The 111362-nt window shown below is 59.9% G+C and carries 115 protein-coding genes and 1 tRNA gene (2 of these 116 only partly in view); 67 read left to right on the top strand and 49 right to left on the bottom strand.

Annotated elements, in window-relative coordinates:
* On the top strand, positions 1-242 hold the final stretch of the coding sequence (locus tag BR48_RS0104970) for an HlyD family type I secretion periplasmic adaptor subunit (RefSeq protein ID WP_027230295.1). It extends 1087 nt beyond the left edge of the window; the window shows 242 of its 1329 coding nt (coding positions 1088-1329); the start codon falls outside the window, past its left edge; it ends in the stop codon at positions 240-242.
* 94 nt (positions 243-336) lie between these two features.
* On the top strand, positions 337-693 hold the full coding sequence (locus BR48_RS0104965) for a hypothetical protein (RefSeq protein ID WP_051614542.1): 357 nt from the start codon (positions 337-339) through the stop codon (positions 691-693).
* 64 nt (positions 694-757) lie between these two features.
* Here the strand turns inward: BR48_RS0104965 and BR48_RS25745 are convergent, their stop codons facing one another.
* A complete protein-coding gene (locus BR48_RS25745; RefSeq protein WP_081815759.1) occupies positions 758-901 on the bottom strand; it encodes a DUF1127 domain-containing protein in 144 nt (47 codons plus the stop codon).
* A gap of 195 nt (positions 902-1096) precedes the next feature.
* Between BR48_RS25745 and BR48_RS0104955 the strand changes: the two genes are divergently transcribed.
* The 7 genes from BR48_RS0104955 (at position 1097) to BR48_RS23820 (ending at position 6876) form a co-directional block, all read left to right on the top strand.
* Positions 1097-2404 (top strand): amidase, encoded by a 1308-nt coding sequence (locus tag BR48_RS0104955; RefSeq protein ID WP_036813343.1) that lies wholly within the window; start codon positions 1097-1099, stop codon positions 2402-2404.
* 130 nt (positions 2405-2534) lie between these two features.
* Complete coding sequence (locus BR48_RS0104950) at positions 2535-2846, top strand: Dabb family protein (RefSeq protein WP_027230292.1); 312 nt, start codon at positions 2535-2537, stop codon at positions 2844-2846.
* A 2-nt stretch (positions 2847-2848) separates the two neighbouring features.
* The gene (locus BR48_RS0104945; protein ID WP_036813340.1) at positions 2849-4108 is read left to right on the top strand and encodes a glycerate kinase; all 1260 of its coding nucleotides are present in this window, start codon (positions 2849-2851) and stop codon (positions 4106-4108) included.
* A gap of 90 nt (positions 4109-4198) precedes the next feature.
* A complete protein-coding gene (locus BR48_RS0104940; RefSeq protein WP_027230290.1) occupies positions 4199-4417 on the top strand; it encodes a hypothetical protein in 219 nt (72 codons plus the stop codon).
* Positions 4418-4857: 440 nt separating this feature from the next.
* On the top strand, positions 4858-5232 hold the full coding sequence (locus tag BR48_RS0104935) for a hypothetical protein (RefSeq protein WP_027230289.1): 375 nt from the start codon (positions 4858-4860) through the stop codon (positions 5230-5232).
* 320 nt (positions 5233-5552) lie between these two features.
* Positions 5553-5747: a hypothetical protein gene (locus BR48_RS0104930; RefSeq protein ID WP_027230288.1), complete on the top strand. Its 195-nt coding sequence runs from the start codon at positions 5553-5555 to the stop codon at positions 5745-5747.
* Positions 5748-5862: 115 nt separating this feature from the next.
* On the top strand, positions 5863-6876 hold the full coding sequence (locus BR48_RS23820) for an LLM class flavin-dependent oxidoreductase (RefSeq protein WP_036813875.1): 1014 nt from the start codon (positions 5863-5865) through the stop codon (positions 6874-6876).
* On the opposite strand, the gene ureG is transcribed toward BR48_RS23820, so the two are convergent.
* The 5 genes from ureG to ureC are packed head-to-tail and all read right to left on the bottom strand — an operon-like array spanning position 6859 to position 10866.
* Positions 6859-7482: an urease accessory protein UreG gene (gene ureG, locus BR48_RS0104920; protein WP_027230287.1), complete on the bottom strand. Its 624-nt coding sequence runs from the start codon at positions 7480-7482 to the stop codon at positions 6859-6861. The genes BR48_RS23820 and ureG overlap by 18 nt on opposite strands.
* The gene (locus tag BR48_RS0104915) at positions 7479-8093 is read right to left on the bottom strand and encodes an urease accessory protein UreF (protein ID WP_051614540.1); all 615 of its coding nucleotides are present in this window, start codon (positions 8091-8093) and stop codon (positions 7479-7481) included. Before BR48_RS0104915 ends, ureG begins: the two co-directional genes overlap by 4 nt.
* A gap of 54 nt (positions 8094-8147) precedes the next feature.
* Positions 8148-8627 (bottom strand): urease accessory protein UreE, encoded by a 480-nt coding sequence (gene ureE, locus BR48_RS0104910; protein ID WP_027230285.1) that lies wholly within the window; start codon positions 8625-8627, stop codon positions 8148-8150.
* A complete protein-coding gene (locus BR48_RS23815; RefSeq protein WP_081815758.1) occupies positions 8624-9139 on the bottom strand; it encodes a DinB family protein in 516 nt (171 codons plus the stop codon). Before BR48_RS23815 ends, ureE begins: the two co-directional genes overlap by 4 nt.
* Before the next feature lie 14 nt (positions 9140-9153).
* Positions 9154-10866: an urease subunit alpha gene (gene ureC / locus BR48_RS0104900; RefSeq protein ID WP_027230284.1), complete on the bottom strand. Its 1713-nt coding sequence runs from the start codon at positions 10864-10866 to the stop codon at positions 9154-9156.
* Positions 10867-11041: 175 nt separating this feature from the next.
* Here ureC and BR48_RS0104895 point away from each other — a divergent pair, with 175 nt between their 5' ends.
* Positions 11042-11425: a hypothetical protein gene (locus tag BR48_RS0104895; RefSeq protein WP_027230283.1), complete on the top strand. Its 384-nt coding sequence runs from the start codon at positions 11042-11044 to the stop codon at positions 11423-11425.
* Positions 11426-11514: 89 nt separating this feature from the next.
* Here the strand turns inward: BR48_RS0104895 and BR48_RS0104890 are convergent, their stop codons facing one another.
* Genes BR48_RS0104890 through proC form a run of 4 tightly spaced genes read right to left on the bottom strand, consistent with a single transcriptional unit; the run spans position 11515 to position 13849 of the window.
* Positions 11515-11820, bottom strand: a complete 306-nt coding sequence (locus BR48_RS0104890) for an urease subunit beta (protein WP_027230282.1) — start codon at positions 11818-11820, stop codon at positions 11515-11517.
* A gap of 9 nt (positions 11821-11829) precedes the next feature.
* Complete coding sequence (locus BR48_RS0104885) at positions 11830-12132, bottom strand: urease subunit gamma (RefSeq protein WP_027230281.1); 303 nt, start codon at positions 12130-12132, stop codon at positions 11830-11832.
* A 33-nt stretch (positions 12133-12165) separates the two neighbouring features.
* Positions 12166-12996: an urease accessory protein UreD gene (locus tag BR48_RS0104880; protein ID WP_051614538.1), complete on the bottom strand. Its 831-nt coding sequence runs from the start codon at positions 12994-12996 to the stop codon at positions 12166-12168.
* 37 nt (positions 12997-13033) lie between these two features.
* Positions 13034-13849 carry a pyrroline-5-carboxylate reductase gene (proC, locus tag BR48_RS0104875; protein ID WP_027230279.1) on the bottom strand — a complete coding sequence of 272 codons (816 nt, stop codon included), beginning with the start codon at positions 13847-13849 and terminating at the stop codon, positions 13034-13036.
* A 181-nt stretch (positions 13850-14030) separates the two neighbouring features.
* Between proC and BR48_RS0104870 the strand changes: the two genes are divergently transcribed.
* Together BR48_RS0104870 and BR48_RS0104865 are read left to right on the top strand one after the other, a co-directional pair.
* The gene (locus BR48_RS0104870) at positions 14031-14798 is read left to right on the top strand and encodes a hypothetical protein (RefSeq protein WP_027230278.1); all 768 of its coding nucleotides are present in this window, start codon (positions 14031-14033) and stop codon (positions 14796-14798) included.
* Between the two features lie 281 nt (positions 14799-15079).
* A complete protein-coding gene (locus tag BR48_RS0104865; RefSeq protein WP_027230277.1) occupies positions 15080-15496 on the top strand; it encodes an NUDIX domain-containing protein in 417 nt (138 codons plus the stop codon).
* Positions 15497-15650: 154 nt separating this feature from the next.
* Here BR48_RS0104865 and BR48_RS0104860 read toward each other — a convergent pair whose 3' ends face one another.
* The gene (locus tag BR48_RS0104860; RefSeq protein WP_027230276.1) at positions 15651-16904 is read right to left on the bottom strand and encodes a sarcosine oxidase subunit beta family protein; all 1254 of its coding nucleotides are present in this window, start codon (positions 16902-16904) and stop codon (positions 15651-15653) included.
* A gap of 222 nt (positions 16905-17126) precedes the next feature.
* Here BR48_RS0104860 and folD point away from each other — a divergent pair, with 222 nt between their 5' ends.
* Complete coding sequence (gene folD / locus BR48_RS0104855) at positions 17127-18026, top strand: bifunctional methylenetetrahydrofolate dehydrogenase/methenyltetrahydrofolate cyclohydrolase FolD (RefSeq protein WP_027230275.1); 900 nt, start codon at positions 17127-17129, stop codon at positions 18024-18026.
* A 38-nt stretch (positions 18027-18064) separates the two neighbouring features.
* The gene (locus tag BR48_RS0104850; RefSeq protein WP_027230274.1) at positions 18065-19027 is read left to right on the top strand and encodes a GlxA family transcriptional regulator; all 963 of its coding nucleotides are present in this window, start codon (positions 18065-18067) and stop codon (positions 19025-19027) included.
* Positions 19028-19038: 11 nt separating this feature from the next.
* On the opposite strand, the gene edd is transcribed toward BR48_RS0104850, so the two are convergent.
* The 3 genes from edd to zwf form a co-directional block, all read right to left on the bottom strand.
* Complete coding sequence (gene edd, locus BR48_RS0104845; RefSeq protein ID WP_027230273.1) at positions 19039-20862, bottom strand: phosphogluconate dehydratase; 1824 nt, start codon at positions 20860-20862, stop codon at positions 19039-19041.
* Positions 20863-20930: 68 nt separating this feature from the next.
* Positions 20931-21635: a 6-phosphogluconolactonase gene (gene pgl, locus BR48_RS0104840; protein WP_036813330.1), complete on the bottom strand. Its 705-nt coding sequence runs from the start codon at positions 21633-21635 to the stop codon at positions 20931-20933.
* 16 nt (positions 21636-21651) lie between these two features.
* Positions 21652-23127, bottom strand: a complete 1476-nt coding sequence (gene zwf / locus BR48_RS0104835) for a glucose-6-phosphate dehydrogenase (RefSeq protein WP_027230271.1) — start codon at positions 23125-23127, stop codon at positions 21652-21654.
* 153 nt (positions 23128-23280) lie between these two features.
* On the opposite strand from zwf, the gene BR48_RS0104830 reads away from it, so the two are divergent.
* The 5 genes from BR48_RS0104830 (at position 23281) to BR48_RS0104810 (ending at position 27260) form a co-directional block, all read left to right on the top strand.
* Complete coding sequence (locus tag BR48_RS0104830; RefSeq protein ID WP_036813327.1) at positions 23281-24756, top strand: aldehyde dehydrogenase family protein; 1476 nt, start codon at positions 23281-23283, stop codon at positions 24754-24756.
* Between the two features lie 47 nt (positions 24757-24803).
* Entirely contained in the window at positions 24804-25553 is a 750-nt protein-coding gene (locus BR48_RS0104825; protein WP_027230269.1) for an SDR family oxidoreductase, read from the top strand.
* A 134-nt stretch (positions 25554-25687) separates the two neighbouring features.
* Positions 25688-26533 carry an oxidoreductase gene (locus BR48_RS0104820; RefSeq protein WP_027230268.1) on the top strand — a complete coding sequence of 282 codons (846 nt, stop codon included), beginning with the start codon at positions 25688-25690 and terminating at the stop codon, positions 26531-26533.
* Between the two features lie 98 nt (positions 26534-26631).
* A complete protein-coding gene (locus BR48_RS0104815; protein ID WP_027230267.1) occupies positions 26632-26862 on the top strand; it encodes a type II toxin-antitoxin system prevent-host-death family antitoxin in 231 nt (76 codons plus the stop codon).
* An 8-nt stretch (positions 26863-26870) separates the two neighbouring features.
* The gene (locus BR48_RS0104810) at positions 26871-27260 is read left to right on the top strand and encodes a type II toxin-antitoxin system VapC family toxin (protein WP_244532717.1); all 390 of its coding nucleotides are present in this window, start codon (positions 26871-26873) and stop codon (positions 27258-27260) included.
* A gap of 45 nt (positions 27261-27305) precedes the next feature.
* On the opposite strand, the gene BR48_RS0104805 is transcribed toward BR48_RS0104810, so the two are convergent.
* Complete coding sequence (locus BR48_RS0104805) at positions 27306-28904, bottom strand: inorganic phosphate transporter (RefSeq protein WP_036813322.1); 1599 nt, start codon at positions 28902-28904, stop codon at positions 27306-27308.
* 141 nt (positions 28905-29045) lie between these two features.
* Here BR48_RS0104805 and BR48_RS0104800 point away from each other — a divergent pair, with 141 nt between their 5' ends.
* Positions 29046-30170 (top strand): beta-ketoacyl-ACP synthase III, encoded by a 1125-nt coding sequence (locus tag BR48_RS0104800; protein WP_027230264.1) that lies wholly within the window; start codon positions 29046-29048, stop codon positions 30168-30170.
* A 3-nt stretch (positions 30171-30173) separates the two neighbouring features.
* Here BR48_RS0104800 and BR48_RS0104795 read toward each other — a convergent pair whose 3' ends face one another.
* The 5 genes from BR48_RS0104795 to aceA form a co-directional block, all read right to left on the bottom strand.
* Positions 30174-31460 carry an FAD-binding oxidoreductase gene (locus BR48_RS0104795; protein ID WP_027230263.1) on the bottom strand — a complete coding sequence of 429 codons (1287 nt, stop codon included), beginning with the start codon at positions 31458-31460 and terminating at the stop codon, positions 30174-30176.
* 20 nt (positions 31461-31480) lie between these two features.
* A complete protein-coding gene (locus BR48_RS0104790) occupies positions 31481-32914 on the bottom strand; it encodes a glutamine synthetase family protein (RefSeq protein ID WP_027230262.1) in 1434 nt (477 codons plus the stop codon).
* 178 nt (positions 32915-33092) lie between these two features.
* The gene (locus BR48_RS0104785; RefSeq protein WP_027230261.1) at positions 33093-33377 is read right to left on the bottom strand and encodes a GIY-YIG nuclease family protein; all 285 of its coding nucleotides are present in this window, start codon (positions 33375-33377) and stop codon (positions 33093-33095) included.
* A 250-nt stretch (positions 33378-33627) separates the two neighbouring features.
* Complete coding sequence (locus BR48_RS0104780; RefSeq protein WP_027230260.1) at positions 33628-33861, bottom strand: hypothetical protein; 234 nt, start codon at positions 33859-33861, stop codon at positions 33628-33630.
* A 90-nt stretch (positions 33862-33951) separates the two neighbouring features.
* On the bottom strand, positions 33952-35241 hold the full coding sequence (gene aceA / locus BR48_RS0104775) for an isocitrate lyase (RefSeq protein WP_027230259.1): 1290 nt from the start codon (positions 35239-35241) through the stop codon (positions 33952-33954).
* Between the two features lie 258 nt (positions 35242-35499).
* Between aceA and BR48_RS0104770 the strand changes: the two genes are divergently transcribed.
* The 6 genes from BR48_RS0104770 to BR48_RS0104745 all read left to right on the top strand — a co-directional run bounded on the left by BR48_RS0104770 (position 35500) and on the right by BR48_RS0104745 (position 42182).
* Complete coding sequence (locus BR48_RS0104770) at positions 35500-36942, top strand: helix-turn-helix transcriptional regulator (protein ID WP_027230258.1); 1443 nt, start codon at positions 35500-35502, stop codon at positions 36940-36942.
* A 101-nt stretch (positions 36943-37043) separates the two neighbouring features.
* Positions 37044-37958 carry a DMT family transporter gene (locus BR48_RS0104765; protein ID WP_027230257.1) on the top strand — a complete coding sequence of 305 codons (915 nt, stop codon included), beginning with the start codon at positions 37044-37046 and terminating at the stop codon, positions 37956-37958.
* 167 nt (positions 37959-38125) lie between these two features.
* Positions 38126-39217 carry a polyamine ABC transporter substrate-binding protein gene (locus BR48_RS0104760; protein WP_175492381.1) on the top strand — a complete coding sequence of 364 codons (1092 nt, stop codon included), beginning with the start codon at positions 38126-38128 and terminating at the stop codon, positions 39215-39217.
* Positions 39218-39281: 64 nt separating this feature from the next.
* Positions 39282-40427 (top strand): ABC transporter ATP-binding protein, encoded by a 1146-nt coding sequence (locus BR48_RS0104755; RefSeq protein ID WP_027230255.1) that lies wholly within the window; start codon positions 39282-39284, stop codon positions 40425-40427.
* A 14-nt stretch (positions 40428-40441) separates the two neighbouring features.
* Positions 40442-41353, top strand: a complete 912-nt coding sequence (locus BR48_RS0104750) for an ABC transporter permease subunit (RefSeq protein WP_027230254.1) — start codon at positions 40442-40444, stop codon at positions 41351-41353.
* A 10-nt stretch (positions 41354-41363) separates the two neighbouring features.
* Positions 41364-42182, top strand: a complete 819-nt coding sequence (locus BR48_RS0104745; protein WP_027230253.1) for an ABC transporter permease subunit — start codon at positions 41364-41366, stop codon at positions 42180-42182.
* Positions 42183-42200: 18 nt separating this feature from the next.
* On the opposite strand, the gene BR48_RS0104740 is transcribed toward BR48_RS0104745, so the two are convergent.
* From BR48_RS0104740 to BR48_RS0104730, 3 genes are all read right to left on the bottom strand, one after another.
* Positions 42201-42563, bottom strand: coding sequence for a VOC family protein (locus BR48_RS0104740; RefSeq protein ID WP_027230252.1), 363 nt, complete (start codon positions 42561-42563; stop codon positions 42201-42203).
* A 14-nt stretch (positions 42564-42577) separates the two neighbouring features.
* On the bottom strand, positions 42578-44464 hold the full coding sequence (locus BR48_RS0104735) for an AsmA-like C-terminal region-containing protein (protein ID WP_027230251.1): 1887 nt from the start codon (positions 44462-44464) through the stop codon (positions 42578-42580).
* A gap of 309 nt (positions 44465-44773) precedes the next feature.
* Positions 44774-47905 (bottom strand): histidine kinase dimerization/phospho-acceptor domain-containing protein, encoded by a 3132-nt coding sequence (locus tag BR48_RS0104730; protein WP_027230250.1) that lies wholly within the window; start codon positions 47903-47905, stop codon positions 44774-44776.
* A gap of 303 nt (positions 47906-48208) precedes the next feature.
* Between BR48_RS0104730 and BR48_RS0104725 the strand changes: the two genes are divergently transcribed.
* Complete coding sequence (locus tag BR48_RS0104725; protein ID WP_027230249.1) at positions 48209-48664, top strand: phasin; 456 nt, start codon at positions 48209-48211, stop codon at positions 48662-48664.
* 222 nt (positions 48665-48886) lie between these two features.
* Positions 48887-48963, top strand: a tRNA-His gene (locus BR48_RS0104720).
* 37 nt (positions 48964-49000) lie between these two features.
* Here BR48_RS0104720 and BR48_RS0104715 read toward each other — a convergent pair.
* From BR48_RS0104715 to BR48_RS26430, 3 genes are all read right to left on the bottom strand, one after another.
* Positions 49001-49696 carry a hypothetical protein gene (locus BR48_RS0104715; protein ID WP_027230248.1) on the bottom strand — a complete coding sequence of 232 codons (696 nt, stop codon included), beginning with the start codon at positions 49694-49696 and terminating at the stop codon, positions 49001-49003.
* Positions 49693-50295, bottom strand: a complete 603-nt coding sequence (locus BR48_RS0104710) for a hypothetical protein (RefSeq protein WP_027230247.1) — start codon at positions 50293-50295, stop codon at positions 49693-49695. Before BR48_RS0104710 ends, BR48_RS0104715 begins: the two co-directional genes overlap by 4 nt.
* 79 nt (positions 50296-50374) lie before the next feature.
* On the bottom strand, positions 50375-50671 hold the full coding sequence (locus BR48_RS26430) for a hypothetical protein (RefSeq protein WP_051614533.1): 297 nt from the start codon (positions 50669-50671) through the stop codon (positions 50375-50377).
* A 195-nt stretch (positions 50672-50866) separates the two neighbouring features.
* Between BR48_RS26430 and BR48_RS0104700 the strand changes: the two genes are divergently transcribed.
* Genes BR48_RS0104700 through BR48_RS0104690 form a run of 3 tightly spaced genes read left to right on the top strand, consistent with a single transcriptional unit; the run spans position 50867 to position 54013 of the window.
* Positions 50867-51544: a response regulator transcription factor gene (locus tag BR48_RS0104700; RefSeq protein ID WP_027230246.1), complete on the top strand. Its 678-nt coding sequence runs from the start codon at positions 50867-50869 to the stop codon at positions 51542-51544.
* Positions 51534-52919 (top strand): sensor histidine kinase, encoded by a 1386-nt coding sequence (locus BR48_RS0104695; protein WP_027230245.1) that lies wholly within the window; start codon positions 51534-51536, stop codon positions 52917-52919. Before BR48_RS0104700 ends, BR48_RS0104695 begins: the two co-directional genes overlap by 11 nt.
* Positions 52916-54013 carry an ABC transporter substrate-binding protein gene (locus BR48_RS0104690; protein ID WP_027230244.1) on the top strand — a complete coding sequence of 366 codons (1098 nt, stop codon included), beginning with the start codon at positions 52916-52918 and terminating at the stop codon, positions 54011-54013. The genes BR48_RS0104695 and BR48_RS0104690 overlap by 4 nt, the downstream gene beginning before the upstream one ends.
* On the opposite strand, the gene xseA is transcribed toward BR48_RS0104690, so the two are convergent.
* A complete protein-coding gene (gene xseA / locus BR48_RS0104685; RefSeq protein ID WP_027230243.1) occupies positions 54014-55600 on the bottom strand; it encodes an exodeoxyribonuclease VII large subunit in 1587 nt (528 codons plus the stop codon).
* Between the two features lie 109 nt (positions 55601-55709).
* Here xseA and BR48_RS0104680 point away from each other — a divergent pair, with 109 nt between their 5' ends.
* Positions 55710-56300: a DUF2585 domain-containing protein gene (locus BR48_RS0104680; RefSeq protein WP_036813316.1), complete on the top strand. Its 591-nt coding sequence runs from the start codon at positions 55710-55712 to the stop codon at positions 56298-56300.
* Between the two features lie 8 nt (positions 56301-56308).
* Here BR48_RS0104680 and BR48_RS0104675 read toward each other — a convergent pair whose 3' ends face one another.
* The gene (locus tag BR48_RS0104675; RefSeq protein ID WP_027230241.1) at positions 56309-57265 is read right to left on the bottom strand and encodes a LysR substrate-binding domain-containing protein; all 957 of its coding nucleotides are present in this window, start codon (positions 57263-57265) and stop codon (positions 56309-56311) included.
* A gap of 197 nt (positions 57266-57462) precedes the next feature.
* On the opposite strand from BR48_RS0104675, the gene BR48_RS23805 reads away from it, so the two are divergent.
* The gene (locus BR48_RS23805; RefSeq protein WP_051614531.1) at positions 57463-57750 is read left to right on the top strand and encodes a DUF1127 domain-containing protein; all 288 of its coding nucleotides are present in this window, start codon (positions 57463-57465) and stop codon (positions 57748-57750) included.
* A gap of 109 nt (positions 57751-57859) precedes the next feature.
* Here BR48_RS23805 and BR48_RS0104665 read toward each other — a convergent pair whose 3' ends face one another.
* On the bottom strand, positions 57860-58894 hold the full coding sequence (locus BR48_RS0104665) for a DUF937 domain-containing protein (protein WP_027230240.1): 1035 nt from the start codon (positions 58892-58894) through the stop codon (positions 57860-57862).
* A gap of 120 nt (positions 58895-59014) precedes the next feature.
* Positions 59015-61033: a BTAD domain-containing putative transcriptional regulator gene (locus BR48_RS0104660; RefSeq protein WP_027230239.1), complete on the bottom strand. Its 2019-nt coding sequence runs from the start codon at positions 61031-61033 to the stop codon at positions 59015-59017.
* A 167-nt stretch (positions 61034-61200) separates the two neighbouring features.
* Between BR48_RS0104660 and BR48_RS0104655 the strand changes: the two genes are divergently transcribed.
* A complete protein-coding gene (locus tag BR48_RS0104655) occupies positions 61201-61443 on the top strand; it encodes a DUF1127 domain-containing protein (RefSeq protein WP_027230238.1) in 243 nt (80 codons plus the stop codon).
* A gap of 58 nt (positions 61444-61501) precedes the next feature.
* Here BR48_RS0104655 and BR48_RS0104650 read toward each other — a convergent pair whose 3' ends face one another.
* From BR48_RS0104650 to BR48_RS0104630, 5 genes are all read right to left on the bottom strand, one after another.
* Positions 61502-62440 carry a phosphoribosylaminoimidazolesuccinocarboxamide synthase gene (locus tag BR48_RS0104650; RefSeq protein WP_027230237.1) on the bottom strand — a complete coding sequence of 313 codons (939 nt, stop codon included), beginning with the start codon at positions 62438-62440 and terminating at the stop codon, positions 61502-61504.
* Between the two features lie 88 nt (positions 62441-62528).
* Complete coding sequence (locus tag BR48_RS0104645) at positions 62529-63272, bottom strand: SDR family oxidoreductase (protein ID WP_027230236.1); 744 nt, start codon at positions 63270-63272, stop codon at positions 62529-62531.
* 12 nt (positions 63273-63284) lie between these two features.
* Positions 63285-64658, bottom strand: coding sequence for a glutamate--cysteine ligase (locus BR48_RS0104640; protein WP_027230235.1), 1374 nt, complete (start codon positions 64656-64658; stop codon positions 63285-63287).
* Between the two features lie 105 nt (positions 64659-64763).
* A complete protein-coding gene (locus tag BR48_RS0104635; RefSeq protein ID WP_036813313.1) occupies positions 64764-65498 on the bottom strand; it encodes a 16S rRNA (uracil(1498)-N(3))-methyltransferase in 735 nt (244 codons plus the stop codon).
* Positions 65499-65509: 11 nt separating this feature from the next.
* Entirely contained in the window at positions 65510-65944 is a 435-nt protein-coding gene (locus BR48_RS0104630; RefSeq protein WP_036813310.1) for an Lrp/AsnC family transcriptional regulator, read from the bottom strand.
* A 135-nt stretch (positions 65945-66079) separates the two neighbouring features.
* Between BR48_RS0104630 and BR48_RS23800 the strand changes: the two genes are divergently transcribed.
* Positions 66080-66991 (top strand): DMT family transporter, encoded by a 912-nt coding sequence (locus BR48_RS23800; RefSeq protein ID WP_051614530.1) that lies wholly within the window; start codon positions 66080-66082, stop codon positions 66989-66991.
* On the opposite strand, the gene BR48_RS0104620 is transcribed toward BR48_RS23800, so the two are convergent.
* Positions 66975-67580 carry a hypothetical protein gene (locus tag BR48_RS0104620; protein WP_027230232.1) on the bottom strand — a complete coding sequence of 202 codons (606 nt, stop codon included), beginning with the start codon at positions 67578-67580 and terminating at the stop codon, positions 66975-66977. The two genes, BR48_RS23800 and BR48_RS0104620, sit on opposite strands and share 17 nt — an antisense overlap.
* 66 nt (positions 67581-67646) lie before the next feature.
* Between BR48_RS0104620 and BR48_RS0104615 the strand changes: the two genes are divergently transcribed.
* Together BR48_RS0104615 and BR48_RS26425 are read left to right on the top strand one after the other, a co-directional pair.
* Positions 67647-68351 carry a type 1 glutamine amidotransferase gene (locus BR48_RS0104615; RefSeq protein WP_027230231.1) on the top strand — a complete coding sequence of 235 codons (705 nt, stop codon included), beginning with the start codon at positions 67647-67649 and terminating at the stop codon, positions 68349-68351.
* Between the two features lie 202 nt (positions 68352-68553).
* A complete protein-coding gene (locus tag BR48_RS26425) occupies positions 68554-68694 on the top strand; it encodes a hypothetical protein (RefSeq protein WP_174207689.1) in 141 nt (46 codons plus the stop codon).
* On the opposite strand, the gene BR48_RS0104610 is transcribed toward BR48_RS26425, so the two are convergent.
* Together BR48_RS0104610 and BR48_RS0104605 are read right to left on the bottom strand one after the other, a co-directional pair.
* The gene (locus BR48_RS0104610) at positions 68667-69419 is read right to left on the bottom strand and encodes a metallophosphoesterase (protein ID WP_027230230.1); all 753 of its coding nucleotides are present in this window, start codon (positions 69417-69419) and stop codon (positions 68667-68669) included. The genes BR48_RS26425 and BR48_RS0104610 overlap by 28 nt on opposite strands.
* Positions 69416-70198 carry an FCD domain-containing protein gene (locus BR48_RS0104605; protein ID WP_027230229.1) on the bottom strand — a complete coding sequence of 261 codons (783 nt, stop codon included), beginning with the start codon at positions 70196-70198 and terminating at the stop codon, positions 69416-69418. Before BR48_RS0104605 ends, BR48_RS0104610 begins: the two co-directional genes overlap by 4 nt.
* A 199-nt stretch (positions 70199-70397) precedes the next feature.
* Between BR48_RS0104605 and BR48_RS0104600 the strand changes: the two genes are divergently transcribed.
* The gene (locus BR48_RS0104600; protein ID WP_027230228.1) at positions 70398-71705 is read left to right on the top strand and encodes a DUF3422 family protein; all 1308 of its coding nucleotides are present in this window, start codon (positions 70398-70400) and stop codon (positions 71703-71705) included.
* Here BR48_RS0104600 and BR48_RS0104595 read toward each other — a convergent pair whose 3' ends face one another.
* On the bottom strand, positions 71706-72605 hold the full coding sequence (locus BR48_RS0104595; protein WP_036813307.1) for a LysR family transcriptional regulator: 900 nt from the start codon (positions 72603-72605) through the stop codon (positions 71706-71708).
* Between the two features lie 184 nt (positions 72606-72789).
* Here BR48_RS0104595 and BR48_RS0104590 point away from each other — a divergent pair, with 184 nt between their 5' ends.
* Genes BR48_RS0104590 through glcF form a run of 3 tightly spaced genes read left to right on the top strand, consistent with a single transcriptional unit; the run spans position 72790 to position 76833 of the window.
* Entirely contained in the window at positions 72790-74286 is a 1497-nt protein-coding gene (locus BR48_RS0104590) for an FAD-linked oxidase C-terminal domain-containing protein (protein WP_027230226.1), read from the top strand.
* A 2-nt stretch (positions 74287-74288) separates the two neighbouring features.
* Positions 74289-75500: a glycolate oxidase subunit GlcE gene (glcE, locus tag BR48_RS0104585; RefSeq protein WP_027230225.1), complete on the top strand. Its 1212-nt coding sequence runs from the start codon at positions 74289-74291 to the stop codon at positions 75498-75500.
* 1 nt (position 75501) lies between these two features.
* Complete coding sequence (gene glcF, locus BR48_RS0104580) at positions 75502-76833, top strand: glycolate oxidase subunit GlcF (RefSeq protein WP_027230224.1); 1332 nt, start codon at positions 75502-75504, stop codon at positions 76831-76833.
* A gap of 75 nt (positions 76834-76908) precedes the next feature.
* Here the strand turns inward: glcF and BR48_RS0104575 are convergent, their stop codons facing one another.
* Positions 76909-77703 (bottom strand): L,D-transpeptidase, encoded by a 795-nt coding sequence (locus BR48_RS0104575; RefSeq protein WP_027230223.1) that lies wholly within the window; start codon positions 77701-77703, stop codon positions 76909-76911.
* 177 nt (positions 77704-77880) lie between these two features.
* Here BR48_RS0104575 and BR48_RS23795 point away from each other — a divergent pair, with 177 nt between their 5' ends.
* The 6 genes from BR48_RS23795 (at position 77881) to msrA (ending at position 83531) form a co-directional block, all read left to right on the top strand.
* Positions 77881-78570: a DNA-3-methyladenine glycosylase I gene (locus BR48_RS23795; protein WP_051614529.1), complete on the top strand. Its 690-nt coding sequence runs from the start codon at positions 77881-77883 to the stop codon at positions 78568-78570.
* An 89-nt stretch (positions 78571-78659) separates the two neighbouring features.
* On the top strand, positions 78660-80168 hold the full coding sequence (gene hisS / locus BR48_RS0104565; protein WP_027230222.1) for a histidine--tRNA ligase: 1509 nt from the start codon (positions 78660-78662) through the stop codon (positions 80166-80168).
* A 220-nt stretch (positions 80169-80388) separates the two neighbouring features.
* Positions 80389-81519, top strand: a complete 1131-nt coding sequence (locus BR48_RS0104560; RefSeq protein ID WP_027230221.1) for an ATP phosphoribosyltransferase regulatory subunit — start codon at positions 80389-80391, stop codon at positions 81517-81519.
* Positions 81516-82214: an ATP phosphoribosyltransferase gene (gene hisG / locus BR48_RS0104555; protein ID WP_027230220.1), complete on the top strand. Its 699-nt coding sequence runs from the start codon at positions 81516-81518 to the stop codon at positions 82212-82214. Before BR48_RS0104560 ends, hisG begins: the two co-directional genes overlap by 4 nt.
* Before the next feature lie 112 nt (positions 82215-82326).
* Positions 82327-82821, top strand: coding sequence for a peptide-methionine (R)-S-oxide reductase MsrB (msrB, locus tag BR48_RS0104550; protein WP_027230219.1), 495 nt, complete (start codon positions 82327-82329; stop codon positions 82819-82821).
* A 20-nt stretch (positions 82822-82841) separates the two neighbouring features.
* The gene (gene msrA, locus BR48_RS0104545) at positions 82842-83531 is read left to right on the top strand and encodes a peptide-methionine (S)-S-oxide reductase MsrA (protein ID WP_027230218.1); all 690 of its coding nucleotides are present in this window, start codon (positions 82842-82844) and stop codon (positions 83529-83531) included.
* A 57-nt stretch (positions 83532-83588) separates the two neighbouring features.
* On the opposite strand, the gene BR48_RS0104540 is transcribed toward msrA, so the two are convergent.
* Together BR48_RS0104540 and fumC are read right to left on the bottom strand one after the other, a co-directional pair.
* Positions 83589-83984, bottom strand: a complete 396-nt coding sequence (locus tag BR48_RS0104540; RefSeq protein ID WP_027230217.1) for a DoxX family protein — start codon at positions 83982-83984, stop codon at positions 83589-83591.
* Positions 83985-84090: 106 nt separating this feature from the next.
* Complete coding sequence (gene fumC / locus BR48_RS0104535) at positions 84091-85479, bottom strand: class II fumarate hydratase (RefSeq protein WP_027230216.1); 1389 nt, start codon at positions 85477-85479, stop codon at positions 84091-84093.
* Between the two features lie 151 nt (positions 85480-85630).
* Here fumC and BR48_RS0104530 point away from each other — a divergent pair, with 151 nt between their 5' ends.
* The 3 genes from BR48_RS0104530 to BR48_RS0104520 all read left to right on the top strand — a co-directional run bounded on the left by BR48_RS0104530 (position 85631) and on the right by BR48_RS0104520 (position 87248).
* A complete protein-coding gene (locus BR48_RS0104530) occupies positions 85631-86407 on the top strand; it encodes a helix-turn-helix domain-containing protein (RefSeq protein WP_197030330.1) in 777 nt (258 codons plus the stop codon).
* 71 nt (positions 86408-86478) lie between these two features.
* Positions 86479-86889: an SRPBCC family protein gene (locus tag BR48_RS0104525; protein ID WP_027230214.1), complete on the top strand. Its 411-nt coding sequence runs from the start codon at positions 86479-86481 to the stop codon at positions 86887-86889.
* A gap of 5 nt (positions 86890-86894) precedes the next feature.
* Positions 86895-87248 (top strand): VOC family protein, encoded by a 354-nt coding sequence (locus tag BR48_RS0104520; protein ID WP_027230213.1) that lies wholly within the window; start codon positions 86895-86897, stop codon positions 87246-87248.
* An 8-nt stretch (positions 87249-87256) separates the two neighbouring features.
* Here BR48_RS0104520 and BR48_RS0104515 read toward each other — a convergent pair whose 3' ends face one another.
* Positions 87257-87934, bottom strand: a complete 678-nt coding sequence (locus BR48_RS0104515; protein ID WP_027230212.1) for a glutathione S-transferase family protein — start codon at positions 87932-87934, stop codon at positions 87257-87259.
* A 60-nt stretch (positions 87935-87994) separates the two neighbouring features.
* Positions 87995-88555: an NADPH-dependent FMN reductase gene (locus tag BR48_RS0104510; RefSeq protein ID WP_027230211.1), complete on the bottom strand. Its 561-nt coding sequence runs from the start codon at positions 88553-88555 to the stop codon at positions 87995-87997.
* A gap of 90 nt (positions 88556-88645) precedes the next feature.
* Here BR48_RS0104510 and BR48_RS0104505 point away from each other — a divergent pair, with 90 nt between their 5' ends.
* The gene (locus BR48_RS0104505; protein ID WP_027230210.1) at positions 88646-89053 is read left to right on the top strand and encodes a helix-turn-helix domain-containing protein; all 408 of its coding nucleotides are present in this window, start codon (positions 88646-88648) and stop codon (positions 89051-89053) included.
* Positions 89054-89250: 197 nt separating this feature from the next.
* Here BR48_RS0104505 and groL read toward each other — a convergent pair whose 3' ends face one another.
* The 4 genes from groL to BR48_RS0104485 form a co-directional block, all read right to left on the bottom strand.
* The gene (gene groL, locus BR48_RS0104500; protein ID WP_027230209.1) at positions 89251-90894 is read right to left on the bottom strand and encodes a chaperonin GroEL; all 1644 of its coding nucleotides are present in this window, start codon (positions 90892-90894) and stop codon (positions 89251-89253) included.
* A gap of 63 nt (positions 90895-90957) precedes the next feature.
* Complete coding sequence (gene groES, locus BR48_RS0104495) at positions 90958-91254, bottom strand: co-chaperone GroES (RefSeq protein ID WP_027230208.1); 297 nt, start codon at positions 91252-91254, stop codon at positions 90958-90960.
* Positions 91255-91549: 295 nt separating this feature from the next.
* Positions 91550-91861 (bottom strand): metalloregulator ArsR/SmtB family transcription factor, encoded by a 312-nt coding sequence (locus BR48_RS0104490; protein ID WP_027230207.1) that lies wholly within the window; start codon positions 91859-91861, stop codon positions 91550-91552.
* A complete protein-coding gene (locus BR48_RS0104485) occupies positions 91858-92832 on the bottom strand; it encodes a cation diffusion facilitator family transporter (protein WP_245273346.1) in 975 nt (324 codons plus the stop codon). Before BR48_RS0104485 ends, BR48_RS0104490 begins: the two co-directional genes overlap by 4 nt.
* A gap of 287 nt (positions 92833-93119) precedes the next feature.
* On the opposite strand from BR48_RS0104485, the gene BR48_RS0104480 reads away from it, so the two are divergent.
* The 7 genes from BR48_RS0104480 to BR48_RS0104450 all read left to right on the top strand — a co-directional run bounded on the left by BR48_RS0104480 (position 93120) and on the right by BR48_RS0104450 (position 101761).
* Positions 93120-93968, top strand: a complete 849-nt coding sequence (locus BR48_RS0104480; protein WP_027230205.1) for a TIGR01459 family HAD-type hydrolase — start codon at positions 93120-93122, stop codon at positions 93966-93968.
* A gap of 9 nt (positions 93969-93977) precedes the next feature.
* Positions 93978-94958: a bifunctional riboflavin kinase/FAD synthetase gene (locus tag BR48_RS0104475; RefSeq protein WP_027230204.1), complete on the top strand. Its 981-nt coding sequence runs from the start codon at positions 93978-93980 to the stop codon at positions 94956-94958.
* Positions 94959-95006: 48 nt separating this feature from the next.
* On the top strand, positions 95007-95621 hold the full coding sequence (locus BR48_RS0104470) for a glutathione S-transferase (RefSeq protein WP_027230203.1): 615 nt from the start codon (positions 95007-95009) through the stop codon (positions 95619-95621).
* Positions 95622-95731: 110 nt separating this feature from the next.
* A complete protein-coding gene (locus BR48_RS0104465; protein ID WP_027230202.1) occupies positions 95732-96571 on the top strand; it encodes a MipA/OmpV family protein in 840 nt (279 codons plus the stop codon).
* 272 nt (positions 96572-96843) lie between these two features.
* On the top strand, positions 96844-99783 hold the full coding sequence (gene ileS, locus BR48_RS0104460) for an isoleucine--tRNA ligase (protein ID WP_027230201.1): 2940 nt from the start codon (positions 96844-96846) through the stop codon (positions 99781-99783).
* Positions 99784-99972: 189 nt separating this feature from the next.
* Positions 99973-100641 carry a hypothetical protein gene (locus tag BR48_RS0104455; protein ID WP_027230200.1) on the top strand — a complete coding sequence of 223 codons (669 nt, stop codon included), beginning with the start codon at positions 99973-99975 and terminating at the stop codon, positions 100639-100641.
* A 130-nt stretch (positions 100642-100771) separates the two neighbouring features.
* On the top strand, positions 100772-101761 hold the full coding sequence (locus BR48_RS0104450; RefSeq protein ID WP_027230199.1) for a DUF4105 domain-containing protein: 990 nt from the start codon (positions 100772-100774) through the stop codon (positions 101759-101761).
* A 1-nt stretch (position 101762) separates the two neighbouring features.
* Here the strand turns inward: BR48_RS0104450 and BR48_RS0104445 are convergent, their stop codons facing one another.
* On the bottom strand, positions 101763-102194 hold the full coding sequence (locus BR48_RS0104445) for a nucleoside deaminase (protein WP_027230198.1): 432 nt from the start codon (positions 102192-102194) through the stop codon (positions 101763-101765).
* A 97-nt stretch (positions 102195-102291) separates the two neighbouring features.
* Here BR48_RS0104445 and BR48_RS0104440 point away from each other — a divergent pair, with 97 nt between their 5' ends.
* The 9 genes from BR48_RS0104440 to BR48_RS0104400 all read left to right on the top strand — a co-directional run.
* Positions 102292-104040, top strand: a complete 1749-nt coding sequence (locus BR48_RS0104440; protein ID WP_027230197.1) for a pseudouridine synthase — start codon at positions 102292-102294, stop codon at positions 104038-104040.
* Positions 104041-104042: 2 nt separating this feature from the next.
* Positions 104043-104600: a 16S rRNA (guanine(966)-N(2))-methyltransferase RsmD gene (gene rsmD / locus BR48_RS0104435; protein WP_027230196.1), complete on the top strand. Its 558-nt coding sequence runs from the start codon at positions 104043-104045 to the stop codon at positions 104598-104600.
* 49 nt (positions 104601-104649) lie between these two features.
* Positions 104650-106128 (top strand): pitrilysin family protein, encoded by a 1479-nt coding sequence (locus BR48_RS0104430; protein WP_027230195.1) that lies wholly within the window; start codon positions 104650-104652, stop codon positions 106126-106128.
* Entirely contained in the window at positions 106125-107444 is a 1320-nt protein-coding gene (locus BR48_RS0104425; RefSeq protein ID WP_027230194.1) for a pitrilysin family protein, read from the top strand. The genes BR48_RS0104430 and BR48_RS0104425 overlap by 4 nt, the downstream gene beginning before the upstream one ends.
* An 11-nt stretch (positions 107445-107455) precedes the next feature.
* On the top strand, positions 107456-108367 hold the full coding sequence (locus tag BR48_RS0104420; RefSeq protein WP_027230193.1) for a patatin-like phospholipase family protein: 912 nt from the start codon (positions 107456-107458) through the stop codon (positions 108365-108367).
* A gap of 130 nt (positions 108368-108497) precedes the next feature.
* A complete protein-coding gene (locus BR48_RS0104415; RefSeq protein ID WP_027230192.1) occupies positions 108498-109841 on the top strand; it encodes a TldD/PmbA family protein in 1344 nt (447 codons plus the stop codon).
* Positions 109828-110637, top strand: a complete 810-nt coding sequence (locus BR48_RS0104410) for a 3'(2'),5'-bisphosphate nucleotidase CysQ (protein WP_027230191.1) — start codon at positions 109828-109830, stop codon at positions 110635-110637. Before BR48_RS0104415 ends, BR48_RS0104410 begins: the two co-directional genes overlap by 14 nt.
* Before the next feature lie 36 nt (positions 110638-110673).
* On the top strand, positions 110674-110922 hold the full coding sequence (locus BR48_RS0104405; protein WP_027230190.1) for a DUF4170 domain-containing protein: 249 nt from the start codon (positions 110674-110676) through the stop codon (positions 110920-110922).
* A 30-nt stretch (positions 110923-110952) separates the two neighbouring features.
* A protein-coding gene (locus tag BR48_RS0104400) for a lysophospholipid acyltransferase family protein (RefSeq protein WP_036813294.1) crosses the window boundary here: on the top strand, positions 110953-111362 show its 5' portion. The gene runs 364 nt beyond the window's last position; the window shows 410 of its 774 coding nt (coding positions 1-410); its start codon is at positions 110953-110955; the stop codon falls past the right edge of the window.

Here is a 111362-nt window from a genome sequence, read left to right as displayed (position 1 = left end):
CGATCATCAACGGGCGGGTCGACTATGTATCGGCCGACTCGATGACCGACACCAACCAGCACCAGGAAGTCTATCTCGCCCGTGTCAGCATTCCGGCGGACGAACTTGCGCGGGTACACGGTTTCACGCCAACGCCCGGCATGCCGGCGGATATCCTGATCCAGACGCATGAGCGCACATTCTTTGAATATCTGGCCAAGCCCGTGATCGACAGCATGTCCCGCGCCTTCAGGGAGTATTGAGAAGCGGCCGCCAACAGATTGCCTCCGCGCAGGATTTGGCCCAAATATCAAGCGTGCTGACGTTTGAGTCCATTGCAACGCGGGGAGAGGCAAAATGAACTGGCGCAGGCTTCACAAAGCGCTCGCTGGTATCCCCGCGCGCTATCACCTGTTTGCCTGGATTGTGCTGGCGTTGGTGGTCATCGTAACAGTTGGCCCCATCGGCCTGCGCCCGATCACGCCGTTCGGGCCGGATGTTGAGCGGTTCACCGCCTTTGTGGTGGTCGGAGGGCTGTTCAGTCTGACCTATCCCCAGCGACGCATTGCAAACACAGTCTTAATCGTACTCGCATGCGGATTGCTCGAATACGCACAGGACTTCATCCCGGGTCGGCATCCGGACTTTGGGAATTTCCTGGTCAAGAGCGCCGGGGCGGTGGCAGGCATGCTGGCCGGAACGCTTATTCGCTAGCCAAAAATGCACATGGCGCTCGCGACTACACGGTCACGAACGCCATAAATCAATTGTGCGGCAATTAAAGTGCGGCCTGCCAGGCAACGCGGCGGATGTCAGCGCGGGCAATACCAAGATCGGCAAGATTGCGATCGGTGCAGCGGCTGAGTTCATGAAGATTCTGGCGGTACTGGCGATACTGAAGAATACGGTTGCGAAGGCTCATTTTTTATACCCCTTTTTAATTTCGTTGGCCTCCCTGAAACGAAATATGCGTTGCTTCGGCAGGCAAGAAAATTGCCAATGTTGCAGGGCAGCATTGATGATGCTGCATAGCAGCAACCGAATGTTGGCGAGGTCCTCTTCCAAAGTTGGATCGCCAGCCGCTATATCTCGGTGCAAACAACTGCAGCGGGTAGAGATGCAAACCGTACCATCAGCACGCGAACGGCTCGAACTGGCGCTCGCCAAACTCGATGCCCGCCGGGACGACGAGCGTGTCTTCGTCAAGGTCTATGCTGACGCGGCGCGCAACGCCGCCGAGGCTGCGGACAGACGTGCCGCAGAAGGCGGCTCCCTCGGTCCGCTTGACGGGCGCATCGTCTCGATCAAGGACCTTCTCGATGTCGCCGGCGAACCGACACTGTCGGGATCCGTCATCCGACGAACCGCTGCAGCCGCCGTAGCCGACGCCGTGGTGGTGGAAAGATTACGCAAAGCCGGCGCCGTGATCATCGGCAAGACGCTCATGACCGAGTTTGCCTTTACAGCGGTCGGTCTTAATCCGCACTATCCTGTCGCAGGAAATGCAGGTGATCCTGACCGGGTCGCGGGCGGTTCTTCGATAGGCGCCGGCATTTCAGTTGCAGAAGGCACGAGCGAAATCGCCATCGGTTCCGACACTGGCGGTTCTATCCGCATTCCGGCGGCGTTGAACGGCGTCGTCGGCCTCAAGCCTACGGCAAGGCGCATCCCGCTTCAGGGCGCCTTTCCGCTCTCTCCCAGCCTTGATTCTCTGGGGCCACTGGCGAACTCCGTCGCGGATTGCGCGCTGGCGGATGCCGTCATGGCCGGTGAATTGCCGGCTGCACCCATGCCCATCGCGCTGAAGGGCCTGCGAATCGGTGTGCCGCGCGGCCAACTCTTCGACCTGACCGAACCATCGATCGCTACGGCATTCGCGGCAAGCCTCGCCAGCTTCGAGGCCGCCGGTGCCATCCTTGCAGATTGCTCGATTGACGATCTTATCGATGCAATGGCTGTCGCAACCTCCGTCGGCTCGATCGCCGGCATTGAGGGAAGCAGGGTCCACGCCGACTGGCTGCATGATGAGGGCCTGGATGTCGATCAACGTGTTCGTCGTCCTCTGCTTCGCCGCCTTGCTGTCCCCGAGAGTGAATACATCGCGTTGATGCAGCGCCGGCGTGCGCTTGTAGAGGCGATGGATCGGCGGATCAGCGCCTTCGATCTTATTGCTGTGCCGACCTGTCCAATCGTTGCGCCGCTGATCGAGGAAGTCGCCGCCAACGAGCAGCGGTACCGGGAGACAGAAGGATTGCTTCTGCGCAACACGCAGGTTGCCAACCAGTTCGATTTGACAGCGATCAGCCTGCCTATGCCCGGCATGGCCTTGCCGGGCGGGTTGATGCTGATTGGCCACCATGGCGCTGACCGTCGACTGCTTGCTATGGCTCTCTCCGTTGAACAGCTTCTTGCGAAAGCGATGTAGTCCTTGCTTCGCCTGATGTTATTTTGGCTCACGGCGGAAATAGCGCTCGCAATTTCCGGCAATCTGTTCAGGATGCGCAGCCGGACATTACGACGTCCAGCCCGTGCATTATTCTAGAGGGGTTCCGGTCTTGATCCGCCATTGTGTATTTCTCCGTTTTCGCGACGAAGTCACCGCGCAGGAGCGCCAATCGATCTATCGCGATCTGCAAAAACTTTGCGACAATCTCCCCGGTGCGCTGGCTATCTCCTATGGCGGCAATGACAGCCCGGAGGCAGGCATGGACAAGGGCTATTCCGAGGGGTTTATTCTCGATTTTGCCGATGCTCCGGCGCGTGACGCCTATCTCGTCCATCCCGAACACCAGGCCATAGCAGGGCGCATCGTTGCCGCCACGGCAGACGGTGTTGCGGGTGTTTTGGTTTTTGACCTGGAAGTGTGAAAATGGGTGAGGACAAGGAATTTTTCGTAAAGCTGTTTCAGGCCGCAGTTGATGCCGCTGATCCTGAGCGGACGATTGCTGCACACTTGCCGCCGAAGCCGAAGGGCAGGACCATCGTCATCGGCGCTGGCAAGGGCTCGGCGCAAATGGCCAGCGCCTTCGAGAAGGTCTGGGACGGTCCGCTCGAAGGTGTCGTGGTCACCCGCTACGGCTTTGGCGCGCCATGCGAACATATCGAAATCATCGAAGCATCGCATCCGGTTCCCGATGCTGCCGGGCTGGTCGCGTCCAAGCGCCTGCTTGAAACAGTGTCGGACCTGTCGGCCGACGATCTGGTGGTGGCGCTTATTTCAGGCGGCGGGTCGGCACTTCTCCCTTCGCCTCCCGAAGGCATGACGCTTGACGACGAGATTGCCGTCAACAAGATGCTGCTTGCCTCGGGCGCGCCCATTTCGGCGATGAATGCGGTGCGCAAGCACCTTTCGACGATCAAGGGCGGGCGGCTCGCGGCAGCGGCACATCCGGCCCGCGTCTACTCACTGATCGTGTCGGACATTCCCGGCGACAACCCGGCATTTGTGGCTTCCGGCCCCACCGTCACCGACGAGACCACGCGCGAAGACGCGTTGCGCATCGTCGAACGCTACAATCTCGATTTGCCCAAGGCCGCGCTCGCTCATCTCAACTCGGCCAAAGCGGATGCGCCCAAACCCTCAGACAGCGTCTTTACGGGGCATGAACACCATGTGATTGCATCTGCTGCGGTCTCGCTCGAAGCAGCTGCCAAGGTGGCGCGCGACATGGATATACAGGCCGCGATCCTTTCGGATGCGATCGAAGGCGAAGCACGCGAGGTTGCCCACGTCCACGCAGCGATGGCCAAGCAGGTTCTGGCGAAGGATCAGCCGTTCAAGAAGCCGGTCGTCATTCTTTCCGGCGGCGAGACGACCGTAACCGTTCGCGGCAAAGGCAAGGGCGGGCGCAACAGCGAATTCCTGCTGTCGCTCGCCATTGATATCGACGGTGTGGACGGTATCAGCGCCTTTGCGGCCGATACGGACGGTATCGACGGTTCCGAGGACAATGCCGGGGCCTTCGCCGACAGCACGACAGTGGCGCGGCTCCTTGCCAAGGGACACGATGCGCCGGCACACCTCAACAGCAACGATGCCTGGACTGCATTCGCAGCGATCGACGACCTTTTTGTGCCGGGCCCGACCGGGACGAATGTCAACGACTTGCGCGCCATTCTCATTCGCTGATGCCTTGACGCGGTATCGCCACGATTGAATGGTCAACGGGGTAGCGATTCTCAAGCGCCCCTTTGGCGCCACCACGCAAAGGAATATCGAATGCGAGCAGCACTGTCCGTCATCGCCCTTGGCCTCCTCGTCGTTGCGGGCTGCACCACTGGAATGAAGGGCGGCAGCACGGCCGCATCAGGGCCGTCGCCGGCCAAGGATACCTACTACGTGCCGCCGCCGAAATCATTGACCACACGCGCATCGCCGTCGAAGGAACCGAGCGTAGCCGATGCGGCAAAGCCGGCGAAGCTCGCCGCGCCTCAATAGTTTTATCGAATTCGACCGTGCTTAGTGCAGCCGCCTGGCGATTTCGCGAGGCGGCTTTCTTCATGCCAGATACTGGACGATTGAGCCCTGAAACGACAAAACCCACCGCGGGAGGAGGTGCGGTGGGTTTCGTTGGGTATGGAAAGCCTTCTGGGAGGAGAGAGGCCATCCGTTTCGACAGAGCCGGGAGGAGGTGACGCTGCCGAAAATTCCTGATTTGAGAATAACTCAACTGATCTGATTTAATATGCACAATATTGCATAGCAGCATTGCATTTGGTGCATTGCAGCAATTTGCGTCGCCAGTCCGTCACGCCTCTATCACGGAGCGTTGACTATACAATTGGAACGGAACCAGTCCCCATCCGTTAACAACCTATGAATGAGGCGAGTAGCAATTCTGCGAGCGCCGTTTGAACTTGGTTGGAAGGGGCAGGGCAATGCAATTCTCTAAATCATGTATCCCCGTACTCGCAGCAGGGCTGATAATATCAGTTGCCGCGGGCTATGCACCTGTCCAGGCTTTCAGCATCAAGAGCGAAGTGCAGTCTTCAGTACCAAAAGGCGGCGAGGGCGACGAAGTCAACAACCCGGAGCTTGAACGTGCAGCCTATCTTGAGGCGCGCGCCTATATTTGCGGCACCAGCGAGGCCAGCGAAACTGCGATGCGCAAGGGCATGAAAGAGACCGGCCTTCCGGAGGTTATCGCGGTCGAGATCGTCTCGGACCTTGCATCTGGAATTATCGATCAGGCCGTAAAGACGAAATCACAGAAAATCTGCGGCAAGGCCGAAGTTCAGCTCTCACATTTTTGATAAGTCTTTAATTGCGGGTTGACGCAATAGAACAAGCTTTTCAGTGGCTTGTGCAACGTCATGTAAAATTTTAATGAAAGTTTATATTACTATTACAAGTTGTCACAATGATTTGAGGATATATGGGGTCTTTTCAATACGAGCAAGTTTCGATTATTGTTTGTGCGAAGTCTTGTCGGAATCAACAAGCACATTAACTATGACGGGGGAATTCCGCGGAAGTATCGTGGAGCGTCTTGCACCCGGCGTTGCTCGCATGGCTAGTGCCGGCGGACCGATGTGATGGGGCGAGCCGGGATTCATTTGATGGATGGAACGGAATGACGAAGAGAGCCAATAAACTTGAAGAACTAAAAGACGAACTCTCGAGACTCTGCGCCATGGCAGATGATGAAGGTTTTGAGATGATCGCTTATTTCATCGAGACCGCTATTCGTGAGGCCGATGAGCAGTTGTCGCAGGAGACGCGTGCCCTTAAGGGGCCGGAGCTGCGTCTTCACTCCCGTTCGCTCTGAGACCAGCCGTTGGGCGGCCGCGTCAGCCTCCAAATTCAAACAAGCTTCAATATTTGTGAATCATGAAACGGCGGGGGCGCATTGCGCCGCGCAGGGGCGCGCCTATATGAAGCCGATGACCCCAATATCCGTCCTCGACCTCTCACCGATCGCCGAAGGCAGCAATGCCGGGCAATCGCTTCGCAATTCACTCGATCTCGCCCAGAATGCCGAACGGCTCGGCTATAACCGCTTGTGGCTTGCCGAGCATCACAGCATGCGCGGTATTGCCAGCGCGGCGACTGCGGTCGTCATCGCTCATATTGCCGCTGGAACTTCGACCATCCGCGTGGGCGCTGGCGGCATCATGTTGCCGAATCATGCGCCGCTGATGGTAGCAGAGGCCTTCGGCACGCTCGCTTCGCTGCATCCGGGCCGCATTGATCTTGGCGTCGGCCGCGCGCCCGGGACCGATCAGATCACGGCGCAGGCGCTGCGCCGCAATCTCAATCAGGACGTCAACGGTTTTCCGCAGGATGTGGTCGAGTTGATGGGCTATCTGCGCGACCCGGAACCCGGCCAGCGGGTCATCGCGGTACCGGGTGCGGGCACGAACGTGCCGGTCTGGATATTGGGCTCCAGCCTCTTCGGCGCGCAGCTTGCTGCGGCGCTCGGACTTCCATACGCCTTCGCGTCGCATTTTGCGCCAGCGGAAATGGAGCGGGCCATCGAAATCTACCGTGCCCGCTTCGAGCCTTCGGGACATATCGATCAGCCCTACGTGATGCTCGGCCTCAATGTCTTTGCCGCCGAAACAGATGCGGAGGCAAAACTCCTGCAGAGCTCGCAGCAACAGGCCTTCGTAAACTTGCGCACCGGCAGGCCCGGCCCGCTGCCGCCGCCGGTCGAAAACTACGAGGAAACACTCGACCTGCACTCCAAGGCCATTCTTCGCCAGGCATTGTCATGCAGCGTTGTTGGCTCGCGCGCGACGGTCAAGGCCGGTGTAGGGGAGTTCATTCAACGCACCGGCGCCGATGAAGTCATGGTCACGGGACAGATTTTCGATCACAAGGCGCGGATCAGGTCCTATGAGATTCTGGCCGAAGCGATGATCAAGCCCAGCGATGCGCTAAGCCGCCTGGCGTAGGCCGCCGGCTGCTTCGATGAAGGCAATGACGGCATCGAGCCCGTCGCGGCGCAGCATATCCGTAAAGACATAGGGCTTGCCGCCGCGCTGGGTCTTCGTGTCTGCATCCATTACCTCGAGATCAGCTCCAACATAGGGCGCAAGGTCCTTCTTGTTGATGATCAGGAGATCGGATCGGGTGATGCCCGGACCGCCCTTACGCGGGATCTTCTCGCCCTGACACACCGAGATCACGTAGAGGGTGAGGTCAGCAAGATCGGGCGAGAACGTCGCCGCCAGATTGTCGCCGCCCGATTCGATGAAGATGATGTCGAGATCGGGATGCCGCTTGTTCATCTCGGCAATGGCTTGCAGATTGATTGTCGCATCCTCGCGGATAGCCGTATGGGGACAACCGCCGGTCTCCACACCCATGATCCGGTCCTCCGGCAGGGCCTGCAAGCGGTTGAGAATGAGCGCATCTTCCTTCGTATAGATATCGTTGGTGACGACCGCGACGGAATATCTGCCGCGCATCGCCTTGCACAGCATTTCCGTGACGGTGGTTTTGCCCGAGCCGACGGGGCCGCCAATGCCGACCCGCAATGGTCCATTCTGGGAAATCATGAGCGAAAGACCCTCGAATATTGTGTTTCATGTTGCATGGCGGCGATTTCCGACATGATCGCGGCCGAGCCGAGATCATCGAGGCTGGACCGTGCTGCGGCACTTGCCACGCCAAGGATCGCCGGCTCAAGCGAAGCCATAAGGGCAACGCCCTGGCTTTGCCCGAGCGGCACCAGCCTGACCGCGCCCTGGATGAGGTTGGACAGGACAGCATGGAGATAGGCCGCAAGCGCCGGTTCGAGTTCTACACCGTTTGAGGCTGCGACTTTCGCGACAGCTACAGGATAGGGTAGATCGTCTGCGGATTGCTCGGCCATCCAATGGCTTGCCGCCTGGATGAAAGCGCTACCTTGCAGCATCGTTTCCATGTATCGCTCGGCCGAGCCCGCCATCGCCGCGCCAAGCGCGGCGATATCCTCACCGGCATCAGGCTCGCTCCACGCCGCAGCAAAAAGGACGGCATCGTTCCATACAGAGCCCTGGTGGAGGAGGTCGCGCAGCCAGTCTTCAAGCGTCGCCCTGTCGCGAATAATGCCGTCGTGGATCACCCGCTCGATGCCATGGCTGTACGAAAACGCCCCGACGGGGAACGCCGGCGACAGCCAGATCATGAGGCGGATGAGGTGAGGGGTGTTCACGACACAGGCCTCACGTAAGCGACGGCCTCAATCATGCTCATGCTCATGCTCGTGCCCGTGATGATGGTGCCCGTGCCCGCCATGATACGCCCCGCGCAACGGGTGAAAGGGGGCGACAATCTCATTGACCCTTGCCCCCAGCCCCTCAAGCATCGACTTGATGACATGGTCGCGCAGGATCACGATCCGCCGTTCTTCCAGCTGCGCCGGCAGGTGACGGTTGCCAAGGTGCCAGGCAAGCTCCGAAAGATGTTGGCGATCGCGCGGCACGACCTCGTAAAGCTGCTCGTCAGCCGCGATGATTTCGGCCATCCGCCCGTCTTCGAGCACAAGGACGTCGCCATGGGCAAAGGCGATCGCCTCGGGCAGATCAACGAGAATTTGTTCGCCGTTCCGTAAGGTCAGAACCTTACGCCGCAAATGCCGCTCATCATGGGCAAGGACGACGCTGTCGAACGGTGCGCCATGATAGTGCCCGGCGTGGTCGTGATCGGTCACCCGTTTCATTGCAAATGGTCTTCCTCATTGAAATCGTCGTTCATACACAAGAAGAAGTCGAGCGGCGGCGCATTGCCGGTCAACTGGCTGAGCAGGGTGTGTACTTGCCCGCGATGGTGTGTCTGGTGATTGAAGTTCTGCGTCAGGCACCGATCGAGCGTCGATGCATAGGGCGCGCCTTCCATCGTCGTCCAGCGGAACACGCCGGTGACGCGATCCTCGCCGAGGTCGCCGATGACATCGATGATGTGATTGTCAAATGCGTCGCGGGTCGCCCGTAGATCCGCGAGGTTGTCATGAAGGATGACGTCGAGGCTCGGGGGAATGTAGGGATTGCCCGTAATCCGCCCGAACCACAATTTGTCGATCGCCAGAATATGATTCAGCGTGCCGTGCACGGACCGGAAGAACGCCCGCCGGTCGGCATAATAGTCCTCGCTGTCGAGCGTCGCGGCAGCGTCATATATGCGGGTATTGGCCCATTTATTGTAGTAGGCCAGCCGCTTGAAGTGCTCTTTCATCAATTTACCATCCGTCAGAACAAGAAATAGCGCTGCGCCATCGGCAGTATAGTGGCCGGCTCGCAGGTCAGCAATTCGCCGTCGGCCCGCACCTCGTAGGTCTCGGGGTCGACCTCGACATGAGGCGTCGCGTCATTATGGATCATCGAAGCTTTTGAAATGCCGCCGCGCGTGTTCTCGACGCCGATGAACTGCTTGTCGACGCCAAGCGACTGCCGCAGGCCGGCCTCCTCAGCTGCCTTGCTCACGAATGTCACCGACGAATTGCTGACATTGCGGCCATAGGCGCCGAACATGTAGCGGTAGTGCACAGGCTGCGGTGTTGGGATCGAGGCATTGGGATCGCCCATGGGCGCGGCGGCAATCGAGCCGCCAAGCAGCACAAGATCGGGTTTCACGCCGAAGAAGGCCGGGTTCCACAGCACAAGATCGGCCCGCTTGCCGGTTTCGATCGAACCGACATGCCGCGAGATCCCTTGCGCGATGGCAGGATTGATCGTGTATTTCGCTATATACCGCTTTACCCTGAAATTGTCGTTGTCGCCGGTCTCCTGCGGCAGGCTTCCGCGCTGCCGCTTCATCTTGTCGGCCGTCTGCCAGGTGCGGATCAGCACTTCGCCGACACGGCCCATCGCCTGGCTGTCGGACGAGATGATCGAGAAAGCCCCGATATCGTGGAGTATGTCTTCAGCCGCGATGGTCTCCTTGCGGATGCGGCTCTCGGCAAAGGCAACGTCCTCCGGGATCGACGAAGAGAGATGATGACAGACCATCAGCATGTCGAGATGCTCGGCGATCGTGTTTTTCGTATAAGGCCGGGTCGGATTGGTCGATGAAGGAATGACGTTCGCCAGTCCGCAGATCTTGATGATGTCGGGCGCGTGGCCGCCCCCGGCGCCTTCCGTGTGAAATGCATGGATGGTGCGCCCCTTGAAGGCGTTGACCGTATCCTCGACGAAGCCGCTTTCATTGAGTGTATCGGTGTGGATCATCACCTGTACGTCGTATTCATCGGCAACGGTCAGGCAATTATCGATGGCTGCAGGGGTCGTTCCCCAATCCTCGTGCAGTTTCAGCGAGCAGGCTCCGCCGAGGATCATTTCAACGAGTGCCTTTGGCTGCGAGGCGTTGCCCTTGCCGGAAAGGCCGATATTCATCGGAATATTGTCGAAGGACTGGATCATTCGTGCCAAATGCCATGGCCCGGGGGTACAGGTGGTGGCCAAGGTTCCATGGGCCGGGCCGGTTCCGCCTCCGAACATCGTGGTCACGCCCGACATCAGCGCTTCCTCGATCTGCTGCGGACAGATAAAATGGATATGTGCGTCCATGCCGCCAGCGGTCAGGATCTTGCCTTCGCCTGCGATGATTTCCGTGCCCGGCCCGATGATGATCGAAACGCCGGCCTGCGTGTCGGGATTGCCGGCCTTGCCGATGGAGGCAATCAAACCGTCTTTAAGGCCGACATCGGCCTTGTAGATGCCGGTATGATCGACGATCAAGGCATTGGTAATGACGGTATCGACAGCACCATCCGCCCGTGCGATCTGGCTCTGTCCCATGCCGTCGCGAATGACCTTGCCGCCGCCGAATTTCACTTCTTCGCCATAGACAGTGAAGTCGTTCTCGACTTCGATGAAGAGTTCGGTATCGGCAAGGCGCACACGGTCGCCCGTCGTCGGGCCGAACATGCGGGCATAGGCGGAACGGCTGATTTTAGCGGGCATGAACATTCCCTCTTGGATGAGTAGGCTGCGGTATTGCCGGTTCAGCGCGACACATTCTCGCCGTGTTATTGCCCCGACAAGACCCGATTGCTGACCGCTTCAGATCGAATTCCGCATGTGAACTGCGCCCGTCATCAGTAGATGATCGTTCGCCAATCGCATGAAAGGAAAAACGATGCGAAAGATGATAGTCCTGACGCTGTGTGCGGCATTCCCGCTGGCGACATCCGTTGCCTACGCGCAGTCCGCCGCTCCGCAGGCCCCGTCGGCTGAACAGCCGGCCGGCAAGACCGAGGCGCCAGCAAAAGCCGGCGCGACGCCGATCACCACCATCAACATTGTCGATATCAACGAACTGCCCGAAGGGACCAAGAGCCAGGTCAACGAGGCTATCGCCAAGCGCAGCGATACGGACGTACAGAAGCTCCGGACCTCGATTGACAAGTCGCCGCAGGTTTCGGCCGCCCTCAAGGAAAAGGGCCTGACGTCCGCTGCCGTTGTCATCGCAAGTCTTGATTCCAAGGGTCTGCTGACGCTGGTCACCAAGAAGCCGAGCTGACCGCCCGCTTCTGCCCGGCAATTCGGTAAGCGCGTTGCGATCGGAGATCTTCCGGTCGCTTTTCAGCATGAAAGATTCAAGCGGTATTCTCAAAGCTTGCCCATGATCTTTTGCTGGAATCCGTAGACGGTCCGGTTCCCGCCGAGCGGCACTAGCGTGACGTCGCGCTCCTGTCCGGGCTCGAAGCGGACTGCGGTGCCGGCGGCAATATCGAGGCGCATGCCGCGGGCTTTTCCGCGCTCGAAGTCGAGGGCGGAATTGGTCTCGAAGAAATGGTAATGCGAACCGACCTGAACCGGCCGGTCGCCCCTGTTGGCGACCTTCAAAGTCACCATGCTCGCGCCGGCGTTGAGCTCGATGTCGCCCTTGGCCGGGATGATTTCGCCTGGGATCATCGTCTGCTCCTAGCGGATCGGTTCATGCACGGTGACAAGCTTCGTACCGTCCGGGAACGTTGCCTCGACCTGGATGTCGTGGATCATCTCGGCAATGCCCTCCATGACCTGCTCACGCGTAACGACATGGGCACCCGCTTCCATGAGATCGGCGACGGAGCGTCCGTCACGGGCGCCCTCGACAACGAAATCGCTGATCAGGGCAATGGCTTCGGGGTGATTGAGCTTGACGCCGCGCTCCAGCCGCCTGCGCGCGACCATTGCCGCCATGGAAATGAGAAGCTTGTCTTTTTCCCGTGGAGTGAGGTTCATCGTTTCCCCTAGAAATTGTACTTACATTCGCGTCTAGATTGCCCAGACTTTAGGCACGCCTGCCTCTTCGTTCAGCAGTTCGATCAAAGGAACCAGCCGCTTTCGCAGGTTATAGGCATCGCCGTCGATCAGTCTCGCAAGAAGCTTGCCAGACCAGCAGGAGGCACCGCCTTTCGCGCCAATTATTTTCCGGGCTGCATCGAGATGGCGCTCCGCATCGGCTCCGAGCAGCAATACCGTTGCCATGGCCCGAGCACCGCCGAGCAGGGCCGGTTGGCGGAGCATCGAACCGGCATTCGGACCAAGACGAAAATCTTCGGCATGGACGAGCCTGTTGTCGCGCCAGATGCGCCAGCGGTCATGGATCGTTGCAGTCTCGATGTTTTCGCCCATTGCCTTGCGCCCGAAAATGATCGGCTCGATGATCAGTGCACGGCTGGTCCCGGCAAGACTGATATTCAGGCTGCGGCGCAACGCCGATCTATCGAAGACAATGGTTTCCTGCGGCAGCCACGCCAGCGAAGCCTCTCCGCCGACATGAAGCTTCGTTTCGACGTCGGCGGTATCGGCGGACGCGCGATAAATGCGCTCGCAAGCCTGCGTCGTGATCTGTGCCCTGCAGTTCTCCGCTACATCGAACTCCCAGCGCATCCTGTCGCCGCCGGTCAGGCCGCCGGACGTGTTGATCATCACCGCTTCAAGACCGTGGTCGTCGCGCTCGGGCAGGCGAATCTTGGCGCAACCCTCCTGATAGAGAGAGGCGATGCGGGTACGACCCTTCACGGGTTTGACGAAAAGCCGCGCGGCGCCGTAAGCGCGTTGCGGCATGGCCGCGATAATATCAGGGGACGAATGAACGTTCATGCACGCAGGCTAGAGCAAGCCTTGCAGGGGTGAAAGCTCAAACTTTGCCAAGTTCAATGGCGCGCTGGTGCGCCGCATCGACAGCTTCGGTGACAAGCTTTTGCATTCGGTTCTCCCCCATCAACACGTTGAGCGCTGCAGCGGTTGTGCCGTTGGGGCTTGTGACCTGTTCGCGTAGCGTCGTTGGCGTGTCCTTGCTCGAAGCAGCAAGCGCACCCGCGCCATAGACGGTCTGCATCGCCAATAGTTCCGCGGTGCTACGTTCGATCCCTGCGGTGACTGCTGCCTCGGTCAGGCATTCGATGAAATGAAACACGTAGGCCGGGCCCGAGCCTGACACCGCGGTCACCGCGTCGATCAGACTCTCGTCGGCGACCTGAGCGACAGCGCCGCTCGTCTTGAGCAGTGTATTGACGAAACGCGCATCCTCGTCCTCCACATTGCTGTTGCGGTAGGTGACGATCATGCCTTTTCCGATCGCCGCGGGGGTGTTGGGAATCGTGCGAATAATGGCGGCGTCCTTGCCGAGGTTCTTTTCAAAGAATGCGACCGTGATGCCGGCAGCGACGCTGACGAATGTCGCCGTCCTGGCGAAACGCTCATAGGCCGGAAGCACGTCGCCCATGACCTGCGGTTTGACCGCGACGAGGATGACACGCGGCGCAAGGTCGTCCGGCAGGCGGCTGGCATTGGCAACGGCTTCCACCCCCAATCCTGCCGCCCGTTCCCGTAACGCGTCGGTCGGTTCCACGACATGCACCTGGCCCGGCTTCAGCACGCCGGCATCGAGCCAGCCCTTGAGCATGGCAAAACCCATATTGCCGCACCCGACCAAAACCACATTCTCAGCCATTATCTTTCTCCCTGATTTTGGCGCACTTTGATCCGCTCCGGTGCTTCGGGTCAACCGCCGATCGCCACTGACCTGTGCAGGTTCCGATTAACCATTTATTTTTGACGTGACTTTAGATTGAATTAACCTTCGTCTATGAACGAAAGACACAGGTTACGGCAGTGCTGGAGTTGGGTTGCAGATGAGTAATCGCGAGAACGAGACGAAGAAGCGGCCACGGTCGCTGCTCTCGTTTGCGGGCCAGCCGGAGGAGCCCGCTGGAGAGTCCGGGCCATCGTTTCGTCACGAAAGCGAGCTCGAACGCTATCATCGGATGCGCGCTTTGCGTCTGGCCGCAGCGAGCGACGATCTGCAGCGATCATGGCCCGAAACGGCCCGCAGTCTCACCCCCGAGGAAGCCGAACAGGAGGCAGTTGATCGCTTGCGCGCCGAGATGGCCGCGATCAAGGCCGAACTCAACCGGCGTGGCGACGAAGAAGCGCGCGGCGTCTTCCCAGCCGATGGCGACACACAGCCCTTTCCGGTAGAGGATCTGGCACAAGCCACTCAACCTTCGCAACCGATCGGCGGCGCAGCCGAAGATCGGTCTTTGCCGGAAGATGTCGCGCCAGTTGCGGAATTGCCTGTCGATACAGACACCGCCCGCGAAGAGAAAGCACATGGCATCCGGCCGCTGCGGTGGCTTATCGTTGCCGTGGTCATCATCGGGACAATTTTCAGCGTCGATAAGGGCATTATCCTGCCGGTAGGCGTCGCCTTGGGCATTGCCTTGATAATCGGAATGATCGAGGCATCCCAGGTGCGGCGGCGTAAGGCTTCCGCATTATCGGAGAGGCCGGTGGAGCCGGCCTCGCTCGTCGCGGAAACGGACCCCGTTCAGCCCTCGGATATTGCAGCCTCGCGGCTCGATACTGCGATCAAGCAGGTGAAGGAACGAACGACGCCTTAGGCGTACATCAAGGAAGAATCCATTAGGGCCAGAGTCTCGATTCGCAAAAGGCGGGCTGGATGGCTGTAGCCTCGATATGCAAGTTTTCAGGCTATTGCGGTGGCAATCCGCAGATTTCTATCCTTCGGGCAGGGATTGCCGGCACACCTCATTTGAATGAAAAAAGGCCGTCTCCTCTTACTACGCCATAAGGTATCCAAAACCATGCTGCGACTTCGGGAAACACGAAATTACGCAAACCTGTTATTGACGCGTGCTGTCTGTCAGGCTCCTTTCTCCGCATGAGTACACAACAAAAAGTCTGCCCGATTGTAGTGAGAGTGCGTGACAGCCAGATGGAAGTGCTGGCGTTCATCCATCCCTGTGCGGGAAACCAATTTGTCAAAGGAACGATTGAAGCTGGAGAAGAACCACGGCAGGCTGCGGTGCGGGAACTGCGCGAGGAAAGCGGTCTGATCCCGCCATCAACAATGATGCCTCTTGGGCAACACCGAATAGGACCCGAACGGGAGACATGGCACTTCTTCAGCGTTGTTTCGCGTGGTCTGCCCGACACCTGGCAGTACGTTACTGAAGATGATTACGGCCATGTGTTCGTTTTCTTTTGGCATCCTGTGGGTCAGTGTTTGGATGAGAATTGGCACCCAATATTTCACGAAGCTTATGCATTTATAAGTAAACGCCTAACGCAGGCGTGAGGATTTCGTCCCGCGCGTGGAATACCCTCCGCCGGCGCGGCGGCAGAGGTCCAAACTTGTTCGACCTTCATCTTCTGACTGAATCGAAATGTGACAATTTCCAGTGTTTTGTAAACGGACGTCTTTCACCGAGAACAAGTCTGGTCCTGAGCCATTAGTGCAGTCTTGGAGTGGGACCCTGCCCTTTGTCGTCAATGACATAGCCGCGATAGAACCGGTCGAGCGTAAACGGCGCGGAAAGCGGGTGCGGCTCATCCTTGGCGATGGTCCAGGCGAAGCATTTTCCCGAAATCGGCGTCGCCTTGAACCCGCCATAGCACCAGCCTGTATTCAAATACATGCCGGGCAATGGCCCCGTCGTGATGATGGGGGAGCCGTCCATGGTCATGTCCATGATGCCGCCCCAGGAGCGAAGCAGCTTGACGCGTGCCAGTGCCGGGATGACGGCGACGAATTCGCTCATTACATCTTCGACGACCGGAAGGTTGCCACGCTGCGCATAGGAATTATAGCCGTCGATATCGCCGCCGAACACAAGCCCGCCCTTGTCCGACTGGCTGAAATAGAGATGTCCCCCGCCGAAGGTCGCGACCGTGTCGACAACGGGCTTCAGGGCCTCGGAGACAAAGGCCTGTAGCACGTGCGATTCAAGCGGGAGGCGGTCGACACCGGCGCGGCGCATGAGTTCGCTGGTATGGCCGGCCACCGCGCAGCCGACCTTCTTGGCCTTGATCGGACCGCGCGTCGTCATGACGCCGGTAATGGTATCGCCATCCTTGAGGAAGCTTGTGACCTCGCAGTTCTCGATGATATCGACGCCAAGCTGGTCGGCGGCGCGGGCATAGCCCCAGACGACTGCGTCATGGCGCGCCGTTCCGGCACTGCGCTGCATGAGCCCGCCGAGAATCGGAAAACGCGCATTGTTGCTGATGTCGAGGCCGGGGATCAGTTTCTTGATTTGCTGCGGGTTCATCAACTCGCAATCGATGCCATTGAGACGCATCTGGTTGCCGCGACGGGCGTAAACGTCGAGCTGTGGCAGCGTATGGGCGAGGTTGATGACGCCGCGCTGGGAAAACATCACATTGTAGTTGAGGTCCTGCGATAGCGTTTCCCAGAGCTTCATCGATGCTTCGTAGAAGTGCTGGTTTTCGGTGAGGAGATAGTTCGAACGGATCGCGGTCGTGTTGCGGCCGATATTGCCGGAGCCGAGCCAGCCCTTTTCGACGACCGCAATATTGCGAATCCCATGCTCCTTGGCGAGATAATAGGCTGTCGCAAGACCATGGCCGCCGCCGATGATGACGACGTCGTAGGCCGGTTTCGGGTCGGGTTTGCGCCAAGCGGGCTTCCAGTCCTTATTGCCGTTGAGGGCGTTCTTGAGCAGGCTGAAAGCTGAATAGCGCATCGAAAATTCCGGATTCGGGAGAGATTCTGTGATCATGCATGGATTTGGCGTCCTCGCCAAGCAACGATTGGAAGCCTGACGCGCCTCTGGGGCACATCATCGCATTGCTGTTCCCGACCGCTTTCGCTATTGCGTCAGCGAACGCCGCTTTGACGGTATTATTCGGCCGCAAAATCAACACTATGGTGGCCGATCCACCAGTTCGACGCCCGGGAGCAGCACATGGCAGTGACGATCAATGGCAAGGAAATTGCCGAGGACGTGGTTTCGAAGGTCAAGGCGTCGGCCGCCGAACTGATAGAGTCCACCGGGATCACGCCCGGTATCGCCGTTGTCATCGTCGGGGAAGATCCAGCCAGCCAGGTCTATGTCGCTTCAAAGGGCAAGAAGGCCCGTGAATGCGGCTTCAAATCCGTTCAACACACCCTCGCCGAGGATACCAGCGAGGAAGAGCTCGTTGCTCTTGTCGAGAGCCTCAATGCCGACCCGTCTATCCACGGCATCCTCGTGCAGCTTCCGCTGCCCAAGCACATCGATTCCGGCCGCATTATCCAGACGATTTCGCCGGACAAGGACGTCGACGGCTTCCATTTCATTAATGTCGGTAAGCTCGGCACCGGCGAGCTCGATACGGCTTTCGTTCCGTGTACGCCGGCAGGCTCCATGCTGCTGATTGAGCGCGTTCTGGGCCGGGACCTCTCCGGGCTCAACGCCGTGGTGATCGGCCGCTCGAACATTGTCGGCAAGCCGATGTTCAATCTGCTCCTTGCTCACAATGCGACAGTGACGATTGCCCATAGCAGGACCAAGGATCTGGCGGGAATCTGCCGCAACGCAGATATTCTCGTCGCCGCCGTCGGCAGGCCGCAAATGGTCAAGGCCGATTGGGTTAAGCCCGGCGCAACCGTGATCGATGTCGGCATCAATCGCATCCCGGCTCCGGAAAAGGGCGAAGGCAAGTCGCGCCTTGTCGGCGATGTCGATTTCGCGGATGCGGCGACGGTCGCGGCCGCCATCACACCGGTCCCCGGCGGCGTGGGCCCGATGACGATCGCCATGCTTATGGCCAATACGCTCGTTGCGGCCTACCGCTCGGTTGGGAAGGTGCCGCCGCGCTTCTGATCGATTTGCTCTAACAGGGAATCTCGCTAAAAGAGCACATGGCCCAAGCGCTCAAGGTCAGCAGAACCTTTGCCTTTCTGCTCGTCGACAAATTCCCGATGTTCAGCCTTGCCGCTGCCATCGATACGATGCGTACGGCCAACCGCATGGCCGAGCAGCCCTATTATTCGTGGATCATCGTGTCGGCCAATGGCGAGGCAGTGACCGCCTCGAACGGCCTGCAGATCAATGTGGATTATGCGCTCGCCGACCTTCCGTCGTCCGATATCTTCTTTGTCTGCGCCGGCCTCAAGACCGACTTCGATGACAAGCAGAAGGTCATTGCAGCCTTGCGCAATCTTGGACGGCGCGGCGCAGCGCTGGGCGGGCTCAATATCGGCAGCTACATCCTTGCCGAAGCCGGCCAGCTCGAAGGTCATCGCTGCACGATTCATTGGGAGAACCGTGCCGGCTTCCAGGAGAAGTTCCCGCAGATCGAATGCACGGGCAATGTCTTCGAGATCGACCGCAAGCGCTATACCTGCGCCGGCGGCACCACCTCGATCGACCTGATGCTTGAAATCATCCGGCAAGATTTCAGCCCGGCGCTTGCCAACGAGGTCGCCAACCAGTTCCACCACGAGCGCATTCGCTCGCAGACCGATCGCCAGCGGATCGGGCCGGAGCGGGACCTGACCGGCAAGTCGGAAAAGCTGCGCAAGATCGTGGAATTGATGGCCGACAATCTCGAACAGCCGAAATCGGCGGTCCGCCTTGCCAAGGCGGTTGGCCTGTCGGTGCGGCAGGTCGAACGGCTTTTTCTGCGTCACCTCAACATGACGCCGGGCCGTTACTATATGAGCCTGCGGCTCGAACGGGCACGCGAATTGCTGCGGCAAACCCATTCGCCGATTCTCGACGTCGCGCTCGCAACGGGATTTACGTCGCATTCCTATTTCGCACAGAGCTACCGCGCGCAATTCGGGCGCTCGCCTTCGGACGAGCGCCGCACGACGTATTAGCGCTTCATGTTCTAGCCGAACACAGAAGCTCCGTGGTCGGCCCGGCCCACTGCCTGGCGGAATGTCGCGAAGAGTTCGCGGCCCATGCCATAGCTGTTGTGGCTGATATCGACTTCGGGGGCGGGACGGCCCGCCAGAACGTCCGGATCCTCGAGCACATCCAGCGCGCCAATTTCCGCGTCGAGGCGGACGACATCGCCATCCCGGATTTTGCCGATGAGGCCGCCGTCGAGTGCCTCGGGTGTCACATGGATCGCGGCCGGAACCTTGCCCGAAGCGCCGGACATGCGCCCGTCGGTAACGAGCGCCACCTTATAACCCCGATCCTGCAGGACCCCCAACGCCGGGGTCAGCTTGTGCAATTCGGGCATGCCGTTGGCGCGCGGGCCCTGGAAACGCACCACAGCCACGAAATCGCGATCGAGCTTGCCCGCCTTGAACGCATCCTGCAGTTCGGCCTGGCTGTCGAAAACGATGGCCGGCGCCTCGATAATATGGCGGTCGGCCTTCACGGCAGAAGTTTTGATAACGGCGGTGCCGAGATTGCCCTTGAGCATCTTCAGTCCGCCGGTCACCTGGAACGGCTCCTTATAGGTGGACAGGACCTTCTTGTCGCCGCTCTCGGCAGCGATCGGCTCGCGCACGACAGCGCCGTTTTCGCCGAGCTTCGGCTCGATCGTATAGGCGCGCAGTCCCTCGCTGCCGCCCCAGACGGTCTTGACGTCCTCGTGCAGGAGCCCGGCATCGAGAAGTTCGCGGATGATATAGCCCATGCCGCCGGCGGCATGGAAATGGTTCACGTCGGCAAGACCGTTCGGATAGACACGGGCGAGCAGCGGCACGATGTCTGACAGGTCGGAAATGTCCTGCCAGGTCAATTTGATACCGGCTGCAGCCGCCATGGCGACGAGGTGCATCGTATGGTTGGTGGAACCGCCTGTCGCATGCAGTCCGACGACGCCGTTTACGATTGTCTTCTCATCGATCATCTCGCCGACAGGCGTATATTCGTTGCCGAGGGCGGTAATGGCGAGCGCCCGCTTCGCAGCTTCGCGGGTCAGCGCTTCGCGCAAGGGCGTTCCCGGATTGATGAAGGAAGCGCCCGGCATGTGGAGGCCCATGATCTCCATCAGCATCTGGTTCGAATTTGCGGTGCCGTAGAACGTGCAGGTGCCCGGGCCGTGATAGGACTTTGATTCCGATTCGAGCAGTGCATCACGCCCGACCTTGCCCTCGGCATAGAGCTGGCGCGTCTTTGCCTTTTCGTCGTTGGGCAGGCCCGTCGTCATGGGTCCGGCTGGAACAAACACCGCTGGAAGATGACCGAAGGTGAGCGCGCCGATGACGAGCCCGGGCACGATCTTGTCGCAAACGCCAAGATATACCGCGGCGTCGAACATATCGTGCGATAGGCCGATCGCCGTTGCCATGGCGATGACATCGCGCGAGAACAGGGAAAGCTCCATGCCCGGCTGGCCCTGGGTGACACCGTCGCACATGGCAGGAACACCACCGGCGACTTGCGCCACGCCACCAGCTTCCTTTGCCGCCGCCTTGATGAGCTGCGGGTAGGTTTCAAACGGTTGATGCGCCGACAACATGTCGTTGTAGGAGGTTATGATGCCGAGATTGGGCACCACGTCGCCGGCAAGCGCCGCCTTGTCGGATGGACTGCACGCGGCAAAGCCGTGCGCAAGATTGGCGCAGGCAAGCGCCGAACGTTTCGGCTTGCGCGAGGCCGCCTCCCGCAGGTGATCGAGATAGACATCGCGCGTTGGTCTTGATTGTTCGCAAATGCGATTGGTAATGCTTTTTACCCGTTGCAGGACGGTCATCTTCTATCTCCTCTTGGAGGCTGCCCGGAAGTTGGGAGCTTCCCGATGCAGCGACGCAGTCGGGCCGCTTACGGCGCCCAGAAAATCTCAAGCTCGATCGGCTCATAGCGCAGAACCGCACGGATCGGCATGTCGAGCGCGCTGCCTTCGCTAAGCGCAGCATCGAGCACGTCCTTCTTCGCCGCGCCTTCAATATGCAGTGCCACGAATCGCGATCCGGCAATCATCGGAAGCGTCAGCGTCAGCCTCGGTTCGCCCGCGCCTTCCGCCTGCATGGGCAAAACCGGCGCCATCTGGTCCGGCGCAATCGCCTCAGCAAGATGGTCGCCGCCCGGAAAGAACGATGCCGTGTGCCCGTCATTCCCCATGCCAAGTACGGAAACGTCAAACGGGCGTCCAAGCCGGCCGATTGCCTCGGACGCCAGTTTAGCACCTTGTTCGACATTGGGCGCAGGATTGTAAAGGCCGACGAAATTGGCATCCGCCGCTTCGTTTTGCAGGAGCAGCTCGCGTACGAGCTTCTCGTTGGACCGGTCGCTGGTCGGCGGCACATACCGCTCGTCGATGAGGGTAATCGTAATGTTCGTCCAGGGCAGCCGCTTATGAGAAAGAGCTTTGAAGAAGCGGGTAGGGGTCGTGCCGCCGGAGACCGCAAGCACGGCACTTCCGCGTTCCTTGCATGCGGTGCCAAGCCGTTCGGCGACGGCGGATGCGAGTGCCGCAGCGAGCGCATCACCGTCAGCGAAACTGTTCAGCTTATGATCGATCACCATGACACGTGCGACCTTCCTATGCTTCCGCTTCGTGCCAGGTCCGACCGTCGCGCTCGATCAGGGCGATCGCAGCCGATGGTCCCCAGGTGCCGGCCGTATAGCCGTAGGGCGGCTGTCCGTCCTCGGCCCAGGCCTTGAGAATGGGGTCGACCCACTGCCAGGCCGCAACCACCTCGTCGCGGCGCATGAACAGCGTCTGGTTGCCGCGCACGACATCCATGATCAAGCGTTCATAGGCATCGGGATTGCGCGCCTGGAAGGACTCGGCAAAGCTCATGTCGAGCGGAACATGGCGAAGCCGCATACCGCCCGGACCCGGATCCTTGATCATCATCCACTGTTTGACCCCCTCGTCGGGCTGCAGGCGGATCACGAGCTGGTTGGCGACCACGCGGCCGGCGCTGTCGCCGAAAATCGAGTGCGGGATCGGCTTGAAGGAAACGACGATCTCGGATGCGCGCGTGGCGAGGCGCTTCCCGGTCCGCAGATAGAACGGCACGCCGGCCCAGCGCCAGTTGGCGATCTCGGCCTTGATGGCAACGAACGTCTCGGTGCTGCTCGGCTTGCCGAGTTCGTCCAGATATCCCTTGACCGCGCCACCGGCGGACGCCCCGGCGCGGTATTGGCCGCGCACAGTCAATTCCTCGTAATTCTTGTTGTTGATCGGGCTGAGCGAGCGCAGCACCTTCAGCTTCTCGTCGCGCACCGCATCGGCGTCCATCGACGACGGCGGTTCCATGGCGACGAGGCAGAGCAGCTGCAGCATATGGTTTTGCACCATGTCGCGCAGCGCACCGGCCGTATCGTAATAGCCGGCACGGTTCTCGAGCCCGACGGCTTCAGCAACGGTGATTTGGACATGGTCGATATGAGCGGAGTTCCACAAGGGCTCGTAGAGGGCATTGGCAAAGCGCAGGGCCATCAGGTTCTGCACGGTTTCCTTGCCGAGATAGTGGTCGATGCGGAATATCTGCTGCTCGTGGAAGACGTGGCCGATCGTGTCGTTGAGGGCGATCGCCGAGGCGAGGTCGCGGCCGATCGGCTTCTCGACTATGATGCGGGTATGATCGTGCACGAGCTTGTGGCTCTTGAGCCGGCTCGTGATATCGCCAAACAGTGACGGGCTGACCGCAAGATAAAAAGCTCGGATTCGCTTGGTGTCGTTGCCGATCGCCGCCTTGAGTTCCTCCCAGCCATTATCGGACGTGGCGTCCACGGCGACATAGAAGATCCGTGAAAGAAACTGGTCGAGCTGCTTTGGATCGATCTCGTCGGCCTTGACGAATTCCTTGATCGCCGCTGCCGCAAAATCGCGGTAGCCCTGGTCGGTCATGGCCGAACGCGAGGCACCGATGATGCGGGTCGGCTCGGAGAACTGCCCGTCACGCTGACGCTGGTAGAGAGCCGGTATCAGTTTGCGCTCTGCAAGATCGCCTGTGCCACCGAAAACGATACAATCAAAGGGTTCAACCGGGATTATCTGGCTTGTCATACGGATGCTCTCATTATGCCTGAATGCGTCGAAGGGCGCAGCGTTGTATAATCTAATCGATTTAAAATGACCAGTCCCAGCGCACGAACTGCGTCAAAATGCATTCCCAATTCGTGTCGGTTCACTTACGATTGCAACGAACAGGAAGTAGTCATGGTACAGAATCTCTCCAAAGTTGTCGCGCAGGATCAGAAGTTCCTGAACATCATCAACGGTCGGCAGGTCGCGGCACTTTCGCAAGAAACGATCACTGTTTTGTGTCCATCGGATGGCCTTGCCTTTGCACGCATCCCGGCAAGCAAGGCGGAGGATGTCGACCGCGCCGTTAGCGCAGCGCGTGACGCCTTCGATAGTGGACCCTGGTCGCGCATGTCCGCTGCGGAACGCGGCAGGCTTTTGACCAAGCTCGGGCAATTGATCGAGCGCCACGGCGACGAACTCGCTGCGCTCGAATCGCGCGACACGGGCAAGCCGCTCCGCCAGGGAAAGGCCGATGTTGCCGCTGCGATGCGCTATTATGAGTTCTATGGTGGCGCCGCCGACAAGATCCACGGCGATACCATTCCGTTCAATGATGGCTACACGGCGCTCACTTTGCGTGAACCGCATGGGGTCGTTGCCGGGATAATTCCCTGGAACTATCCGCTGCAGATCCTCGCAAGGGTCGTGGGGGCAGCGCTTGCCATGGGCAATACCTTGGTGGTCAAGCCTGCCGAAGATGCATCGCTTTCGACGATCCGTATCGGAGAACTTGCCATCGAAGCCGGTTTTCCGGAGGGTGTGCTCAATATCATCACTGGTTATGGACGCGAGGCGGGGGCGGCGCTATCCGCGCATCCGGGCATCGACTACGTCACATTCACCGGGTCGCCAGCCACCGGCGCCGCCATCCAGCAGGCAGCCGCGTTCAACAATCGCGGCGTCACCATGGAACTTGGCGGCAAGTCGCCGCAAATCGTCTTTGCCGACGCCGATATCGACAAGGCCTTGCCGGTCATTGTCAATGCGATCATACAGAATGGCGGCCAGAGCTGTTCCGCCGGCAGCCGGGTGCTTATCGAGCGCAGCATCTATCGTGAAGTTGAGGGCGCGCTCGCCGAACGCTTTAGCAAACTTGTCGCCGGCCCGCACGATGCCGATCTTGACCTTGGGGCCGTGATCAATCCGGCGCAGAAGCGCCGCATCGATTCCTATGTTGCCGGGGCCGTGGAGGCCGGCATCGAAATCGTTGCGCGCGGGTCAATTGCTGCTGCCGCGCCGGCGGCCGGTTATTACGTGGCGCCCGTGCTCTTCGGTTCGGTCGATCCCTTGGCGGTGATCGCACAGGAGGAAGTGTTCGGTCCTGTCCTATCGCTCCTTGCCTTTGACGATGAGAGCGACGCGATTAGCATTGCCAATAATACTGAATACGGCCTTGTCGCCGGGGTTTGGACGCGGGACGGCGCGCGTCAGCATCGCGTCGCCAAGCGGGTCCGCGCCGGGCAGGTCTTCGTTAACGCCTATGGCGCTGGGGGCGGCATCGAACTGCCCTTCGGCGGTTTCAAACGATCCGGCCATGGCCGCGAGAAGGGTTTCGAGGCGCTTTACGATATGTCGGCGACTAAGACGATCGTTTTCCGCCACGATTGACCGCAAATATCAAGCAATTCCAGCAATGAGCATATCCAGGAGATGAAATGACCCGTTTGGCAGGCAAGACAGCAATCATCACCGGCGCAGCGTCAGGGTTCGGCGAAGGGATGGCAAAGCGCTTTGCCGAGGAGGGCGCCAATGTCGTAGTGGCCGACCTCAATCTCAAGGGTGCGCAAAAGGTTGCCGCAGCTATCGGCGCGAAGGCTATTGCCGTTCATGCCGACGTGACGCGCAAGGACGAAGTAGAGAGCATGGTCCAGGCGGCAGCCGACCAGTTCGGCCGCATCGACATCATGGTCAATAATGCCGGCTTCACCTACCGCAACGGGTCGATGCTTGACGTTGATGAGAGCACGTTCGATCTTATCACCGGCGTCAACATGAAATCGATCTACTATGCGGCGCTCGCCGTCGTTCCGATCATGGAGGCGCAGGGCGGCGGCGCGATCATCACCACGGCGTCGACGGCGGGATTGCGGCCGCGGCCGGGCTTGACCTGGTACAACGCTTCCAAGGGATGGGCGATAAGCGCTACCAAGTCCATGGCCATCGAGCTTGCACCAAAGAAGATCAGGGTGAATTGCCTCTGCCCTGTGGCAGGCGAAACGCCGATGCTCGGGCTGTTCATGGGCGAGGACACGCCGGAGAAGCGCGCGCAGTTCAAGGCGACCGTGCCTCTCGGACGCCTGTCGACGCCGCTCGATGTCGCCAATGCTGCGCTGTGGCTTGCCTCGGACGAAGCGGAGTTCATAACCGGGGTTGCGCTTGAGGTGGATGGGGGACGTTGCATCTGAACGATGAACTCAGGTTGCATCAAAACTTGAATCAGTTGCCGGGTGGTCTACATTGCACGCGTAGTCCAGCTTTTTCCACGGCGCTCCTCTGATCCGCTTGGACCCTGCGGCGCCTCATCATCAAGGACATCATCATGACATCCAAACCTGTCTGGTTCATCACTGGCTGTTCAACCGGTTTTGGCCGCGAACTCGCGCGGCATACGCTTGAACTTGGCTATCCGACCGTTGTCACCGCGCGCAACCCGGCGCATGTCGAAGAACTTGCCAAAGACCACAAGGACAATGCCCTCGTCCTGAAGCTCGATGTGACGAAGGCCGAAGAGATTGCCAGCGCAGTCAAGGCGGCGCACGAGCATTTCGGTCGGATCGATGTGCTCGTGAACAATGCCGGCATCGGCTATTTCGGCTCGCTCGAAGAGAGCGATATGGATGAAGTGCGCAAGATGTTCGACATCAACGTCTGGGGACTCGCCAACATGACGCGCGCGGTCCTGCCTGTCATGCGCAAGCAGCGCTCCGGGACGATCGTCAATATTTCCTCGCAGGGCGGTCTCATCGCCAATGTCGCCGTCAGCTTCTATGCAGCGACCAAGTTCAGCGTCGAGGCTCTTTCGGAATCGCTGTCGAAGGAGGTGGCGCCGCTCGGCATCAAGGTCCTGATCGTCGAGCCCAGCGGCTTCCGTACCGACTGGGCCGGGCGCTCGGCCAATGAAGTACCGGAAACGATGGAGGACTACCGGACCACCGCCGGCGCGCGGCTCGATATGCTGCGCAAGGTCAGCGGCAACCAGCCGGGCGATCCGGTGCGAGCGGCAAAGGCGATCGTCCAGGCCGTGGAGGCGGAAAATCCACCGCTGCGTCTTCTCCTCGGCAAGGAAGCGCTGGAAAATGCACGCAAGAAGATCGGCGAACTGGCGCGCGATTTCGACGCCTGGGCCGAGGTGACCGTCGGCGCGGACGCACCGAAAGGCGAATAGCCCAGCAAGGTTGGTTCAACCTTCGTTCGGGATTGACATGTTCGCTTTCAGCGAAGTTGTGTGCTATTAGCTAAGTTAGCTAATCTGGAGAAACTCCGATGCAGGTCAATGTCCATGCAGCCAAATCAAATCTCTCGAAGTTGATCGATGCCGCCTTGTCGGGAGAAGAGGTTATTATCGCCAAAGGCAACAAGCCGGTGGTGAAGCTGGTTCCGATCCCCAAAAGCCGCTTTAAAGCCGGAGCGCTCAAGGAACTTGCCGGTACGGCGCCGGATTTTCTTGAGCCTATGTCCGAGGAGGAATTGGCGCTTTGGGAACGTAGTGAATGAGAGCTGTCTTGCTCGATACGCATGTCTGGGCTTGGTTTATGCTTGCGGATAAACTTCTTCCGGAAGCTCATTTGTCGATGATTGAGGAAGCCGATGAGGTTTTCGTTTCTCCCGTGAGTTTTTTTGAAATCAGCCACAAGGTGCGGCTCGGCAAATGGCCGGAGATGGCGCCCTTTGTTGATCGCCTTCTTCCCATATTCGAAGCACAATTGGGCCGTGTTGCAACTTTGACGCCTGAAGTAAGCCTCAAGGCAGGCCTGCTGGATTGGCCGCATCGCGATCCCTTTGACCGGATGCTCGCTGCGAGCGCGATTCACTATGAGTTGCCCCTCGTCTCCGCCGATGTGGCATTCGACCAATTGACGGAGCAGAAAGGTTGGATTGCGCGTATATGGTAGTGGCCGGCATGGCCGGCCATAATTTCTCGTTTGAGGCCAGTTCTATCAGATCAGATGACGCAAGATCACGAACAGCGTGAACGAGAGGGCGATCGAAACGGGCAGCGTCAGCACCCAGGCCATGAGCAGGTTGCGCACGGTCGAAATCTGCAGTCCCGATCCGTTCGCAACCATCGTTCCGGCGACGCCCGACGATAATATGTGCGTCGTGCTCACCGGCAGGCCGAGCGTATCGGCAGTGAAAATGGTCCCCATGGCCACCAGCTCGGCGGAAGCGCCCTGGCCATAGGTCAGGTGGGTCTTGCCGATCTTTTCGCCGACGGTCACGACGATGCGCCTCCAGCCGACCATCGTTCCAAGCCCGAGCGCCAGCGCCACGGCCACCTTGACCCAGGTCGGGATGAACTTCGTCGCATTGTCGATCGCCTGGTGATAGGTCTTGATGACGGCAAGGTCCGCCGCTTCCATCGGCAACAGCTTCTTCTTGTCGATCAATTTGAGCGCTTCACCTGCAAGATACATGTCGTTGCGCGTGTTGCTGACCATGCCGGTCGGCACATTGGCCGCCGAACCATAGGGAGAAATGCTCGCATTGGTATCGACGATGAATTGCTGTAGCGCGACAGTCGTGGCATCGCTCCAGGTTTTGGTGCGCACGGCCTCGCTGACGACGGCATGCGCATCCGTCACGACAACGCCGGGCTTTTCGTATTTCTGGAGAACCGCGCCGGCTTGCGTCGCAGCGGCCTTGTAGGCGTCGAGATAGTTGATGTCAGGGGTCCTGTTGAGTGCAAAGGCGGTCGGCACGACGCCGATCAGGATGAGCATGATCAAGCCCATGCCCTTCTGGCCGTCGTTTGAGCCGTGGGCGAAACTGACGCCCGTGCAGGTGAAGATCAGCATTGCGCGAATCCACAGCGGCGGCGGCGTATTGCCCTTGGGCGCCTCGTAAAGCGCCTTGTTCCTGATGAATAGCTTCATGGTGAGAAGCAGGAGCGCCGCCGCGCCGAAGCCGACAAGCGGGGAAATCAGCAGCGACATGCCGACTTCGGTCGCTTTCGACCAGTCGACGCCGCTGGTTGCCGTGCCTGTCGGCGCGACGAACTGGTTGGCAAGACCGACGCCGACGATCGAGCCGATGAGCGTATGCGAACTTGACGCGGGCAGACCGAAATACCAGGTGCCGAGGTTCCAGATGATCGCCGCCGCCAGCAGCGAGAAAACCATGGCAAGGCCGGCGCTCGAACCCACCTGCATGATCAGTTCGACCGGAAGCAATGAAATAATGCCGAAGGCTACCGCACCGCTCGCAGTCATCACACCGAGGAAATTGAAAAAGCCCGACCAGATCACGGCGAATTCCGCCGGCATCGAATTGGTGTAGATCACCGTCGCGACCGCATTGGCGGTGTCGTGGAAACCGTTGACGAATTCAAAGCCCAAGGCCGTCACGAGGGCTAGACCGAGCAGGATCCACGGCACCGCGACGGCACTGGTCAAATCCTGTGTCAGCGACCAGCCGACATAGATAAGGCCGGCGATCAGGATCGCGACGACGGCATAGTTGGGCAAATTGCCGAGGCTCTTGGGTTTTTCGAGAGGGTGTTCGCTGAGGCTTGTAGCCGCCAAATTCTCCGCCGTCATAGCCAGTTCCCCTATCAATCCATTATCGAAATATGGGGAAAGCCTATGGCCCGTCGATGAACCTCTTATGACAATACGGGATTACTTGCGCCGGGCGCCGGGAGTCTCTATCGGTTTTTGGAAAGAAAAATTGGAAGCGCCATGCATAAGGTCGTCATCAGCGGTACGGGCGTTTTCACGCCTGAACAGTCCATCAGCAACGCCGAACTGGTCGAGGCGTTCAACACCTTTGCGACGCGGCAGAATGAACTTCATGCCGACGAGATCGCGGCGGGAACGCGCGAGCCAATCGCCATGTCGGCCGAAGATTTCATCGTGCGTGCATCGGGCATCGAGCGTCGCCACGTCCTCAACAAATCGGGGGTGCTCGATCCCGAAATCATGCATCCAGTCTTGCCGGAACGCCGCGACGACGAACTCTCGGTCATGGCGGAAATGGCGGTGCAAGCCGCAACGGACGCGCTCGCCAAGGCCGGACGCACCGCCTCGGAAATCGATGCGGTCATTTGCGCCGCCTCCAACCACGAGCGGCCTTACCCTGCCATTGCCATCGAGGTGCAGCAGGCGCTCGGCATCGAGGGTTTCGGCTTTGACATGAACGTCGCCTGTTCGTCGGCGACCTTCGGCATTCAGGCGGCGGCAGACATGATCCGTTCAGGCTCGGCCCGCGCTATCCTCATGGTCAATCCCGAAATCTGTTCGGCGCATCTCGAATGGCGCGACCGGGATTGCCACTTCATCTTCGGCGATGTCTGTACGGCGGTTTTGCTCGAGCGAGCCGATCTTGCGACGGCGCCCGATCGTTTCGAAATCGTGTCGACCCGCTGCCTCACCCAGTTTTCCAACAATATCCGCAACAATAACGGGTTCCTGCGGCGGACCCGCGAAGGCCATATGAGCGACCGGCGCGACATGCTGTTCCGCCAGGAGGGCCGCAAGGTGTTCAAGCAAGTCGTGCCGATCGTCGCCGACCTTATACTCACCCACCTTGCCGACGAGAACATTGCACCCGCGCACCTGTCGCGCCTCTGGCTGCACCAGGCCAATAAGGGCATGAACGATCTGATCGGCGTCAAGGTGCTCGGGCGCGAGCCGCAGCCAGGCGAACAGCCGAACATCCTGCAGGACTATGCCAATACGTCGTCGGCCGGATCGATCATCGCCTTCTCGAAATTCTCCGACGATCTCGCACCCGGCAGCCTCGGTGTCATCTGTTCCTTCGGCGCCGGTTATTCTGTCGGCAGCGTGATCGTCAGGAAGGTATAGCTGTTAGACCCGGTCCATCAGCGCGTACCAGCTGAGCGCCAGAAACAGCAGCGGCGCCCGTAATGTCCGCCCGCCGGGAAATGCCGGGACCTTCAGTTCCTCCAAAAGTTTCAGCCGGTCGCGATTGCCGGCCACGGTCTCCGCATAGAGCTTGCCCACATAGTTGGCCAGCATCACACCATGGCCGGAATAGCCGCCGGCCGAAATCACATTCGGCATCACCTCGCGCACGAAGGGTTGGCGCGGAAGCGTGATACCGACCGAACCGCCCCAAGCCTGGGTTATCTCGACATCGGCCAGTGCCGGATAGATTTCGGCGATCTGCCGCCGGATATGGGTGCTGATGTCCTCCGGATTATCGGCCGTATAGGCCTCGCGCCCGCCAAAGAGCAGGCGGCCGTCGCGTGAGCGGCGGAAATAGCGCACGACAAAGCGGGAATCGTCGACACTTTCCCCGCCTGGGAGGACGGGGCTGTCCTTGCCGAGCGGAACCGTGGCGCCGATGAAGGAACGGATCGGCATCACATGCGCCGCGCTGACGGGCTCGAGATTGCCGCCATAGGCGTTGACCGCGATCAGGGCCTTGGCCGCCGTCACGGTCCCCGAACCGGTCGTGACAGCAACGCGTCCGTTTTCGGAACTGATCCCCGTGACCTTGGTGTTTTCGAAGAGATGCGCGCCGGCTTTTGCTGCTGCCCGGGCGGTTCCGACCACGAGCTTCATCGGCTGGATGTGGCCCGTCCCCTTGTCGTAGTTTCCCCCAAGGAAACGGCTAGAGCCGAGCCGCTCGGCAGTCTCCGCCGCATCCATGAAATGAATATGCGGATAGCCGAAACGTGTCGCCATAAGCTCCGCATGCTTTTGGTAATGCTTCAGATAGCGCTTCTTGTGCACCACCGACATTTGCCCCGGCACATATTCGATGTCGATACCATGGGTTTCGGCAAATTGCAGGAGGTAGGCTTTTGCCTCTTCGGCAAGATCGAACAGTGCCTTGGCGCGCGTGAAACCATACTGCGCTTCGAGGTCCTCGGCCCAGGTGCGCTGGCCGGTGCCAAGCTGGCCGCCGTTGCGTCCCGATGCGCCGTCGCCGAAGCGATAGGCTTCGAGCAGCACCACGTCGGCTCCCGCGGACGCCAGGTGGACGGCGGCTGAAAGGCCGGTGAAACCGCCGCCGATGATGACGACGTCCGCCTGGCGTGATCCGTCGAGTGCCGGATATTCGGTCCGGTCAGGAATGGTGGTTTCGTACCAGGAGATGCCGGGTGAAATGGGCGATTGATAGGGCATGTCGTAAGGCAATTTTCGTGTCAAACGTTGAGCAGCAAATATTCGCGCTCCCACGGGCTGATCACCTCCATGAAGGTCTCGAACTCGGCGCGCTTGATGGCGGCGTAGGTTATGACGAAGGCTTCGCCAAGCATGCCGATCAGGTCCTTGTCCTGCTCGAACAGGATTGTCGCTTCGATGAGACCGCGCGGCAGTTCGATCAAGCTGTCATTGACCGTGGTCGAGGCCGGTGCGTCGGGCTCGAGCCTGTTGTTCATGCCGATCAGACCGCAGGCGAGCGACGCCGCAAGCGCGAGATAGGGATTGGCGTCGGATGATGGAATGCGGTTCTCGACGCGGCGCGCCGAGGGGTCCGAGCGCGGCACGCGAAACGCGGTCGTGCGGTTGTCATAACCCCATTTGACGTTCACGGGAGCCGAGGCCGCCGGCGTAAGACGCCGGTAGGAATTCACATAAGGCGCGAACATGACAAGCGACGCCGGCACGTGCTTTTGCATGCCGCCAATGAAATGCCGGAACGCTTCGCTTTCGGTGCCATCCGGATTGGTGAAGACATTGCGGCCCGTCTTCTTGTCGATAATCGACTGGTGGATGTGCATGGCCGAGCCCGGCTGTCCCTGGATCGGCTTGGCCATGAAGGTCGCGTACATGTCGTGCTTCAGCGCGGCCTCGCGGATGGTGCGCTTGAACATGAACACCTGGTCGGCAAGTTCCACGGGATCGCCGTGGCGCAGGTTGATTTCGAGCTGCGCCGCGCCTTCTTCGTGGATCAGCGTGTCAATCTCGAGGCCCTGGCCTTCGGAGAAATGGTAGATATCGTCGATGAGCTCGTCGAACTCGTTGACGCCGGCGATGGAATAACCCTGGCCGCCGCCGATGGCGCGGCCGGACCGGCCGACCGGCGGGGTCAGCGGGTAGTCGGGATCGGGGTTCTTGCGGACGAGGTAGAATTCGATTTCCGGGGCGACGACCGGCTTCAGGCCTTTCTTGCTATAGGCGGCCATGACGCGCTTCAGGACGTTGCGCGGCGTGAACTCGACGGCCTCGCCCTCCTTGTTGACGAGATCGCAGATGACCTGCGCCGTCGGATCGCTTTCCCAGGGAACCTCGGAAAGGGTCGAAAGGTCCGGCATCAGCTTGAGATCGCCGTCGTCCTCCGGATAGGAAAAACCGTGGCCGTCTTCTGGATAGGAGCCGGAGATCGTCGCCATGAACACGGCGGAGGGCAGGGCGAGCGAGGTATTGGATGTGAATTTTTTCGACGGCATCATCTTGCCGCGAGCGACACCCGCCTGGTCCGGCGTAATGCATTCAATGTCTTCGATATCCCGCCAGGCCAGCCATTCTGAAGCTTCGCGCCAGTTTTTCACCCCGCGCTTGGATTTGACATAGGCTGGCGTTCGCCGCCGTGTTGTAGTCCGCGCGGGCTTCTTCTCAGGGGTTTCGGAAGGCATCAATCACCAGATTTCGTTTCGATGCCAAAATGATAGAGCAAAATACCTGCCGATGGGAGGCAGGGGCTGGATATATTTGTGGAGGGTCAGGTCTACCATAGAAGGAGCGCCACACGACCGGTGGCGGGCGCGGTGCGAAATTTGCGTGATAGCAGAGGAATGGTCCGCGAAGTGCCGGTTACCGAAGCGTGTGGTAGAGATCATCCCACTGCGGGTTCAAGCCTTCGATCAAGCGTATCTTCCATTCCCGGTACCACCTCTTCATCGATTTCTCCCTCTGGATGGCATCGACGATGAGTTCATGCTGTTCGTACCAGACAAGCCGCTTGCAGCCATACGTCCACGCAAATCCCGGCGTCAGGCCTTCTCTGTGTTGATAGACACGGCCGGGTAGGTCCGCCGTCACGCCAATATAGAGCGTGCCCCTTCTGGAATTGGTGACGATGTAAACGTAGCCGCTCATTCTGGACCCCGAGGTTGCGCCCCTGAGTCTGGCCACTCGCCGTGGACGTGTAAATTGAACGAAGGTCGAAGAAGGAGCCTCTCGTCGTCCTCGCACCACCCTCGCCGTCATCCTGGCTCTTGATCCTACGATCCACCCTTTCGCTCTCACGCTGCAAGGCGGAAAAACTAAAAACCGCCCGCAATCGCTTGCGGGCGGTCTTTGCGCCGTGCGGGCTCCAGACCGAAGCCCGAGAAGGCCACGGCTGCAGTTATTGGCGCGTGACCACGACCGGGATCAGAAGATCACCCCAGTTGCCGTCGCCGCCATGATGGCGGGCCGAGCGAACGAGTTCCACCGATACGCCGGCATCGACCGCCTTCATCACGGACTGGTTGAGGCGGTGCAGGTCGTTTGCGACCATGCGAATAACAGCCTGCTGGTCTGCATTCATGGCCGATGATTGCTCCTCGGCCCGTTCCTTTACGCGTGTCTGCGGTGCCATGATTTTCTCCTTGTTTGGCGTTGCAGCGGCGGTCTTGTGATCGCCGGATGGGCGAGGCGGCATATATGGGCCAGGCCGCCTCGTCGGTTGTTACTCCGCGGCCGGACGGAACTGCGCCGTCTCGGTCGATTCCTTCATGGCCGTCGTCGAGGACTGGCCGCCGGTGATTGCCATCGAGACCGCATCGAAATAGCCGGTGCCGACCTCGCGCTGGTGCTTTGTAGCGGTGTAGCCATTGACCTCGGCGGCAAATTCCGCTTCCTGCAGTTCCGAATAGGCCGACATCTGCCGGTCCTTGTAGCCACGGGCGAGTTCGAACATGCCGAAATTGAGCTGGTGGAACCCGGCGAGCGTAATGAACTGGAACTTGTAGCCCATGGCGCCGAGTTCCCGCTGGAACTTTGCGATCGTTGCCTCGTCGAGATGCTTCTTCCAGTTGAACGAGGGCGAGCAATTATAGGCAAGAAGCTTGTCCGGATGCTCCTTGCGCACGCCTTCGGCAAAGCGCCTTGCCTGTTCAAGGTCTGGCTTCGACGTCTCGCACCAGATGAGATCGGCATGCGGTGCATAGGCGATCGCCCGGGCGATACAGGGTTCAATGCCATTCTTGACCTGATAGAAGCCTTCCGCTGTCCGCCCCGCATCATAATCCACGAACGGACGATCACGCTCGTCGATATCGGATGTCAAAAGCTTCGCGGCTTCCGCATCGGTGCGGGCAATGACCAGCGTCGGCGTGCCCATGACGTCGGCGGCAAGCCGCGCGGCATTGAGATTGCGGATATGCGCCGCCGTCGGGATCAGCACCTTGCCGCCGAGATGGCCGCACTTCTTCTCCGAAGCGAGCTGATCCTCGTAGTGGACGCCGGCAGCACCCGCCTCGATGAACGCCTTCATGATTTCGAAGGCATTGAGCGGACCGCCGAAACCCGCCTCTGCGTCAGCGACGATGGGTGCAAACCAGGTCTCGACCGAAAGGCCCTTGCCCTCCGCCGTCTCGATCTGGTCGGCGCGCTGCAGCGTCTTGTTTATGCGCTTGGCCAGTTCCGGCGCTGCATTGGCCGGATAGAGCGACTGGTCCGGGTACATGGCTGAAGCTGTATTTGCATCTGCTGCAACCTGCCATCCGGAAAGATAAATTGCCTTGAGGCCTGCGCGAACCATCTGCATTGCCTGATTGCCCGAGAGAGCACCCAGCGCATTAACGAAACCTTCTTCGTGGATGAGCTTCCAAAGCCTGTTGGCGCCGTTTTCAGCAAGAGTATGTTTGATCTGAACCGAGCCTCGCAGGCGCAAGACATCGTCAGGCGTATAGGGGCGTTCGATACCATCATAGCGGCCCTCCGGAGCGTTTGGTACGAGGTTGTAAAAATCGGTCATTCTTTTCTCCACAAAGAGTTTTCGTCCCACAGCCTGATGTGCTTACGCTGCGTTGATGTGACTAAATTTACATTGCAGCGCGGTACGATCAAGAAATATCGCGATATTTGGGCATCATTTCGAGTTAGGCTGTGGCAAATTTGACAGCTGCCAATTGTAAAATTGTAAATCTTGTAATACGCTATCGTATGTAAATTGTTGTCAATGAGTGGGAAATGCACGCTCACTCTGGAAACATGCCAAGCCGGGGGTGCATTGATGGCTGAGGGTAAAATCTTTGCGGGTCCGCGTATCCGTCGCATCCGCAACGAGCGCGGCCTGACGCAGACATCCATGGCCGAGGCGCTCGGCATATCGCCATCCTATCTCAACCTGATCGAGCGCAATCAGCGACCGCTGACTGTGCAGCTGCTGCTGAAGCTTTCCGCGACGTACAAGATTGAACTCGATACACTGCAGATGGAGACCGGTTCCTCCATGGCGGCGCTAAAGGAGGTCTTTTCCGATTCACTGCTTAACGGGGAATTGCCCGGCGACCAGGAGCTGATCGAGATCAGCGACGCGGCGCCCAATGCGGCTGCCGGGATCATCAAACTCTACCGCGCCTATAAGGAGCAGATGGAGCGGCTTTCCGACCTCTCCGATCTTTTGGCTCAGGACGGCCGCGCGCCTTCGCTTTCGGCGACGCGCCTTCCGCTCAACGAGGTGCGCGAAGTTCTGGAGCGGCGCGCCAACCATTTCCCGCGCATTGAAGGCGAGGTCGACAGTTTTGTCAGCCTCATCAAACCCGGTGACGAGCTGCTTGCCGCATTGAAAGGCTGGCTGAAGAGCGAGCACGGCATTTCCGTGCGCGTGCTTCCGGTCGCCACCATGCCCAACTGGCGCCGCCGCTATGACCGCCACTCGCAGCGCCTGTTCATTTCCGAACGGCTATCGCCCTTCGACCAACTGCGCGAAGTGGCGATGGAAGCGGTGCTTATGCGCATGCAGGTGGTGATCGCAGCGGAAATCCAGGAACTGAAACTCTCCTCGGACGAGGCGAAACGCATCGCGCGCTTCGAACTCGGGCGCTATGCGGCCCATGCGCTGATGATGCCATACCACCTCTTCCAGGCGGCAGCGACCCGGGCACGCTATGATATCGACGTCCTGCGCTCGCGTTTCAACGTATCGTTCGAACATGCTGCCAACCGTTTGACGACGCTGCAGAACCAAAACGGCATCGGCTTCTTCATGCTCGAAGTCGACCATGCGGGCAATCGTTTCCGCCGGGCCGGATCACAGGGCTTTCCGCAATCCCGCTTCGGCGGCGATTGCCCGAAACTTCCGGTGCATTCCGCCTTCGCCCAGCCCGGTCAAATACTTGTCGAGGCGGTCGAGATGCCGGGCGGCGCGGAGTTCCTGACGATTGCCCGCACGCTGGAGGGTCCACAAGGCGCTTTCAACGAGCGTCCACGCCGCACAGCGATTCTCGTTGGCTGCGATATCGCGTTTGCCGATGATACGGTCTATGGCAGCGCGCTCGGCAACCGCAGCATCAGTGCTGCTCCGCTTGGCAAGTTCATCGGCATGACACAGGTTGGCCCCGCATGCCGGCTGTGCGAGCGGGTGGCGTGCCTCTCGCGCGCCGAACCGCCGGTGACGCGGCCGCTCGGCCTCGACGAGATGGTGACGGGTCTGAGCGCATTTGATTTTCAATGAATGTGGCGATGGCGCAAAACCGATAATAGCTGGTCGCTCTGGTAGCTTGACCGCGCGCAAAGCTTAGGCATTCTCCGCGCATGAGCGCCACTGCAATTCCTATGCCTCCCGTCGTTGGGCCCGATCCCGTCAAGAGTTCGGCGGAGACCGCGATCGGCTGTTTGCTCGTTGCAGGCTCGGCGATCGCCTGGAGCACCGGCGGCGCGTTTGCGCGGTTCCTTGATGTATCCGACAATTGGACAGTCGTTTTCTGGCGATCTGTTTTTGCGGCGCTGTTTCTCCTGTGCTTCATGCTGGTGCGCGACGGTCCACGCGGCACGTTGCGGCTTTTCCGGCACATGGGTTTGGCCGGGGTGGGCGTCGCTATATGCTTTGCCATCGCCTCGTCGTGCTTCATCATCGCGCTCTCCTATACGACGGTTGCCAATGTGCTCCTGCTGCAAGCTGGCGTTCCTCTGTTCGCCGCGCTGATCTCCTGGGTGCTGTTTCGCGAACGCGTGAGCGTTGCAACCTGGATCGCCATCGGCACCGTCATTGCCGGGGTGGCGATCATGGTATCGGATTCGCTCGACGGCGAAGTTTCGCCCATCGGCGACATGCTGGCGTTGCTGATCGCCATATCCTTCGCCACTGCGACAGTGATCACCCGGCGCAAGGCGCACCTGCGCATGACCCCCGCCGTTTTCCTCGGCGTCGTCATCGCTGCAAGTGTGGCTTCGACTATGGCAGGCGAGTTTCGTGTCAGCGCCCACGATTTCGGACTGCTTTTCGCGCTCGGCGCCATCAATCTTGGCCTCGGGCTCGCACTCTTCGTCAGCGGTGCGCGCCTCATCCCGTCGGCGCTGGCCGCGCTGATCGGAACGCTCGAGCCGGTCCTTGGTCCGGTGTGGGTTTGGCTCCTCCATAATGAAGTGCCTTCGCCGCGCACAATCATCGGCGGCACTATTATTCTCGTGGCGCTGCTGCTGCATCTCGGCTGGGAATACCGCCGCCAGCGCCATCTTCGGACAGCCTGACGCGTCGCGCCGATGCCAGGCGCGTGCACAAAAATCACGCTCGCGCAAAATTAAGCAGCGAAGTCTTCGCAACACGGTTGACGAAGCAGTTGCAATCTAAAAAGGTAGGTCCAGCAAGGGAACACGGCGCGCCGCGGGAATGGCGTGCCGGCAGCATGGAGACCTAAATGGGAATGAAAACTGTACTGTTGACGGCGACACTCGCGCTCGGCCTTGCGAGTTCGGCATTGGCCGCGGACCGCGTCGTCAACGTCTATAACTGGTCGGACTATATTGATCCCACGATCCTTGAAGAATTCACCAAGGAGACTGGGATTAAGGTCGTCTATGACACGTTCGACTCCAACGAGATTCTTGAAACGAAGCTGCTCGCCGGTGGAACCGGCTACGACGTCGTGGTACCAACCGCCAACTTCCTGCAACGCCAGATCGCTGCTGGCGTGTTCCAGAAGCTCGACAAGTCGAAACTGCCCAACCTTTCCAACGCCTGGGACGAGATCACCCAGCGCATCTCCACCTATGATCCCGGCAACGAATACTCCGTCGACTATATGTGGGGCACGACCGGCATCGGCTACAATGCCGACAAGATGAAGGAAATCCTCGGCTCCGATGAGAAACCGAGCTGGGACGTCCTGTTCAAACCTGAACTTGCGGCCAAATTCAAGGATTGCGGCATTCACATCCTCGACTCTGCTTCCGATGTCATGCCATCTGCTCTCAACTATCTCGGGCTCAATCCTGACAGCAAGGACCCGGATGAACTTGCAAAGGCCGGCGCCTTGCTTGAAACCATCCGCCCCTATGTGCGCAAGTTCCACTCTTCGGAATATATCAATGCGCTCGCCAACGGCGATATCTGCCTTGCGCTGGGTTATTCCGGCGACATCCTGCAGGCGAAGACCCGCGCTGACGAGGCCAAGGCCGGCGTAAACGTTGCCTATACGATCCCTTCGCAGGGTGCGCAGATGTGGTTCGACCTGATGGCGGTCCCGGCCGATGCGCCGCACGTCGCTGAGGCTCACGAATTCATCAATTACATGCTCAAGCCCGAAGTCGCCGCCAAGGCCTCCAACTACGTTTCCTATGCCAACGGCAACAAGGCTTCTCAGGCGTTGATGGACAAGGCCGTGTTCGAAAATCCGGAGGTCTATCCGGATGAAGCGACCTTGAAGAAACTCTTCACTGTCACACCCTACGACACCAAGACCCAGCGGATCGTCACGCGCTTGTGGACGAAAGTGGTCACAGGCCAGTAACTCCAAAAAACCCCGGCATCCCTGCCGGGGTTTTTCACGTTATGATTAGAGACCGGGGCAGGACATGAAATCACTGGGAAGCTTTCGCCGTAAATTCGCACCTTGGAACGATCCGGAGGCCAAGCCTTTCATCGCCATCGAGAACGTCACGAAGAAGTTTGCCGATTTCACCGCGGTCGATGACCTGTCCCTCAATATCTACAACCGGGAATTTTTCGCCCTTCTTGGGGCTTCCGGTTGCGGCAAATCTACCTTGCTGCGCATGCTCGCCGGATTCGAGGAGCCGACCGCCGGCCGCATTCTTCTTGACGGCCAGGATATGCGCGGCATCCCACCCTACAAGCGGCCCGTCAACATGATGTTCCAGTCCTACGCGCTTTTCCCGCATATGACGGTGGAAGCGAACATCGCCTTCGGCCTGAAGCAGGACGGCATGAACAAGGCCGATATCGACACGCGCGTCGCGGAGATGATCAAGCTCGTCAAACTCGAACGGTTCGTCAAGCGCAAGCCGCACCAACTATCGGGTGGCCAGCGCCAGCGCGTCGCCCTCGCGCGTGCCGTCGCCAAGCGCCCGAAAGTCCTGTTGCTCGACGAGCCGCTCGGCGCGCTTGACAAGAAGCTGCGCGAAGAAACCCAGTTCGAACTGATGGACCTGCAGATGAAGCTCGGCCTGACATTCGTGGTCGTCACGCACGATCAGGAAGAGGCGATGACCATGGCCGACCGCATTGCGGTCATGGACAAGGGCAAGGTCATGCAGGTGGCGACGCCCGCCGAGGTATACGAGGCGCCGAACTCGAAATTCGTCGCGGATTTTATCGGCAATGTGAACATGTTCGAAGGCATGACCGAGAACGTGGCGAACGGAAAGATCGAAATTGCCGTCGCGCCCGACAACATGCTGATTCGCACCGATGCGACCAAGACTTGCTCGGTTGGGCAGCCGGTTGGATTTGCGATCCGGCCGGAGAAAATCCGTATCAGCCGCAAGCAGCCTGCCGACGCCACGTTCAACTCCGCCTATGGCGAAATGTGGGATATCGCCTATTTCGGCGACATGACGGTCTTCCATGTGAAGCTCGACAGCGGGCGCATCATCAAGGCGGCAAGCCTCAATGCCATGCGGACGGTCGAAGACCCATTCGGGTACGATGACAAGGTGTGGATCAATTTCGATACCGATGCGGGTATCGTGCTCACTGCGTGAGAAGGGGCGATGTCATGCAAAGACTGATATCGTCAATCGCGAGCCGGCTCGTCATTGTCGTGCCCTATATCTGGCTGCTGGTTTTCTTCCTTGTTCCGTTCTTCATTGTCTTCAAGATTTCCCTGTCGGAAGTTGCGATGGCGATTCCGCCTTATTCGCCGGTATTCGACCTTTCTGCCGGCTGGACAGCATTCAAGGACAGCGTTTCGAAGTTCTCTTGGGATAATTATATCTGGCTGACGCAGGACCCACTCTACTATAGGGCGTATCTCTTCAGCCTCTTCATCGCCGGCGTTTCGACCGTCCTCACACTGCTCGTCGGCTACCCCATCGCCTATGGCATGGCGCGCGCGCCCGCCACTGTAAGGCCGACGCTGCTGATGCTGGTCATCCTGCCGTTCTGGACGAGCTTCCTCATCCGCGTCTATGCCTGGATCGGCATTCTCAAGCCCGAGGGCCTGCTCAACCAGTTCCTGATGTGGGCGCATGTCATCGACACGCCGCTGAACATTCTCAACACCAACACCGCCGTCTTCATCGGCATCGTCTATTCCTACCTGCCGTTCCTCGTCCTGCCGATCTACTCGGCGCTGGAGAAGATGGACTATTCGCTGGTTGAAGCGGCCGAAGATCTTGGCTGCCCGCCGATTGCCGCCTTCTGGAAGATCACCTTCCCGCTATCGCTTCCCGGCGTCATTGCCGGATGCTTCCTGGTCTTCATTCCAGCCGTGGGCGAGTTCGTCATTCCCGACCTTCTCGGCGGTTCGCAGACGCTCATGATCGGCAAGACGCTGTGGAACGAGTTCTTCTCCAACCGCGACTGGCCTGTCTCTTCAGCCGTTGCGGTCATATTGCTGCTGTTGCTTGTCGTTCCGATCGTGCTCTTCCAGCGCGCCGAGGCGCGAGCCCAGGAAAGCGAGAAATGAGGCACATGAAATGAACACGACCTGGTCCCGCTTCAACATCGCTTCGTTGGTCGTCGGCTTCGCCTTCCTCTATCTGCCTATCGTCCTCCTGGTCATTTACTCCTTCAACGAATCGCGCCTCGTCACGGTCTGGGCCGGCTTTTCGGTCAAATGGTACGTCTCGCTTTTTCACAACCAGAGCTTCATTGACGCAGCATGGGTGACGATCCGCGTCGGTCTGTTTTCGGCGACCGTCGCCACCATTCTCGGGACGCTCGGCGCTCTCGCAATGACCCGGTACACGCGGTTTCGCGGACGCCTGCTGTTTTCAGCAATGATCTATGCGCCGCTGGTCATGCCTGAAGTCATCACCGGCCTTTCGATGCTTTTGCTCTTCGTTGCCGTTGGCATGGATCGCGGCATCTGGACGATCACGCTTGCGCATATCACCTTTTCCATGTGCTTCGTGGCGGTGGTCGTTCAATCGCGCCTTGTGACTTTCGACCGCTCCCTCGAGGAAGCCGCGATGGACCTTGGGGCGACACCGGTAACGACCTTCTTCAAGGTGACGCTGCCGGTCATTCTGCCTGCCGTCGTGTCCGGCTGGATGCTGGCATTCACCCTGTCGCTCGATGATCTCGTCATATCGAGCTTCACATCGGGGCCGGGCGCAACGACGCTGCCGATGCGCATCTATTCGCAGGTTCGCCTCGGTGTGACGCCCGAGATCAACGCGGCCTGCACCATCCTCATCGCCATTGTGACCGTCGGCGTCATCATCGCGTCGATTGCCAACAAGCAGCGCGAAGTGCAGCGGGCGCGCGATGAGCAGGCGGCAGCCAGAAACTAGAACGTTTAAGCCATAGCTTTATCGATACTGCATTAGCTCAATGCGATTCCCAAATGGATCGTGGACGAAGCGACGTTCAATACCATCCAGCGGCGCTTCCTCGATAACCCCAATGCCCGCGGCTTCCAGTTTCTGCTGCAGCAATACCAGATCATCGACCACGAAGGCCGGATGGGCCTTGCCTGCCGGGATGAAGTTCGGGTCTACGCCGAGATGGACCTTGACCGTTCCGGCTTGGAACCAGCACCCGCCACGCGAGATGAGCTGTGCGGGCTTTGCGACCTCACGCAGGCCAAGGAGCCCATCATAGAAAGCGCGAGCAGCCGCTTCGCCGTTGACCGGCATTGCCAATTGAACATGGTCCATACCGATGATGCGCATTATTCAATATCCAGTCAGTTCTGCGGCGAGATGATCGGCGAGATGAAGGGATTGTCCCACGATCCACCGATGAAGAACCGTGTATGGTTGACGGCGGGCTCAGCCGCCGGCGTTGGCTGCTCGGTTCCTTCCGCTGCCTTCGGCGCGGGTATTGGCGCGGCGTAGTCGCCGGTCAGCGCAAGGCTCTTGCCGGCCAGAGTCACGATCCCGGCAAAGTTCAAGGTTCCGGATTTGTTTTGTATCTGGGCTGTGTCGATGGCGGCGACCCCATCCATGATGTTGGCCTTGATCTCGAGCCGGTCAAATGCCAGCCAGGCATTGGTTTGTTCGTTGAGGCTGAAAAAGCGGTCGGTCTTGGCCTTGCCGAGCAGGCTGTTGAAGTCGAGGCTGCGGATTTGGCCGGCGCCAAAGCGCATGCTCAATGTTCCCTTGGCGTTGGCGAGCGCCGATGACCAACGCGAAATCGGACCCTTGAGCACCAGCGAAATCGTCCCTTTGCCGAGTTCGAAGCGATCGCCAAGGCTGAGCAGCGAGGCGATGGAAGCGCTGTTGACGTCGGTCCCATTGAGGCGCAGTTCGCCGAGCGTCGCGCCATCGCCTTCATCGGCAAGCTGGAAGCTTGCCGCCACCGAACCGTCAAAGGCGGAGGCCTCGCCGATGTCGAATATTGCCCGGCCGTTGCGAATTTGCGCAGTTGCGGCAACCTTGGCGAGGTTGACTGATCCAAGCGTCGCCTTCTGCGTGGAGAGGCGCAGATCGAGATTGAGTTTTTTAAGAAAGGCCGTGTCGATCACGGCGTTGGAATTTTCCGGGCTGTCCGGCAGAGGCATGAAACCGGAAAAGACGGAGCGCAGGTCGAGAGTCTCGAACGCAAGCGTCCCTGTGACACTCGGCGTGCCATCGTCAAGCACAACCTCGATGACACCCTTGGCCGGATTGTCGTTCAGCGTAGCCGTCAGGCCGTCGAGCTTCATGCGCGACGCGGAACCCGAGACGGACGCATCGAGCGCGAAACTGCCAACCGGCGCGCCGGGGATAGAGACCATTCTCGACCATTCGAGCGTTCGGCGCAGCGAAGGCGAGGTCAGTGACAGGGTGCCCTCGAAGAACTGATCCTTCGATATGTTGGCCGATCCGTTGAAGGAGAGCGTCAACGGTGTCGAACTGAGGTTCATCTGCAGCGGGCTGGTGCCCCCGGCCAAAAGCAACAGGGCCTTGGTAGCGGAACTGTCGATCTCGGTTTCCTCGTCGTGCCAGATGGCCGTACCCCGGAAGCTTGCAACGCCGGATGTCTGGGGCCAGTCGAATACGCCGCTGATGCTCGATATCTCTTCCTCGACGCCATTGATGGGCCGCTTGAAGGTAACTCTTGCATCTTCGAGACGCACGCGGCCGAATGGTTGCGACGAGACCGTGCTCATATCCGGCTTGGACGGGTTCGCCTCAACGGCGGAACGTGCCTCGCGCACGACATCGCCAATGCGCCCATCGCTCTTAGCCAGCGCTTCGCCAATTTCGGAAAGGCTCTTTATCGGCTCATCGATGACAAAGCGCGGCCGCACGATTTTGGTTTCGGTGAATTCGATATTCCCCATCAATGCCGAAAGCAGCGACAGGTCGACTTCGATACGCTCGGCCTCCATGAAGGCGGCGCCGCCACGCTGCCATGGATTGCGTATGGTGATATCGCCAAGCGAGGCGCTGAAGACCGGGAAGAATGCGATTTGCGGCGACTGGCGGGACTCGACGCTGTAGCCGGTCCAGTTGCTGATTTCCTGGATCAGGCGCGCCCGGATCAGCTCCGTGCTCACCAGATAGGGCAGGGCAACGAGAACGCCGCCGGCAACGAGAGCCATCACCACAACCGTTGCGAGAAGGTTCCTTGGCCTGTACCAGGACATGAGCGTTTCCGAATTTGCCTTTGCGTGTGTTGGCCGCGCAAACTTTATGCTTAACGACGGTTTAGCGATCATGCATGGCAATTCAAGCCGGTACAGGCATTTCCGCGTCAAATTGTTGCATATTGTAATAATTGCGTGCGTTACGCGACGTTGAGCGCGGCATACCCGCTCATCACCGCCGCCGCCGCCATCCCTCCAACCGCCGTTATCCTCGGGGCATTGCCGGCGTGACGGCGGAGAGGTTAAGAATCAAAGAGTCACCTGCCGTACGCTTCGTTCCCCAAAAGGCCGACAAGACCCGGCCCGGCGCTATTCGGCGAGCACCCGTGTCGAGGGGAAGGTGATCTCGACCATCGTGCCGCGCCCAGGCGTCGACTCGATGCTGAAATTGGCGCGGTTTGCTTCGGCCATGGCCTTGGTCAAGGGCAGGCCGAGCCCCGTACCGTCGGTGCGCGCGTGGCGAGGCGTGGTAATCTGCTTGTAGGGCCGCAGCGCCTGCTCGACCTCCTGCCGCGTCATGCCGATGCCAGTGTCGCGAACCCGCAGCAGTACGTCCCCGCTGGCCTCGTAGCTCGTCGAAACGATGACTTGTCCCCCGGGTCCGGTAAAACGGACGGCGTTCGACAAGAGGTTGAGTGCGATCTGCGTGATGGACCGATGGTCGGCCACGATATCAGGAAGGCGCGACGTCAGGCTCGAGCGGATGATGACGCGCTCGCGGTTTGCCTGGGGCTGCATGATAGCGACAGCTTCGGTCAGCGCATCGTTGAGCGAGACGGCCTCGAAGTCCATCTCGACGGCCCCGGCCTCTATCTTCGAAATGTCGAGGAGATCGTTGACAAGCGAGAGCACATGGTTGCCCGACCGGCTGATATCCTTCAAGTAATCGCGGTAGCGCTCGCTGCCGATGGGCCCGAATTTTTCGTCGGCCATCAACTCGGAAAAGCCGATGATCGCGTTGAGCGGCGTGCGGATTTCATGGCTGATGCGGGCAAGAAACTCGCTCTTCTGGCTCGACGTGCGCTCAGCTTCGCGTCTGGCGCTAACCAGCTCTTCTTCTGCTCGCTTCCAATGGGTGATGTCACGCAGCACTGCGCAATAGCCCTTCGAGACATCGAGCTTGCCAATGGTCATGAACAGCGGAATGAACCGGCCCTGGCTTTCGCGGCCGATAACCTCGCGGCCGTCATTGAGGAGGCTCGCGACGCCGTTCTCCGAGAGGCTGTGCAGATAATCCATGGCGGCGCGCTGGCTCTCGATCGCAAAGAGCAGCGAGAAGGGTTTTCCCGACACATCCTCCGGCTCATAGCCGAAAAGCGCTGCCGCCGAATGGTTGATCGAGCGAATCGAACCCGCCGCGTCGAGCAGGACCACGCCATCGGTGGCAGTGTCGAGAATGGCATCGAGTTCATCGATGCGCGTCTGAAGTTCGAGCCGCTCTTCCTCGCCAATGACGCCCGGCGCAGCGGCCGGCTGCGGCGAGAGCGCAAGGAGCAGTGCGCGCTCGCCGTCGTCGTCCCAGCGCACGGCCTGAAGGTGCGCCGCAACGCGCAAGATCGTACCATCGCTGCGGTGCAGGGATGTACCAGCTTCATCGCCGTCGTCAGCATCCTGTGGCGCATCGGCAAAGAGCGCGCCAAGGCCGCCGGCGTCGTTGATCGCCTCCAGCGTCCCGTAGGCCAGCGCATCGAGAAGCGCCGGATTGGCATAGAGGATTTGCCCATTGCGGTGGATGAGAACCGGCAGGGGCAGGGCTGCAAGGATGGAGGTATCGACCCCTTTGCGGGCTTGTTCGCTGATCCGCCCGGCAAAAGTACCGCCATGCCCCGCAACCTCGACGGCATCATCCCCGCGCGACGAGATGGCAAATCCCGGCCCGACGAGTTCGGCGTCGGGCACCATATCGGCAGCAGCGAAGGATTCGGTCTGCCGAGGCGCCATATCGACTGGAGCAGCTGGTTCGTGGGTTGCGTCCCTCGACCGGGGCGATTCAGCCAGTACCTCGCGGCGCAGCCGCTCGGCGATCTCCCGGAACGCGTTGCGTTCGGCGTCGTTGAGGCGGCCCTCATTGCGGGGCGGGCGCTGCGTATTTAAGGCAATGACGTTATCGCCAGCACTTGTCGTAATTTCGAGGATGGGAGTCTCGCGGCCGAAATCCTCAGCGGGAGAGACCTCGACGGCTTGCGTTTCCGCCGGACCGGCGCGATTGCCGAGTGCAATGCCGGTTGCTCTCGGGTCCGTTTCGGTTTCGCTCATCCGGGCGACGCCAAACCCGCGAAAACCCATGAAGGTTCGATCGCGCGAATAGATCGGAAGTGCTGCGAGCTCGATCGGCGCGCGTAGGTCTGTTCCCTCGATCGGCCAGAATACGGTACGGCCGGACCAGGTGTCGCGGCGTTCGAGCAATGAAGCGATCTCCTCGCTCTCGGCAAAGGCGTAGTCGGAGGCAACCTCGCGGAACGACCGGCCGACGATGGCGGCAGAGGCAGGGCCGACGGCCCTTGCGAGTTCGGGCGAGATTTCATTGAAGCGCGCATCGGCGTCGACCTTCCACACGAAACGCACCGGCGCGTCGGAAGGCGCATAGCGGAAGTGTTCCGCCTTGTCGGAATCGACTGGATCCTCATCGCGTGCAGCACTGGAAGCGTCAGTCTGCGGCTGATCGGACGCCGCCCAGGCCGGCTTGGTTGCTTCAACCGGGCCAGGCTCATTCAAGGGCAGTGACTTTTGCTCCACGGCTTGGCGTTGCCCGGCCGGTTTTCCCTCATCGATGGAAGCAGCCTCCGCCTCGACGGCAAAAAGCAGGTGCAGGGCAGGGCTGTCTGTCAGCCGCGCAATTCCGGTCGGAACGACACCGCTCGCGGTCTTGACGGGGCGCTTCACGAGACGATTGCGTTCGTGGCGCACATCACGCACCAGATCGCCGAGTACGCGTTCACCGAGGCCAAGCCTCACGAAATGCTCCGAGGCGGCCATGACCTTGCCGGCAGCGTCGAGTATGGCGGCGTGGGTCGTCTGGTCGCCGAAGCCCTGGATCGCCCGGGCAGCAGCCTGTTGATCCGAACCTTTGCGATCGCCATCGTTGATGGTCAACAAAATGGCGCGTTCCCCGCGCGGCAGGGCGATGTCGCTTGCCTGAAAGGTGAGGATGCGGCTGGCGAGACCATGCGCGACGCGCAGGGAAACGATACGGCCATGGCCGATCGCCGGAAAACCTTCGAGCGCCATCAACTGGCGCCGTGCGCGCACATCAAAAACCTGATCGCTGCCGAGGATGTCGTCGATGGAGCCATATCCCAGCATCGCAGCCCCGGGACCGTTCGCCCAAATGATCGAGCCGAGGTCAGGCGCGACGACCACCAGCGCATCGCCATTGGCAAAGTGCTCGCGAATATCGTCGAGAACTGCAATGTCGATGAAAGGATAGGTACCAAACGCCATGTGCCGACCAGCTACTCCCAGAGCGAACGATCGCATTCATGCGGCCGTCTTAATACTTTGTTAATAATGGTGCGGCCGCCGCCCGTCCACTCGCAGCCCCTTATCTTACATGCCTTTCTCTTGGTTTAGTTAACTTCGGGCCGGGCCGGGCAGCCATCCACATAATAATTTCGATTGAGAAAACAGGCATTTAATTGTGCGCTGCAAAAGAAATGTTGCAACGCACAAAAAAATGGATTATATCGGGGTCATCAAATCAGATGCAGACGGAAGAACCATCTGCACAAGGAAGGATCCACTGTAATGAGCAAGACCACCAAACAGACTGCTGATGCGTTCTCGATCCCTGCTTTCGATGCCACCGCTGTAACCGACCAGGTTCGCGAATTCACCGAGAAGGGCGTTGCCCAGTCCAAGGAAGCTTATGCCAAGATCAAGGATCAGGCCGAAGCTGCTCAGAAGACCCTCGAATCCACTTTCGAAACCGCACAGTCGAACACTGCTGCTCTTTCGCTGAAGGCACTGGCTGCCCTGCGCGCCAACACCGAAGCCAGCTTCGCTCATATCGAAGCGCTGATCGGCGTGAAGTCCTTTGGTGAAGTGATCGAACTGCAAAGCGCATTCGTTCGCAAGCAGGCAGAAGCCTTTACCGGTCAGGCCAAGGAATTCCAGGCTGTCGCCACCAAGGCCGCTGAAGAAATCGCAGCGCCGGTCAAGTCGGCTGTCGAGAAGGCCTTCAAGGACGTCAAGGTCGCCTAACAGGCTACTGACAATCAAAAAGCTCCGTTGGCACTCCTCCTCCCAGCCATCGGAGACGCGAGACCCGGTCCCTCCCTCCCTCGGGGTCTCGCATTGATGGAAAAGGCCGGATTAATCTCCGGCCTTTTCTTTTTTCTGTGAGTTTTTGCCTTTGTTGCATCGAGCGCTTGCAAAAAGCGTCAATCCTCCGTATGTGACGCCTGTCAAAAATCATGACGGTACGCGGTCGTAGCTCAGTTGGTTAGAGCGCAGGATTGTGGCTCCTGAGGTCGGTGGTTCGAGCCCACCCGACCGTACCATTCCCCCTTCAAAATCATTGTTGCCGAGAAATCTGTCTCACTTGTCGCCAAAAGTCGGTTCGATTTTCGTGACCGCCAGGGTTTTGCGTTGCGCGTTCTGAACCGTTTCGCCGATTGGATAAGTCCAGAAATCACCGGCTTGCGCGCAGTCGCTTTCTGAAGGAGTGGCCCCGGTTTCATCCGCCGCCAAGTTCTTCAAATCGAAGTTCAGGTATTTTGCCACAAGCTTGGAATAGTCATCATTGGCGTCGGCAACGACGCCGTAATCCTTGGATTGAGCCAGTTTGACGGCAGCCAGCATCTTGGAGGAGGTGTCCTTGCAAGGGAACGTAAGGACCGATGGCTGGTTGGCGCTGGTCACGATGAATCCGGATTTATCGGCATCGTATGTCCACTTGGCCGCGAGGCCGATCGATATGGGCGGGATTGGCCGGCCCGGAACGGAACATTCGTCCGTGGGTTCCGGCGCAATCTTGGTGACCTCCAACGGTATCGACGGTCCGGACGGGCAGATGAAAAATTGCACGGTGGTCGCGCTGGTTTCGAAGTAGTAGCCGCGTTCGAGGTTGCCCTCGGTGTGAACGCCGAACTTGCGTTTTCCTATGGCAGCAAAGGTCCCGGCTTTATAGGTGGAGAAAAATGTCTCCCAATCCTTGCCCGCGATGTTGTCCTGCGCCAAGGCGCTCGTACCAAGGAAAGCGAATGTCGAGATCGCAAGGAGTACGGTCTTCATAGCTTGAACTCCCTTAATGGCAAAAAACCAGTCCCGTCGTTCGATTGGACCAGAAGCAAGCCCTCCGTGGGCGTCGCCCGGCATACGGCATAGGTGTATTTGTCTGTCGTAAGGATGTGCAGTAGCCCCGTTCTGCATCGTTCAAAGCGAAGCGCGGTACTCGCTGACATTTCAAATTCATATTTGGAGAAGGGCGCCTTGAAGCTTACCCAGGCCGTGTCTCCGCTCAAGACCTTCTCGCTACGCTGATCCGCCGCAACCTGTGCGATCTTGTTGATCAGCAATCCCGCCACAAAAACCCCGATGATCATTATGACTGCGAGACCGCTTCGCGTGGCGACCACGGACTTTAGTTTGGCATCACTTAGTGCGAGCAGCGCCACAATCGCCAGTCCGATCGATGCAAGGAGAAAAACCGGATTGGAAAACACGTTGAAGGAATAAGAAAGCACGATTGGAATCGGCAGATCGACCTCGTGCACCGAGATCGAAAATTTTGCGAGGTAGGCCGATAAATAAGCAATGCCCGCGAAGTAGGCCAGCACAAGCGGGGCGGTTGCCGCGATGACTTCCAGTATTTTCTCGTTCAGTTTGTCCAAATCTTCGGACCCTTCGCCGGAAACACGTGGCAAACCTAATTGTCAAAACCTGCGAGCGTGTGACGCTTCATGCCTGCAGTCAGCACGAACCGGAGGGCGTGCTACCTTGGCCGGTCGTGCATGGGTCGCCGTCGTGGCCACGTCCCTTGCCACTGTTTCCGCCGCTGCCGCCTTTTCCGCCTCCAGAGCCACCGCCGCCGCCCTTGCCGCCGCCGCCTCCGCCGCCCCCACCACCACCTCCGCCACCGCCACCGCCTCCGCCTTTAGCGGCAGTGATCTCGACGGCATAGGCGCATGCGAGGATTGCGCCGGCGATGATCAATACGCGGCGCGACAGATGTGATTGACGTGAATGTTCGTCGGATGTCTTTCCCATGATCCCCTCCAGTTGACGGATGATCCGGTGAAAAGCCTGTCCCTCAAGACCTCCAGCAGAAGCAGCATCCGAGCCCGTCATTATGGACCGCAATTTCGGGAATGCATGTTGCTCTATCGGGCTACACCGATGGGACAGTTCACCGCCTCGTCATAATGTTTGCTGGCACTCGTGTTTCGTGCCAATGAAAGCGCCATGCGTATATTGCTCGTAGAAGACACGCGCGATGTGGGGGAAGCCATCTGCAAGCGTTTTGAGGCGACCGGCCATGCGGTCGATTGGGAAACCAATGGGCGCGACGCAGCTGAGATCATCGACTTCACGGACTATGCGCTGGTTATCCTCGACGTGATGCTGCCCGGTATGAACGGCTTTGAGATCCTCAAGCATATCCGCAAGTCCGGCAATGCGGTGCCGGTCCTTGTCCTGACCGCCCGCTCCGAAATCGACGATCGCGTTGGTGCGCTTGATCTCGGCGCCGATGATTATCTGGTCAAGCCTTTCGATTTTCGCGAGCTCGAAGCGCGTGCGCGCGTTCTTATGCGGCGGCGCACCGGCGGGGAAGCAACCAATCTCATCAAATGCGGCGATATCGCCGTTGATCGGGCCGCGCGCTCCGTCCATGTCGGCAAGCGCGAAGTTCAACTCAAACGCCGCGAATTGACCTTGCTGGAAGTGCTCGTGGCGCGTCCTGGCCGCGTTTTCAGCAAGGATGAGTTGCTCGATCAGATTTTCGGGTTCGATGAAGCTGCCAATGCCAATGCGATCGAACTCTATATCGGCCGGTTGCGCAAGAAGCTCGAAGGCGCAAAGGCGCGCATCGTGACTGTGCGCGGCCTCGGCTACCAACTGGTTTCCGACGATGCGCCGTGAACCGTCGCTTTTTGCCCGACTTGCCCGGCGTATTTCCGTCGTTCTCGGCATCGGCGCGGCCTTGCTCGTGACTGCCGCCTGGTACTATGCGGAAACGGCCGCCAACAAGGCCTACGACCGCCTCCTCGTCGGCGCCGCACTTCAGATGTCCGAGAGTCTTGCTGTCGAGGACGGAATATTGACGGTGCGCCTGCCGACCTCGGCCTTCGAGCTTCTCGGCCTTGCCGAACGCGACCGGATTTTCTACCGCGTCATCAATACGCATGGTGAGACGCTGACCGGTTATGACGACCTCGAAAGCCCGGTTCCGCTCGATCGCATCGAAGACGTATCGAACGCGGAAGAGGGGTTCTACAAGGGCGAGCCCGTCCGCATTGCCAGTGCCAAGCGCGTCCTTGCGGACCCCGCTGTTTCAGGCGAGGCTTTTGTCATTGTTGCGCAGACAAACGAGGCCCGCTCGGCGCTGACTCGGGAATTGACGCTCCGCGCGACCATTCTCGTGCTCGTCATGAGCCTCCTCGCCTTCGTCGGCGCGATGCTGGCAATTCGTTATGCGCTGCAGCCCGTCGAACATCTCGGCACGGCGGTGCGGCGGCGCGATCCGCATGATTTGACACCCGTTACTGTCGATGTTCCGCGTGAACTCGATCCTTTCGTCGGGTCGATCAATCACTTCATGGGTCGTCTTAATGAGCGTGTCGATCTCTTGCAGCGCTTCATCGCTGATGCCGCACATCAGATCCGCACCCCGCTGACAGCGCTTTCGGCGCAGATCGACCTCCTTGGCGGCGACAAACTCGACAAGGCCGGGCGTCAGCACTACGAACGCGTGCAGGAGCGCGCGGGGGAGCTGGCACGCCTTACCAATCAGTTGCTGAGCCACGCCATGGTCATTCACCGGGCGGATTCTGTGCAACTTGAGCCGATCAGTCTGGTCGATGTGGCGCGGCGCGCCTATCGCGCCGCCATTCCGATTACTGTCGATCCGGATATCGTCATCTCCTTCGAAGCGCCCGACGAGCGTCCATTTGTCCTTGGCGACGCGGTGAGCCTGCGCGAAGCGATCGTCAATGTCATCGACAACGCCTTGCGGCACGGGGCCAAACACCGTCTGGAAGTGCGCGTTCGCGCAAACGATGCCGAGGCTTTCGTCGAGGTCGAGGATGACGGGCCGGGCATTCCCCCGGAAGGCTGGGAAAGGGCCACGCAGCGCTTTGCTACCTCCAAGTCACACGAAGGAAGTTCGGGGCTCGGCTTTGCCATAGCACTGGAAGTTGCCAAGGCCCACGGCGGCACATTGAGCTTCCGCGCGCGCGACGAAAGGGGATTTACGGTGATACTTGCGCTTCCGCTCTTGAAGGGCGGCACATCATGATCCGGATAATCCTCGCAAGCCTCGTCTTCGCCTTCAGCGTCTCGCTTGCGAAAGCTGCGGACGACGACAAGACGGTGTTTCCGGCGAGCGGCGTGGAGACAGGCCGTTTGACGATCTATTCGACCACCGATCTCGTGGCGATGAAACCATTGATCGAGGATTTCCAGAAATCGTCGCCGGGCATCACCATCAACTATATCGAATACCTGACCAACGAACTGAACTCGCTTGCGAGCGAGGCCTGCCGCAAGGGCGAGCCGCTTGGCGATCTACTCCTGTCTTCCTCGGTGGATCAATTGGTCAAGCTTGCCAATGACGGCTGCGCGACGGCCCACCGATCCCCGGAAACGGCAAGGGTCGCCGAATGGGCCAATTGGCGCGACGAGGTTTTCGGCTTTACCTATGAACCGGCTGTTTTCGTCTACAACAACCGGTTGGTACCAGCCAACGAAGTGCCGCGCACCCACGTCGAACTCGCGGACCTTTTGCGCGAACGGCTCGACTACTATCGCGGGCGCGTCGGCACCTATGATATTCGTTTGTCGGGTATCGGCTATCTTCTTGCTTTCAACGATGCGCGCCAGACGACCACCGTTTTTGGCCGGCTGCTCGAGAGCATGGCGCGTGCAGCGGCGGTGGCGCGTTGCTGCACCGGTGAAATCATCGAGGAAGTCGCCAAGGGCAATCTCTATATCGGCTACAACATGCTGGGGTCCTATGCCTATGAGGCGGCCCTGCGCCATCCGCAACTGCGCATCGTCGTGCCGCGCGATTATACGCTGGTTCTCAGCCGTGGCGCGCTCATCCCGAAAGCCGCCAAACAAGCCGAACTTGGCGCACAATTTCTTGATTTCTTGCTTTCCGAACGGGGACAGGCAATCGCGCGCAGCAACGCCTTCTATTTTACGGAAACCGGTGGGTTGCCGCCCGATGTCGACGGGCCGCAGAATATGAAGGAGTCCGGCATCGCCCAGCCGATCCGCATCGGCCCGGCACTGCTTGCGGTGCAGGATCGCGCCCAGCGCCAGCAATTTATCGACGATTGGTCACGATCACTGATCGAACTCAATAGTCCTGACTGGACGCGGGAATAGTCAGAAAAGCGAGCCCTGCGAGCCGCTTGGTTCCGGCGGCTTCTTGGCCGGGGCAGGGGCAGGCCGTTCGGGTTTTGGCTTGGCCGGGCGCTTGCTTGCCTCCGTGGCGACGGCCTGCACGTCGCCGTCCTGAAAACGTAGCGTGAGGTCATCGCCACCGGCAATGTCCAGTGCCCGCTTTATCGGAGCACCTGAGGGGTCGAGCACAATCGCAAAGCCGCGTTCCAGCACGCTTGCATGCGATAGCGTGCGCATCAGCCGTTCGAGTTCAAAACTTTTCCGGTTGGCGCGGTCGAGCCGAAGATCGATCGATTGACCAAGCCGCCGGTCCAGTTGCTGCAGATGCTGGCGTCCGCGCTCCGTCCGGCGCCCGGTCGCTTCGATCGAAAGTCGGCCAGTCCGTCGGTGATAGAGCGCCCGAAGATCACGCACGAAGACATCGAGTGCACGCGGCAAACGAACAGCAAGTATGCCGGTCTCGCGCCGCTTTTCACGCAACCTGTGTTGGAGCAGGCGCGGTGACAATTGCCGGGCCCGCCCGTCGAAATGAGCGCGTTTCCCCTGGGTGTTCGCCTGGAGCGCGCGGGAAAGACGCGCGGCGGTCTCGTCGAAATGCCGTCGCGGCAAAGCCAGCAATTGATCCGCCGACGGCAACGCCCGCGAAAGGGCGCGCTGCGTTTCGCGGCGGCGGTTCAAATAGCGCGACATGCTTGAGGCGAGCCGCGCACCCATCATGGCGATGTGCGCCGCAAGGTCTGCTTTTACCGGCACGGCCATCTCCGCCGCGCCTGTCGGTGTCGGCGCCCGCACATCCGCGGCAAGGTCGATCAGCGTCCAGTCGGTTTCGTGCCCGACCGCCGAAATGACCGGAATGCGCGAGGCCGCGACCGCACGCACTACGGCTTCATCGTTGAACCCCCAAAGGTCTTCAAGGCTTCCGCCGCCGCGCGCGATGATAAGCACATCAGGGCGAGGCAGAGCACCGCCGTCCAGGCCGTTGAAGCCATTGATCGCATTGGCAACTTCCATGCCGGAGGTCTCGCCCTGCACGCGGACCGGCCAGACCAGGACGTGCAATGGGAAACGGTCGGTGATCCGGTGGATGATATCGCGAATGACCGCGCCCGTCGGTGAAGTGACGACGCCGATGATGCGCGGCATGAAGGGGAGGGCCCGCTTCGCCGAAGCATCGAACAGGCCTTCTGCGCCGAGCCTGCGCTTGCGCTCTTCGAGAAGCGCCATCAGCGCGCCGGCACCCGCTGGCTCCATCTGCTCGATGACGATCTGGTATTTGGATGAACCCGGATAGGTGGTCAGTTTGCCGGTGGCAATGACTTCCATGCCTTCTTCCGGCTGGAAGCGAAGGCGGTTCATGGAACTGCGCCAGATCACCGCTTCAATACGGGCCTTGTCGTCCTTCAGCGAAAAATAGGCATGGCCGGACGAATGCGGTCCACGATAGCCGGAAATCTCCCCGCGCACGCGCACATGGCCAAAAGCATCTTCAACGGTGCGCTTGAGCGCCCCGGATATCTCGGAGACGGTATATTCAGCGGCATTGGTGGCAGATTCGGGCACTTCGCTCATGACGTATAACTATCGGGGCCAGAAACAAGGTCAAGTCTTGCCCAACCATCGCTTGCGCCATTGTCAGCCGACGCGATATCGCCTTTAACTTGGGAAAAAAGGAATCGTCATGTCAGCAACATCCTCCCTTGTCGCCAAGCACCTGAAATTGCGCCATTATCTGTTGATCGGAGCGCTGATGATCGCTGCCGCTGCCGCGATCCTTTTGTGGATGGGCCGTAATCCGATCTGTACCTGCGGTACAATAAAGCTGTGGGTGGGCGAGACGAACTCGTCCGACAATTCGCAGCACATCGCCGATTGGTACACGCTGTCGCACATCATCCACGGCTTCCTTTTCTACGGTATGCTTTGGCTTGTCGCCCGCAGAACGCCGCTCGGGGCGCGGCTCTTGATCGCAATTCTGATCGAAGCGTCCTGGGAGATATTCGAGAACACCGACATGGTCATCAATCGCTACCGCGAGGCGACGATCGCTCTCGGCTACGTCGGCGACAGTGTCCTGAATTCCGTATCCGACATCCTGTTCATGGTCATCGGCTTCTTTTTTGCAGCCCGCGCGCCCATCTGGCTGACCGTGGTTTTGGCGATCTTTTTCGAGCTTCTGGCTGCCTGGGTGATCCGCGACAACCTCACGCTCAACGTCTTGATGCTGCTTTATCCCCTGGACGCGGTAAAAGCCTGGCAAGGCGCAATGTAAGCGTCTACTTACCAGCCCGGCGCGAGTTCCGTGGCGCGCACCTGGCGCAGTCGCTGGTTCGCAAGGATCGGAGCTGCGGCCTGGGTCAACGTGACCGGCGTCGGCATGGACAGGTTGTCGAGGCTCTCGACTATATGCTGTGCCAGGGCATCAACGATCGCTGAGGGCTTGGTATGCCCGCGCATGATGCCGATGCCGAACTCCGGCAACCGGCCGAAACCATCGGCCTCGGTCAGGACGCGCATGCCTGGACGCAAGGCACATTCCGGCAGGATGGAGACGGCAAGGCCCGCAAGGACGGCCGCCGCCAGCACGGTTGCCGACCAGCTGGTAAAGAGGATGCGGTAGTCGTGGTTCATCCGGTCGAGAACGTCGATAGCGGCAGCACGCCAGATGCAGGTCGGCCGGCCGACTGCGAGCGGCAATACCAGCTCCTCATGGACATTGTGATGCGCGGACGTTACCCAAAGTAATTGCTCACTGCGCACCACTTCCGATCGCCGCTGTTCGTCGCACTGGGTGACAAGTGCAATGTCGAGCTGGCCCTTGCGAATCATCTCGTCGAGATTGACGGTGGGCTCGCATACGACGGACAGTTCGACCCGCGGGTTGGAGCGCGAGAAACGCGCCATGATCTCGGGCAGGAAGCGATCGGCATAGTCGTCGGGCGTGCCAATGCGGATATGACCCTGCAACTGCGTATCATCAAAAGCGGCGATGGTTTCATTGTTGAGCTGCAGCATGCGCCGCGCATAGGCGAGGAGGCGCTCGCCGTCCTCGGTTAGCCGGTTCGTGCGCCCATCCCGTTCGAACAGCGCCTTTGCGACCCGTTCTTCGAGGCGGCGCATCTGCATCGAGACCGCGGACTGTGTCTTGTTAACCTTGTCGGCGGCTTTGGTGAAGCTGCCAAGGTCGGCGATTGCCGTAAATGTCTGCAACTGGTCAAGATCGAGCGGTGCGTTCATGGTCGTGCTCCCAGGCGGCTCATCCATCATTATTATTGAACGTTTACATTAAAAACATTCGTTTGAATAATCAATTCTTATGGATCATTCTGAGGATGTTCAGGAAGCGCTGGCAACGATAGGCCAAGCGTGATGCGTGGGAATGGTTCCTGCGCGGTTTAACTTTCTTGATCAGCGCCACCAAAGGAGTAACGGCGATGACGACGACGACCAGATTGACTGAAGTAACCGGTTCCACCCGCCCGACCGCAGGATTTGCGTCGCAAGTGGCCAACTTTGTCACCCGTATGCTCGTCGCTCGCCGCAATCGTAAAACGATTTTGAGCCTTGGCGAATGGAGTGACGAGATGCTGCACGACATCGGTGTCACCCGAGCTGATCTGCATTCGGCTATTGGTACCTCATTGCTCGATGATCCAAGCGAACGCTTGGGTGCGCTGGCTGACATGCGCACACGCGTGCGCGCCGCCCGCAGCATCGTCTGAGGACCTGACTGGTTAGCAGGCGCCCATTCACGCCGGAATCCCCTCCCGGCGCCTCGCCTGCCTACTGCCCGGCCCACCTTGCATCTGCAACGTGGCCGGGCTTTTTCTTTTAGCGGCTGCGGTCCATGCCGCGCAGATACTGGTCGAATATCGACTCAAGTCCCTTCTGGTACTGGTCGTTCGCCTGTCGGCCGGTGTCGAACATCTGGCCCAGTATGTCTTTCAGCGGATTGTCGGACGGCGCCGGCGGCGCATCGGGATCCGGCTGCGCCTGCCTCTGCCTTGCCTGCGGTTGCGGCGGTGGCGTGCCGCGCGGGGCACCGCCGCCCAGCATCTCCTCGAAAATCTTGCCGAGCGGATTGTCGCCAAAAGGATTTTGCCCCTGTGCGGTATCCTCGCTTCCATCGTCTTGCGGCGCGCGGCTGCGTGGTGTCCGTGCCTGCTGGGCGGCACCGGGGAGGCCACCCTTCATCATCTCTTCGAATATCTGGCCGAGCGGATTGTTTCCAAGCGGATTGGCCGATTGTCCTTGGCCCTGCTGCCCGGCCGCACCGCCGCCAAACATGCCTTCGAGGATCTGGCCCCAGGGATTTGCCGAGGCGTCGGGCGCGCTCTGGCGATTGGGGGCCGGCTGACCTCCGCCCATGGCGGCCCCACCTTGCCGCATCATCTGCTCGATGAGATCGCCGATGACGTTGCCGCCCCCGAGCCCTGAGGCTGCGAACTGGCCGGTTGATTTATTATAAAGTCCACCCATCATCATCGAAGCGATGACCGGCAGCATCTGCCTGAGCGTTTCTGCGCCAAGTCCTGTCATCTGCGCCGCATGGTCGGCGACAGCACGCGACAAGTCTTTTGAGCCAAATAGCTGGCCAAGAATATTATTGCCATTGGCGACGCCGGACGAATTGAAGGCGGCCTGCGGATTGTCGAAATAATTGGTGTGCTGGCCGGCGGAGAGTGCCTGAACGAAGGCGCCGAAGCCCATTGGATCGGCGGCATTCCGCTGCAGTCCTTGCGAAAATGCCGGCATCAGCGCTTGGATGGCGGCGACGGTCTGCTGTTGGGACAGGTTGAACTGACGGGATAGCGCCTCGATATTCTGGCCCCCTTGTCCCTTTAGAAACATGTCTACAAGATTCATGGCGGCGATCCTCCTTCGCACTGGGCTGGGCAGAGTTTAGCGCCGCCAAAGGACAGACTCCAATGCTTTATTCGTGTTCGACCGAGCGACCTTCGTAGTATGGAGAAGCGCCTCTGCGCCCTAGTCGGGCAAACCGGCAATGCGCAGTGCCTCTATATACCTGTCTCGATCATCTGGCCGCCGGAACGGCGGCAGTATCTCGGCGAGGTTTGAAAGCCGCAGCGTTGGATCGAATGCGCACAGGCGAGCAACCATTTCCCGCGCTTCGGCAATCCGCCCCGCCTTGGCGAGGCCGGCAGCCGCGACGCGCATTGCACTCGGGTAGTTGGGCTGATGCCGCATCGACTTTCCCGCCCAGACGGCGGCCTCGTCATAGCGGCCGGCACAAAAATGCGCGAGCCCGACATTGAACTGCCAGGCAAACAGGCGCGGATCGAACGGGCTGAGGCGCATGGCAAGCGAGGCGTGCTCGATCGCCGCTTCCGGCTCGCCCAAGCAAATCTTGATCCAGCTGCTGACGCCAACGGCGGCGGCCAGATGCGGATTGAGAACGAGCGCCCGCTCGATGCATGCCGCGCTGGCGTCAAGATCACCGCTGACGTAGCCAAGAACATATCCGCCATAGGAAAGCGCAATCGCATCATCCCAGCCAAGTTCGACCGCCCGCCGGGCAAGCCTGGTCGCCTCGGCGGTTTCCTGCGCGCGATCGATCATCCAGCCATTGCTCTTTCGGGTCGCATAGCAGCGCGCCGCCCGCGCATAGGCCACGGCGAACTCCGGGTCCCGCTCGATTGCCTGCATGAAAAGGCGCAGGGCCTCCTCAAGAGACGCTCTGTTTGTGATCGTCCGGTCAAATGCCGCCAGCCCCCGCAGGTAGTAGTCATAGGCGTCGAGGCTTTCTGTAGGCTTGCGCTTGGCGCGCTCGATTTCGGCCTCCTCGACCCTGGGGGTGATGGCGCCCACGATGCTTGCGGCGACCTGGTCCTGCAGATCGAAAACGTCGGCCAAGGTCCCGTCAAAACGATCGGCCCAAAGGTGGGCGCCCGTCGATGCATCGATCAGCTGCCCGGCAATGCGCAATCGGTCGCCTGTCCGCCGCACGCTGCCTTCAACCACATAGCGCACGCCGAGTTCGCGCCCGACCTGCTTTATGTCTACGGCCTTCCCCTTGTACGTAAAGCTGGAATTGCGTGCGATAACATAGAGATGGCGGAACTGGGCGAGGGCGATCGTGATGTCTTCTACGATGCCGTCGGCAAAATATTCCTGCTCCGGGTCTCCGCTGAGATTCTGGAAGGGCAAGACAGCGACCGACGGCCGGTCGTGAAGTGGGGTCGAAACGGACGGCGCCGGCGGCTTTGGCCCAGTGGCAGCGTTAGCCTTGGGTGCAGTCAGCGGAAGGTCGCCTGCCTTGCCCGCCTGCAAGGAAGCCGCGAGCGCGGTCGTTTGGGCCTCTGGTTCTGCGCCGAGGTGCCGCTTCAACAGGGCCTTGCATAATTCAAACTGGCGTAAAGCCGCGTTTTCGTGGCCGCGCAGCGTATGTATCCGCATCAGTGCTCGATGCGCAGCTTCTGCGGTTGGGTCCGACGCCAGCAGTCTTTCCGCAAGCCCTTCGCAGGCGGTCTCTTCCGGGGAGCCAGGCTGAGACAGCGCAAGACTGAGCCGTTCCACCAGCTGTTGCGCCTTCTGCTCGTATTTGTTCTGGTGGGGTCCGAACCACTCGTCCATGCCATCCGCAAGGGCTTCCCCCGCAAGCATCTCCCCGCGGTAAAGGTCTGCGGCGATCGCAAGATCCGAGGGGCGGTCCGATTGCAATTTGAGGTCGAATATAGAGATGTCCGTTTGGTCGGGATCGACGATCAGGGCGACCGAATCCTGATCTCCGTCGATATAGGTGGTGGCATGCTCTCCGGGCGGGAACGACCGCCGGATGTCGACAAGCGCCTGCCGCAGGCTGTTGCGGGCTTGCCCGTCGGCTCGTCCCGGCCAGAAGAGTTCAGATAGCTGGTCGCGGCGATGGCCGCGGCGGCCAGCGAGGACGAGGGCGGCGAATAGAAGCGAAGTCTTGCGCGTTGTGAAGCGGACTTGCCGGTCATCCGGTGAGGTAACTTCGAGGCCGCCCAGCAACCTGATGCGCACAGATCATCTCCAGTTCATTGACCGCATCCGCAGAATAACATTCCGATGACAGGATTTAACAGCGATTTAGCGCGAGTGCGCGCCTCTTTCACGCACCGCCGAACAGCCGCAAAGCGCGCCGGTGACACACTCCATCTGCAAACATGCAAAATGGGAGATTGGAAAAAATGGCTCACACGGAAACCCACATCGGCCGTGCCCCGACTGAAACGCAGGTATGGGGGACGAAGCTCAACATCGTTGCAACAGCGATTGCTGCCTTCAGGAAGCGGAGGCAGGCCCTCGCAGCCCGAAGAGTTCTCGCCGAACTGACGCCCGAACAACTAAACGACATGGGTCTGACGCAGGCCAATCACCCGGCGCTCGATATCAAGGCGGGTCTGATCACCAATTTGATGTCTATGCGATAACTTAAATCTCGAAGTATTTGGTGCGGGGTTCGATATTGGTGGAAGCCCTTCGATTATATCAAAAGAACCGCGCCAGATTACCGCGAATACGCTCGAGCGGATCGACATCGGCGCTACCGGGGTCGAAGGTCCTGTTGGTGATCGTTTCGTAAGCGTGGATGTAGACCTGGGTGGTCGCGTCGATCACGTCTTCCGGGATTTCCGGGATATCATCCTTGTAGGGATCGCAGCGTTCGACCACCCAGTTGCGTACGAAATCCTTGTCGAAGCTCACGGGCCGCTTACCCGGGGCATAGCTGTCGGCAAACCAATAGCGGCTGGAATCGGGTGTGTGGATTTCATCGGCGAGCAGAATATTGCCCGCTTCATCCATGCCGAACTCGTATTTGGTGTCGGCAAGGATCAGGCCCCGGCCGGCAGCGATTTCCTGGCCGCGGGCGAATAGCTTGAGCGCGTGGCTGGAGACGGTCTCCCACTGGTCTTGCGTGAGAAGCCCTTCAGAAAGGATCGCCTCGGCTGTCAGAGGCTCGTCGTGTCCGCCGTCGAACGCCTTTGATGTCGGTGTGATGATCGGCGCTGGAAGCTTCTCATTGTCCTGCATGCCGTCTGGCAAAGTGAAGCCGTACATTTCGCGCTTGCCAGCCTTGTAAAGCGTCAGGATCGACGTGCCGGTGGTGCCGGCGAGATAACCGCGCACCACGATTTCAACGGGCAGGATCGTCAGCTTACGGCAGACGAGCACGTTCGGATCCGGATACTCGATCACATGATTCGGACAGATATCGGCGGTCTGCTCGAACTGGTAGCGCGCAGTCTGCGTCAGCACCTGGCCCTTGAGCGGGATCGCCGCAAGAATGCGGTCGAAGGCGCTGATGCGGTCCGTGGCAATGATGATGCGCCGGCCATCGGCGAGGTCATAGTTCTCGCGTACCTTGCCGCGGTAGTAGTTGGGCAATTCGGGAATATAGGCTTCCGCCAACGCTTTGAACTTTGCCATGGTGTCAGAAATTCCGCTGAAAAACGATATCGTCCCGCATAACACATATGCGGGAGGTGGCGAGTCAAAATTGTCGGGTTAAGAAGATTTAGCGGCCGCCGGTGACGTCGAGAAGCGACCCTGTCACATAGGATGACGCGTCGCTCAAAAGCCAGACGATCGCCTCACCAACTTCGTCCGCAGTGCCGGCGCGGCCGAGCGGCGCGGTTACGCCAAGGCGCTGGGCCCGGTCGGGCTGGCCGCCACTTGCGTGAATTTCTGTCTCGATCAGTCCCGGCCGGATGGCGTTGACGCGAATGCCTTCGGGGCCGACCTCCTTGGAAAGTCCGATGGTGAGCGTATCCATTGCACCTTTGGAACCGGCGTAATCGACATATTCATTGGGTCCGCCGATGCGGGCCGCGGCGGAGGAAAGCAGCACGATCGATCCGCCTTTGCCGCCGCGCGAGCGGGCAAGATGGCGCACCGCCTCGCGTGCGCAGAGATAGGCGCCAAGCACATTGACGTCGAAGATGCGGCGCATGCGTGCCGTGTCCATGTCCATCAGCTTCGAGGCCGGGGCAACGATCCCGGCATTGACGACCACTCCGTCAAGCTTGCCGAGTTCGCTTGCCTGTTCGAACATTGAAACAACATCGGCTTCGACCGAGACATCGCCCCGGATGGCCTTGGCTTTGCCGCCAGCATCGGCAATTGCCGCGACGACCTCGTCGGCGGCCGCTTTGTTACCCGCATAGTTGACCGCGACCGACCAGCCCATTCGCCCGGCAAGAATTGCGGTAGAGCGGCCGATGCCTCGGCTGCCGCCGGTGACGAGAATTGTCTTGGTCATGTCAGAGATCCCTCAGTAGGCATATTCCAGGAATGCGGGTTCCACCGAGCTGCCCCAGACCGAGTGATACTGGGAGAGCATCTGTTCGGCCGAGGTCGTTCCGCGCGCAACGACCTCTTCCAGCGAGGCGAGATAGTGTGTTTCGTCGAAACCTTCGCTGTTCAAACGGGCGCGATTCTTGAGGCCGAGGCGCGAAATGGCGAGCGCGTCTATTGCAATCTCACGCACTGCCCGGTTGCGGAGGGTAGCATTAAGCCCCTTTGCCGGAACCTCATCGCGGAGAGCCTGGACTTCCGGATAGGTCCAGTCTTTCGTCATCGCCTCGGCGGCGTTCAATGCCTCAGCATCATAGAGCAGGCCGACCCAGAAGGCGGGAAGGGCGCAAATGCGCCGCCACGGACCCCCATCTGCACCGCGCATTTCAAGAAAGCGCTTCAGGCGAACTTCCGGGAAAAGCGTCGAAAGGTGGTTCGCCCAATCCCCCATGTTGGGCGTGCCGTCCGGTATTTCGTGCTTGAGCGCGCCGTTCATGAACTGTCGGAACGTGACATGGGTGCAGTCGTGGTAGCGGCCATGGCGCATGACGAAATACATCGGAACGTCGAGCGCCCATTCGACATAGTCCGCAAAGCCGAAATTTTCGTTGAATATGAACGGCAAGACGCCGGAGCGATTGTTGTCCGTGTCGCGCCAGATATTGGAACGCCAGGAGAGAAGCCCATTGGGCTTTCCTTCGGTGAAGGGAGACATGGCGAAGAGGGCTGTCGCGATCGATTGCAGTTTCACGGAAACCTGCATCTTGCGGCGCATATCGGTCTCGGACGCGAAATCGAGGTTCACCTGGATCGTGCAGGTACGATACATCATATTGAGACCATCCTTGCCGACCTTCGGCATATAGTTGGTCATGATGTTGTAGCGCGACTTAGGCATGCGCGGCGTCTCGGCCAGCGTCCATTTCGGGCTGCCGCCAAGGCCAAGGAAGCGGATGCCGAGCGGTTCGGCGATTTCCCGAACCTGCGCGAGATGCGCATTGGACTCCCGGCATGTCTGGTGGATCGACAGGAGCGGTGCGCCGGAAAGCTCGAACTGCCCGCCGGGCTCGAGCGAAATCGCGCCCTGTCCGGTCGGCTCGACGAGCCCGATGATATTGCCTTCGTCGATGATCGGCTCCCAGCCGAGCTTCGATTGCATGCCTTCAAGAATCGCCCGAATACCGCGCGGGCCGTCATAGGGGACCGGGCTGTTGTCCTCGGTGTAGAACGGAAACTTTTCGTGCTCCGTACCGATGCGCCAGGCAGACTCCGGCTTTGATCCCGCGGCAAGATAGTCAGCCAGTTCTTCGGTGTTCGAGATCGGTGTTTCGTCTGTCGTGTCGCGCGCCATGGACGGTGCTTTCCGCTTGGATGGAGGTGGTTGCGCGTGATTGGCCGTTTTCAGGCAGGAGCGCAAGCGAATTTCTCTTATCGTCTTATCAAGAGAATTTGTATCTCACCAATCGCCGATTGTCGCCTGAATCAGGGCGAGGGCGGCCACCGCTGCGGTATCCGCTCTGAGGATGCGCGGGCCGAGCGGTATCGCGGTGACGAAGGGGAGTTTGTGCAGGGCAAGGCGCTCCTGTTCCGAGAAGCCGCCTTCCGGTCCGACGAGGACTCCAAGCGGTCCGCGGGCGAGGGATTGGAGCAGCGGCAAGGGATTGTGCGTCTCGTGCCCTTCGTCGCAAAAGATCAGGCGGCGTGCCGGGTCCCAGTCATCAAGCAACCTGTCGAGCTTCAACGGCTCACGCGTCTTAGGGATCGCCAGCCCGCCGCATTGTTCTGCCGCCTCGATGGCGTTCGCCTCGATACGATCAATACCGATGCGGGCAACCTGCGTATGTTGGGTGATGACCGGCTGCAGGATACCCGCACCCATCTCCACGGCCTTTTGCACGAGATAGTCCAGCCGTCCCTGTTTCAGTGGCGCGAAGCAGTAGACAAGATCAGGCGTGGCCGGCTGGTCGCGCGTCCTTTCGAGCGGTTCAAACGCGAGTTTTTTCTTCGTTTCGAACCGAAGGGCGACGCGCCATTCACCGTCCCGGCCGTTAAAGGCCAAAATCTCGTCGCCATCCTTCATGCGAAGCACATTGGCAAGGTAATTGACCGCATCGGGCGTCGCATCGACGCGTACAGCCTGGGCGAGATCACCGGTGACGTAGAGTCTCTGCATCTTGTAGTTGGCGCGCATGCTGAACCTGATCAGGAAAGAGGTGGCAAGCGACGCTTCACAGGCGACGACTTGACGATCGAGGTGTTGGTTTCAGCTTTTTCCGCGATCCGGTCAAGAATGGAATCAAGCTGCTCCATACTGCGAAACTGCAGCTTACCGATGAAGCAATCATCCCCGGTGACCTTGTCGCATTCTGTGATTTCGGGCGTTTCCTGGAGCAGGCGCTCGACGATATGCAGCATGCCGGGCAGGGGGCGAATGCGAACGATCGCCGTCAATCCATAGCCGAGCGCCACGGGATCGATGTCAACCGTGAACGAGCGAATGATCTTCTTTTCCTCGAGCCGGCGCAGCCGCTCGGAAACGCTTGGCGAGGACAGGCCGACTTTCTGACTGAGTTCCTTCAGCGAGATGCGTGCATCATCGATGAGGATGTCTAGGATTGTTCGGTCAAGTTCGTCCATGACAATGTACCTGTAAGGTATTTCCCGCGAATAACCTGCATTAAAAAGGCGAAGTCGGCTGGTGGCCTTTCTCAAAACATAGCAAATCATGCCGCATCCGCCTAGTCTCTGTCTCGCAGTATAAGGAGCAACGACATGGAAAAAGATATCGTCAGAGGCAGCGTCGAGATGACCGCCGCCATGATGATTTCGGGAACGATTGGCTGGTTCGTCTTGATGTCCGGCCAGCCGGTATTCTCGGTCGTGTTCTGGCGGTGCGCCATCGGTGCCCTGACGCTGCTCGCCGTTTGCGCGGGTCTTGGCCTGTTCCGGCGAGACATCATTTCTCCCAAGCTCTTCGGGCTCGCCGTAGTGGGCGGCATGGCGATCGTCGCCAACTGGGTGCTTCTGTTTGCAGCTTATCCGCGCGCCTCCATCGCCATCGCCACGACTGTCTATAATGTCCAGCCTTTCATGCTCGTTGGCCTCGGCGCCTTGATCTTCAAGGAAAAGCTCACCGCCACCAAGCTATTCTGGCTACTTGTCGCTTTCGCTGGAATGCTCCTGATCGTCCAGGCCAAGCCCGGCGCCGCCTATAGCGGCTCGGACTATATGACCGGGATCGGTCTCGCGCTTGGTGCTGCGTTTCTTTATGCGATCGCGGCTATCGTCGCCAAGCGGCTGAAGGGAACCCCGCCACACCTGATCGCCCTGATTCAAGTGTGCGTCGGCATCGTCATGCTTGCCCCGCTCGCCGATTTCAGCGCCTTGCCGCCAGGTGCCGGGCAATGGGCGAGCATCGTCACGATCGGCGTCGTTCACACCGGCCTCATGTACATCCTGCTCTATAGCGCGATCCAGAAATTGCCGACTCACATCACCGGGTCACTTTCGTTCATCTATCCGGTCGCTGCGATTCTCGTCGACTACCTCGCATTCGGCCATGCGCTGCAGCCAAGTCAATTGGTGGGGTCCGCCGCGATCCTGATCGCCGCTGCCGGAACAAGCCTGGGCTGGAGTTTCGGCAGGCGCGCGCCTGGGGGCGTGAACCTCAGAAGCCGTGCATGAGCGGCCGGTAGCCTGCGCGCAGCGCCCGCACTGTGGAGGGCGGCGTCAGCAGCATGGCGTCGCCATCCGGCCTCGCGCCCTCGTAGCCCTGCCACGACCAGCGATACGTGTTTCCGTTTCTTACGATAAAGGCGTTGTCGCCGCGGGTGATCATCGCGCCATCGGGAAGATCGCGGACGTGGCCCTTGATCGCGTGCAACGCCTTGCCGCTCTCATGATCAAGCCGCTCCCCGTGCAGGACGCGATCCATCTCCGGCGCTTTCATGGGGCGCCCATTGCCTTCCGCCCAGGCAGCTTGAAAGGCGAGTGCGCGTTGACGCTGGCAATAGAAACATGGCCGGTGCCCTGCGGAAAGCGCAGTTGCCTCATCGAGGAAGAACAGTTCCGTCCAGCTTTGCCGCGCCATGACGGGGCGGCGCACGTTCTTGAACTTGCAGACGCAAATGATCCAGGCGTCATTGGTCCAGCGCTTCCTCAACAGCGTCCGCGTGGCCGGATCGTGGATGATGCCGCGATTGCCCATCATCGTGCCGCGATAGGGTGCCGCGACAATCTCGCCAAAAGGTGTCACTCGGTTCTGCAGGGTCATTTGACGGCTTTCGACTCGTTCGGGGCCATGCTATCCGACAATCCACTTGGGTTTGGGGCACTTATCATGCGCGTTCTCGTCGTTCAGAATTATCAGGATACAGGGCTTGGGCAAGTGGGACGGGCGCTGGCGGAAGCGGGGGCTGCCATCGATTTGCGCCAGGCCTATCTCGGCGAGGCCCTACCGGCCGATGCCTCGGGCCACGATGCGCTGGTGGTACTTGGAGGCGATCAGAACGCGCTTGCCGACGCCACGCATCCGTACCTTCCGGAACTGGCGCAATTGACGAAGCGCTTCGGCGACGCAGACAAGGCTGTGCTCGGCATTTGCCTTGGCAGCCAGTTGGTCGCGCGCGGCTATGGGGCTGACAATATCCTTGGCCGCACGCCGGAATTCGGCTGGCACGAAGTCACCCGCAACGAGGCGAGCGAAGCCGATCCGGTGCTGGCATCCGTACCCGTTCGCTTTCCGATCTTCCACTGGCACAGCGACACGTTCACGCTCCCGGAAAATGCCATCCGCCTTGCATCGAGCGATGTAACATCCAACCAGGCATTTCGCATCGGGCGCGCGGTCTACGGCATTCAGTTTCATTTCGAGGCGGATACAACTCTGGTCGAGGAGTGGCGGCGGGTCTTCCAGGACCAGATCGCATCCAATTATCCGGGATGGCTCGACAATTACGACAGCTATGTTTCCCGCGATGGCGCGGCCGCGGATGCCGCCGGGCTGGCGCTGGCCCGAGCCTGGGTCGCTCAGATCCAGGGTTAAATTAGGCTTCTTCTTCCCCCGCAAGTAGCAAGCGGCACACGGATTCGTTGCAACTCTGCAACAGGTAAATCCAGAATCGGATACCGACTGGCGATTCCTTTGGAACGTGTCTTCGATTCACTAGTTGGTAAGCAAACTGTCCTGTAGTGCCCCCACGGCTAACCGGCATCAAGCCGCGCCCTAAACGATGGAAACGCCTAAAATGACCACCAAGAGTGCTGCACTTTTGACTGCCGTAATGCTCTCAGCCATTCTGTTCATGGGCGTAGGTCTTTTCTCGGTGGATGCCGGCGGGCGTGTCGTCTCCAGCGATGGTTACGGTGTAAGCACGTCGTCGCGCTGAGCCACCTCCAGCAACAGCTTCCTGTCCTCTTCGATCATCAAGCCGCTGAGCCGGCCACTGGCAAAGGCGCCGGTATCGAGGTTCACGCGGTTTGACCGGACGTCCGCGTCGTCAACCGGCGTGTGGCCGTGCACGATGACCTTTGCGTAAAGCGTTGGATTGTTGAGGAATTCGCCGCGTATCCAGATAAGGTCATCCGGGTTCTGCAGGTCGAGTGGGACGCCGGGCCGGATGCCGGCATGGCAGAAGTAAAAATCGCCGAAGGCGACCGAACGCTTGAGCCCGCGCAGGAATTGCTTGTGCGCATGGGGTATGGCGCGAGCCAGTTCTTTCCACCCCGCAAGCACCGAGACCGCATCGTCGAAATCGATATCGACACCGTAAGAAAGAGCTGTCTGCCGTCCGCCATTATGGGCGAAAACGCCGAACGCATCGCCGGTTGAAAGAAAGTCCAGCAGTCCGATATCGTGATTGCCGGCAAGTGCCAGCATATTGCGCGACTGCCTCGTCTCGCGCTCCAGCAGATCAAGCACCTCTCGCGATTGCGGCCCGCGATCGACATAGTCGCCGAGGTGGATGACGAGCCAGTCGTGCGGCGGCTGTTTGGCGTTTTCCCTGGCGATCAGCCGGTGCATCCCTTGCAGCAGATCAAAACGGCCATGCACGTCGCCAATGGCATAGATGCGCAGTCCGGCTGGCCCGCGTGCATGGTCGAACCCGATCATCCGCGTTCCGACTCGCGCTGGTTCCGGCGCAGGCGCGATACGTTCTGCCAGGCGCTACTGCGCGCTGCTTCGCTCTGCGCCTGCTCGATGTAGTCTATATGTTGCCCGACTGCCGCGCGCGCCGCCGTCGGATTTGAATTGATGATGGCCGCGAATATCGCCTTGTGCTGGTCCAGCAGTTTTTCGCGCGCCCCGGGGAAACCGTAGATCACCGTACGATTATAGAAGACATCGTCGGCGAGCAGGCGGTAACAGGAGCGTAGCGTGTGCAGCAGGATAATATTGTGCGCGCATTCGCCAATGGCATTGTGCAGCTCGACGTCGAGTTCGGCTTCCCGCTTAAAATCATTGGCCTTATAGGCCTCCTCCATCGCGGTCATGATGCGATGTAGCATGAGCCTGTCATCCTCCGTCGCGCGCCGTGCGGCGTATTCGGCAGCGACGCTCTCGATTTCGCGCCGGTATTCGAGATAGTCGGCGGCGGCCTTGCGGTGGCTGGATATGAGATCCATCATCGGCTTGGAAAACACCTCGCCGATGACATCGGCGACGAAAGTTCCGCCGCCATGCCGCGTCACAAGCAGGCCCTTAGTCTCCAGGAGTTTCAATGCATTGCGCAGGATCGGTCGCGAGACGTCGAACTGTACGGAAAGGTCGCGCTCGCCGGGGAGACGATCACCGACGCGCAGAACACCTTCGAGGATAAGCGTTTCGATCTGGCCGACAATATCATCGGCCGTGCGGGAGGACTGGATGCGCGCGAAGATAGGGCTGCTCATGGATAGCGGGTCCGCAAGAAAGATATCGATCCGCAGCGTAGCGGCAAAAATCGAAACTGGTCAAATCAATGATCCAGTTGCAAGGCAGTGGGGGTCTTATTTGCCGCAGCCACGACAAAATAGAATCTGTTGAAAGCCGGACCCAATCCGTTCACGATCCTGTGACAGCCGATCAAGCCCAAGACCGGTCAGGGGATATATGGCCAAGAGACTAAAATCAGTCGCGACAGCTGCCGAGCTTGCGTCCGTTGTCGGCGGCGTTCTCGGTTTTCCCGCGCATGCGGAACGCGCCGTGGCGCTCGGCGAGGTGCATGCGCGGCCCTATCCGCTTGTCGATACGCCCCGCCTCCTGATCCAGCTCGCCTTCATGACCGAAGGCGGCTCGACGGTCGATCATGCGGTTCTGGCCGAACTCAGCCGCAGCATCGGCATCGCGCCGCCTGCGCGCGATGCCCGCCACCACGTCATGCCGTGGGGTAATGGCACCTTGCGCTGGGAACGCCATACCGAGTTTTCGACCTATCTCTGGGAAGGCCCGATGCCGCGCAGCGGCGCGGGAGCGCAGCATCCTTTCGGCCATGGTTTCAACCCGCCCGGCACCGTCATCGATGGCGTGCGGCTGGAAATCGTCAAGAAAGATGCAAATGCGCTGGCGATGATCAGCGAGTTCGATCCCGCAAGCCTTTGCTACAGTGATGTCGAAGGTGGTCTCGCCTCGATCGTCACGGATTTCCGCCAGGACCGCGACGGCCTGACGCGCATTCTGATCCTCGACAATGGGCTGTCGCCAGCGCGTGCGGGCGCGCTGTCGCAGCGTGTCATCGAGATCGAGACTTACCGGACGCTGGCGATGCTCGGCCTCCCACTGGCGCATTCGCTGTCGCCGCGCATCCGCCGGATCGAGGATCGTCTTGCCGGCCTCACCAATGAGATGCGCGATGCAACCTCAGACAGCCACAAATTGCTCGACGAATTGACCTCGCTTGCGGCCGAACTCGAAGCGGACGCGGCTTCGAGCCTTTACCGCTTCGGTGCCAGCCGCGCCTATAACGGCATCGTCCTCGAACGCCTTGCGGCGTTACAGGAAGAACCGGTCACCGGCTATGAAACATGGGGCGCCTTTATTCAGCGCCGCATGGCGCCGGCGATGCGCACGTGCCGCTCGGTCAGCGAACGGCAGGAGAGCCTCTCCGAGAAGCTTTCGCGCGCGGCGACATTGCTGCGAACTTCGGTCGACGTAGAGCTCGAACGCCAGAACCGCGATCTCCTGACCTCGATGAACCACCGCGCGCAACTGCAGTTGCGGTTGCAGCGGACGGTCGAGGGCCTGTCCGTCGCGGCGATCTCCTACTATGTCGTCGGCCTGTTCTATTACCTGGCCAAGGGTGCGGAGACCTACATTCCAGACCTGCATTCGACCGTCCTTACCGCCATTTTCGTGCCGGTTGCCATCATCGCCATGTGGTTTGTGGTCAAGTCGATCCGCAAGTCGCATGCCGACGATTGATCAGTGCCTGTCCCATGGCGGCACCGGTCCATAGAGCGCCGCAAGATAGTCGATGAACAGGCGCACTTTCGCCGGCAGGAATTGCCGCGACGGATACACCGCGTAGATGGCGATGTTGCGCGAGGCGGCATAGTCGCCGAGAACGCGAACAAGTTGCCCCGTCGCCAATTCGGGACCGATATCCCAGGTGGAACGCAAGGCAATGCCGAGTCCGCCGAGCACTGCCTCGCGCACCACTTCACTCGAATTTGTCAGGAGCGGCCCTAAGGGGCGCCAGACCACAGCGCCGTAAGGGCCGACCAGACGCCACGGGTCGCCATTATGCGCGGCAAGGCAGATATGATTTTCGAGATCGGAGAAGGATTTCGGCGTGCCGTGCTCGGCCACGTAGCGAGGGGAGGCGACCAGAAAGCGCTCGACCGGCGCAAGCTTGCGCGCAACGAGGCTCGAATCGGAAAGTTCCGCAATTCGGACCGCAAGGTCGTAGCCTTCGCCGACGATATCGACGAACTCATCGGCAAGGACGAGGTTGACGGCAAGGTCGGGATTGGCGCGCATGAAGGGTTCGAGGTGCGGCGCGATATGCATGCGCCCGAACGTCGTCGGCACGGCGACCTTCAGCATCCCGTGCGCCTGTTCGGAACGGCGCGACACGAAGGCCTCGGCCTCCTCGACCCCGGCGAGGATTGCGAGCACGCGCTCGTAATAGCCTTGCCCGGTTTCGGTGAGCGCGATCTGGCGCGTCGTACGCTGCAGAAGCCGCGTGCCGAGCCGTTCTTCCAGCCGCCGCAGCCGCTTGGATACGACCGCTGGTGAAAGGCCAAGCTCGCGGCCCGCTGCCGACATGCTGCCGGCGGCAACCACGCGGGCAAACACTTCCATATCGTTGAATTCACTCATGCGCGCACTCTCACTGGCGCAAATCAAACGTCAAGTCCCCAAGCCTTGAAATTCATCGCAGGCGAGATCGCCGCACGGCCTGTTCTCTCCAATCGAGAAAGGTTCTAAACTATTTACATTCGTGCCGGGCAAGAGGTAAAGATAGTTTACCAGTAGCGCTAGCGCTGTTGGCAAGGGAGAGGCAATGACCGGACTGACAATGCCGAAAAGTGATGAAGCGACGCTTGGCCGCCGGGCCGAGATCGTTACGGCATTGGGCGCGATTGTTCCGGGCGAGGGCGTCGTCGACGTCACCAACGAAATGCGCGCTTTCGAGTCCGACGCATTGACTGCCTATCGGCAGTTGCCGCTCGTGGTGGTTCTACCGCAAACCGTTGCCCAGGTTTCCCGCGTCCTCAAATATTGCCACGAGAACAATGTGAAGGTCGTGCCGCGTGGCTCTGGAACCTCGCTTTCCGGCGGTGCGCTGCCGCTTGAGGACGCCGTGCTCCTCGTCATGTCGCGCTTCAATCGCATCCTCGAAATCGATTTTCCGAACCGCGTTGCCGTCGTCCAGCCCGGCGTGACGAACCTCGGCATAACGAAGGCGGTCGAGCACGAGGGCTTCTACTATGCCCCTGATCCATCGTCGCAGATTGCCTGCTCGATCGGCGGCAACGTCGCTGAAAACTCCGGCGGCGTACACTGCCTGAAATACGGGCTGACGGCCAATAATGTCCTTGGCATCGAGATGGTCCTCATCAATGGCGACATCATTCGCCTCGGGGGCAAGCATCTCGATAGCGATGGCTATGATCTGCTTGGGCTGATGACCGGCTCGGAAGGGCTGCTGGGGGTCGTCACCGAAGTGACCGTCCGCATTCTCCAGAAGCCGACAACGGCACGTGCCCTGATGGTTGGCTTTCCGACCAGCGAGGAAGCCGGTCAGTGCGTGGCCGATGTCATTGCCGCCGGTATCATCCCGGGCGGCATGGAGATGATGGACAGGCCGGCGATCCATGCCGCCGAGGATTTCGTCCACGCCGGCTATCCGCTCGACGTAGAGGCCCTCCTTATCGTTGAACTCGACGGTCCCGTGGTCGAGGTCGATCACCTCATCGCCATGGTCGAGGCGATTGCGCGCAAGAATGGCGCAACGACTTGCGTCGTCTCGCAGAGCGAAGAAGAACGAATGATATTCTGGGCGGGACGCAAGGCGGCATTTCCCGCCGTAGGCCGTATCTCGCCGGATTACCTTTGCATGGACGGTACCATACCGCGCAAGGAATTGCCGAAGGTGCTGGCCGGCATGCGCGAACTCTCGGAGAAATATGGATTGCGCGTTGCGAATGTCTTTCACGCCGGCGACGGCAACCTGCATCCGCTGATCCTCTATGACGCCAACATCCCGGAGGAACTGCACAAGGCGGAAAGTTTCGGTGCCGACATATTGCGGCTCTGCGTCAAGGTGGGCGGGGTTCTGACCGGTGAACACGGCGTTGGCGTCGAGAAGCGCGATCTGATGCCGGAAATGTTCAATGACACCGATCTCAATCAGCAGATCCGCGTCAAGTGCGCCTTCGACGAGAAGCATCTGCTCAACCCCGGCAAGGTCTTCCCGCAACTGCACCGCTGCGCTGAACTCGGGCGGATGCACGTGCATCAGGGTAAGATGCCGTTTCCCGACATTCCGAGATTCTGAGCGTGAGCACTTTCCAGCCTAAATCCGAGGATGAGATCGTCGAAGCTGTGCAATGGGCTCTTGGCGCCAACGCGCCGGTGGAAGTCGTCGGCCAGGGCTCCAAGCGCGGGCTCGGCCGGCCGTTGCAGACCGAGCATACGATCGCATTGTCGGATTATGCCGGCGTCACGCTCTACGAGCCGCATGAACTGGTCTTGAGCGCCAAGGCAGGCACGCCAGTTGCCGAACTCGAAGCACTGCTTGCGGCAAGCGGGCAGGCGTTTCAGTTCGAGCCGATGGATTATGGACCGCTTCTGGGACAGCCTGCGGGTCAGGGGACGCTTGGGGGTTTGCTTGCCACCAATCTTTGCGGTCCGCGCCGCCTCAAGGCGGGATCGGCGCGCGACCACGTGCTCGGCGTGCGGGTCGTCTCCGGCCGGGGTGAACTGTTCAAATCCGGCGGACGCGTCGTCAAGAACGTGACCGGTTACGACCTGTCGAAAGGCATGGCCAATTCCTGGGGCACGCTCGGGATCGCCACCGAGATCACCTTCAAGGTGCTCCCGGCGCCCGAGACCGAATCGACGCTCGTCATACGCGGTCTTGCCGATGACGAGGCGGCGCGTGCCATGGCGATCGCCATGGGGTCGAGCGGCGAGGTGGCATCTGCCGCGCATCTTCCGGGCAATGTTGCGGCAAGGGTTATCGATGGTGCGCTCGGCGGCGAGGCTTCGACCCTGCTGCGGCTGGAAGGGTTTGCGCCTTCGGTTGCCGACCGCATGACCATGCTGAAGAACCTCTTGGCCTCGGCAGGCGAGATGGCGGACGTCTCCGGCGACCAGTCCCGCCGGCTCTGGCGGGAAATCCGCGACGTCATCCCTTTCGCCGACGGTACGGAGCAGCCGGTTTGGCGTGTTTCCATGGTGCCGATGGAGGCCTACAAGCTCGTCGCCTCGCTGCGCATGGGGGCGGCAGTCGATGCCTATTACGACTGGCAGGGCGGCCTCGTCTGGCTGCGCATGGAGGGCGAGCCGGAAGCGGACGCCGTAAGGGCGCTCTTGCGCAAATATGGCGGCGGGCATGCAACCTTGGTACGGGGGCCCGCAAGTGTTCGCGCGGCCGTCCCCGTGTTCGAGCCGCAGGCCGCGCCGCTGGCGGCGCTCTCCAGGCGCCTCAAACAGCAATTCGATCCGAGCGGCATTCTTAATCCCGGCCGCATGGTTGCAGGAGTGTAGCGTGCAGACAAATTTCAGCCCCGAGCAGCTTCTCGATCCGGGTGTCGCCGAGTCTGAAAAGATCCTGCGCAAATGCGTGCATTGCGGCTTTTGCACGGCCACTTGTCCGACCTATGTGACGCTCGGCAACGAACTCGATAGCCCGCGCGGCCGCATCTATCTCATCAAGGATATGCTGGAAAACGGCCGTCCGGCCGACGAGCAGATCGTCAAACATATCGACCGCTGCCTTTCGTGCCTTTCATGCATGACGACCTGCCCATCGGGGGTCAACTACATGCATCTCATCGACAATGCGCGTGCCCACATCGAGAAGACTTACAAGCGTCCGCTTATGAACCGGTTGACCCGCGGCGTGCTTGCACTCGTCCTGCCCTATCCCGGGCGGTTTCGCCTGGCGCTCAACCTCGCAAGGTTTGGGCGGCCGTTAGCTGGACTGTTCGGCTCGCTGACGGCAACAAAGCCACTGGCGGCGATGCTCGAACTTGCGCCGAATTCCGTCCCGGCAACATCGTCCTCGGCCGTACCCGGGGTGCACAAGCCAAACGGCGAAAGAACGGGTAGGGTAGCGCTTCTCAGCGGCTGTGCGCAGCCTGTCCTGAAGCCGGGTATCAATGAAGCGACGATCCGACTGCTCAATCGCCTCGGCGTCGAGGTGGTCTTGCCAAAAGGCGAAGGCTGCTGCGGCTCGCTGGTCCACCATATGGGCCGCGAAGAGGAAGCGCTCGCGGATGCGCGCCGCAACGTCGATGCGTGGACACGCGAACTTGAGACAGGCGGTCTCGATGCGATCATCATCACCGCCTCGGGTTGCGGCACGACGATCAAGGATTATGGCTACATGCTGCGGCTCGACCCGGCTTACAAGGACAAGGCGGCGCGCATCTCGTCGCTTGCGAAGGACGTCACCGAATATCTTGCCACGCTCGACATGCCGGCGTCGCAACAGGCGTCCGGCCTGACCGTCGCCTATCATTCCGCCTGCTCGATGCAGCACGGCCAGAAGATCACGCGCCAGCCCAAAGACTTGCTGAAGGCGGCAGGTTTCATCGTCAAGGACCCGGCCGAGGGCCATTTGTGCTGCGGTTCGGCCGGCACCTACAACATCATGCAGCCGGAAATCGCCCGCATGCTGCGGGATCGCAAGGTCAAGAATATCGAGGCGACCGGCGCCAGCATCGTCGCCACCGGCAATATAGGCTGCATCACCCAGATCGCCGGCGGATCAAGATTGCCGATCGTCCACACGGTCGAACTGCTCGACTGGGCCTATGGCGGCCCGAAGCCCGAGGGGCTTCCCGCGCCGAAAAACATCCTGCAGGCGGCCGAATGAAAAAGGGCAGCGGCTTTCTCGAGAAAGCCGCTGCCCGTTCCCGGCACCGCCCCCGGTGCCGGCCCCCACTAACCCTTATCGGACGATGACTTTCGTGCCGACATTGACCCGTGCATAGAGCTCGGTGACATCCTCGTTGCGCATGCGTATGCAGCCGCTCGACACCGCGTGGCCGATGGTCCACGGCGCGTTGGTGCCATGGATACGGTAGAGCGTGGAACCGAGATAGAGCGCACGGGCGCCAAGCGGATTGGCGATGCCGCCCTCCATGTGCGCCGGAATATAGTGGCCCTTTTCGGCCTCCCGATCGATCATGTCCTGCGGCGGGTACCAATCAGGCCACATGGCCTTGCGCGTAATATTGTTCGTTCCCGACCACGCAAAGCCTTCCTTGCCGACGCCCACGCCGTAGCGTCGCGCCTTGCCGCCGGCTTCAACGAGATAAAGAAAACGCTCGGACGTATCGATAACGATCGTACCCGGCTGTTCAGCGCCAACATAAGCGACGCTTTGCGGCAGGAACTGCGGATCCATGGCCTGCTTCCTGGGCTGGTCTTCGCCCAGCGGGACGTCCGGGCGCTGGAACGAGACCTCCCGCGCGGCAGGATTGGAAAGATCGCGATTGCGGCGCGGCCTCGTCACGCGCTCCGGGCGCTCGCTGAAGACGACATAGCCGCGCGGGTTCACCGGGCGTCCGACCTGGTTTACTGCTTCGCCGACTGGCCGCTTGCGCAGTTGCGTCACCCATGGCGCGGAAAGATCGGGGCTCATGACGACAGGAGGCTTGGTCGCATAGCGTTCGCTCGCCATTGCGGACGGGATCGCCGCTGAGAGAACCGCTGATGCCAAAACCAATAATGCCGACTTCATTGAAATTACTCTGGAACTCTACTGACAGGATTTGTCAGGTTTCGGATTGAGTTTGCCGATTGGCAGGTAGAAAAAAGTGAATCAGAATCAATAAAACATAAAATGCCGCGAAAACCGTGGGTTATAGTTACCGGCGGGTTTGCAAGCACGGTTAACAATAGGAAAGGGACAGGCGCGATGCAAGACGAAACTCCCCCGAAAACCGGACTTATCACGGATGATGCGGGCGAGACGCGCTGTTTTTGGCCGGGAACGCTGCCTGAATATGTCCACTACCACGACCACGAATGGGGACGTCCGGTGACAGACGACACCCGGCTCTTCGAAAAGATCTGCCTCGAAGGTTTCCAGTCCGGGCTCTCCTGGCTGACGATCCTGCGCAAGCGCGAGAATTTCCGCAAGGCGTTTGACGGTTTTGACTATCACAGGATTGCAGGCTACGGCGAAAAAGAGGTGGACCGCCTGCTCGCCGATGCCGGCATCATCCGCCATCGTGGCAAGATCAACTCGGCGATCAACAATGCCGGGCGCGCCATCGAACTCGTCAAGGAAACCGGCTCGCTCGCGGCCTATTTCTGGCAGTTTGAACCGCCGGTGGACGAGCGGCCGAAGGTGGTCGACTACCCGACCTTGATCGCCAACCCAACCTCGCCGACATCGGTTCGTCTTTCCAAGGATTTGAAAAAGCGCGGCTGGAGCTTCGTCGGCCCGACGACCATGTATGCGCATATGCAAGCCATGGGTCTCGTCAACGATCACATCGAGGGCTGCAAGTGCCGCCAGGAGATCGAGAAGCTGCGTTCGAACTTCAAGCGGCCGGCTCTGGCTTCACAGCGTCGAGACCCGCGCCATCAATCCTTGCCCTGAACACCTCTATGCGTTAGAGCAAACCGGCTTGGGCTCAGGACCGTCCTGAACTCGCGAAAAGCTTCATTTCAGGGTATCGGAACAGCATCATGACGACGAAGGCAGACAGGGTAAAAGCGCGGCTGCCGCGCGGTTTTGTGGACCGTGCGCCTGACGATTTGCGCGCTGCCGACAAGATGATGGCCGAGATCCGCAAGGTATACGAGCTTTATGGTTTCGAGCCTGTCGAGACCCCGCTTGTCGAATATACGGATGCGCTCGGAAAGTTCCTGCCCGACCAGGACCGCCCGAATGAGGGCGTGTTCTCATTCCAGGACGATGACGAACAATGGTTGTCGCTGCGTTACGATCTCACAGCGCCGCTCGCGCGTTTCGTTGCCGAGAATTTTGAAAGCATCCCCAAACCCTACCGCAGCTACCGCGCCGGCTGGGTGTTTCGCAACGAGAAGCCCGGCCCCGGCCGCTTCCGCCAGTTCATGCAATTCGATGCCGATACGGTCGGCGCGCCATCGGTCTCGGCCGATGCCGAAATGTGCATGATGATGGCCGATGTCATGGAGGCGCTCGGCGTTCCGCGCGGCGACTACATGATCCGCGTCAATAACCGCAAGGTGCTCGACGGCGTTCTCGACGCCATCGGCCTTGCTGGAGATGACAATGCGGGACGGCGCCTGAACGTGCTGCGCGCCATCGACAAGCTCGACAAGTTCGGGCCGGATGGCGTGCGTGAATTGCTCGGCAAGGGACGCCTTGATGAAAGCGGCGACTTCACCAAGGGGGCCGGCCTCGACGAGGCGGCGATCACCAAGGTGCTCGATTTCACCTCAGCCGGCGGCGCAACCGGCGGCGAAACCATCGCCAATCTCGAACGCGTCATCAGCGGCAACGACAAGGGCGTCGAGGGCGTCGCCGAACTTGCCACGATCGAGGCGCTATGCTCGGCGGCCGGCTACGAGGGCCGGGTCAAGATCGACCCCTCCGTCGTGCGCGGCCTCGAATATTATACGGGTCCCGTCTTCGAAGCCGAACTGACCTTCGACGTTACTAATGAAAAGGGCGAGAAAGTCGTCTTCGGTTCGGTCGGGGGCGGCGGCCGTTATGATGGTCTGGTTTCACGCTTCCGCGGCGAGCCTGTACCGGCGACCGGCATTTCCATCGGCGTCTCTCGCCTGATGACGGCATTGAAGAACCTCGGCAAGCTCGACGTCTCCGACAATATCGGACCGGTCGTCGTCCTCGTCATGGACCGGGATACGACAAGCCTCGGACGCTACCAGAAGATGGTGTCGGACCTTCGACAGGCCGGCATCCGGGCGGAGATGTATCTCGGCGGATCGGGCATGAAGCCGCAGATGAAATATGCCGACCGCCGCGGTGCGCCCTGTGTCATCATCCAGGGTTCGCAGGAGCGCGACAATGGTGAAGTGCAGATCAAGGATCTCATCGAGGGCGCACGGCTGTCGGCCGAGATCGAAGACAATGTAACCTGGCGCGAAAGCCGCCCGGCGCAGATCACCGCGAAGGAAGGCGATCTCGTGATCGAAGTGCGCAAGATTCTCGAGGCGCAGGCCGAAGATCGCGCCAAGGGTCTGAAGTAAAGCTGACGCACATGCTGCCATTTGTCATTTCACCCCCCTCTGGGCTGCCGCCCATCTCCCCCACCAGGGGGGAGACCAGCATTCCTGCACGTCTCGACGAAACGCAGGTCGTTGGCGCTGAATGCGACGCTGATGCCGTTTCGATCTCCCCCCTTGTGGGGGAGATGTCCGGCAGGACAGAGGGGGACGAGTGCTGCCATTCGCGAGGAATGCGCCAAGCATGACCGCATCCCGCGCCCCTGCCTTTTCTGCCGATCTCGCGGCGCTGATTGCCGGCCGCGATGCCGAGCTCGTGGACATACCGGTCATCCAGCCCGCCGACCAGTTTCTCGACATGGCGGGCGAAGATCTGCGCCGGCGTATTTTTCTCACCGAGAATGAAAACGGCCAAAGTCTCTGCCTGCGTCCCGAATTCACCATTCCGGTCTGCCGCAACCATATCGAACGCAATGCCGCGACGCCCAAGCGCTACGCTTATCTCGGCGAAGTCTTCCGCCAGCGCCGCGAAGGCGGCAATGAGTTTTTCCAGGCCGGCATCGAGGATCTCGGCGACGCGAACCGCGCCCGTGCCGATGCCCGGTCACTTGCCGATGCGATTGCATCGATCAGGCTGGCCGCGCCCCAGGCCCAACTTGAAACGCTCCTGGGTGACCAGGCCATTTTCGAAGCTGTGCTCGCCTCCCTCGGCTTGCCGCGCGGCTGGCAGAAGAAACTGGCGCGCGCTTTCGGCAATCATGCCCAGTTGAAAGGCTTGCTTGCCGATCTCGGCTCGGACCGCCAAAAGGGAACGCTGCCGGATCGGCTGGCCGCACTTGTCGAAAAAGGTGACGAAACAGCGCTTGCCGCCGAACTCGAAAAGGACATGCAGGCCGCCGGCATCTCACCGGCATCCGGGCGGGCACCGGTGGAAATCGCCCGGCGTCTCATCGAAAAGGCGAGCCTTGCCTCGGTTCGCCTGCCGGTGCGCACCATTGCGGCGCTTGAGGAGTTTCTCGCTATCCGCGTGCCTCTCGCAGAAGCCGCCGGCTATCTTCTCAGCTTTGCCCGCGCCAATGAGTTCGACCTCGGCCTCGCACTGGAACAGTTCGAGGCACGCGCCGTATCGGTTAAAGAGGCAGGGATCGGCAACGAAACGATCATCTACGATGCGGCCTTCGGACGCCCGATCGACTATTACACCGGGCTTGTCTATGAGACGCGCGCGATTGATCGGCCTGACCTTGGCGCAATTGTCGGCGGCGGCCGCTATGACCGGCTGCTGACGATGCTCGGCGCGGTCGGTTCCATTCCCGGTGTCGGCTTTTCCGTTTGGCTGGACCGGCTTGAAGAGATCGCGGGAGATGCACAATGACCGTCACTCTCGCGCTTCCCTCGAAAGGCCGTCTCAAGGAACAGGCGCTGGAGGTGCTGGAAAATGCCGGCCTCAGCGTCATCCTGCCCAAGGATCAGCGCAGCTACCGGGCCAAGGTCAAGGGCAACAGTGACATTGACATTCTGTTTCTTTCGGCCTCCGAGATCGCACGCGAGCTCGGCTATGGCAGCGTCGATCTTGGTGTCACGGGTGAAGACCTGATCCGCGAAACGCTTGCCTCCGCCGACGAACGCGTTCGCGTCGAAGCGCGGCTCGGATTTGGCCATGCGGATGTCGCCGTTGCCGTCCCGGAGGTTTGGTACGACGTATCGACGATGGCGGACCTCGATGATGTCGCTGCGGATTTCCGCCAGAGGCATGGCCGACGCCTGCGCATCGCCACGAAATACTGGCGGCTGACCCAGCAGTTCTTTTCGCAGATGCACGGCATCCAGGTCTATCGGATCGTCGAGAGCCTCGGCGCTACCGAGGGCGCGCCTGCTTCCGGCGCTGCCGACATCATCGTCGATATTAGCTCGACTGGATCGACGCTACGCGCCAACCATCTGAAAATCCTCGATAACGGGGTCATTCTGAAATCGGAGGCCTGCCTGGTCTCGTGCCGGCAAACGGCTGAAACCGGGGCCGTTGCGGAGCTTTCACAGCGTATTGCGGCGGCACAAGCAAAGCACTGATCCATCAACTCTACGTGATGGACGGGTTGCACTGTAACCTTTCGGTCGACCCTTACGTATTTCCCTGCAGAATACCGGACATCCTCGGTATCTTTATGCTGGGAGTTTTCTCATGATGACACGTCGAACGCTTTTTGGCGGTGCGCTTGCAGGGCTCGGCGCCCTCGTCGCGGCAAGGTTCGCAAATGCGCCCAAGGCCGTGGCAGCAGGCACATTCGAAGTCGAGCACAGCGACGCCGAATGGAAGAAGTTGCTGACGCCGGAGCAATATTACGTCTTGCGCCAGGAAGGCACGGAACGTCCGTTCACAAGCCCGCTCAATCACGAAAAGCGCAAGGGCACCTTCACCTGCGCCGGCTGCGACCTAGCTCTCTTCGCCTCCGACACCAAATTCGACAGCGGCACGGGCTGGCCAAGCTTCTGGACAGCGATGAAGGGCGCTGTCAACGAGACCAAGGACAGTTCGTTCGGCATGACGCGTACGGCCGTGGAGTGTCACCGTTGCGGCGGCCACCTCGGCCACGTCTTCGATGATGGCCCAAAGCCGACAGGGCTGCGCTATTGCATGAATGGGGTCGCACTCAACTTCAAACCGGTTGCTGCTTGAACGCGCAAAGGGATAAGACCATGAAACCATATCATTTTATGCTTGCTGCGGGCCTGTTGCTGTCACCCGGCTGCGCGCTTGCCGGTGAAGACGTCACCATGGTGCCGCCCCCGGCTGTCGACCAGACGGCATCGGCGAAGTCCGAATCCATTGTGCTTGCCGGTGGTTGCTTCTGGGGCGTGCAGGGGGTCTACCAGCACTTGAAAGGCGTAACGAGCGCCGTTTCCGGCTATGCCGGCGGCAAGAAGGAAACCGCCAGCTATGAAATCGTGAGCGGCGGCGATACCGGCCATGCCGAGTCGGTGGAAGTCACGTTCGACCCGAAGGTGGTCAGTCTCGGCAAGGTTCTGCAGGTCTATTTCTCCGTCGCGCATGACCCGACGCAATTGAACCGGCAGGGCCCGGATTCAGGGACCCAGTACCGCTCGGCGATCTTCACGACCAGCCCCGATCAGGAGAAGATAGCGAAGGCCTATGTCAGCCAGCTCGATAAGGCGAAGGCCTATCCGAAGCCGATCGTCACCAAGATTTCTGCGTTGGAAAAGTTCTATCCGGCCGAAGCCTATCACCAGGACTATGCGACGCTGCACCCTTCGCAGCCTTATATCGCGTATAATGACCTGCCGAAGATCGCGAACCTCGGCAAATACTTCCCCGGCGACTACCGGGAAAAACCGGTGCTCGTCGGCGAGGCGAAGCCGTCGAACTGATCGTCAAACAAGAAAAAGGCCGCTCGAAGCGGCCTTTTTAATCGATGCTGTATTTGATCAGCCGCGTTTTGCGTCGATCGACAGGGCGCCTGCGCCGCATGCAGCAAGCACGAAGAAGCCGCCGGCTACGCCGAGATTCTTCTGGAAGAACATCCACTGCACCATGCCGGCGTCGCCCGTCCAGTTCAGGTGGGCCGCAGCAGTTGCCGCGAGCGTGAAAATGCCAAGCGCCAGAGCAGCAATCCGCGTCTGGAAGCCAACGAGTACGGCAAGGCCGCCTAGAAGCTCAAGCAGCCCGACGAGCACCGCCACGATGGTCGGCGCCGGAAATCCGAGGCTGCCGAAATATCCGGCGGTGCCACCGATGGCAGTGAGCTTTCCATAGCCAGCCAGGATGAACATGAATGATAGCAGTATGCGACCTATAAGAATGAGTGCGCTGTTGTTCGCCATAGAAAGTCTCCAGGGTTTGTCGTGACAGGCCAATAGCTAGATTCGATTGTCAAACAAAGCCACTATTTTCTCGACAGATTGTTCACAATAGAATGATTTTCCGGGGTTACTCCGGCGATATCATTCGTTCGGGACGCACGAGGCGATCATAGTCCTCGGCCGAGACGCCGCTGGCGAGTGCTTCTTCGCGCAACGTCGTTCCGTTCTTGTGGGCTGTCTTTGCGATCTTGGCTGCATTGTCATAACCAATGGCAGGGGCAAGCGCCGTAACCAGCATGAGCGAACGATCGAGCAGATCCTTGATCCGAACCTCGTCGGCCTCGATGCCGTCCACGCAATTATCTGCGAAGGATACCATGGCGTCGGAGAGAATGCGGATCGACTGGAGCACGTTGAGCGCCACTACGGGCTTGTAGACGTTGAGCTCAAAATGGCCCTGGCTGGCTGCGATGGTAACCGAGGTATTGTTGCCGAACACTTGCGTCGCAACCATGGTCAGGGCTTCGGCCTGGGTCGGATTGACCTTGCCCGGCATGATCGATGAACCCGGTTCATTTTCCGGAAGCTTCAGTTCGCCGAGGCCCGAACGTGGGCCCGAGCCGAGGAAGCGAATGTCGTTGGCCATCTTGAAGAGATCGGTCGCCAGGGAATTGAGGCTGCCGTGGAAGTTCGTAAGAGCGCCATGGCTCGCCAGTGCTTCGAACTTGTTCGGTGCCGTCTTGAACGGCAGGCCGGTAATGTCCGATACGGCCTCGGCGAAAGCCGTATCAAATCCCACCGGGGCGTTCAGTCCCGTTCCGACCGCGGTACCGCCCTGGGCAAGAAGGAAAATATCGGCAAGGCTCTGCTCGATGCGCTTGCGCGCATACTCGAGTGCGGCGCGATAACCGGAGAACTCCTGCCCGAGGGTGACAGGTGTCGCATCCTGCGTGTGGGTGCGTCCGATCTTGATGATGTCGGCGAAGGCCTTTTCCTTCTTGAGTACCGCCTCCGTCAAGTGGGTGAGCGCCGGAAACAGCCGATGCGTGGCTTCAATTGCGGTCGCGATATGAATTGCCGTCGGGAAAGTATCGTTCGACGACTGGCTCATATTGACGTGGTCGTTCGGATGGACCGGCTTCTTCGATCCCATTGTGCCGCCGAGCATTTCGATGGCGCGGTTGGAAATGACCTCGTTGGCATTCATGTTCGACTGCGTGCCTGAGCCGGTTTGCCAAACGACGAGCGGGAAATGATCGTCGAGCTTGCCTTCGATGACTTCCTCGGCGGCAACGGTGATCGCGCGGCCGATGACTTCATCGATCTTCCCGAGGGAGAGATTGGTTTCGGCTGCTGCGCGCTTGACGATACCGAGCGCCCGCACCAGCGGAATGGGCATTCTTTCGCCACCGATCTTGAAATTGTGCAGCGAACGTTCCGTCTGCGCGCCCCAATACCTGTCGGCTGCAACGTCGATTGGGCCAAAAGTATCTGTTTCCGTACGGGTAGAACTCATCGTTTCATTTTCCTGGTGGGAGTTGGCAAGAGCACTACTGCGAAGCTCCCGGAGAGGCAAGGTTTGGCGATGGAATGTTGGTCTGGATTTCGCCCGGCTTTCGGATAAAATCGATTAAGCGCTTATGATCAATCAACATTGGCGATGCGGCGTGAGACAGTCAGGCAACGAATCCATCCCAGCGCATTCAGCCGGGCGCTACCGCGAGTTCTCGCCGACGGCCGAGTTGCGGCCGCATTTCCTCTGCGCGTGGAACCACGAGGGTATCGGCGAATTGGCGGCGACCGTGGCGGTCTTTCCCGATGGTTGTGTCGACATATTGTGGTCGGAAGGCAAACTGACGATTGCGGGTCCCGACACGGCCCCACATATCGTCGATGGTTCCCTGGCCAATATCGTCGGCATCCGCTTTGCTCCAGGCGCTGCGAGCAAATGGCTTGGCATTCCAATGTCCGAACTCGTCAATCAGCGTGTTGACTTGTCCGAGCTATGGGGTGCGCGCGCCGAGGCTCTCGCCGAAAAACTTGTCGTAGCGAAAACCATCGGGGACGCGACGGAACGGCTCCAGTCTGCCTTGTCGGACATCGCTCCATCAATTGCATCGCCCGACAGGGCCATGGTTGCCGCCTTCGACACGCTCAAGCGCTCGAAAGATATTGTGGCTATTGCCGAATTGGCGACAATGCTCAATGTGAGCGAGCGCACCTTGCGCCGGCAGTTCCTGCACAATTTCGGATATGGGCCAAAGACGCTGGAGCGCATCCTGCGTTTCCAGAAATTCTTGAAGCTCGGCCGGCGCGATCCGGGAAGCGGCATCGGTGCTCTGGCGTTCGACGCGAACTATGCCGATCAGGCACATTTGAGCCGCGAGGCAAAATCCCTGTCAGGTCTTTCGCCCTCGGCGCTCCTGCAGCATCTCGCGGCATAAGTGGCCGTTTTGTTCAAGACAGAAAGTCGTTAGGCGCATAAGCTTGCCGTACGCGATGTGGGAGTACAACCATGGCTACACATGAAGCAAGGACCCTTCAAATTTCAATCGGACGCAATTGGCAGGATGTTTATGACTACGTCAGCGTTGCGGAAAATCTGCCGCAATGGGCATCCGGCCTGACATCCGCCTTGCAGAAATCCGGTGATGAATGGCTGGCCGATGGGCCGGCGGGCAAACTTCGATTGCGCTTTGCGCCGAAGAACGAAGTCGGGGTTCTCGATCATTGGGTGGTTATGGAGACCGGGGACGAGGTCTATATCCCTATGCGGGTGGTGCCCAACGGCGACGAGAGCGAACTCATATTTACGCTTTTTCGCGTGCCGGGCATGGATGACGAAAAATTCAACGCAGATGCGGCCTGGGTCAAGCGTGATCTTCAGGCGCTGAAGGACCTGCTCGAAGCGCAACTTATAGGATGAGGACGATGGCCAGTTCAGGCAAAGACAAATGTATCGACTATGTCGAATTCAATGTCAGCGATATTGGCGCGGCGCGCAGCTTCTATGGCGACGCGTTCGGATGGACATTCACGGACTATGGTCCGAGCTATTGCGAGTTTTCCGACGGGCATCTCAAGGGCGGCTTCACCACCGAAGGCAAACCGCGTCCCGGCGGCGCGCTGATCATTCTTTTCGCCGATGATCTTCAAGGCACGCTCAAACAGGTCGAAAAAGCCGGTGGCAAGATCACCAAGCCGGTATTTACCTTTCCCGGAGGCCGGCGCTTTCACTTCGCCGACCCGGACGGATACGAGCTTGCCGTCTGGTCGGATAAATAGCCGACAGTTCAGCGCGCCAGCGTCAGCATGTACGCTTCATATTTTTGCAGGAAGGCGTGCAGTAGCTGCGGATATTCCGGCGTTACCGCCTCGCGAACGCTTGGATGCGCTGCGAGTGCTTCGCGCCATGCCCGCACCTTCGGGTAGTCGGTGAAAATGCCGAGTTCTACGATCTCGTCGAATGTATCGAAGTAGCGGAAAATCGGGGCGTAAACCGCATCGACTAGGCTGAAGCCAGCGCCCGCAAAGACGGGACCGTCGCCAAGAACCTCTTCGACGCGGCCGAACTTTTCAGTGATCGCCTTGCGCTTCTCTTCGAAAACCGCAGCGTCCTTCGTTGTCTCCAGCGCCCAGAGGTCGGAAAGGATCGATGAACCAAATTCCATCCAGCCGCGATGGCGTGCCCGCGTCAGCGCGTCGTCGGGATGAAGTTTCGGCCCCGGCTGCGATTCGTCGATATATTCAGCAATGACAGAACTCTCGAAGAGAATCGCCTCGCCGCCATCCGCCTGGGGGACGCGCAGAAGCGGCACCTTGCCGAGCGGCGATATTTTCAGGAACCAATCTGGTTTCGCTGCAAGGTCGATATAGATCTTTTCAAAGGGCACGCCCTTTTCAGCGAGCGCGATTGCAGCACGCTGGACATACGGGCACAGCAGATGGCTGATCAGAACGAGCGACGCCATGACGATGATCCTCCGGATTTGCCGGCTGGGCGATCGCGTTTCGACCGCCCAGCCCAGCGATCAGGCCGCGCGAGCGGTCTTCAAGGCGTTGGCCCACCAGACGAGCTGGTCGAGCTGGCTTGTGGCTGCTTCATTGAGATGCGGGTAGTCGCCGAGCTTCTTCTCGCCCTTGACGGCGCTCAGATACTCGGAATAGGCGATGTGAACGCCGGTCTTTACCGAAGCCGATCCCATTTCGACGAAGATGAGGCGCAGATGCTCGATGGCGCGCGCGCCGCCGACGCCACCATAACCGACAAAGGCGACCGGCTTCTGGATGAAATCGCCAAGGTCGATAGCGTTCTTAAGGACGGCCGTCGGGCCGTGGTTGTATTCGGCAACCGTGAAAACATAGCCATCGAATTCGCGCAGCTTCTTCTTCCAGCGTTCGGCGGTCTCGTTCTGGGCGTCGCTGGTGCGCTCTTCGCCGAAGAAATTCATGGGATAGTCAAGCAGATCGATAATTTCGACCTCGACATCTCCCCGCTGTGCAGCGACGTCGGCAATCCATTTGGCGGGAAATTCGGCGAAACGGCCGATACGGGTGCTGCCGACAATAACGGCGATCTTGGCTTTTGACATAAAAAAATCCTTCGTCTTGGGGGGATGGTAACTAATAGTGCCCGGCGCTATATAAGTGACTGTTCGAAACCCCCGCAAGGAGGCACTTTTGTGAAACCAGATCACTTTCAGGTAACCTCGGCATGCACTGCGGTTAATCACATTCTGGCGCGCGTCGGCGATAAATGGACGGTTCTCGTTGTCAATTATCTCGGCAATAAATCGATGCGCTTCAATGAGTTAAAGCGGACCATCAATGGTATCTCGCAAAAGATGCTGACGAGCACGCTGCGCGGACTCGAGCGCGATGGTTTCGTGACCCGTACGGTTTACCCGACGATCCCGCCACGCGTCGACTACGAACTTACCGATCTCGGCCGCGACCTTCTGGTGCCCGTCCGCGCGCTAGGCGACTGGGCGATCCGCAACGAACAGCGCGTCGCCGAAGCACGCGCGCGGTTCGACGCCGTCCACGAAGGTTCGGAGCAAAAGCAGCTCTTCTCCCATGCGGCTGAGTGAAGAAAGTTCAACGCGAACTGCGCCGACACTGCCCCGATAGAAGGATTCTCTCAGCGTCTTTAAACTTGGATGAAGGCGCTCTGCCACGAGTGCGGCGGACGAACGAGCCGCCGAGCGGAAATTGAAGAACACGCAAGTCAAAACAAAAAAGGCGGGTCGAAACCCGCCTTTTCCGTATGTCGCTGGATGAGGACTTCTTAGAAGTCCATGCCTCCCATGCCGCCCATGCCGCCGCCCGGCATTGCCGGAGCAGCCGAGTCTTTCTTCGGCGCTTCAGCAATCATGGCTTCGGTGGTGACGAGAAGGCCGGCAACCGAAGCTGCGTCCTGGAGAGCCGTACGAACGACCTTGACCGGATCGACGATACCGAGCGTGATCAGATCGCCATACTCGCCATTGGCCGCGTTGTAGCCGTAGGTGTCCTTCTTGTTCTCAAGGATCTTGCCGACAACGATCGAAGCTTCATCGCCTGCGTTCGTTGCGATCTGGCGGGCAGGAGCCTGCAGAGCACGGCGAACGATGTTGATGCCAGCGTCCTGATCGGCATTGGCGCCCTTGATCGTAAGAGCAGCCGAAGCGCGAAGCAGGGCGACGCCGCCGCCAGGAACGATGCCTTCTTCAACAGCCGCACGGGTTGCATTGAGGGCGTCGTCGACGCGGTCCTTCTTTTCCTTCACTTCGACTTCCGTCGCACCGCCGACGCGGATGACGGCAACACCGCCAGCGAGCTTGGCAAGGCGTTCCTGCAGCTTCTCGCGGTCATAGTCGGAAGTGGTCTCTTCGATCTGCTGCTTGATCTGGCCGACGCGAGCGTTGATTTCGCCCTTCTTGCCATTGCCGTCGACGATCGTGGTGTTTTCCTTGGTGATCGACACCTTCTTGGCGCGGCCGAGCATGTCGAGCGTAACGCTTTCGAGCTTGATGCCGAGGTCTTCGGAAATAACCTGACCACCGGTGAGGATCGCGATGTCTTCGAGCATGGCCTTGCGGCGATCGCCGAAGCCAGGAGCCTTGACAGCAGCAATCTTCAGGCCGCCGCGCAGCTTGTTGACGACGAGCGTTGCAAGCGCTTCGCCTTCGACGTCTTCGGAGATGATGACGAGGGGCTTCGAGGTCTGGACGACAGCTTCGAGAACCGGCAGGAGAGCCTGGAGGTTCGAGAGCTTCTTCTCGTGGAGAAGGATGTATGCGTCCTCGAGGTCAGCAACCATCTTTTCCGGGTTGGTGACGAAGTACGGCGAAAGGTAGCCGCGGTCGAACTGCATGCCTTCTACGACTTCGAGTTCGGTCTCGGCGGTCTTGGCTTCCTCGACGGTGATGACACCTTCGTTGCCGACCTTCTGCATCGCCTTGGCGATCATTTCACCGATTTCGGATTCGCCATTGGCAGAGATCGTGCCGACCTGGGCAACTTCTTCCGAGGTCTTGATCTTCTTGGCCTTCTTGACGAGGTCCTTGACGACTTCGGCAACAGCAAGGTCGATGCCGCGCTTCAGATCCATCGGGTTCATGCCGGCTGCAACGGCCTTGCCGCCTTCCTGAACGATGGCCTGGGCGAGAACGGTAGCGGTCGTGGTGCCGTCGCCGGCAATGTCGTTCGTCTTCGAAGCGACTTCACGGACCATCTGCGCGCCCATGTTTTCGAACTTGTCTTCGAGTTCGATTTCCTTGGCAACAGTGACGCCGTCCTTGGTGATGCGCGGTGCGCCGAAGGACTTGTCGATGACAACGTTACGACCCTTCGGGCCGAGCGTTACCTTAACTGCATCGGCAAGGATGTTGACGCCGCGCAGCATGCGCTCGCGCGCATCACGGCTGAATTTTACTTCTTTGGCTGCCATTTTATCTCTCCTGGGACTAAACCCGGTTTGATCTAAATTCGTTGATTGCGGGATGCGCGGCGATTAGCCGAGAATGCCCAGAATGTCGGATTCCTTCATGATCAGCAGGTCTTCGCCGCCGATCTTGACTTCCGTACCCGACCACTTGCCGAACAGGATCAGATCGCCTGCCTTGACATCGAGCGGTACGAGCTTGCCGGCTTCGTCACGAGCGCCGGTGCCTACGGCGATGACTTCGCCTTCCTGCGGCTTTTCCTTGGCAGTATCCGGAATGATGATGCCGCCAGCGGTCTTTGCTTCGGATTCGACGCGGCGTACGACGACGCGGTCATGAAGCGGGCGGAACTTGGTCTTGGCCATGGTTAGAACCCTTGATGTTGGTGTCAAAACGATGACGCGAATGGCAGCGCCATTCGCGGTATTAGCACTCGCTTGGGGTGAGTGCTAACTGCGGCCGGAGATAGTGGGATCGGTTTGAAGAGTCAAGGGAAAGCATCATTTAAAATGGCCTGGAGAGGCGATGCTTGGAAGCCGGGCCCATCTACAAACCGCTTTATGGCATATTCATGTGAAATGCGAATGACGTGACGACAGAATTCACACAATGCTGCAAGTCGGCGTGGGCGATCGGGCGGAAACACGCGCCCCAACCGCATCAATCCTCGGCGCTTTCTTCGCCCACGTGATGCGTCATGTCGACGAGCATGTCGCTGACGTGCTTGTCGGCCAGTTCGTAGAAGATCTGTTTTGCCTGCCGGTTGCCGCGCACGAGCCGGGCGCCGCGCAAGAGCCGCAGATGATGGCTGACCAGCGATTGCGATAGGTCGAGGCTCGTGGCGATATCTCCGACTGAGCGCGGCGCTTCGAGGCAGAACAGGAGTATGCGCAGCCGCGTCGGATCACCAAGGAGACGAAAGGTTTCGGCAAGAACCGTGAGTTCAGGGGGGAGAGGAGGGGTTGAGCTCAATGTTTGTGTCCCTCATGTCCGTGTTCGTGCGCGGCATGATCATGACCACTGTGATCATGATCCGCCTCGTCGTGGGCATGGCCGGAATGGTCGTGCTCGTGCCCTTGCTGGAGATCATCGCCAAGGCAGCAATCGTCCGTCGCTGTATCCTCCGGCCAGTCGATGGCAATCGTTGAGTGCGATATCTCGAACTTCTTCATGAGTTCGGCTTCGACCTGTTTCACCAGAAGCCGCGGATTGGTATCCGGAGCAGGGCGCACATGCAGCGTTGCCAGCGGCTTGCCCGAGGTGATCATCCAGACGTGGACATGGCGGACGGCGGCAAGTCCCGGAACCGTCTGCTTCAGATACTGCTCGATGGCTTCAGGTGCGGCATTGTCTGGCGCGCCTTCGAGCAGGATATGCAACGAGTTGCGCAGGAGCGCCCAGGCGCTGCGCAGGATCAAAATGGACACGAAGACAGAGAGTATCGGGTCGATTGGCGTCCATCCGGTATAGTAGATCACGATCGCGGCAACGATCGTGCCGACGGAGCCCAGCAGATCGCCCAGTACGTGCAGCACCGCTCCCTTGATGTTGACCTGCTCGGTATCGCCGCCGCGTGTCAGGATCCAGAAAACCAGCATGTTTATTAAAAGGCCGACTGTGGCGACGATAAACATGGGACCGGCCAGGACTTCGCCGGGATTGCGGAAGCGCTCGATGGCCTCGTACGTTATCCATATGAGAATGGCGAACAGCGTGACGGCGTTGATAAGCCCGGCAATGACCTCGAAGCGCATATAGCCGAAAGTACGCTTTTCGTCGGCGGCGCGCCGGCCGAAACGGAAGGCGAAGTAGGCCAGTGACAGCGCCACCACATCGGTGAACATATGGCCGGCATCGGCAATCAGCGCCAGCGAGCCTGCCATGAGGCCGCCCACGATCTCGACGATCATGAATGAAAAAGTTATTGCAAGTGCAATGAGCATTTTCGTCTCGTTGCCCGCAGTGACTTTAGGCGTGTGGTCGTGGCCGGCATGGGGGTCTGACATTGTGAAGCCTATAGCAAACATATCGACACGTGTTCATATATCGATAGTTCCGAAATCGAGGCGTGTCAACCGCGCGGTCTATCCTTCGTCGATCTGCCGCAATTGGGATTCTGGTTCGTTTTCAAACATAACCGGCGTGACAGGTCAGGCACGATCCGCTAATCGAGACAGTCTCAAGACTCTCGTCGCATAGTATTTTGCCTGAAGGGACCGGCATGACCGACATGATACATTTGCAGCGCCTCGACGTATTGATGGATCGCTACGACGTACTGCTGTGTGATGTCTGGGGCGTCCTGCACAATGGCGTCGATTCCTTCGCACCCGCCTCGGCGGCCTTGCAAAGGGCCCGTCAGGCCGGCCTGACGGTGGTTCTCATCACCAATGCGCCGCGCCCCTTTGCCGGCGTAGCGGAGCAGATTCATGCGCTTGGCGTGCCGGAATCGGCCTATGACCGGATCGTCACATCGGGCGACGTCACCCGCGAATTGATCCGCAACGCGCCGCGCCGTGTGTTTCATCTCGGGCCGGAGCGCGACGAAACCCTCTATGACGGCATCGACGTGGAACTGGTCGAGGAGCGCGAAGCCGATGTCGTCGTCTGCACGGGTTTCTTCGATGACGATACGGAAACGCCGGAAGACTATGCCGACATGCTGGTGCGCTTCCGCTCGCGCAACCTGCCGTTCATCTGCGCCAATCCGGATATCGTCGTCGAGCGCGGCGATCGCCTCATCTGGTGCGCCGGGGCGCTTGCTCGCGATTACGGGCAGCTTGGCGGCCGCACGCTCATCGCAGGAAAGCCGCATCGCCCGATCTACGAGGCGGCGGTTGCCGCGGCGGAAGACGTGCGCGGCACCCCTGTCGAACGTTCGCGGGTACTTGCCATCGGTGACGGCATGCTGACGGATATCAAGGGCGCCGATCTTTTCGGCATCGATGTTCTCTATATCTCCGGCGGTATTCATGCCGGCGATTATGTGATGGGCGGTGTCCATGACCTTGAGAAGCTTCTGGCGTTCCTCGCAAAGCACGGAAGCAATCCCGTTGCGACGATGCCCGCCCTGGCGTGAGACAAAGATATGCCGATCCTGCGTCTGAACGATCCGTCTCATTTGCCCGATGAACTGAAGGGCGCCATTGTCGCCATCGGCAATTTCGACGGCGTGCACCGTGGGCACCAGGCCGTTCTGGGCCGGGCGCTGGAGACCGCACGCGCCGAGGGCAAGCCATCGCTGGTATTGACCTTCGAGCCGCACCCGCGCAGCGTTTTCGTGCCGGACCAGCCGGTGGACCGGTTGACACCCGCCGCCGAGAAGGCATCGATCCTCGAAGCGCTGGGATTCGATGCGGTGGTCGAATGCAATTTTACCCGCGAATTCTCGCAATTGACGGCGGATGTCTTTGTGGACCGCATTCTCGTTGATGGCCTTGGCGCAACCCGTATCGTCGCCGGCTTCGATTTTCATTTCGGCAAGGGCCGTCAGGGTGGCCCGGCGTTCCTGATGGCAGCGGGCGAAGAACGTGGCTTCCACGTCACGCTCGTCGATGCCTTCCGTGACGAGGGGGGCCATGCGATCTCGTCAAGCCGCATTCGCGATCTGTTTGGCGCAGGTGAAGTGGTCGAGGCGGCCGGGCTCCTTGGCTACCGGCACCGCATTCGCGCCACGGTCGTCGGCGGCAAGCAACTGGGGCGCACGATCGGCTTTCCGACCGCCAACATGGTGCTTCCGCCCGAGACCCATTTGAAGCACGGAATTTATGCGGTGCGCTTCCGCCGGGCCGACGGTACGCTTCTTGACGGCGTCGCCAGCTTTGGCCGCAGGCCGACCGTCGATACGGATGGCGAGCCGCTGCTTGAAACATATGTGTTCGATTTCAGCGACGATCTTTACGGCGAAACCTGCGCCGTCTCTTTCTTCGGCTATCTGCGCGGCGAGGAAAAATTTGACGGTCTCGAGCCGATGATGCAGCAGATCCGGCGCGACGAAGAGGAAGCGCGTGCGCTGCTTCAAGGTGTCAAGCCGCTGTCGCCGCTGGACCAGAGGATCAATTTTGACTGAGTAAGATGGGCGCTTTGCCTATGATCTGACAATAACGGGAGCGATGGAATGAGACTGATTGGAATGCTGGATTCGCCCTATGTGCGGCGGGTGGCAATTTCACTGAAAATGCTGAACCTGCCATTTTCCCATGAGTCCCTGTCGGTTTTCCGAACCTTCGAGGCGTTTTCGAAGATCAATCCCGTCGTGAAAGCACCGTCGCTCGTGACGGATGAAGGCGTCGTCCTGATGGATTCGTGCCTGATCCTCGAATATGCCGAGCGCATTGCAGAACCCGCGCTGGGGCTGACACCGGCGGAAATTACGCATTTTACGCGCTCGCAGCGGATCATCGGCCTCGCGCTCGCCGCCTGCGAAAAGAGCGTCCAGATCGTCTACGAGCACGATCTGCGGCCTTCGGAAAAGCGGCATCAGCCCTGGCTTGATCGCGTGCATGGCCAGCTTGCCGATGCGTATCGTTTGCTGGAAGCCGAAGTGCAGCAGGCGGACCCATGGATCTTCGCAGATCGGCCGCTCCAGGCGGATATTACGAGTGCCGTTGCCTATCGGTTTACCCGTGAGATGCTGCCGGACGTGATCGCGGCCGGCGAATATCCGGCACTTGCCGCCCTCTCGGAAAAATCCGAGGCGTCGGAGGCATTTCTTGCCTTTCCATTCAGTTGACGCCAGTGTGGTAAATTGTTTACCACGTTGCTCAATGCAATTTTATCTATCACTCGATTAGTTTTGACGCGTACGCTTGCCACCCCCCAGACAGGCCCCGGAGTTATTTCATGTCTATTCGCCTTGTTAGCGCTCTCGCGAGCGCGATAGTCCTTTCCGTTGCAGCACCAGCTTTTGCCGATGAATATTATTCCGACAACCAGACCCAGAGCTCGCGCGGCGACCATTGGTGGTCCGGCGATTGGTACATCACGCTCGGTGCCAAGGGTTTCGTCGCTCCGGATTATGAAGGCGCGAAAAATTACAAGTTCCGTGCCGCGCCGGTCATCTCGATCGGCCGTCCCGGCAGTTCGCTCAAGTTTTCTTCGCTCAACGACAACCCGTCCCTTGGCTTTATCGACACGGGTGTGTTCCGCGCCGGCATTACCGGCAAGCTCATTACCGGTCGCGATTCCAGCGACTATGATGAACTCAAGGGTCTCAACGATGTCGACTGGGGCGTCGAACTCGGCGGTTTCGCCGAATTCTATCCGACCGAGAATGTTCGTGGCCGCGTTGAGGTCCGCCGCGGCATCGGCGCGCATGACGGTGTCGTCGCCGATTTCGCCATCGACGCCTTCAAGAACCTGACGGACACGGTCCGCGTTTCAGCCGGTCCCCGTGCAACGGTGGCGACCAAGGACTATTTCAGGGAATATTACGGCGTAAACGCTAGCGAATCCGCTGCATCCGGCCTTCGCCAGTATTCACCGGGCGGCGGTTTGAATTCGCTCGGCTTCGGCGGCCAGATCACCTGGCAGACGACCGACAAGATCACCACCAGCGCCTATGCCGAATATAACCGCTTGATGGGCCCAGCGGCCGATTCGAGCATCGTCAAGCAACGCGGGTCGGAAAATCAGGCGACCTTCGGCCTGCAGGCGACCTATCGCTTCGACTTCAAGCTTTAGCATTGCGCGAGGCATCCGCGAAGATAATCGCGCATGCCTCTTTATTCTGCGGGCGGTGATTGCTAAAAGCGCGGTCATGAAAAGCGATCGCCGGTCCTGCGCAAGGTCCATACCTGTTCAGACGATACGAATTACTGGCCCGGCCTTCCCGCGGACCTGAAGCGTGAGCTTCGTGGTGCGGAAGGTCCGGGATAGCGCCGTTGCGCTTCAATGTTTTTCATGAAATCCCTGCCTGCGGCGATCACGCGCGGGCCCTTGTACAAGCTGGAAAAATGACCGACACCGCCACGACACTCGATTATTCGAAGACACTTTATCTGCCGCAAACGGATTTCCCGATGCGCGCGGGCCTGCCCGCCAAGGAACCGGAATTCGTCAAGCGCTGGCAGGATCTCGATCTTTACCGGAAGCTGCGCGAAGACGCGAAGGATCGCCCGCGCTATGTCCTGCACGATGGCCCGCCCTACGCCAACGGCAATATCCATATCGGCCACGCGCTCAACAAGATCCTCAAGGATGTCATCACCCGCTCGTTCCAGATGCGCGGTTTCGATTCCAATTACGTTCCAGGATGGGACTGCCACGGCCTGCCGATCGAATGGAAGATCGAGGAACAATATCGCGCCAAGGGCAAGAACAAGGACGATGTGCCGATCAACGAATTCCGCCAGGAATGCCGCGAGTTCGCAACGCACTGGATCAAGGTGCAGTCCGGCGAATTCAAGCGGCTCGGCATCGAAGGCGATTTCGACAATCCCTATACGACGATGGCCTTCCATGCGGAAAGCCGCATCGCCGGCGAGTTGTTGAAGTTCGCCATGTCGGGCCAGCTCTACCGTGGTTCCAAGCCGGTCATGTGGTCGGTGGTCGAGCGCACCGCGCTCGCCGAGGCCGAGGTCGAATACCAGGATATCGAGAGCGATATGATCTGGGCGAAATTTCCAGTGAGAATGATTGCTCGGACCGGTGAGAAAATGGATGGTGAACTGCTTAGCGCGTCCGTCGTCATCTGGACGACGACGCCCTGGACGATCCCCGGCAACCGCGCCGTCGCCTATTCGCCGCGTGTCGCCTACGGTCTTTTCGAGGTCGAGACGGCGGAAAATGATTTTGGCCCGCGCCCCGGCGAAAAGCTGATCTTTGCAGATGCGCTCGCCGAAGAATCGGCTGCGAAAGCCAAACTGACCTTCAAGCGGCTGCGCACGGTTACGGCGGATGAACTTGCGGCAATGACGCTTGCCCATCCGCTCCATGGTTTTAGCGGTGGTTATGATTTCGCCGTGCCCTTGTTGCCTGGCGACCACGTCACCGATGATGCAGGTACAGGCTTCGTGCACACGGCGCCGAGCCATGGGCGCGAGGACTTTGATGCCTGGATGGACGCCGGTCGCGATCTCGAAGCGCGCGGGATCTCGTCGGTGATCCCGTTCACCGTCGACGACGCAGGCTACTATACCAAGGATGCGCCGGGTTTCGGTCCCGATCGCGAAGGCGGTGCTGCCCGCGTCATTGACGACAACGGCAAGAAGGGCGACGCCAACAAGGTCGTCATTGAAGAACTCATCGCGCGCAACGCACTTTTTGCGCGCGGCCGGCTCAAGCACAGCTATCCGCACTCCTGGCGCTCAAAGAAGCCGGTGATCTTCCGCAACACGCCGCAATGGTTCGTCTACATGGACAAGGACCTCGGCGACCACACGACCCTGCGCTCGCGCGCGCTTGCGGCAATCGACGAGACGCGCTTCGTTCCGGCAGGCGGTCAGAACCGCCTGCGCGCCATGATCGAGGATCGTCCCGATTGGGTACTGTCGCGCCAGCGCGCCTGGGGCGTGCCGATCTGCGTCTTTGCCGATGAAAATGGCAATGTCCTCAAGGACGACGCCGTCAATGCCCGTATTCTTGCCGCGTTCGAGGAAGAGGGCGCTGATGCCTGGTTTGCCAAAGGCGCGCGCGAGCGATTCCTCGGCGAAAAGGCGAACGAGCCGTGGACGCAGGTAACCGACATTCTCGATGTCTGGTTCGACTCGGGTTCCACCCATGTCTTCACGCTTGAAGATCGCCCCGATTTGAAGTGGCCTGCCGACGTCTATCTCGAAGGTTCGGATCAGCACCGCGGCTGGTTCCACTCGTCGCTGCTCGAAAGCTGCGGCACGCGCGGCCGTGCGCCTTACAGTACGCTCGTCACCCATGGCTTCACCATGGACGAGGAGGGCCGCAAGATGTCGAAGTCCCTCGGCAATACGGTCACGCCGCAGGACGTGATCAAGGATTCGGGCGCCGACATCCTGCGCCTCTGGGTCATGACGACGGACTACTGGGAAGATCAGCGTCTCGGCAAGAACATCATCCAGACCAACATCGATGCCTATCGCAAGTTGCGCAACACGATCCGCTGGATGCTGGGTACCCTGGCTCATGATGAGGGCGATGAGGTTCCCTATGCCGATATGCCGGAACTCGAGAAGCTGATGTTGCACCGTCTTGCCGAACTCGATGAGGTCGTGCGTGCCGGCTATGACGGTTTCGAGTTCAAGCGCATCACCCGCGCGCTGATCGATTTCATGAATGTGGAACTGTCGGCCTTCTATTTCGATATCCGCAAGGACGCGCTCTATTGCGACGCGCCCTCGAGCGTCCGCCGCAAGGCAGCGCTGCAGGTCGTGAGGCACCTTTTCGATCGCATCGTTACCTGGCTCGCACCAATGCTGCCTTTCACCATGGAGGAGGCCTGGCTCGACCTGCACAAGGATGCCGTTTCGGTGCATCTGGAACAGTTCCGCCCGACGCCAGCCGAATGGAGAAATGACGAGCTTGCCGCCAAATGGCGCAAGGTCAAGGATGTGCGCCGCGTCGTCACGGGTGCGCTCGAACTCGAACGCGCCGACAAGCGGATCGGCTCGTCGCTTGAAGCCGCTCCTATTGTTTATATCGCCGACGCGGAACTGCTGGCGGCGGTCAAGGATATCGACATGGCCGAGATCTGCATCACCAGCGCGATCACGATCAAGGGTGAAGCCGGACCCGCCGATGCGTTCGTCACGGATGACGTCAAGGGCGTCGCAGTTGTCCCTGAGCGCGCGACGGGCACCAAATGCGCGCGGTCATGGCGTTATACCCATGATGTCGGTTCCGATTCGGCCTATCCCGACGTTTCGGCCCGCGACGCGGCGGCGCTGCACGAATTGGCCCGGCTCGGAAAGCTCGTTGCCTGATGTATAGAATGGCGGGGAGACAAGTTTTCCCCGCCGTTGATTTGCTTGAGAATCCTGTTGGCTTGCTAAATACAACCGGTCTCATATAAAAGGCTGCCATTGAACTGCCTGATTTCTAAGGCAGGGCATTGATCAAGCAAAATTGATTGGCAGATATGCTGCCCGGCTTATCTCTGGAAAGTTGCAAGGATGAATTTGAACGGACGCATAACGGTTCTTGGTGCAATGGTCGGCGCGCTTGCGCTTGGCGGCTGCGTCTCGTCACCAACCTATGGTACGGACAAGTCCGCCGGCACCCAGCTGCTTGACGACGTCGCCAACATGGCCGCCTTGGGTCCCAAGAAGAGCAACCAGATTGCCTACAATCCGCGTCCGGAACTCGTTCGCCCGGCGACCGGCAAGCCAATGCAATTGCCCGCCCCGCAGGATGCGGTCGAGACCGCCGGAAATCCGGCCTGGCCGGAATCGCCCGAGCAGCGGCGCAAGCGCATCCGCGACACTGCGACGGCCAACCAGAACAACGCCGAGTTCGTGCCGGAAGTAGCCCCCGATCCGGTCACGTCCAAGTCTGCGAGCAACAGGACCGAATACGGGTTCTTCAACGACAAGGTCCCGGCCAACCAGGGCAACAAGACCGATGTCGGCGCAGATTTCCGCGCCCGCAAGATGGCGTCAACCGCCGGATCGCCGACGAACCGCCGCTATCTGAGCGAGCCGCCGCTGGAATATCGTCAGCCCGCGGCAACCGCCGCCGCCGATCAGCTCGGCGAAGACGAGGCCAAGAAAGAGCGCGAGCGTAAGGCCGCGGCCCGCAAGAGCAAGGGTTTCAGCTGGAGCAACCTCATCCCCTGGAACTGACGCGTTCGCACGCGTGCCCGCGCCCAAAACGTTCATACTGCTGCAATAGTTTGCTGAAACGGTGGATGCTTCGATCCGCCGTTTTCGTTTATAAGGGATCCATCGCCTCTCCAGTCGAGGACCGTAACAATTGTTCATCCTGCGATTTCTTGGGTTAGTTCTTCTTATCCTTCTGACATTTCTGGCATTTCTCTGGGGCGGGCTGGCCCTCTGGTATCAGCTGCCCCTTGGTATTGCAGCAACCATCGGCTGCTTGATCCTGTGGGTGACCATCGCCTTCGCCGTGCTTTGGCTGGAATTCAAGGGCCGTGTCTGGCGCGCGCTCATCGTCCTGATCCCGATCATGATCGGGCTCGGCTACTGGTGGGGTGCGATCAAGCCGTCGCTCACCCGGATCTGGGCGGATGATGTTGCCCAGACGGTGACGGGCACGCTCACCGGCAATTATGTGACGCTTTCAAATGTGCGCAACTTCGAATGGCGCACCACGACCGACTACACACCGCGCTGGGAGGTGCGCACCTATGCGCTGGACGATCTTGCGACCGTCGATATTTTTCTTTCCTATTGGTCGAACCCGGCGATCGCCCACACTTTGGTGAGCTTCGGTTTCAACAATGGCGAGCACGTGGTGTTCTCGGCCGAAATCCGCAAGGAGCGCCATGAGGAGTTCTCGGAGATCGGCGGCTTCTTCAAGCAGTTCGAGCTGGCGATGATTGCAGCGGACGAGCGTGACATCATTCGCCTGCGCACCAATGTGCGCAAGGAAGACGTCTACCGCTACCAGGTCAACCTCAGTCCGGAAACGCGCCAGGCGCTGTTCCTGTCCTATCTCGACAGCGCCAACCATCTGGCGACGACGGCGAAGTTCTACAATACGATCACCGCCAATTGCACGACGGTGATCTTCAGCATGGCACGGGCGATCGCGCCCGGAATTCCTCTCGACTATCGCATTGTCTTTTCCGGTTATCTGCCGGGTTACCTTTATGACCTTGGCGCGATCGACCGTTCCAAGCCGTTGGACCAAGTCATCCGTGAAGCGTCGATCAATCAGCGCGCCATGGCCGCCGATAGTGCGCCAGATTTTTCGGCAAGGATCAGGCTGCCCGCGAACTAGGCTAGAGCCGCTTGGTGCGGAAGAACGCCTTCAGCATGTCTTCGGCTTCCTGTTCCCGGAAACCTGGATAGACTTCGGGAACATGCAAGCAGGTCGGCTGGGCATAGAACCGTGCGCCATTTTCGACGCCGCCGCCCTTGATGTCCTGCGCGCCATAGTAAAGGCGCCTGATGCGGGCAAAGGAAATTGCCGCCGCACACATCGTGCACGGTTCCAGTGTCACATAGAGATCGCAGCCGGTAAGCCGTTCGTTGCTCAAGGCGCGGCAGGCCTCGCGGATGACCAGCATCTCTGCATGTGCTGTCGGATCGTTGAGCTCGCGCGTGCGATTGCCGGCGCTTGCGAGGATCGCGCCATCCTTGACGATGACCGCGCCGATAGGAACTTCGCCGCGCATCTCGGCGCTTTTCGCTTCGGTGAGTGCCAGGCCCATCGGGTCAGTTTTTTGCGTCACGCCGCCCCGCAATCCAGAATTTGCTCGCAAGCCAACCTCATAGCTGGTAGTGAGCCCTGCTGAAAGGCTTAACTCCATGACAAGTTCAAATGACAATGACAAGGGCGGCAAACGCCCCTTTGCAAAGCGCAGCTTCGACAAGAAGCCCGCGGGTTCGTCCCGTGGCGGGCGCCCCGCGCCGCGCAAATTCGACGATGCCGCGGCTGTAGCGGAAGAGGGCGAGCGTATCGCCAAACGCTTGGCACGTGCCGGCATAGCCTCGCGCCGCGAAGCCGAGACGATGATTGCCGCCGGCCGCGTATCCGTCAACGGACGGCGTCTCGACAGCCCCGCGATCAATGTAAAGCGCAGCGACCGCATTGAAGTGGATGGCAAGCCGCTGCCGGAAAAGGAGCGGACGCGCCTCTGGCTCTATCACAAGCCTGCCGGCCTGGTTACGACCAATCGCGATCCGGAAGGTCGCCAGACCGTTTTTGAATCGCTGCCGAAAGATATGCCGCGCGTTCTTTCCGTTGGGCGTCTCGATATCAATACCGAAGGGCTGCTGCTGCTGACCAATGATGGCGGTCTGTCGCGTGCGCTCGAATTGCCGTCGACCGGCTGGCTGCGCCGCTACCGCGTGCGCGCCCACGGCTCGATCACGCAAGCAAAGCTCGACGGCCTGAAGGACGGAATTGCCGTCGATGGCGTTTTCTATGGCGCGATCGAAGCAACGCTTGAACGCGAACAGGGCTCGAACGTGTGGATCATGGTCGGGCTGCGCGAAGGCAAGAACCGCGAAGTCAAGAATGTGCTCGGTGCCCTCGGTCTGTCGGTGAACCGGCTTATCCGCATTTCCTATGGCCCGTTCCAGCTTGGCGACCTTCCGGAAGGTGCCGTGCGAGAGATGAACGGCCGCACGCTGCGCGATCAGCTCGGTGAACGGCTCATCGAGGAATCCGGGGCCGATTTCGATGCGCCGATCATCAACGTTTTCTCCAACGATGCTGTAAAGGGTGAATTGGCGCAGCCCGTTAGCGATGCGCGCGAGCGCCCGACGCGCGGCTCTTCCGAGTGGATATCGAGCGCGCCAGTCGCCAAACGGCGGCCGCCGCGCAAGACCGCCGACGAAAAGCGCGAGGAATCCTTGTCACGCCTGACGACCGATCGCAGCGAGCGGCCGGCCCGCCCCCCACGCGACGAAGACCGCAAGCCACGCCCGCCGCGTGCAGCAGGGCCGAAGCCCGGCCGCGGCGCTAAAGAGGAAGAAATCCCGGCGCGCTCCGGCCGTACCGCCAATGTCTGGATGGCGCCCGGCGCACGCCCGCTCGGCAAGCCCAAGGCACGAACGGAAGAGAAGCGCGGCGAAAGCCGCAGCGACAGGCCCCAGCGATCGAATGAAGGCGCGCCGCGCGCACGCAGCGATCGCCCGCGCGAAGAACGCTCGTTCGGCAGCCGACCGGGCGGTGAGGAAAAGCGCCGGCCATATTCGCCCCGGCCATTTGCGAATGACGATCAGGGCGCGGAGAAGCCGAAGCGCGCATTAGGTGCTGGCCGGACCGAGGGCGAACGCCCCGCGCGGCCACCCCGTGCCGGCAAGCGCGAACGTGCCGAGATGAAAGAGCGCGAGCAGCGCGGCGACCAGTCATTTCAGTCGGAGCGGCCCGCCCGCGCCGATCGGCCCTATGGCGCGAGCGGCAAGCCCGCACGCGGCCCCGCAAAGTCCGGCGATCGTCCCTACAGCGGAGGCAAGCCGCGCGGCGATGCACCGGGTGGCGGCGGGCGTCGCGGGCCGGGCGGTCCGGGTGGTTCGCGTCCGCCGCGTGGCAACAAGCCGCGGGGCTGATCGTGCGCGTTGTCGGCGGCAGATTTCGCGGACGTTCACTCGCAACGCCGGCTTCGAATGCGATCCGGCCGACGACCGACCGCACGCGCGAAAGCCTCTTCAATATTCTGGTGCACAACTATCCCGAAAAGTTCGAGGCGACGCGCGTCCTCGACCTTTTCGCCGGCACCGGCGCTCTCGGCCTAGAAGCCATGTCGCGCGGCGCGCGCTATGGCGTATTCATCGAGGAATCGACCGAGGGCAGGGGACTGATCCGCACCAATGTCGAAGCCTTCGGCCTTCTCGGCAATACCAAGATTTTTCGCCGCGATGCGACCAAACTCGGCGAGGCCGGCACAATCGAACCGTTCGATCTGGTCTTCGCCGATCCGCCTTATTCGAAAGGCCTTGGCGAACTGGCATTCAAGTCCGCCCTTGATGGCGGCTGGCTGAAAAGCGACACGCTGCTGGTCCTCGAAGAGGAGGCCGACGCCGTGGTCGAACTCGATGCGCGTTTTTCGGTTGTCGAGGAACGTCCGTATGGCGGAACAATCATTCGGCTTGTCACATTGAAGACGTAAACAGCGGGATTGTATCGCAATCCTGAACAACAGTACTGGACCGATTTCAATGATCCCGACTATACGCCGCATATTTGCGGCATTTGTTTTAACCGGCGCGCTCGCCGGCGCGGGCGTTTATGCCCCTGCCCAGGCTGAAACTGCCGTGCAAACGCCTGCGACCGCTGAAAGCAAGGATGACCTCGTCTCGTCATTCTATCTGGACAACGGGCTCGAAGTCGTGGTTATCCCGGATCATCGGGCGCCGGTCGTCACGCATATGCTGTGGTACCACGTCGGTTCGGCCGACGAAGAACCCGGAAAATCGGGCATTGCACATTTTTTTGAACACCTGATGTTCAAGGCGACAAAGACTTATCCGGCCGGCGAGTTTTCGCGCAAGGTCGCTGAGATCGGCGGGCAGGAAAATGCCTTCACCTCCTATGACTACACCGCCTTCTACCAACAGGTGTCGCCTCAGGCCCTCGAAATGGTCATGACCTATGAGGCGGACCGCATGGAGAACCTCATCCTCAATGAGGATGTCGTGAAAACCGAGCGCGACGTCGTGCTCGAGGAGCGCCGTTCGCGCACCGACAGCAATCCCGGCGCGCTGCTTGCCGAAGAGGTCAACGCGACGCTCTACCAGAACAGCCCTTACCGCATGCCGGTCATCGGCTGGCAGCATGAGATGGAAAAGCTGAACCTCAAGGATGCGCTGGCCTTCTACGTGAAATATTACACGCCCAACAATGCGACCCTTGTCGTGTCTGGCGACGTCGATCCCGCAACCGTCAAAGCCTTGGCGGAAAAGACCTATGGCAAGGTGCCGCGCCGGGCGGAGCCGGGCAAGCGCGACCGGCCGCAGGAGCCGGAACAGAATACCAAACGCACGGTTTCACTTGCCGACCCGCGCGTGTCACAGCCGAGCTTCCAGAAGATGTGGCTCGCACCCTCATATACGAACGCCAAGCCGGGCGAGGCGGAGGCTCTCGACCTTTTGAGCGAAATCCTTGGTGGGTCTTCGCGCAGCCGGATTTATCAGGCCTTGGTCGTCAAGGACGGTTCGGCAGCGAGCGCCGGCGCCTTCTATCAGGGCGGATCGCTCGACGACGGCAGTTTCGGCGTCTATGGCTCGCCGCGCGGGGATGCGACCCTGAGCGATGTCGAAGCCGGCATCGATGCGCAAATCGCCCGTATTACAAAGGATGGCGTCACCGAGGATGAACTCGAAAAGGCGCGCAATCGCTTCCTGAAAAGCATGATCTTTGCCCGGGACAGCCAAGCGGGGATGGCGCGCATCTATGGTTCGACCCTTTCCACCGGTCAGACCATCAAGGATATCCAGGAATGGCCGGATCGCATAAAGGCTGTGAAGGTCGCCGACATCCAGGCCGTGGCCAAGCGCTATCTCGTCGATGGCCGTTCCGTTACCAGCTACCTCATGCCCGAAGACGGCAAGCCCGATGTGCCCGCTGACGGGGAGGCGGCGCCCGGTAGAGCCGAACAGGAACAGCCGCAAGCGCCCGCCGAAGGAGTCGTCCAATGATCCGCGCCGTTACCCCAATAACCAGACGGCTCGCTGCAACGTTCCTGCTGTTCCTCGTTGCCGTCGTCCCGGGCTATGCGGTCGAGATCCAGGAAGTGGTCTCGCCGAAGGGCATACGCGCCTGGCTGGTACAGGATGATTTCGTGCCGCTCGTGTCCATGCGCTTTGCCTTCAAGGGTGGTTCCGCACAGGACCCGAAGGGCAAAGACGGCCTTGCCAACCTCATGACCGGGCTTTTTGACGAGGGCGCGGGCGATCTCGATTCCAATTCGTTCCAGGACAAGCTCGACGATGTCGGCGCCGAGATGAGTTTCAATGCCGATGACGACAGTATCACCGGCTCGATGCGCATGCTGTCCGACAAGCGCGATGAGGCCGTCGAGTTGCTGACGCTGGCCGTCAACAACCCGCGCTTCGACCAGGCGCCCATCGACCGCATTCGCCAGCAGGTGATTGCCGGCATCAAGGCTTCGGAGCGCAATCCGAACACCATTGCCGGGCGCAAATTCGCCGAAGCCCTCTACGGCGACCACCCCTACGGCCGTCAATCGGAAGGCACGGAGCAAAGTCTCACGAGCATCACTCACGACGACCTTGCTGCATTTCACAAGCGGAACTTTGCCCGGGATAATCTGATTGTCGGCGTCGTCGGATCGATCAGCCCGGAAGAGCTGAAGCCGCTCCTCGACAAGGTCTTCGGCGATCTGCCCGAGAAAGCCCAGCTCGATACGGTCAGCGACGCAAAACTTGCCTTCGGCAAGACCACCCAGGTCGATTATGCACTGCCCCAGACCTCGATTTCGATGGTCTATCCGGGTGTCCGGCGCAAGGATCCAGACTTCTTTGCCGCCTATATCATGAACCATATCCTCGGCGGCGGCACCTTTTCCTCGCGCATCTATAATGAGGTGCGGGAAAAGCGCGGACTTGCCTATTCGGCCGGTTCCAATCTCGCCAACCGCGATCATATGGCGGCTTTGATGATCTCGACCGCAACGCGGGCCGATCGCGCCAGTGAAACCCTGCAAATCCTCAAGGCAGAAGTGGCAAAGATGGCCAAGGACGGGCCGACCGAGGAGGAACTGGCAGAAGCCAAGAAATATCTCGTTGGGTCCTATGCGGTGAACAATCTCGACTCTTCCTCGGCGGTCGCCAGCACGTTGGTCGGCCTGCAGGATGAGAACCTTGGCCGCGACTACATCGACAAGCGTGCCGATCTCATCAATGCCGTGACCTTGGATGAGGTGAAGGCAGCGGCCAGGAAACTGTTGTTGACGGACCCGGCGATCCTGATCGTCGGCCCACCGCTTTCATAGGAAAAGGACCGATGGTCGCGCGCGAACTTGATCAGGCAAACGGGTCGACAGGCGCAAGTAAAACCCCGCGCGAGCCGACCTTTGCCGTCGCGTTCGGCGGTGGCGGGGCGCGCGGCATCGCTCATATCAACGTCATTGAAGCCCTGGACGAACTTGGCATCAAACCTGCCGCGATCTCAGGATCGTCCATCGGAGCGATCATGGGCGCGGGTATGGCGGCAGGCATGTCCGGGGTCGAGATTCGCGAATACGCGGTCGCGATCCTCTCCAAACGTGGTGAGATTGCAGCGCGCCTGTGGAAGCTGCGCCCGACAAGCTTCGGCGAGATGTTTGGCGGCGGCATTCGTCTCGGCCAGTTCAACATCGAAAAGGTTCTGAAGCATTTCCTTCCCGGCCGCATTCCCGAGACATTCGAGGAACTCGCGATCCCGCTCACTGTCACCGCGACCGATTTCTACGGACAGCGCGAGGTCGTGATGGCCGAGGGCGATCTTTATAATGCCGTCGCCGCCTCCGCCGCGATCCCCGCCTTGTTCCGGCCAGTGCGACGAGACGACCGTATCCTGATCGATGGCGGCATTTATAATCCCGTTCCCTTCGATCATTTGATGGACAAGGCGCGGTTCGTCATCGCCGTCGATGTCGTCGGCGGACCGGAAGGCGATATCGGCAGATCCCCCTCGTCAATCGAGGCCATGTTCGGTGCCAGCCAATTGATGATGCAATCGATCATCGCGACCCGCCTGCGTACGCAGGCTCCGGCAATCTTTCTGCGCCCAAGCGTGGCACGGTTCGGCGTTCTGGATTTTCTGCGAATCCAGCAGGTGCTCGAGGAATCGGCTGGGATCAAGGACGAGTTGAAGCGCGCCGTTGACGCGGCGATCACCTATGCCGATCGTGACAGCGATAGCGGCGCGGAATGACAATAATCAACGGCCGCCAATGCCGATTGTTCGTTCGGCCCGCCTTGATAGGCGCAAATTTGCACCATATAGGAGGGTGCATGCGACCATACGATAAATTACCCTAATCATTCATATAATCAGGTATAAAATGAGCGACTCTTTGAACTCCCGTGAATTTCTAGACAAAGCGACAGCGCTCGTCGAAGCTGCAAAAAAAGCAGGCGCCGACGCGGCCGACGCAGTCGTTGCCCGCTCGCGTTCCGCGGGCGTTAGCGTACGGCTCGGAAAGGTGGAAGAGACCGAATCTTCCGAGAGCGATGAGTTTTCCCTGCGCGTCTTCGTCGGTCGCAAGATCGCCAGCATATCTGCCAACGGCGGAGCCGAGCCAAAGGCCTTGGCCGAACGCGCCGTCGCCATGGCGAAAGTCTCGCCGGACGATAGCTTCGAAGGTCTTGCCGCTCCTGAAAATCTTGCCCGCCAAATTCGCGATCTCGATCTTTACGATCCGACCGTCGTCGATGCCGCGCAACTGACCGAAGCAGCACTTGCCGCCGAAGCGGCCGCGCTCGCCGTCGAGGGTGTTACCAATTCGGGTGGAGGCTCCGCATCTGCTGGAATGGGCGGCCTCGTGCTCGTCACATCAGGCGGATTTGCCGGACAATATATGGGATCGCGCTTTTCCCGCTCCGTCAGCGCAATCGCCGGCAGCGGCACCGCCATGGAGCGGGACTATGATTTTTCGTCGCGCATTTTCTATGACGCGCTTGAAGACGCTGCAGCCATCGGGCGATCGGCCGGGGAGCGCGCGGTAAAGCGCCTTGGCGCGCGCCAGGCGGCAACCGGCCGTGTAAGCGTTGTTTTCGACCCGCGCGTCGCCCGAGGTATCGCCGGCCATATTGCCAGCGCCATCAATGGCGCGTCGGTAGCACGCAAGACGAGCTTCCTTAAGGATCGCATGGGCGAGAAGATCCTGAGCGACGCGATCAACGTTAAGGACGACCCGTTGCGGGTGCGCGGTTCTTCTTCGCGCCCGTTTGACGGCGAGGGCATCGAGGGCGTTCCCTTGACGATGATCGAGAATGGCGTGCTGAAACACTGGTTCCTGTCGACCTCGACAGCAAAGGAACTTGGCCTCGCCACCAATGGCAGGGGCGTGCGTTCCGGCTCGACAGTCACGCCCGCCTCGACGAACTTCTCCATCGAACCCGGCGAAAAGTCGCCGCAAGACCTGATGCGCGATGTTGGTACCGGTTTTTACGTTACCGAACTGTTCGGCCATGGTGTCGACATGATCACCGGCGAATACAGCCGCGGTGCTTCGGGCTTCTGGATCGAAAATGGCGAACTCGCCTATCCGGTCAGCGAAGTGACGATCGCCTCAAATCTCAAGGACATGTTCCTTAATCTCACTGCGGCAAGCGACATCGATCGCAATTTCGGCATTGCCAGCCCGACACTCGTAATCGAAGGCATGACACTTGCCGGCAAGTAAGCTCAATCTTGAAGACCTGGAACTGATCCGGCAGGCCGCCGAGGGCGCAGGCCGGATCGCTCTGTCTTACTTTCGGCAGGCGCCGCAGGTCTGGATGAAAACCGGCAACTCGCCGGTAACCGAGGCCGATCTTGCCGCCGACAAGTATCTGAAGGACATGCTGCTGACGGCCCGCCCGGATTACGGCTGGATATCCGAAGAAACCCAGGACGAACGTGCCGCTTCCCCGCGAGAGCGCTTCTTCGTCGTCGACCCGATCGATGGGACACGGGCCTTCATCGAAGGTGCCGACGTCTGGTGTGTCAGCGTTGCCGTCATCGAAGACGGCAGGCCCGTCGCCGGCGTTCTCGACTGCCCGGCCCGCAGCGAAATCATCATGGCGACGCCAGGCGGCGGGGCGACGCAGAACGGCGCCGCCATCCATGTCCAGGCCCAGCACCTTCCCTATAAGGTGGCCGGTCCCTCGGCCTTCATCAAGCGGCTGCCGGAACACTTTCTCTCCTCCATCGAACACATGCCCTACGTTGCCTCGCTCGCCTATCGGATCGCCATGGTGGCGCGCGGCGATATCGCGGGGACCTTCGTGCGGCCAAGTTCGCATGACTGGGATCTTGCAGCGGCCGATCTCATCCTATCGGAAGCCGGCGGCCGGGTCGTCGCCGCGGACGGAAAGCCACTTACCTACGGTCTTACAGACACCAGTAATGGCGACTATCGCCACGGCGCGCTCGTTGCCGCAAGCGGATTGCTCATGGATAACATGTTGGACGTTGTCGCCGAAACCGCGTTCGGATAAACAGTCAGCAACCTTCTCGATCATTTGGACAGGCACATGAGCGAAAACACTTCGGATCAAAAGCAACTGCTTCACCTTGTATTCGGCGGTGAGCTGAAGAAACTCGGCGGTGTCGAGTTCCGCGACCTCGACAAGCTCGATATTGTCGGCATCTATCCGGATTTTGCCTCGGCGCAGCGCGCATGGAAGTCGAAGGCGCAAGCGACGGTGGACAACGCTCATATGCGCTATTTCATCGTCCACATGCATCGCTTGCTGGATCCTGCCACGGGCAAGGCGGACTGACCGCGTGCGCGTGGTCGGACAAAGATCGACATGATTGACCAGAATTCAGCAACGGCTAAAGCGCCTCGCCGCAAAGCTGGAGCGCTCAAGCGCTTCTGGCGCTCGGTGCGCGGCCCGCTGGCGAATTCGCCGATCGTCCGCAGCATGATCGTGTGGTTGATCACGCAGTTCTTCCGGCTGGTGCATCTGACCAATCCCCGGCTCAAGGGGTCTTCGGACCTCGAAGATATGAAACGCGGGGGTGAGCCGTTCATCGCCGTTGCCTGGCACGGCCAGCATCTGATGGCGCCATTCCTAATGCCGCGCGGCGTGCGCTTCGTCGCCATGTTTTCCAAGAGCAAGGACGCAGAACTGAATGCGCGCGTTGCCGAGCGCTTCGGCGTGGAGATCGTGCGCGGCTCGGGCGGTCGCGACCGCTCGAAAGGGACGGAAAAGGGCGG

The sequence above is a fragment of the Phyllobacterium sp. UNC302MFCol5.2 genome (assembly GCF_000686005.1).
In the GTDB taxonomy this organism is placed as follows: domain Bacteria; phylum Pseudomonadota; class Alphaproteobacteria; order Rhizobiales; family Rhizobiaceae; genus Phyllobacterium; species Phyllobacterium pellucidum.
This window is presented reverse-complemented; position numbering and strand designations above follow the sequence as displayed.

Excerpts from the sequence above, each read along its gene's own strand:
- ureG (WP_027230287.1), bottom strand. The coding sequence starts at position 7,482 with ATGATTTCCCAGAATGGACCATTGCGGGTCGGCATTGGCGGCCCCGTC.
- BR48_RS0104715 (WP_027230248.1), bottom strand. The coding sequence starts at position 49,696 with ATGAAGACCGTACTCCTTGCGATCTCGACATTCGCTTTCCTTGGTACG.
- BR48_RS0104880 (WP_051614538.1), bottom strand. The coding sequence starts at position 12,996 with ATGAACGTTCATTCGTCCCCTGATATTATCGCGGCCATGCCGCAACGC.
- BR48_RS0104780 (WP_027230260.1), bottom strand. The coding sequence starts at position 33,861 with ATGGCACCGCAGACACGCGTAAAGGAACGGGCCGAGGAGCAATCATCG.
- proC (WP_027230279.1), bottom strand. The coding sequence starts at position 13,849 with ATGGCTGAGAATGTGGTTTTGGTCGGGTGCGGCAATATGGGTTTTGCC.
- BR48_RS0104700 (WP_027230246.1), top strand. The coding sequence starts at position 50,867 with ATGCGTATATTGCTCGTAGAAGACACGCGCGATGTGGGGGAAGCCATC.
- BR48_RS0104540 (WP_027230217.1), bottom strand. The coding sequence starts at position 83,984 with ATGGCGAACAACAGCGCACTCATTCTTATAGGTCGCATACTGCTATCA.
- BR48_RS0104725 (WP_027230249.1), top strand. The coding sequence starts at position 48,209 with ATGAGCAAGACCACCAAACAGACTGCTGATGCGTTCTCGATCCCTGCT.
- BR48_RS0104745 (WP_027230253.1), top strand. The coding sequence starts at position 41,364 with ATGAACACGACCTGGTCCCGCTTCAACATCGCTTCGTTGGTCGTCGGC.
- msrB (WP_027230219.1), top strand. The coding sequence starts at position 82,327 with ATGATGACACGTCGAACGCTTTTTGGCGGTGCGCTTGCAGGGCTCGGC.
- BR48_RS0104730 (WP_027230250.1), bottom strand. The coding sequence starts at position 47,905 with ATGGCGTTTGGTACCTATCCTTTCATCGACATTGCAGTTCTCGACGAT.
- BR48_RS0104590 (WP_027230226.1), top strand. The coding sequence starts at position 72,790 with ATGACCGGACTGACAATGCCGAAAAGTGATGAAGCGACGCTTGGCCGC.
- ureC (WP_027230284.1), bottom strand. The coding sequence starts at position 10,866 with ATGCCCGCTAAAATCAGCCGTTCCGCCTATGCCCGCATGTTCGGCCCG.
- ileS (WP_027230201.1), top strand. The coding sequence starts at position 96,844 with ATGACCGACACCGCCACGACACTCGATTATTCGAAGACACTTTATCTG.
- BR48_RS23820 (WP_036813875.1), top strand. The coding sequence starts at position 5,863 with ATGACCCCAATATCCGTCCTCGACCTCTCACCGATCGCCGAAGGCAGC.
- xseA (WP_027230243.1), bottom strand. The coding sequence starts at position 55,600 with ATGAGCGAAGTGCCCGAATCTGCCACCAATGCCGCTGAATATACCGTC.
- BR48_RS0104860 (WP_027230276.1), bottom strand. The coding sequence starts at position 16,904 with ATGCGCTATTCAGCTTTCAGCCTGCTCAAGAACGCCCTCAACGGCAAT.
- BR48_RS0104420 (WP_027230193.1), top strand. The coding sequence starts at position 107,456 with ATGGTCGCGCGCGAACTTGATCAGGCAAACGGGTCGACAGGCGCAAGT.
- pgl (WP_036813330.1), bottom strand. The coding sequence starts at position 21,635 with ATGGTGATCGATCATAAGCTGAACAGTTTCGCTGACGGTGATGCGCTC.
- BR48_RS0104455 (WP_027230200.1), top strand. The coding sequence starts at position 99,973 with ATGAATTTGAACGGACGCATAACGGTTCTTGGTGCAATGGTCGGCGCG.
- BR48_RS0104605 (WP_027230229.1), bottom strand. The coding sequence starts at position 70,198 with ATGAGCAGCCCTATCTTCGCGCGCATCCAGTCCTCCCGCACGGCCGAT.
- BR48_RS0104760 (WP_175492381.1), top strand. The coding sequence starts at position 38,126 with ATGGGAATGAAAACTGTACTGTTGACGGCGACACTCGCGCTCGGCCTT.
- BR48_RS26430 (WP_051614533.1), bottom strand. The coding sequence starts at position 50,671 with ATGGGAAAGACATCCGACGAACATTCACGTCAATCACATCTGTCGCGC.
- BR48_RS0104525 (WP_027230214.1), top strand. The coding sequence starts at position 86,479 with ATGGCTACACATGAAGCAAGGACCCTTCAAATTTCAATCGGACGCAAT.
- BR48_RS0104765 (WP_027230257.1), top strand. The coding sequence starts at position 37,044 with ATGCCTCCCGTCGTTGGGCCCGATCCCGTCAAGAGTTCGGCGGAGACC.
- BR48_RS0104735 (WP_027230251.1), bottom strand. The coding sequence starts at position 44,464 with ATGTCCTGGTACAGGCCAAGGAACCTTCTCGCAACGGTTGTGGTGATG.
- BR48_RS0104405 (WP_027230190.1), top strand. The coding sequence starts at position 110,674 with ATGAGCGAAAACACTTCGGATCAAAAGCAACTGCTTCACCTTGTATTC.
- BR48_RS0104480 (WP_027230205.1), top strand. The coding sequence starts at position 93,120 with ATGATACATTTGCAGCGCCTCGACGTATTGATGGATCGCTACGACGTA.
- BR48_RS0104965 (WP_051614542.1), top strand. The coding sequence starts at position 337 with ATGAACTGGCGCAGGCTTCACAAAGCGCTCGCTGGTATCCCCGCGCGC.
- BR48_RS0104680 (WP_036813316.1), top strand. The coding sequence starts at position 55,710 with ATGTCAGCAACATCCTCCCTTGTCGCCAAGCACCTGAAATTGCGCCAT.
- groL (WP_027230209.1), bottom strand. The coding sequence starts at position 90,894 with ATGGCAGCCAAAGAAGTAAAATTCAGCCGTGATGCGCGCGAGCGCATG.
- BR48_RS0104945 (WP_036813340.1), top strand. The coding sequence starts at position 2,849 with ATGGGTGAGGACAAGGAATTTTTCGTAAAGCTGTTTCAGGCCGCAGTT.
- BR48_RS0104650 (WP_027230237.1), bottom strand. The coding sequence starts at position 62,440 with ATGGCAAAGTTCAAAGCGTTGGCGGAAGCCTATATTCCCGAATTGCCC.
- groES (WP_027230208.1), bottom strand. The coding sequence starts at position 91,254 with ATGGCCAAGACCAAGTTCCGCCCGCTTCATGACCGCGTCGTCGTACGC.
- ureE (WP_027230285.1), bottom strand. The coding sequence starts at position 8,627 with ATGAAACGGGTGACCGATCACGACCACGCCGGGCACTATCATGGCGCA.
- BR48_RS0104885 (WP_027230281.1), bottom strand. The coding sequence starts at position 12,132 with ATGAACCTCACTCCACGGGAAAAAGACAAGCTTCTCATTTCCATGGCG.
- BR48_RS0104865 (WP_027230277.1), top strand. The coding sequence starts at position 15,080 with ATGAGTACACAACAAAAAGTCTGCCCGATTGTAGTGAGAGTGCGTGAC.
- BR48_RS0104440 (WP_027230197.1), top strand. The coding sequence starts at position 102,292 with ATGACAAGTTCAAATGACAATGACAAGGGCGGCAAACGCCCCTTTGCA.
- BR48_RS0104560 (WP_027230221.1), top strand. The coding sequence starts at position 80,389 with ATGACCGCATCCCGCGCCCCTGCCTTTTCTGCCGATCTCGCGGCGCTG.
- BR48_RS0104915 (WP_051614540.1), bottom strand. The coding sequence starts at position 8,093 with ATGATCTGGCTGTCGCCGGCGTTCCCCGTCGGGGCGTTTTCGTACAGC.
- edd (WP_027230273.1), bottom strand. The coding sequence starts at position 20,862 with ATGACCGTCCTGCAACGGGTAAAAAGCATTACCAATCGCATTTGCGAA.
- BR48_RS0104850 (WP_027230274.1), top strand. The coding sequence starts at position 18,065 with ATGGCCCAAGCGCTCAAGGTCAGCAGAACCTTTGCCTTTCTGCTCGTC.
- BR48_RS0104935 (WP_027230289.1), top strand. The coding sequence starts at position 4,858 with ATGCAATTCTCTAAATCATGTATCCCCGTACTCGCAGCAGGGCTGATA.
- BR48_RS0104510 (WP_027230211.1), bottom strand. The coding sequence starts at position 88,555 with ATGTCAAAAGCCAAGATCGCCGTTATTGTCGGCAGCACCCGTATCGGC.
- BR48_RS0104425 (WP_027230194.1), top strand. The coding sequence starts at position 106,125 with ATGATCCGCGCCGTTACCCCAATAACCAGACGGCTCGCTGCAACGTTC.
- BR48_RS0104955 (WP_036813343.1), top strand. The coding sequence starts at position 1,097 with ATGCAAACCGTACCATCAGCACGCGAACGGCTCGAACTGGCGCTCGCC.
- BR48_RS0104630 (WP_036813310.1), bottom strand. The coding sequence starts at position 65,944 with ATGGACGAACTTGACCGAACAATCCTAGACATCCTCATCGATGATGCA.
- BR48_RS0104470 (WP_027230203.1), top strand. The coding sequence starts at position 95,007 with ATGAGACTGATTGGAATGCTGGATTCGCCCTATGTGCGGCGGGTGGCA.
- BR48_RS26425 (WP_174207689.1), top strand. The coding sequence starts at position 68,554 with ATGACCACCAAGAGTGCTGCACTTTTGACTGCCGTAATGCTCTCAGCC.
- BR48_RS0104620 (WP_027230232.1), bottom strand. The coding sequence starts at position 67,580 with ATGACCCTGCAGAACCGAGTGACACCTTTTGGCGAGATTGTCGCGGCA.
- BR48_RS25745 (WP_081815759.1), bottom strand. The coding sequence starts at position 901 with ATGAGCCTTCGCAACCGTATTCTTCAGTATCGCCAGTACCGCCAGAAT.
- BR48_RS0104655 (WP_027230238.1), top strand. The coding sequence starts at position 61,201 with ATGGCTCACACGGAAACCCACATCGGCCGTGCCCCGACTGAAACGCAG.
- BR48_RS0104600 (WP_027230228.1), top strand. The coding sequence starts at position 70,398 with ATGGCCAAGAGACTAAAATCAGTCGCGACAGCTGCCGAGCTTGCGTCC.
- BR48_RS0104790 (WP_027230262.1), bottom strand. The coding sequence starts at position 32,914 with ATGCCTTCCGAAACCCCTGAGAAGAAGCCCGCGCGGACTACAACACGG.
- BR48_RS0104890 (WP_027230282.1), bottom strand. The coding sequence starts at position 11,820 with ATGATCCCAGGCGAAATCATCCCGGCCAAGGGCGACATCGAGCTCAAC.
- BR48_RS0104665 (WP_027230240.1), bottom strand. The coding sequence starts at position 58,894 with ATGAATCTTGTAGACATGTTTCTAAAGGGACAAGGGGGCCAGAATATC.
- BR48_RS0104675 (WP_027230241.1), bottom strand. The coding sequence starts at position 57,265 with ATGAACGCACCGCTCGATCTTGACCAGTTGCAGACATTTACGGCAATC.
- BR48_RS0104740 (WP_027230252.1), bottom strand. The coding sequence starts at position 42,563 with ATGCGCATCATCGGTATGGACCATGTTCAATTGGCAATGCCGGTCAAC.
- BR48_RS0104785 (WP_027230261.1), bottom strand. The coding sequence starts at position 33,377 with ATGAGCGGCTACGTTTACATCGTCACCAATTCCAGAAGGGGCACGCTC.
- BR48_RS0104515 (WP_027230212.1), bottom strand. The coding sequence starts at position 87,934 with ATGGCGTCGCTCGTTCTGATCAGCCATCTGCTGTGCCCGTATGTCCAG.
- BR48_RS0104615 (WP_027230231.1), top strand. The coding sequence starts at position 67,647 with ATGCGCGTTCTCGTCGTTCAGAATTATCAGGATACAGGGCTTGGGCAA.
- BR48_RS0104645 (WP_027230236.1), bottom strand. The coding sequence starts at position 63,272 with ATGACCAAGACAATTCTCGTCACCGGCGGCAGCCGAGGCATCGGCCGC.
- BR48_RS23795 (WP_051614529.1), top strand. The coding sequence starts at position 77,881 with ATGCAAGACGAAACTCCCCCGAAAACCGGACTTATCACGGATGATGCG.
- BR48_RS0104635 (WP_036813313.1), bottom strand. The coding sequence starts at position 65,498 with ATGCGCGCCAACTACAAGATGCAGAGACTCTACGTCACCGGTGATCTC.
- BR48_RS0104755 (WP_027230255.1), top strand. The coding sequence starts at position 39,282 with ATGAAATCACTGGGAAGCTTTCGCCGTAAATTCGCACCTTGGAACGAT.
- BR48_RS0104690 (WP_027230244.1), top strand. The coding sequence starts at position 52,916 with ATGATCCGGATAATCCTCGCAAGCCTCGTCTTCGCCTTCAGCGTCTCG.
- BR48_RS0104795 (WP_027230263.1), bottom strand. The coding sequence starts at position 31,460 with ATGCCCTATCAATCGCCCATTTCACCCGGCATCTCCTGGTACGAAACC.
- BR48_RS0104475 (WP_027230204.1), top strand. The coding sequence starts at position 93,978 with ATGCCGATCCTGCGTCTGAACGATCCGTCTCATTTGCCCGATGAACTG.
- msrA (WP_027230218.1), top strand. The coding sequence starts at position 82,842 with ATGAAACCATATCATTTTATGCTTGCTGCGGGCCTGTTGCTGTCACCC.
- BR48_RS0104445 (WP_027230198.1), bottom strand. The coding sequence starts at position 102,194 with ATGGGCCTGGCACTCACCGAAGCGAAAAGCGCCGAGATGCGCGGCGAA.
- BR48_RS0104695 (WP_027230245.1), top strand. The coding sequence starts at position 51,534 with ATGCGCCGTGAACCGTCGCTTTTTGCCCGACTTGCCCGGCGTATTTCC.
- BR48_RS0104805 (WP_036813322.1), bottom strand. The coding sequence starts at position 28,904 with ATGACGGCGGAGAATTTGGCGGCTACAAGCCTCAGCGAACACCCTCTC.
- aceA (WP_027230259.1), bottom strand. The coding sequence starts at position 35,241 with ATGACCGATTTTTACAACCTCGTACCAAACGCTCCGGAGGGCCGCTAT.
- folD (WP_027230275.1), top strand. The coding sequence starts at position 17,127 with ATGGCAGTGACGATCAATGGCAAGGAAATTGCCGAGGACGTGGTTTCG.
- BR48_RS0104485 (WP_245273346.1), bottom strand. The coding sequence starts at position 92,832 with ATGCTCATTGCACTTGCAATAACTTTTTCATTCATGATCGTCGAGATC.
- BR48_RS0104750 (WP_027230254.1), top strand. The coding sequence starts at position 40,442 with ATGCAAAGACTGATATCGTCAATCGCGAGCCGGCTCGTCATTGTCGTG.
- BR48_RS0104465 (WP_027230202.1), top strand. The coding sequence starts at position 95,732 with ATGTCTATTCGCCTTGTTAGCGCTCTCGCGAGCGCGATAGTCCTTTCC.
- BR48_RS0104800 (WP_027230264.1), top strand. The coding sequence starts at position 29,046 with ATGCATAAGGTCGTCATCAGCGGTACGGGCGTTTTCACGCCTGAACAG.
- BR48_RS0104815 (WP_027230267.1), top strand. The coding sequence starts at position 26,632 with ATGCAGGTCAATGTCCATGCAGCCAAATCAAATCTCTCGAAGTTGATC.
- BR48_RS0104640 (WP_027230235.1), bottom strand. The coding sequence starts at position 64,658 with ATGGCGCGCGACACGACAGACGAAACACCGATCTCGAACACCGAAGAA.
- BR48_RS0104895 (WP_027230283.1), top strand. The coding sequence starts at position 11,042 with ATGCGAAAGATGATAGTCCTGACGCTGTGTGCGGCATTCCCGCTGGCG.
- BR48_RS0104820 (WP_027230268.1), top strand. The coding sequence starts at position 25,688 with ATGACATCCAAACCTGTCTGGTTCATCACTGGCTGTTCAACCGGTTTT.
- BR48_RS0104520 (WP_027230213.1), top strand. The coding sequence starts at position 86,895 with ATGGCCAGTTCAGGCAAAGACAAATGTATCGACTATGTCGAATTCAAT.
- zwf (WP_027230271.1), bottom strand. The coding sequence starts at position 23,127 with ATGACAAGCCAGATAATCCCGGTTGAACCCTTTGATTGTATCGTTTTC.
- BR48_RS0104930 (WP_027230288.1), top strand. The coding sequence starts at position 5,553 with ATGACGAAGAGAGCCAATAAACTTGAAGAACTAAAAGACGAACTCTCG.
- BR48_RS0104770 (WP_027230258.1), top strand. The coding sequence starts at position 35,500 with ATGGCTGAGGGTAAAATCTTTGCGGGTCCGCGTATCCGTCGCATCCGC.
- BR48_RS0104610 (WP_027230230.1), bottom strand. The coding sequence starts at position 69,419 with ATGATCGGGTTCGACCATGCACGCGGGCCAGCCGGACTGCGCATCTAT.
- fumC (WP_027230216.1), bottom strand. The coding sequence starts at position 85,479 with ATGAGTTCTACCCGTACGGAAACAGATACTTTTGGCCCAATCGACGTT.
- BR48_RS0104575 (WP_027230223.1), bottom strand. The coding sequence starts at position 77,703 with ATGAAGTCGGCATTATTGGTTTTGGCATCAGCGGTTCTCTCAGCGGCG.
- BR48_RS23805 (WP_051614531.1), top strand. The coding sequence starts at position 57,463 with ATGACGACGACGACCAGATTGACTGAAGTAACCGGTTCCACCCGCCCG.
- hisG (WP_027230220.1), top strand. The coding sequence starts at position 81,516 with ATGACCGTCACTCTCGCGCTTCCCTCGAAAGGCCGTCTCAAGGAACAG.
- BR48_RS0104415 (WP_027230192.1), top strand. The coding sequence starts at position 108,498 with ATGAGCGACTCTTTGAACTCCCGTGAATTTCTAGACAAAGCGACAGCG.
- BR48_RS0104870 (WP_027230278.1), top strand. The coding sequence starts at position 14,031 with ATGAGTAATCGCGAGAACGAGACGAAGAAGCGGCCACGGTCGCTGCTC.
- BR48_RS23800 (WP_051614530.1), top strand. The coding sequence starts at position 66,080 with ATGGAAAAAGATATCGTCAGAGGCAGCGTCGAGATGACCGCCGCCATG.
- hisS (WP_027230222.1), top strand. The coding sequence starts at position 78,660 with ATGACGACGAAGGCAGACAGGGTAAAAGCGCGGCTGCCGCGCGGTTTT.
- BR48_RS0104830 (WP_036813327.1), top strand. The coding sequence starts at position 23,281 with ATGGTACAGAATCTCTCCAAAGTTGTCGCGCAGGATCAGAAGTTCCTG.
- BR48_RS0104825 (WP_027230269.1), top strand. The coding sequence starts at position 24,804 with ATGACCCGTTTGGCAGGCAAGACAGCAATCATCACCGGCGCAGCGTCA.
- BR48_RS0104430 (WP_027230195.1), top strand. The coding sequence starts at position 104,650 with ATGATCCCGACTATACGCCGCATATTTGCGGCATTTGTTTTAACCGGC.
- BR48_RS23815 (WP_081815758.1), bottom strand. The coding sequence starts at position 9,139 with ATGAAAGAGCACTTCAAGCGGCTGGCCTACTACAATAAATGGGCCAAT.
- BR48_RS0104595 (WP_036813307.1), bottom strand. The coding sequence starts at position 72,605 with ATGAGTGAATTCAACGATATGGAAGTGTTTGCCCGCGTGGTTGCCGCC.
- BR48_RS0104940 (WP_027230290.1), top strand. The coding sequence starts at position 4,199 with ATGCGAGCAGCACTGTCCGTCATCGCCCTTGGCCTCCTCGTCGTTGCG.